Source organism: Neorhizobium tunisiense, assembly GCF_039631515.1.
Lineage (GTDB): Bacteria > Pseudomonadota > Alphaproteobacteria > Rhizobiales > Rhizobiaceae > Neorhizobium.
Map to the genome: position 1 here is coordinate 1,449,072 of NZ_JBDIUU010000001.1, position 114,085 is coordinate 1,563,156.

Here is a 114,085-nt window from a genome sequence, read left to right on the forward strand (position 1 = left end):
GCGGGTATTGCCGCCGCACAGCGCGAGCTTCTTGCCGTCGTTCGCGGCATTGCGGATGATATAGGCGGCATCCGCCTCGGAATTCGGTATCAGCGTCATGCGGCAGGCCGTCCATCCAGCGGAAAGACCTTGGACGGGTTGAGTATCCAGCCTTCATCGAAGGCATAGCGCACCGCCATCTGCTGGTTGAGGTCAGCCTCCGAATACTGGTGGCGCATCAGGTCGCGTTTCTCGATGCCGACGCCGTGTTCGCCGGTCAGGCAACCGCCGGCATCGACGCAGAGTTTCAGGATTTCGTTGCCGGCCTCCTCAGCCCTGGCCGCATCCTCGGGGTCGTTGGCGTTGAACAGGATCAGCGGGTGCATGTTGCCGTCGCCGGCATGAAAGACATTCGCGACCCGAAGCCCGAAACGATCGACGATTTCGGATGTCTTGTTCAGCACATAGGAGAGCTTGCCGAGCGGCACGGTGCCATCCATGCAGATATAATCGGCAATGCGACCGGTCGCGCCGAAGGCGGATTTGCGGCCTTTCCAGATCAGCGCCGCCTCGGTTGCCGACTGGCTTTCGCGCACGGTCTTGACGCCATGGCGCCCGGCGATCTCGACGATGGCTTTCAGCATCGCCTCCATTTCCGCTTCGGAACCTTCCACTTCGACGATCAGCAGCGCTTCCACATCCAGCGGATAACCCGCATGGGCGAAGGCCTCGCAGATTTCGATCGCCGGCTTGTCCATGAATTCGATGGCGACCGGGATGATGCCCGAGCCGATGATATCGGCGACGCAGGCACCCGCATGTTCGGACGTGTCGAAGCCGAACAGGACCGGGCGCGCACCTTCAGGCTTGGCGATCAGCCGCACCACCGCCTCGGTGACGATGCCGAGCTGGCCCTCGGAGCCGCAGACGAGGCCGAGCAGATCGTAACCCGCCGCATCCAGGTGCTTGCCGCCGAGCTCGATCACCGTGCCGTCGACCAGCACCATCTTCACGCCGAGCAGGTTATTGGTGGTGACGCCGTATTTCAGACAGTGGGCGCCGCCGGAATTCATGCCGATATTGCCGCCGATCGTGCAGGCGAGCTGCGAACTCGGATCCGGCGCATAGAAAAAGCCGTCGATGCCGACCGCTTCGGAAATGTTGAGGTTGGTGACGCCGGCCTGCACGATGGCGGTGCGGTTGGCGTAGTCGACTTCGAGGATGCGCGACATCTTGGAAAGACCGAGCACGACCGCATCCTCCTGCGGAATGGCACCGCCGGAAAGCGAGGTGCCGGCCCCGCGCGGCACGACCGGAATGCCGTAGCGATGACAGTATTTCATCACCGCGGCCACCTGCGCCGTGGTCTTCGGCAGGGCGACAGCAAGCGGCAGGCGGCGGTAGGAGACGAACGCGTCCGTCTCGAAAGGCACCAGCTCGCGCGCCTCGTGCACCAGGCATTCGGGCGGCAGAAGCTCGGTCAGGTCGGCGATGATCGCCGCCCGGCGCGACAGCACCGACTCGCGAGGCTTCAGAAAACTGATCGTATCGGCCACCGGCTCCTCCTAAAGACATTCAACTGGTATACTTTTTTTACCAGTGTTACAAGAAGCCGAACGCCCGGCTGGCATCACCCGATTTGGAGACGGCAAAGTTGACGCATGAGCTTTTCGCGCCGGTGCCGCATGGTCGAACTGCGGACGAGGTCATTCTTCAGATCGAAAGCCTGATCCTCAACGGCGTGCTGCGCGACGGCGATCGCCTGCCGGGCGAACGCGAGCTGGCGCAGCGGTTCGACATTTCCCGGCCGATCCTGCGGGAGGCGCTGAAAGAGCTGGAGGCACGCGGGCTGCTGGTGAGCCAGCATGGCGGCGGCACCTATGTGGCCGATATCGTCGGCCAGATCTTCTCGCCGCCGCTCGTCGCGCTGATCCGCCGGCATCAGCGGGCGGTTCACGACTATCTCGAATATCGCCGCCAGCTCGAAGGGATGACGGCGGAGCTTGCCGCCAGGCGGGCGACCGATACCGACAGACAACTGATCGAACGCATCCTGGAGACGATGCGCGGTGCCCATCGGGACGGGCGTTTCGAGGATGAACTGAACTCCGACGTCGAATTTCACAATGCCGTCGGCGATGCGGCGCATAATATCGTTCTGATGCACACGCTCAGAGCCTGCTACCGGCTGCTCAGCGACGGGATCTTTTATAACCGCCGCATCATCTTCAATGTCGGCGGCGCCCATGATGCCGTGATGATCCAACACGAGGCGATCGGGCGGGCGATCCTGGATGGCGACCCCTCCAAAGCCAGGCAGGCTGCGGAAGACCATATCGACTTCATTTCCAAGGTCACCGACGAGGCCGAACGCACCGGTGAATGGAGCCGGATCGCACAACTCAGGATGATTCAGACCAAGATTTGAGGCCGCCCCTACGGATGGCCGGACCTCATGCACAATTACAATTGAACACCTGTGCAAATTTCTATTGACGTGAAACTTAGTGGCCTCACAATGGTTATTGCTTCCGGGGTCGTTATCCACCGTGATTCTTCCCAAAAAAGTCGCTGGGGGTCGTTAATCCTCGCGCAAGCATTATATTAGTAAATTACCATTTGCTGGAGGACGAAACAGAAATTGGGCTTGATGGATCGGGTTACGAGCAATCTTCGGTTGATGCTGCAGCGGCCGCCGCGGCAGCAATATGCTGCGCTTTGCTACCGGATAAAAAAGAAGCCGGGACAACTCGAGGTTCTTGTTGCGACCAGCCGCGATACCGGCCGCTGGGTCGTGCCGAAGGGCTGGCCGATGACCGACAAGAAAGCTCACCAGGTCGCCGAACGCGAAGCGTTCGAAGAGGTCGGCGTCAAGGGCAGGGTGGAAAAGGAACCACTCGGTTTCTATCACTATCGCAAGACCCTCGATAACGGGCTGAAGATTCCTGTGCGGGTGCAGGTCCACGCGCTCGAAGTGGACGAATGCCTGAAAAGCTACCCGGAAAAGGGCTCTCGGACACTGGAATGGGTTTCCTGTGAGGAGGCCGCGATGCGCGTCAACGAACCGGAACTGAAGATTCTCTTCCTGCAGTTCGCAGAAAGAATGCAGCCCCGTGTTCCACAGCTTTCGATCAAGGCTGCAAGTTAGAGCACTTCGAAGTACCTTCACAATTCCGCGATATTGCCTTCGCCTGCGCACGCTATTAAGCGGTAGGCCTTGATTTCTTCCGGGAGACGGAGACGGCGGGCAGCTCCGTTCTCGCGCCTCGCTTTTCACCCAAGGATGGAGATATGGGCCAGAGAAGGCCGCGCCTGGCGAAGCCGACGCTCGACAAGGATCTGGAGAAATTCTCCTCTGTGGAGGAAGCCGCCCGGCAGATGTCGCGCGGGCTTGCCGCGCCGGGAACGGCCCTGCTGTTCATCATCCTGGTCGCCATATTTGCCGCATCCTATGTGACCGGAAAGCCCGGTGCCGTCGTCGTCATCGCCGCGTCCGGCCTCGCCGCCTATATGGCAATGAACATCGGCGCCAACGACGTCACCAACAATATCGGCGCGGCAGTCGGCGCCCGCGCCATGACCATGACCTTCGGCCTCGGTCTCGCAGCCATCTTCGAAGTGGCCGGTGCCGTGCTCGCCGGTCGGGGCGTCGCCAATACGATCGCCAACGGCATCATGCAGGGCGGGATGATCACCAGCCCCGACGTGCTGATATGGGCGATGATGGCGGCACTCCTTTCGGCCGCGGTGCTGATCAATGTCGCGACCTGGCTCGGCGCACCGATTTCCACCACCCATTCGATCGTCGGCGGCGTCATGGGCGCCGGGATCGCGGCCGCCGGACTTTCCGCAGTCAATTGGGGAACGATTGCGGGCATCACGTCAAGCTGGGTCTTTTCGCCGATCCTCGGCGCCTTTATCGCTGCCGCCTTCCTGTTCTTCGTCAAGGAAACCATCATCTACCGCGAGGACAAGATTGCCGCGGCCAAGAAATGGGTGCCGGTGCTGATCGGCGTGATGACCGGCGCCTTTGCAGGCTATCTGGCGCTGCTCGGGCTGGGGGAGCTGGTGGACGTGTCGGCGCCGGTTGCGACGCTGATCGCCCTCCTGACCGGCCTCGCGGCCTGGCGCCTGCTGATCCCGGTGATCACCCGGCAAGCCGAGGGGCTCGAAAACCGCAACCAGTCGCTTCGCACGCTCTTCCGTATTCCGCTCATCCTTTCTGCGGCGCTGCTCTCGTTCGCGCATGGCGCCAATGACGTTTCGAACGCCATCGGTCCGCTTGCGGCGATCGTTTCTGCGGCCCAACGGGGCATTTCGACCGGCGTGCGTATTCCGCTCTGGGAACTGATCATCGGTGGCCTCGGGATCTCGCTCGGCCTGCTGCTCTACGGCCCTAAACTTGTCCGGCTGGTCGGCGCCGAGATCACCAAGCTCAATCCGATGCGCGCCTATTGCGTCTCGCTGTCGACGGCGCTGACGGTGATCGTCGCCTCATGGATCGGGTTGCCGGTCTCCTCGACCCATATTGCCGTCGGCGCGGTGTTCGGCGTCGGCTTCTTCCGCGAATGGTATACCCGCCATTCCCGCCGCCGCTTCGAATACATGCGGGTGCGGGCCGGCAAGGACCTCGATACCACCGAGCCCTTCGAACGCAATGACGACGAACTGAAACGGCGTTACCTGGTGCGGCGTTCGCATTTCCTCAGCATCATCGCCGCCTGGATGATCACGCTTCCGGCTGCCGCAACCCTTGCGGCGCTGATCGCCACGGCTATGTTCGCGCTGTTCGTCTAAAGCGTCGGGATCTTTCAGATTCGCCAGTGACGCTTTAGATCCTTGTTTTTTCGCATGTCGTCGTCGCAAAACCGCTGCACACTTTTGCGCGACATGCTCTGGGCTTCGAGGTTTCCATGCGCGCCAATTTCCGGATGCAGAGGCTGTTCATCGAGGCGCCGCTCGGCGCCGGTGCCCGCCATGAGGCCTCGTCTGAGCAGTTCAACTATCTCGCCAACGTGCTGAGGATGGAGGAAGGTTCGACGATCCTGCTCTTCAATGGCCGCGACGGCGAGTGGAAGGCGAAAATTACCTATCCGACCCGCAAGAAGATCGTACTGGAAGCGATCGAGGAAACCCGGCCGCAGCCGCCGGCCTCCGACCTGCATTATCTCTTCGCGCCGCTGAAGGTCGGTCGCCTCGACTATCTGGTGCAGAAGGCGGTCGAGATGGGTGCGGGGTTCATCCAGCCGGTCATGACCCAGCACGTGCAGGGCAAGATCACCAGCATGGACCGGCTTCAGGCGAATGTGGTGGAAGCAGCCGAGCAGTGCGGCATTTTGTCGATACCGGAGGTCGCGCCGCCGAAGAAGCTCGGTGACCTGCTCGACAGCTGGCCCCACGATCGGCGCATCATCTTCTGCGACGAAGGCGACGAGGGCCAGAATCCGCTACCGATCCTCTCGGCGATCAAAGAGAGCAAGCTGGCGCTGCTGGTCGGCCCGGAAGGCGGATTTTCGGAAGAGGAACGGGAAAGGCTGCGTTCGCTTTCCTTCATCACCGCGATCCCGCTCGGGCCCCGGATCCTCAGGGCGGATACGGCCGCGGTCGCAGCGCTTGCGGTCATCCAGGCAGCGGTGGGCGACTGGCGGTAACCCGCTTGACATGAGGGTCTTGAAATTCTGAACCTACCTTGAAAGAAATTCACTTGCAGCGCACATCAATCCGGTCCAATCAGCCGGTTATCCGTCCAGATCAGGCATTCCGAGCAAGGTAATTTTCATGGCCCGCGATACGACCGACCAGACACCGCTGACCTCGGTGTCCGAGCTTTCCGCCTACCTGGCGAAGGGACCGCGGCCGAGGCAAGATTTCCGCATCGGCACCGAGCATGAAAAATTCGCCTTTTTCCGGGAAGACAACAGCCCGGTTCCCTATTTCGGCGATGCCAGCATCTCCGCACTGCTGAAAGGCATGCAAGCCAAGCTCGGCTGGGAGCCGATCATGGACGGCGAGAACATCATCGGGCTTGCCGAACATTCCGGCATGGGTGCGATCTCCATCGAGCCCGGCGGGCAGTTCGAGCTTTCCGGTGCACCGGTCGAGACCATTCACGAGACCTGTCGGGAATCGAACAAGCATCTCGCGGTTCTGCGCGAAATCGCCGAACCGATGGGCATCCGCTTCCTCGGCATCGGCGGCAGTCCGAAATGGACACTCGCGGAAACCCCGCGCATGCCGAAATCCCGCTACGAGATCATGACGCGCTACATGCCGAAGGTCGGGTCCAAGGGCCTCGACATGATGTACCGTACCTGCACGATCCAGGTGAACCTCGATTTCTCCTCGGAAGCGGACATGGCCGCCAAGATGCGCGTATCGATGAAGCTGCAGTCGATCGCGACCGCGCTGTTCGCCTCCTCGCCGTTCACCGAAGGCAAGCCGAACGGGCTGGTCTCCTGGCGCGGCGATATCTGGCGCGATACCGACAACCAGCGCTCCGGCGTGCTGCCCTTCGTCTTCAAAGACGATTTCGGGTTCGCGGACTATGTGGAATGGGCGCTCGACGTACCGATGTATTTCGTCGTTCGCGACGGCAAGTATCACGATTGCACGCATATCACCTTCCGTCAGTTCATGAACGGCGCGCTGAAAGGCGAGGTCAAGGACTGGGAACCGACGATGGGCGACTGGACCAACCATCTTTCCACCCTCTTCCCCGACGTTCGCCTGAAGCGCTTCCTCGAAATGCGCGGGGCCGATGGCGGCCCGTGGCGGCGGATCTGCGCCCTGCCAGCCTTCTGGGTCGGCTTGCTTTATGACGACACGGCGCTTGCCGATGCGGAAACGCTGACGGCCGACTGGACGGTCGAGGATGTCATTGCGATGCGCGATGCCGTACCGGCAAAGGGCTTGAAGGCCGAGATCAAGGGCAAGCCGGTGCTCGATATCGCCCGCGAGGCTGTGGCGATCTCCAAGGCGGGTTTGAAGGCACGGGCGCGGCTGAACGGCGAAGGCCAGGACGAAAGCATCTTCCTGCAACCGCTCGACGAGGTGCTCGCCAAGAAGACCACCATGGCGGATGACATGCTGTCGCTCTACCACGGCCGCTGGAACGGTTCGGTCGATCCGGTGTTCGAGGAATACCAATACTGACCCTAGATTGAGATCGGTTCTAAAAACCGGTTTCCGTTCAGCACTTTCCGGATATAGTGGTACATCACCCGAACCGGAAAGGATTCTCTCCATGCTGCCACTGTTCGACATGATGCTCAGAGCTCAGAACGGCGCAGGCATGGAGGCGATCGCCAAGCAGTTCAACCTGGCGCAGGAGCAGGCCACCCAGGCCATGGCCGCGCTGATGCCCGCCTTTTCCTCCGGGTTCAAGCGCACCAGCGCCAACCCCTATGATCTCACCTCGCTGATGAGCACCATGGTGTCTGGAGCCTATGGCAAATATTTCGAAGACCTGACCAAGGCCTTCACGCCGCAGGGCACGACAGACGGTAACGCGGTGCTCGAAAAGCTGTTCGGCTCGAAGGATGTCTCCCGCGCGATCGCCGCGCAGGCCGAGCAACTCACAGGGATCGGCCAGGAAGTCTTCAAGAAGATGATGCCGGCCATGGCCGACACATTGATGGGCGGGCTGTTCAAGCAGATGAGCGGCCAGATGACCGGCGCCAACGATGCGTTTGCCGCCTCCCCGATGGGCCAGATGCAGCAGCAATGGCTGGAAAGCATGGGCCTGCAGCCCAAGGCGAAGCCGCAGACCGCTGCCAATCCCTTCGACAATCCCTTCGCCCAGGCGATGCGTTCCATGTGGGGGCTCGACAAGCCGGAACAGCCGCAGCCTTTGGGCGGCAATCCATTCGCGGACAATCCCTTCGCCAAGGCATTCCAGGACATGATGGGAAGCGCCTTCACCAGCCCTAGCCCGGCCGCAGCCCCGACGCCCGAGAAACCCAAGGAAGCGCCGGCGGACGAGCCCAATCCCTATCACGACGTGCTGAACAACATGTTCGACAGTGGTCTTGAAGTGCAGAAAAACTACCAGAAGAACATGGAAGCGATCTTCGACACCTATCTGCGCAATGGAGCAGGCGGCCATGCCGAAGCGGAGGCCACGCCTGCCGCTCCCAAGCCTTCCAAATAAAAAAAGCCCGGCACGGATCGACCGGCCGGGCAAGCAGCAGGGCTATTGGCTATCACCCTGCGGGGAAAAGGTCAGGCAAGATCAGCGATTGGCCGGCCTTGCAAAGCGATGCCGCGCACGCTCGCGAGCGGAGCGAGACAGAAGCAGCGACGGATCGTCCAGCACGCCGGACCGATCAAGCGCCATCACCACATCATGCCGTGTGATGCCGATATCGTTGAGCTGGCGGTCGTCGAGATCATGGAGGCGATTGCTCGCCAGACGATTGCGAAAGGCACGCCATACGGATTTCGTTCGCAGCATCACGACGGCCAGACGGCCTTGCGTGCCGCGCTCCTCATGAACCAGATCGAGTTCAGTTCCGCAGTCGGTCGTGCTCATTGGTCTATCCTTTCGCAGGCACGAGAAAGGCCATCCCTTCCGCGGAGGTCCGACGGAAAGGCTGCCCGGATTGGGCGCTCAGGGAAGAAGCACCCTTCGATTTTGATTTGCGATCCCCTTATCGCGGAAAACCTATTGATCAGTCCAACGAATGTTTCTAATGATTAGCATCAACCTCTCTGATGGATCATTCTCATGTCCGCACCGCTCGATATCGATCAGTTGCATACTTTCATTTCCATCGTTGACACCGGCAGCTTCACCAAAGCGGCAGACCGCGTATTCAAGACCCAGTCTGCCGTGTCGATGCAGATGCGTCGCCTGGAGGAACGGATCGGCAAGCAGCTGTTCGCCAAGGACGGCCGCGGCAACCGGCTGACTGCGGAGGGCGAAAAGCTCCTGAACTATGCCCGGCGCATCATCCGCCTCAACAACGAGGCGATCGCCGCTTTCGACGACAACCGTCTCGAGGGCACCCTGCGCATCGGCACGCCGGACGATTACGCCGACCGCTACATGCCGGAAATCATCGGCCGTTTCGCCAAGACCCATCCCAATGTCGAGCTCTATATCGTCTGCGAGCCCTCGGTCAGCCTTGCGGAAAAGATGGCGCGCGGCGAGCTGGATATCGCGCTCGTCACCCATAACCCGCGGCAGCGGATTTCCGACGTGGTGCGCACGGAGCCGCTCTGCTGGGTCGGCTCGGCCAACCATCCGCTGAAGGACGACGCGCCGGTGCCGCTCGCCGTCGGCCGCCGCGATTGCCTGTGGCGGCAGCTTGCCTGCTCGGCGCTCGATGCGGACGGGCGCGAATACCAGGTCCTGTTCACGAGCTGGTCCTCGACTGTCGTCGCCGCCGCGGTGCTTGCCGGCATGGCCGTCTCGGTGCTGCCGGAATCGGCGCTGCGCACCGGCATGAAGGTGCTGTCGTCCGCCGACGGCTTTCCGCCGCTGCCGCCGGTGCAGATCGGCCTGATGAAGCGGCCGGGACTTTCGCCGTCGCTGATGAACGCCATCACCGACCACATCACCGCCTGCCTCGACAACATCTCGCCGGCCGTGATGCCGGACGATCTCGATGGCGAGGTCAAAACGTTCCAGCGCATGCCGCGGGCCCGGGCCGGCTCGGTGATGCCGGGGTGGTGATTGACTTTGGTTAGCATGGGTTGCACTGTGATGCGCTGTCTTACAGGGAGTTTCCCATGCTGACGCAGGACAAATCGCAAATATCCCTTCGACTTCCGACAACGCTCGTGAGCGAATATGACCGTATTGCGACCGTGCTCGATCGTGATCGGACTTGGGTGATGCTTCGCGCGCTCACCCAGTATCTTGAACAGGAAGGCGTCGAACTGCTTCAGGACGCAGAAGGGTTTGCGGAACTGGATGAAGGCAAAGGCGTCGATCTGGATGACGTGCTGAGCAAAGCCTCGTCGATCATCGAGGCAGCCGAGGCAAAGCGCTCCAAACGAGCCGGTTGATGCCACCCGCCACAGTTCGGTTTTCGCCAAGTGCCGAGCGCTGGTTTCTCATTTACATCGCCGAGCTTGCGGCGCAGAACCCGGCTGCTGCGCGCAAGATCCTTGCTCGGCTGGCGAAGTTGAAAGAGGAACTCGCTCGATTTCCGGAAATGACGGAACGTGGCTTGATCCCTGGCTCTCGCCGGATCGTCATGCGGCCACTGATATTGACGGCACGTGTACGCAAGGGCGTCGTGGAGATTGCATCCATCCGGCATGAACGGCAGAAAGATGCGAAAGCACCTTTAGATTTCAAGAGCGCCGACGAAACCTAGTCATCCAACAAAAAGCCGGGGCCAGACCCCGACTTCCTGTCGCAGCCAAACAGATACTCGCCAAAGATCCGTCAGGCCAGGTTCTTCTTGAAGAACGCCACCGAGCGGCTCCAGGCGAGATCGGCGGCGGCCTTGTCGTAGCGGGCCGACGAGGTATCGTTGTTGAAGGCGTGGTTGGCGCCGTCGTAGACGAAGATCTCGAAGGTCTTGCCGTTCTTTTCGAGCGCCGCCCTGAAGGCCGGGATGCCGGCATTGATGCGCTCGTCGAGACCGCCGTAGTGCAGCATCAGCGGCGCCTTGATGGCGGGCACGTCCTCGGCCTTCGGCTGGGCGCCGTAATAGGCGACGCCGGCGTTGAGGCCGGGGGACTTCACAGCGAGATTGTTGACCGCGCCGCCGCCCCAGCAGAAGCCGATCGCCCCGACCTTGCCGTTCGCGCCGCTGATGCCGGCGAGATAGGCGCGGCTTGCTTCGCCATTGGCCGAAACCTCTTCGGGCTTCAGCGAAGAGAACATCTGCCGGGCCTGCTCGTCATCCGCCGGCGTGCCGCCCTGGGGGGCCAGGAAGTCAACGGCGAGCGCATTGAACCCCTCGAGCGCCATACGGCGGGCGACGTCCTTGATATGGGCGTTGAGGCCGCGGTTCTCATGGATGACGAGGACGCCGCCGCGCGTGCCGGAAGCATTCTTGGGTTTTACGAGGTAGCCTTTCATCGTCACGCCGGCCGCGCCCGGATAGGTGACATCCTCCGTGGTCAGCCGATCGTCATTGGCGGGAATGATGTCCGCCATGGCGGAACTCGCGCCGATCAGCGGTGCGATTGCCGCCGCAGCTGCACCGGAGCCGGCAAGCTGGGTCAACTTTTCCATGAAGCGGCGACGGTCCAGCGTCAGGTGGGTGTATTCGTCGTAGGCGTCGATCATCGCCTGGGTGATCTTCGGGGTTTCGTTGTCCATGGCTATTCCTCCGTAGCATTTGACGGAGAAATCTATACCGGGGAGCTGCCATTTGCAGATGAAACACTGAGTGATCCAAGTGCCGGATACTACACTTGTCCGTGAGGCCTGCCTGATCGGCGAGCCCGCCAGGATTGTGGCGGACACTGCGGCGCTCTGTTTTACGACGCCATCGGCCCCAGCACGGGCGGGAAGGTCGAGGCGGCCCAGGCTCTCAAACCCATCCCGGCGCTGGCCGCGCTAATTCAGAACCAGCCAGATAGCGAGCCAGGCCCACATAGCCATCACTGCAAAGAAGCCGAGGATGAAGATCGGGCGGCGATAACGGAGCCGGTTGCTGGTGAGATGCACGTAGGAATGCACATAGCGGGAGAGCACGAATACCCAGGCGAGAGCAACCGAGCCCCAATTGTCTGCGGTCGATACATACAGCATCAGGCAAACGGCATAGAACAGGACCGGCAGCTCGAACTGGTTCTTGAGGTTGTTGTGGACGGCCAGGCTCTCGGGCGGCTCTTCTCGGTTTTCACGGAACTGACCGGCCTTAGCGCTGCCGGACTTCACAGCCATGGACCGTTTCTTCGACAGGAGCCAGTAGAGAAAGAAGACCAGCGCGGCGTGCGCTATCATCGGCCAGAGCGTCGCGTCACTGGAAAGCATCGGTTCTCCTCACTCGTCGGAGGGACCAATAACACGGGTTCTCCGATGCGCAATGGCGCAGCCACCGCCGAAAGACACGTCTCCCAAGGTTCTGGCGCCGTCCGAGCGGCGCCAGACAGTTTCATCCATGCCTGCAGACCGCCCGACCTCGCCAAGAGGCCCGCCGGCATGCATCCTGTCCAACTTCTTTTGAAATTGGAGGGAGGAGGCCATACCTCCTCCCTCCACGACTATTAGAGACCGCCACCGGGATAGTTGGGGCTCTCGCGGGTGATCGTCACGTCATGCGCGTGGCTTTCGCGCAGGCCGGCGCCGGAGATGCGCACGAAGGTGGCGCGCTCCTGGAATTCCTTGAGATTGGCGCCGCCGACATACCCCATGGCCGCCTTCAGGCCGCCGCCAAGCTGGTGCAGCACGCCGGAGACCGGACCCTTATAGGGGACCTGGCCCTCGATGCCTTCGGGAACCAGCTTCAGCGTGTCGCGCACTTCCGCCTGGAAGTAGCGATCGGCGGAACCGCGGGCCATGGCGCCTACCGAGCCCATGCCGCGATAGGCTTTGAACGAACGGCCCTGGTAGAGATAGACCTCGCCCGGGCTTTCGTCGGTGCCGGCCAGCAGCGAGCCGATCATCACGGCGGATGCGCCGGCGGCGATCGCCTTGGCCAGATCGCCCGAGAACTTGATGCCGCCGTCGGCGATAACGGGAATGTTCTGCGCGCGGGCCGCTTCGACAGCCGACATGATCGCCGCAAGCTGCGGCACGCCGACGCCGGCGACGATGCGGGTGGTGCAGATCGAGCCGGGGCCGATGCCGACCTTGACCGCATCCGCGCCGGCATCAATCAGCGCCTTGGTGCCGTCTGAGGTGGCGACATTGCCAGCCATGACGCGTACGTGGTTGGAGATGCGCTTGACGCGGGTGACGGCGTCGAGCACTCGCTGCGAGTGGCCGTGGGCCGTATCGACGACCAGAAGATCGACGCCGGCCTCGATGAGACGTTCGGCGCGCTCGAAACCATCGTCGCCGACGCTGATCGCGGCCGCAGCGCGCAGGCGCCCTTGAGCGTCCTTGGAGGCATTGGGGTTGAGCTGAGACTTCTCGATGTCCTTGACGGTGATCAGGCCGACGCAGCGACCTTCGCCATCCACCACCAGCAGCTTCTCGATGCGGTGCTTGTGCAGCAGGCGCTTGGCTTCCGTCTGATCGACGCTGCTTTCCTTGACCGTGATCAGGTTCTCGCGGGTCATCAGTTCGTAGATCTTCTGAGCCGGATCGGACGCAAAACGGACGTCACGGTTGGTGAGAATGCCGACCAGCCGGCCCGGGACGTGGCCGCCGCCGTTCTCGACCACCGGAATGCCGGAAATGCTGTAGGACTTCATCAGCGACAGCGCCTCGGCCAGTGTCGCGTCCGGACCGATCGTCACCGGGTTGACCACCATGCCGCTTTCGAACTTCTTGACCTGGCGGACCTGTTCGGCCTGTTCGATGGGGGTCAGGTTACGGTGGATGACGCCGATGCCGCCTGCCTGCGCCATGGCGATGGCAAGCCGGCTTTCCGTCACCGTATCCATGGCCGAGGAAATGATCGGCAGATTGAGTTCGATATCCTGGGCGATGCTCGTCGCGATATTCGTCTGGCCCGGCATGACTTCGGAATGGCCGGGCTGCAGGAGCACGTCGTCGAAGGTAAGCGCATCTGCGCCGGTTGCGGTTTCAATGATGCGTGCCATTGCCAAATTCCTTCGATCTAGAAAATGCGGGATGCGCTCAGGAACGACTCTATACGTCCCGACGCTCCGGCAACAATTGCTTGGAAGTTGGCGAGGGCTGGTAACACGTTCATGACAAGAAGGGAATAGCAAAAACCCGAGAGGCGTTTCTCCCGGGTTTTGATCGCTTTCCAGCACAATCAGATGTCGAACTGGTAGCTCTTCGGCACGAACCGGTAGCCGGTGCCTTGCTTTTCGACGAAACCGACCGCCGGGAAGGGCATGTGATAGCCAAGGAAGGCGACCTTGTCCGTGGCGATCATGTCGAGGACCTTCTTGCGGGTGGCCGCCCCTTGCGCCTTGTCCATGTCGAAGCGCACCTCCCATTCGGGCCGCTGAAGCGACAGGACGTAGTGGTTGACCGTATCGGCGGCGAGGATCAGGCGCTTGCCTTGCGATTCGATATTGAAGTTCAACATGCCGGGCGTGTGACCCGGCGCCAACATGGCGGTGATGCCGGAAACGACTTCGCCGCCATCCTTCAGGAAGGTCATTTTTTCGGCAAGCGGTTTCACATTGGCGAGCACGCCCTTCTGGTTGCCCTCCGCCGGCGTGCCGGCGCGGGCGGCATCGGTCCAGAAGTCGTATTCCACCTGGCCCGTGATGTAACGGGCCTTCGGGAAGGCCGGCTTGCCGTCTTCCATGAGGCCGCCGATATGGTCGCCATGCATGTGGGTGATGACGACGATCGAGATATCCTCCGGCATGTAGCCGGCGGCTGCCAATCCTTCGATCAGGCGTCCGACGCCCTGGGCGCGGCCCGGTTTGCCGAGACCCATATCGAACAGGATCACGTTACTGCCGGTATCGACCAGCGTCGGTGAGAAACTGTTGACGAACTGGTCCGTCGGCAGAAAATTCTGGGTCAGCAGCGCTGCGAGCGTTTCGGGCGGCTGGTTGAGGCCGAAGATCTCGCCGGGAGCACCGGAGGGGCGGGCGCCATCCTTCACCGCCAGAACCTGGAAACCGCCGAGCTTGAATTTATGGATATCCGGCGGGGTCACATGATCGATAGCCAATTTCTGCGTCTCCTGGGCAAAAGCCCCGGCATTGATGATCGCCGGAGCAGCGAGGATGCCCAAACCGGCTGTACCGATAAGGGTGCGCCGTCCGATACCTGAATTCGTCATGATGTCGCTGTCTCCTGGAATTATGCCGGACCGTCAAAATCGGGCCTCATGCGGTGGGAACATAGCCGCGCCTGCTGCCGAGGAAATCCGATTTCACGCAGACGTGACCCAAAATCGGAAATGGTGAGATTCCGCAATTGGCAGACGGGATCAAGAGGTCTATGGACGGGCCAATCCCCGCCATTGCAGGCACCTCATGAACCGCATCGTTCCGCTCATTCTCGCCGTCGCCCTTTTCATGGAGCAGATGGACTCCACCGTCATTGCGACCGCGCTTCCGGCGATCGCTGCCGACCTCAATGTAGGGCCGATCACGCTCAAACTGGCGCTAACCTCCTACATGGTGGCGCTCGCCATGTTCATCCCGATCAGCGGCTGGATGGCGGACCGCTTCGGCGCCAAGAAGATCTTTCGCGTCGCGATCTTCGTCTTTGTCGTCGGCTCGATCTGCTGCGCGTTCTCCTCGGATCTCCTCCAGTTCGTGCTCTCGCGCTTCCTGCAGGGCATGGGCGGAGCGATGATGACGCCGGTTGCGCGCCTGGTTCTTCTGCGCACCACCAAGCGCAGCGAGCTCGTCTCGGCCATGGCGCTGCTCACCATCCCGGCGCTGGTCGGGCCCCTCACCGGGCCACCGATCGGCGGTTTCATCACCACCTATTTCACCTGGCACTGGATCTTCCTGATCAACGTGCCCGTCGGCCTGCTCGGCATCTATCTCGCGACAATCTTCCTGCCGGAGATCGAGACCACCAATCCTCCCTCGATCGACTGGTGGGGGTTCTTCCTGACCTCGATCACCGCGGCCGGCACGGTCTTCGGGCTTTCGGTCGTCGGCCTTCCGGCGCTGCCGCCGGCCATCGGCATCACGGCGACGGCATTAGGCCTCGCCGCCGGCGTCGCCTATGTCGTCCATGCGCGCAGCCACCCCGCGCCGATCCTCAATCTGCGGCTCTTCAAGGACGATGCATTCCGGGCGGCGAGCAGCAGCGGTACGCTGTTCCGCATCTCGACAGGGGCCATTCCATTCCTGATGCCGCTGATGCTGCAGCTCGGTTTCGGCCTCAACCCTTTCCAGTCCGGCCTCATCACGTTTGCCGGCGCGCTCGGCGCGCTGATCGTGAAGTTCGCCGCCCGCCGCGTCTTCGCGATGACCGGCTTCAAGATGACGCTGATCGTCGCGGGCGTGCTCGGTGCGGCGACAACGGCGGCAAACGGCTTTTTCACGCCGGAAACCTCCCACGCGCTGATCATCGCCTTCCTGCTGATGTCGGGCTTCTGCCGCTCCTTCTTCTTCACCGGCTCGAACGCGCTCAGCTATTCCGAGATCAGCGACGAACAGGCGAGCCAGGCGACCTCGATCGCCTCCGTCCTGCAGCAGATCAGCATGGCGCTCGGCGTCGCCTTCGCGGCCTTCATCCTGGAGGCGTCGGCGGCGGTCACCGGTACCCACCTGCAGCTCTTTGACTTCCACCTGGCTTTCTTCCTGGTGGCCGCCCTTTCGCTTCTGGCGGTCGTGCCCCTGCTGAGGCTGGACCCGATGACGGGTGCTGCCGTTTCCGGCCACGGAGCCGCCAAGATCCAACCGGAAGCCGGCGAGTAGTCAGGCCCGGTCGTCCGATTCGACGTCGTTAGCCTCGGCGTATTCCACTTCCGCTTCCTCCATCTCGGAGTCCGGGGTAGTCTCGCCGGCCCTGCGACCCTTGAAATGCTTGGCGAGCAAGAACATCTCGACCGATTCCTGACGCGAGGCGCCCGGCTTGACGTGGACGACCTGCTTGAAATTCTGCTTCAGCATGTTGAGCAGGTCGCGTTCGGTGCCACCCTGGAAGGTCTTGGCCAGGAAATGGCCGCCCTCGCCCAGCACTTCGACGGCAAAATGCGCCGCCACCTCGCACAGATGCATGGTGCGCAGGTGGTCGGTCTTCTGATGGCCGGTGGTCGGAGCCGCCATGTCCGAGATGACCACGTCCGGCGTACCGCCGATCGCTTCCATCAGCAGGCGCGGCGCTTCCGGATCGAGGAAGTCGAGCTGCAGGATCTTGACGCCGGCAAGCGGTGCCATTTCGAGGAAATCGATCGCTGCCACGCGGATATCATCGTCGGTCGAACCGGTGACATTGGCGGCGATCTGCGACCAGCTTCCCGGCGCGGCGCCCAGATCGATGATCCGGCGGGCGCCCTTGAGGATCTGATGTTTCTCGTCGATCTCCAGAAGCTTGAAGGCCGCGCGGGCGCGATATCCTTCGAGCTTGGCGCGCTGGACATAGGGATCGTTGATATGGCGCTCGAGCCAGCGCCGCGACGACGCCTTGAGCTTGCCCTTCTTGACCTTCTGGCCGAGCTTGCGGCCGGTGCGATTGCCGCTGCCGGGGGACTTGGAGGGTGGTTTCGTCATCGTCTTGCTCCCGCCTCATCCTGTCCGCCGGCACCTTGACTGCCAGCTTGGCGGCGCGGCCGTACCCGACGCCACACGCCGTCGTCGGCCATCATGTCCGTCAACAGGCCCTCGCGCAGGCCCCGGTCGGCAACCCGCATGCGCTGGCTCGGCCACCGGCGGCGAATCGCTTCCAGAATGGCGCAGCCGGCCAGCACCAGATCAGCCCTGTCCGGACCGATGCAGGGATTGGCGGCACGGCCGGCAAAATCCCAGGAGAGCAGTTTTGCCTGCATGGCGGAGACTTCCGCATCCGACAGCCACAGGCCGTCGACCTTGCGGCGGTCGTAGCGCGGCAGGTCGAGATGCACGCCAGCAAGCGTGGTGACCGTTCCCGACGTCCCGATCAGATGGAAATCTTCGGCGCCCTGCCGGCGGAAGGCGGCAAGCGGCGGGCAATCGAAACCGGCCAGCATGCCCTCGACTTCCGTCACCATGGCGCTGAAGACATCCGGCGTCACGTCGCGCCCGCCATGCCGTTCAGACAGCGTCACGACGCCGACCGGAAGCGAGGTCCAATGGGTGATATGGTTGGCAAGCCGGCTAGAGCGGCTGTCATCGATACGGATGACGGCGATTTCCGACGAACCGCCGCCGATATCGAAAAGAACGACGGAGCGCGCCTCGCGACCGACCAGCGACGAGCAGCCCGAAACCGCAAGCCGTGCCTCAGTCTCGCGGTCGATGATTTCCAGTTCCAGCCCGGTCTCGGCGATCACCCGAGCCAAGAACTCCTCGCCGTTATCGGCAGCCCGGCAAGCTTCGGTTGCGATCAGCCGCATACGGCGGATCGGCCGGTTGGCGAGCTTTGTGGCGCAGATGCGCAGGGCTTCGACGGCGCGGTCCATGGCATCCTGCGACAGCCGGCGGCTGGTGCCGAGCCCTTCGCCGAGACGGACGATCCGCGAAAACGCATCGACGACGCGGAACTGGCCCGGCCTTGTCGGCTGCGCGATCAGCAGGCGGCAGTTGTTGGTGCCGAGGTCGAGCGCGGCATAGAGGTCGTTGACGTAGGAGAATTTTTCGCCGCGCTGCTCCGCGCCCAAGCTTTCAGCTCCGGCCCTGCCGCGGATATCCCTGGAAGAAACCTGGCCCGAACCGACAGGCGCTGGCGCCTTCGCCACGCCGGGCGCCGCCTTTGCAGGCGTCAGCGGCCGGCCCTGAAGGCCACGGCCGCCTCTGTTCTTCTTGCGCCGATTGCGCGACGACGATTTGGCCGAATGCGGCAGCTGCCCGCCTTCGGGGCGCACCGGAATCTGCTGTGCTGCGGGTGCGGCGTTCGAGCCCTGTACCAGCTGCTGGGCGCCGGCGGATTTCGCACGCCGCCGCTTGCGCTTGCGCGCCGACGGGTTGGGTTCCTGGCTATGGGGACGTCCGGCAGAGGCGGCCGAATCGACCGCTTCCGAATTGGTTACAGGCGCCGCGTCACGACGCTTGCCGTTCCGCTTCGCCTTCCGACGCCTCGAGGATTTACCCTCTCCGCGCGGTACCGCCGACGCCCCGCCTTCCGGCGGCTTTGCGCCGCTATCGGGGTCCATCACTGTTAAATCCATCTCGCCGCGCAAGGCCTCTTGAAGGTATGCCGCTGGCGTCTGATTGTTTCGTTGGTGCGAAGATAACAGGCGGTGGCGATTTCGCCAACGGCTTTTTGCCAGCCACGTCATCCCCCTGTCATCAGCCGGCTTTTGGGCTTTTCCGGGCCTATGACGAGAAAGCCTCCGCAGCTTCGATTTTTTTCGAAATCGGTATTTGCAATCCGCCAGCTTTTGTTTATAAGCGCCGCACACCGGCCGGACCATTTCCCGGCGGCCCCTGCTGGGGAATAGTTCAACGGTAGAACGACGGACTCTGACTCCGTTAATCTTGGTTCGAATCCAGGTTCCCCAGCCAATATCTTCAGATTTCCCGAACCTGCTTGGTGTTTCGGCGTGGCTATCGATTGGCGATGCCGCAACTGATCTGCGATCATCCGCGCGGCGCGCCAGCACACGTTCTCACGTTGACGGATATCAATTACCGCCAAACCCTGGCGGTTATCCTCCTTAATCGAGCGCTTCCCCGTCTTGTCGATGGGAGAGGCGCAGTTTGATCTGGAGAGCCGATGCCTGCGAATTCAGTCTTGCTCCAATCCGAGCGCGAGCAGAACGATACGTTCCGTGACGGGCTCAGCGGTGCCGAAGCGGCGGAGCGTCTGGCGCGGTTCGGCCTGAACCGCCTTCCCGAGCCCAGGACCCCCTCCCTGCTCCTGATCTTCCTCGCGCAGTTCCGCAGCCCGCTCATCTATATCCTGCTGATCGCGGCCGCCGTCTCGCTTCTCGTCAGCGAGGCCGAGGATGCCGTATTCATCGGCATCGTGCTGGTGCTGAACGGCGTGATCGGCGGCATCCAGGAATATTCCGCCGGCCGTGCTGCGGCGGCCTTGCGCAGCCTTGAACAGCCGTTTGCGACCGTCGTCCGCGATGGGACGGCGCAGGAGATCGAGGCGTGCCTGCTGGTTCCGGGCGATCTCGTCCGGATCGAGGCCGGCGGCCGTATCCCGGCCGATATCGAGCTTTTCGAGACCAATGACCTGCTCTGCGACGAGTCGCTTCTGACGGGCGAATCCGCGCCGGCGCGCAAGACCGTCACTGCCGTCGGGGCGCCGAACGAAAAAAGGAAATCCGGCCTTGCGTTTGCAGGCAGCCTTGTCACGCGCGGTCGCGGCACCGGTCTGGTTGTTGCGACCGGGCTTTCGACCGAAATCGGCAGGATCGCCGCCGAGATCGGCAGGGTCTCGACCAGCCAGCCGCCGCTGATGATCCGGCTGAAGCATTTTTCGAACATGATCGCCTGGAGCGTCGGAATCGCCTCCGCCGTCCTCATCGCCGTTGGCCTGTTTCGCGGACTTGCCTGGAGCGACCTGTTCATGATGTCGGTCGGGCTTGCGGTCAGCGCCATTCCGGAAGGCCTGCCGATCGCCATCTCGATCGCGCTGGCGATCAGCATGCGCCGCATGGCCAGGCGCAATGTCATCGTTCGCCGCATGCCGGCCGTCGAGTCCCTCGGATCCTGCACGATGATCGCCACCGACAAGACGGGGACGCTCACCCTCAACGAGCTGACGGTCACCGATATCCGCCTGCCCGACGGCAGCGAACTCGTGCTCGATGCCGGCATGGATCTCGATACCTGCGAAATCCGGGGATCTAACCTCAGCCAGACGGATGCACGCGATCGTGCGGAGAAGCTGCTGAAGGCGGCCGTTCTGCCCAACGAGGGTTCGCTCACCCGCCATGCGGACGGCTGGAAGGGCGTCGGCGATACGGTTGACATCGCTCTCCTGGCTGCGGCCCGCAAGGGCGGCCTCGAGCAGGAGGCGATGAAGGACAACTATCCGCTGATCGCGCGCATCCCCTATGAGCCGGACCTCAAATATGCCGCCTCGTTCCACCGCCGGGGCGAGCGGGTACGCATCTTCGTCAAGGGATCGGCGGAAACCCTGATCGACATGGCGGACCGGATGGATGGCGGCAACGGCGTCGTGCCGATCGATCGCGAGATGCTTCTCCGGCAGAAGGAGGAAATGGCCGAGCGCGGGCTGAGGGTGCTCGCATTCGCGGAAGGGGAAATTCGCGGCGGTTCGGACGAGAGCTTCGGATACCATCATCTGGTCGATCTGGTTTTCCTGGGCCTTGCCGGCATGAAGGATCCGATCCGGCCGGAAGTTCCGCAGGCCATCCGCGATTGTTACGCGGCCGGTGTAACCGTGGTCATGGTGACCGGCGACGACCCGAAGACGGCTGCCGCCATCGCCGCGCAGGCGGGGCTGAAGTTCCAACCCGACCAGGTCGTAACCGGAGATGAGGTCAGCGAAGCGGAGAAGTCCGGGCCGTACAGGCTTGACGAACTGACCGGGCGGGCCAGGATCTACGCCCGGGTTGCCCCGGCGCAGAAGCTTGCGATCGTGCTGTCGCTCGCCCGAAACGGCCATTTCGTGGCCGTCACCGGCGACGGCATCAATGACGCTCCGGCGCTCAAACACGCCCATGTGGGCGTGGCGATGGGCCGCAAGGGAACTGAGGTCGCCAAGGAAAGCGCCGATATCGTCGTCACCGACGACAATTTCGCGTCGATCGTCAGCGGCATCCGTGAAGGCCGCACCGCCTATTCGAATATCCGCAAGGTGATCCTGATGCTTACCGCAACGGGGGCTGCCGAAATGCTGCTCTTCCTGCTGGCAATCCCGCTCGGGCTGCCCATGCCGCTGCTTCCGGTGCAGCTGCTCTGGCTCAATCTCGTCACCAACGGCATCCAGGACGTCGCGCTTGCCGGCGAGAAGCCGGAGGGGGACGAACTGGCGCGGCCACCGCGCCGTCCGAAGGAACCGATCTTCGACCGGTTGATGATACGACGGATCGTCCAGTCGATGCTGGTCATCGGCGGGGGCGGTTTCGCGATCTTCTCCTATCTGCTGTATCAGGGCTACGAGATTTCGCAGGCGCGCAACATGCTGCTGCTGCTTTTCGTGCTGTTCGAAAACATCCAGACCTTCACCAGCCGCTCGGAGCGCCGATCGATCTTCTCGTTGAATTTCTTCGGCAACCCGCTGCTGATCCTCACCGTCATCGCCGCCCAGGCCATCCATATTTCGGCGATGTATATTCCCTGGTTTCGCGAAACCCTCGATCTCGCCCCGATCTCGTTTGCCGAATGGGCTTTGATGCTGCTTGCCGCCTCCTCGATCCTGGTCGTCACCGAACTGGACAAATGGCGCTTGCGCAGACGAGCCCGGCCCGATCGGTCTTCGCACCCTTCGGGATTGCGCTAGGTCAAGGTCCGTGTCGGTGCGATGGGAGAAGCTCGAAGACACAGACGGACGATCGCCACCAGAGGAGCGCAAGATGCTTGCCAGAGATTTGATGACCACCCGACTGGTTCACGTCAGCCCCGGAACCAGCCTGCGACACGCGATCCGGATGATGATCGACAACGACATCAGCGGCCTGCCGGTGATCGACGATCATCGGACATTGTGCGGGATGCTCACCGAAGGTGATATTCTGAAGCGCCACGAATTCAACCTCTCGCCGAAGGCTGCTCCGGACAATGGCGACCCGGCATTCTTCGAAAACTACGTCAAGACGCACGGGTTGAAGGCGGAGGACTGCATGAGCCGCAAGGTCGTCAGTGTGGCGCCTGGTGCCGGTGTTGCCGAGATCGTTGCGCTGATGCGCCTCCATGCCATCAAGCGCATTCCCGTCGTCGACAACGGCAGGCTCGTCGGGATCGTCAGCCGCCGCGATGTCCTCAGGATCGCCATCGCCACCCCCGACGTGATCGCCCGTGGCGACGACGCGCTGCAGCTCGCCGTCGCGACGCGGCTCCTGGCGGAACTGGGTCTTGGCAAGGACAAGGTCGAGGTCAGGGTGCGCGACTCGGTCGTAGAAGTCATCGGCAAGTTTGCCACCGATGCGGAGCAGGAAGCGATACGTATCCTGGCCGCAAGCATAGCCGACGTCGGCGGCGTCGTTATCCGGACGCCGACGGCGCAACCGGCTCGATAGCAACAGATAATGCGATCCGATCCGCCCTTCGGGTTCAGCCCCGCGGGGCGGATTTTGCGTCCGGGCCAGCGGGGTCAAGTATCGTCTCCTGCTTGTCTATGGACGCAAAACCTACCTCCCGCCGACTGCGGGAGACAGGCAGGATCTGCCAGATGTTTCCGTGTTCTACCGGGCGATCAGGACCGGGAACCTGCTTTCCCGCAACATCGAGGCCGTCACGCCGCCGAAGATCCGCTCTCGCAGCCGCGAATGTCCGTAGGCGCCCATCACGACGAGGTCGGCGTCGATTTCCAGCGCATGCCTTTCGAGCACCTCTTCCACCGGCCGGCCGCCGCTCGCCAGTTGTTCGATGACGACATTTACGCCGTGGCGGGCGAGATAGGCGGCAATGTCGGCGCCGGGTTCGCCGCCGCTGACCCAATAGGAGCTGTCGGGATCCACGAGCACAACATGCACCTCTTCGGCCCAGATCATCATATCGAGAGCCTCGCGGGCGGCCTGCGCGGCCTCGGCACGGGAATTCCAGGCGAGCAGCATCCGCTGCGGCTTCAAGGTCGTCTTGCGGTCCTTCGGCATCAGCAGGAGGGGACGCCGCGCTTCGAACACGCCGCCATCGACGATCCTCCTGGTGAGCACGGGGTCACTGCGCACACCGTCTCCGATCACCACCACGTCGGCATAAAGCGCGCGGCGGTGAATTTCCTCGCTGACGAAAACGCCTTCCGCATAGATGATGTCGACATCGAACGACAGGCCATTCGCCTCGCAGGCGCTGGCTGCCTGTTTCTCAATGCCGTCGAGCAATCTCAGATCCTCGTCCCGCTGGTCGAGCCATACCGTGCCGGCCGGATAATCTCCCATGTTCGCCGGAACGGCGAGGCCGATGACTGCCACGGAAAGATGCGCTTCGAGCTCGGTCGCGATCTCCATTGCACGGGCAAGATCAGCGGTAGGTTCCGTATTGCCGATCATTGCAAGCACTGTCTTGAACGACATTGTCTGTCTCCTCTGCATAAGGCCTTGATCGGCCCTGTGGCGGAAAGCCTAGAACCGGCGTCGGCCTGAGCCATGATCTTCGTCAATCGGACCAGATAATTTGAAACGGGTGCGCGCCGTCTGCCGATTGGCTAGGATCGAGAGCGGCGTCCGTCGCCATGAGGAAGGCTTTGTCATGCCGAAACGCAGCGCAGGTCTATTGATATTCCGGCGAACTGCCGGATATCGGCAAGTGTTTCTGGTTCATCCCGGCGGGCCGTTCTGGGCAGCCAAGGACGACGGGGCCTGGTCCATTCCCAAGGGCCTTGTCGAAGAGGGCGAGGACGAACTGGCGGCTGTGAAACGAGAGGTTTTCGAGGAGGTAGGAGCGCGAATAGACGGCCCCTTCGAATGGCTCGGGGACTATCGCCAGCCCGGCGGCAAGCGCGTGCTCGCGTGGTCGATAGAGGCCGACATCAACACGGCAACCGTCGTCAGCAACACGTTCCGGATCGAGTGGCCGCCGAAATCGGGACTCATGAAAGAGTTCCCGGAAGTCGACCGGGCCGGATGGTTCGGCCTCGATGAGGCGGAACGCAAAATATTGAAGGGTCAGCAGCCCATTCTCGTCGATTTCGCGGCCCGCCGGCGGCCATAGCGAGGAGCGCGCAAATCCGGCTTCTGCCTCGCCGATGTGCCGAGCCGCCAGTAAAAACCCTTCCGCGCTTGACTTAGATCACCACAAAGCCCGTGATGGGCAGATACGAAAGCTGCCGACACCAGCGTTCATGGAGCCTCCTTTGAACCGTATCGCAAAAACCGCCATCATTGTCGCAGTCGTAGGTGCCGCCGGTTATTTCGGCTGGCGGTATCAGCAGGACCTTCGGGCGGCGCAAGCCATGCAGGGAATTGCCAGCGGCAACGGCCGCATCGAAGCCGTCGAGATCGACATCGCGGCGAGGACCGCGGGGCGACTTTCAGACATTCTGGTGAAGGAGGGCGAGTTCGTCAGAGCCGGCGCGGTCGTCGCCCGCATGGATATCGAACAGCTCGCCGCCCAGAAGCGGGAAGCGGAAGCCCAGCTCGCCAGGGCGAGGATCGCCATCGACACCGCGAAAAGCCTGGTCGTCCAGCGCCGGGCGGAAAAGGAAGCCGCGGCGGCTACCGTTTCGCAGAACGAAGTCCAGCTGCAATCGGCTCGCAAGCGGCTTGCGCGCAGCGAGCAGATGAGCCGCAGCGGGTCGGTTTCCGACCAATTGCTGGATGACGACCGGGCCAGGGTCGAGGGAGGCGTGGCAACCGTCTCCGCGGCCAAAGCCAACCTTGCGGCGACCGATGCGGCAATCGGCGCGGCGCAGTCCCAGGTCATCGATGCCGAGGCCTCGGTCGAGGCGATGCAGGCGACCGTCGCGCGGATCGATGCCGATCTGCGCGATTCCGAGCTCAAGGCTCCGCGTGACGGACGGGTGCAATATCTCGTGGCGCAGCCCGGTGAAGTGGTCGCCGCCGGCGGCCGCGTGCTTAACATCCTCGATGTCGGCGACGTTTACATGACCTTCTTTCTGGCAACGGAAGAGGCCGGGCGCACCCCGATCGGCGGCGAGGCCCGCATCGTCCTCGATGCCGCCCCTCAATATGTCGTTCCGGCCCGGATTTCGTTCGTGTCCGACGTGGCACAATTTACGCCGAAGACGGTGGAGACGGAGGAGGAACGCCAGAAGCTGATGTTCCGCATCCGGGCGCGGGTCTCTCCGGAACTGCTTCAGAAATATATCGCGCAGGTCAAGACCGGGTTGCCGGGCCGGACCTATGTGAAGCTCGATCCCGCCGCCGAGTGGCCTGCGGCCCTGTCACAGCCGCTTACCCCATGAGCCCGGAACAGCAGGCGATGGGTATCCCGGCGGAACCGGGCTATGTGGCGCGGCTGAAGGACGTCAGCCACTCCTACGGCGGCACGCGCGCCATCGACGGCATAACCCTCGATCTGCCTGCGGGCCGGATGATCGGCCTGATCGGCCCGGACGGGGTGGGCAAATCCTCGCTGCTTTCGCTGATCGCCGGCGCCCGGCAGATCCAGACCGGAGAGATCGAGGTGCTCGGCGGCGACATGCGCAGGGCCCGTCACCGGGACCGCACCTACCCGGCCATCGCCTATATGCCGCAGGGGCTTGGCAAGAACCTCTATCCGACGCTGTCGGTGTTCGAGAATGCCGATTTCTTCGCCCGCCTGTTCGGCCAGGGCCGCGAGGAACGGGAATACCGCATCGCCAACCTTCTGAAGCGCACCGGCCTGTCGGGCTTCGAGGACCGGCCGGCGGGCAAGCTTTCGGGCGGCATGAAACAGAAGCTCGGCCTCTGCTGCGCCCTCATCCACGATCCGGACCTTCTGATCCTCGACGAGCCGACCACCGGCGTCGATCCATTGTCGCGCCGGCAGTTCTGGAGCCTTGTCGAGGATATCCGCACGGAGCGGCCGCAGATGAGCGTGATCGTCGCGACCGCCTACATGGAGGAAGCCGCCCGCTTCGAGTGGCTGGCGGCCATGGATGCCGGCAGGGTGCTGGCGACCGGGACCCCGCGGCAGATCCTAACCCGTACCCGCGCGCACACGCTCGACGAGGCCTTCATCCAGCTTATGCCCGAAGAGAAACGGGCTGCCTACCACGCGGTCGCGATCCAGCCTGCGGACTTCACCGAGGCTGACTTCGCCATCGAGGCCGAAGGCCTGACCATGCGCTTCGGGAACTTCACAGCGGTGGACGATGTCAGCTTCCGCATCCGCCGCGGCGAGATCTTCGGCTTTCTCGGCTCGAACGGCTGCGGCAAATCCACGACGATGAAGATGCTGACCGGCCTGCTGCCGGCAAGCGAGGGTACGGCGAAGCTTTTCGGCAAGGCGGTCGATCCGAAGGACATGGATGTTCGGCGGCGTGTCGGCTACATGAGCCAGGCTTTCTCGCTCTATAGCGAGCTGACGGTCCGGCAGAACCTCGACCTGCATGCGCGGCTGTTCCAGCTGCCGGCTGACACGATCCCGGCGCGGATCGAGGAAATGGGGCGGCGTTTCGAGCTTGCGGAGGTCATGGACACGCTTCCTGATGCCCTGCCGCTCGGCGTCCGCCAGCGGCTTTCGCTGGCGGTGGCGCTGATCCATTCGCCGGAGGTGCTGATCCTCGACGAGCCGACCTCCGGCGTCGATCCCATCGCCCGCGACCAGCTCTGGGCGGCGTTGATCGAACTCTCCCGGAAAGACCGCGTCACCATATTCATCTCCACCCATTTCATGAATGAGGCGGAACGCTGCGACCGCATATCGCTGATGCATGCCGGCAAGGTGCTGGTGAGCGATACGCCCGACGCGATCCGCAAAAACCGCTATGCCACGACGCTGGAGGAGGCCTTCATCGCCTATCTCGAAGATGCGATCGGGGAGCCGGTTGCTTCCTCCAACTCGGTTCCATCGACAGCGGAAGACGGGTACAAGTTCACCGGCGCGCGCAAGCACCGCGCCTTCGACCTGCGCCGCATCTGGAGCTACAGCCTTCGTGAAACGCTGGAAATCCGCCGCGATCCGATCCGCGCCACCCTGGCGCTGATCGGCAGCGTCATCCTGATGTTCGTGATCGGCTACGGTATCAACATGGACGTCAAGGATCTCACCTTTGCGGTCCTCGACCGGGACGACACGGTCGCCAGCCGCGACTATGTCGCGGACATCGCCGGTTCCCGCTACTTCATCGAACAGCCGCCGCTTGCAGACTATGCCGATCTCGACCGCCGCATGCGTGACGGCTCCCTGAAACTGGCGATCGAGATCCCGGCCGGTTTCGCCGAACATGTCGCGCGCGGCCATGACGTGGAAATCGGCGCGTGGATTGACGGCGCGATGCCGCAACGGGCGGAAACGACGCGCGGTTATGTGCAGGGCATGCATGCCCACTGGCTGGCCCAGAAGGCGCGCGAGATCTACGGCGAGGCAGCCACGGGGCAATTCTCCGTCGAGACCCGCTTCCGCTACAATCCCGGCATCGAAAGCCTCGTGGCCATGGTGCCGGCGGTCATTCCGCTGCTGCTTCTCCTGATCCCCGCCATGCTTGCCGCACTGTCGGTGGTGCGGGAGAAGGAACTCGGCTCGATCGTCAACTTCTACGTGACGCCAGTGACGCGGCTCGAATTCCTGCTCGGCAAGCAGCTTCCCTACCTGGTGCTCGGCATGGTGAACGCCGTGCTCCTGTGGTTGTTTGCGATCCTGGTTTTCCAGGTGCCATTCACCGGCAGTCTGCTCGCTTTCGCCACGGCGGCACTTCTCTATGTCGGGTTCGCGACTGCCTTCGGTCTGCTCGTCTCGACTTTCATGTCGAGCCAGATCGCCGCGATCTTCGGGACGACGCTGATGACGATCATCCCGGCCGTGCAGTTCGCCGGCATGATCGATCCGGTCTCGTCGCTGCAGGGGGTTGGGGCCGTCATTGGCCAGATCTATCCGACCACCTATTTCAACATCATCTCGCGCGGGACCTTCTCGAAGGGCCTCGGCTTCGACAGTCTGCTTGAAGCTTTCCTGCCGCTCCTCGTCGCCGCCCCGTTGCTGATCGCGGCAAGCACCTTCTTTCTCAAGAAACAGGCAAGGTGACGGATGCGGCTCGCCAACATCTTCCATCTTGGCATCAAGGAACTGCGCGGGCTGATGCGCGACCCGATATTGCTCGGGCTGATCGTCTATTCCTTTACGATCGCCGTCTATACGGAGGCAAAGGCCGTTCCCGAGACATTGAACAACGCGCCGATCGCAATCGTCGACGAGGACAGTTCACCGCTCTCGCGCCGGATCGCCGATTCATTCCTGAAGCCCTATTTCAAGCAGCCGGCGATGATCACCGCGGGTGAGATGGACGCTCGCATGGATTCCGGCACCGACACGTTCGCGCTCGATATTCCGCCGAACTTCCAGAGCGACCTGATCGCCGGCAAGACACCGGTGGTCCAGCTCAACGTCGATGCGACCCGCATGACACAGGCGTTTTCCGGATCCGGGTACGTGCAGAACATCGTCTCGGCCGAGGTCTCGGAGTTCTCCGCTCAGGACAACCAGGCACCGACGGTGAACCTGGCACTGCGCGCCCGGTTCAATCCCGAACTCAACCAGATGTGGTTCGCATCGGTGATGAACGTCATCAACAACGTCACCATGCTGGCGATCATTCTCACCGGTACCGCCCTCATTCGCGAACGCGAGCACGGCACGGTGGAACATCTTCTGGTGATGCCGCTGACACCGTTCGAGATCATGGCCGCAAAAGTGTGGTCGATGGGCCTGGTGGTGTTCGTCGCCACTCTGCTTTCGCTGGTCTTCGTGGTGCAGGGATTGCTAAACGTTCCGATCGAAGGTTCGGTCGTGCTGTTCATGGCAGGTGCGGCGCTCCATCTTCTGGCGGCAACCGCCATGGGGATCGCGCTTGCGACGCTTGCGGGCTCGATGCCGCAGTTCGGCCTGCTGTTGATGCTCGTGCTTTTGCCGTTGCAGATCCTCTCGGGTGCGACCACGCCCCGCGAAAGCATGCCGGAGGTGATCCAGACGATCATGCTCGCCGCGCCGAACACGCATTTTATCCTGCTCGCCCAGGCGATCCTCTATCGCGGCGCCGGTTTTTCGGTCGTGTGGCCGCAATTCGCCTGGCTTTGCCTCATCGCGACGGTGTTCTTTGCGCTCTCGCTGCGCGGCTTCCGCAGGTCACTACGATAGAGGCGGCTTCCCTCCCGATCAAAGGAGTAGGGCAATCATGTCTTCTGCCGTCGAAGAAACGAGAGTAGGATTGTCGGGCTCGTCCAACCAGGGAGATCCACAATGGGAACGAGAAAAGAGACGCCTTCACCCGGAACGTCCGCCAAAGATATTGCCAAGGAGCAGGACGATTACCTGGAGGAGTCGCTCGAAGAGACTTTTCCGGCAAGCGATCCCATCGCCCCGGGACATCCCCAGAAACCGGAGAAAGGGCCGGTCGCTCCCAAGCGCAAGTAACCCAATTTCCGCGCCGACGGCGCGATCGTTGTCATGGAGTTGAAAGAGCCGGCTCGCGCGGAAGCGACGGAACCGATCCGGAGGAACAGGCCGAAGTGCCCCTCGGCCCGCATCATTTGCCCGTTAGCTCTTGCCGCCGGTCTTGCGGCCCTTGTCAGCCTTGCCTTTGGCGGAGGAGGTCTTGGCGTCGTAACCCTGGCCGTGGTTGGTGCCGCCCAGATGGCCGCCGCCGCTGGTGTTGACCACCTGGCGCTGGGCTCTCTTTATCTGCTGTTCTGCATCCGTCTTTTTCATGGAAATTCTTTCATTATTGAATAACAAAAGGCCGGGAGGAACTGGGCCTCCCGACCGCTCTGGGTCCGTGCCAGTACATCCGTGGTCAGAGACCGAAGTCGTTTTGGCGTTAAGCGATCTGCAGATTTTCAGCCGCGTTCTTGCCGGTGCGGTTGTCCCGCACGACATCGAAGCTCACCTTCTGGCCTTCAGCCAGATAGGTCATTCCCGAACGTTCGAGGGCCGAGATATGGACGAACACGTCCGTCGATCCGTCGGCGGGCTGGATAAAGCCGAAGCCTTTGGCGGTGTTGAAAAATTTTACGATTCCGCTGTTCATGAAGATGGTCCTTCCAATCGAACACAGGTCGTCGCCCGGCAAAATGCCGGTGACAAAAGAGATCGATTTTGAAAGGAAAGATCAGCTCCAACGCAAAAGGCGTGAAAACGAAGCTCGACAACCAATTTCGATGGTAACCCCTACCGGTCAACTATGTCTTGAGCAAGGCATTTCTCACAACCCTGCACATTGCGTTTGGCGCAAGTCCGGCGCATGATGCCTACTTCAGCAGCTATATAAAGGGCGCTGCTGCTTCAGGATTTTCACGCTCTGGCCCCAATGAAAGGAGGACGTTATGTCTTCCGACTTCTCTCAGTCCACCTCCCGCAATCTGGTCCGCGTCAGCGGCCCCGGATACCGGGAAAATATCGAACTCCATCAATTCGACGAGCGTCTGCAGCCAAGCGGCATGCTCGTCGCGGGCCGGGTCGGCGCAACGGGGGCTGCCATCATGCTTGCCCGTTTTGGCGATCATCCCGAGAAGAGCTTTGGGGCCGCGATATCGGCTTCGTTGAGCAAACACAGAGATACCGCACTACCGCAGCTTTGATGCGTCGGCTGGCAAAGGCAGGGTTTCGCATATCCGTCATTTCACGCTTTGCATGCCTGTCGGCCGAACATGACTCTCCACCATCCATCGCCGCCCCAGGAGGACAAAATGGCTAAAGGCCAGGTACGAAGTAATCGCGAAACGCGCAAACCGAAAAAAGACAAGACCGCAGCAGTGACGGCCGCGCCCGCAGGCGCACAGGTCAAGCTCGCCGGCAGCGGCCTCACCTTGGGGAAGAAGCCGAAATAATACTCCGAGCAGGAGGCGCCGTGTCACGACGCCTCCGACACGGTCTTGATCCTTGCGGACGATCGTATTGCCTGGCTTCTGCCACAAGGCATGCCGCCTCTCGTTTCTGGAGAAGGCCGGCGTTTCTGGGGAAGGCCGGTGCCGATCTAGTTGGAACCTGGGCGCCTTTTCGAAAGGCGGGCGGCGCGGATGCCGTCAAGCCAAATGTCCGAACCCGTCAGCGGTGGCCCCTGGATCAGCATATCCCGGAAGATGGCATGCAGGGCCGGGCCGTCAGGGCAGGTTTCCGGGGCTTGCTCAGCCTCCGGCCCGCTGTTGGTCAGCATCTTCTGGAAATAGCGCTGGAAATTCGGATCCGAGGATCGTGAAGACATCGCGCCCCTCCTTCTTGTCGGGGCTAGGGCTCGCGTCGGGTCCCTCAGGCGGCTGCGCCCTTACCAGTTGCAGCCGACCAGCCACGATGGGCCTCATTTCCACGCATGGCAAGCACGCTTATCCGTTTTGAGACAAGTCTTGAAAGTGACGCATTATATCGTCATATATGATCCACGTTTTCAGCCTTTTCGGCTACCTGATCCTTCCGGCCCTGCCGGTTGCTTGGCGACACCCTTGATTTTGCGAACGTCGAACTCCGCCCTGTCGGCAGGAGAACTCTTGCGTTGGCCGTTACCACGTCCCGCAGTCTACCCTTTAAGGTTACATCAATGATCGATACTGTCCGCAATGCAGCCCAGAATCTGTTTCGCAAACCCGATGCAGAAGAAGGCTCGAATGCTGCCAAGCTGCAGGAATTCCGCCAGAGACAGGCGTTGAGAAGCCGCGAGATCAAGCTCGCCCAGAAGCAGGAACGCCTCCAGAGGCGCGCGTCGCAATTGCACCCGGCCTGACATGGGACCGCTCCGGCGAGGCTGCTCGCTCGGACCATCCGCACGCACATCTCCTCCACCACAAGGACACCACCATGGCCGCCTTCAACTACAATGCCGGCGCGGGACTCTACCCGTGCAAAAACTGGAAGAGAACGAGCAGGCTTGGCTACAAGAGGTTCGAAACCGTGGCCGAGGCTCTGCGCTTCGCAATCGAGGTGATGCCAGCATCCCTGTTGCGCGGGTCCATTCTCGAGGTCGAAGAAGCCCGTTTCGACAGCACCCAGATACAGAGGCTCTACGACGCCGGCGATTATCCGCTGCAGCGCCGGGACCAGTGAGACAGCGCCAACCCCCGGCGGTCCGATACCGTGTTCGGGGGTATCGTATTTTACCGGCCGCGGCCGGTTTTTCCTGTCGCCCCGGCATGACGCCTGCTATAGCAGTGATCCATGCAGGGTGCGATAAGGCGCCCCGCGCCAGCGCATGCCGCCCTTAATGCTTTTGCGGTGATTGGATGACGATATTTTCCGTCCGGCATGTCACCTCCTATCGGTATACCAGGCCGGTGGAGTTCGGCGAACACAGGCTTATGTTCAGGCCGCGGGACAGTTTTGACCAGACGTTGCTGAGTTCCCAGCTCAACGTTTTCCCGAAGCCGGACTATGTCCGTTGGATTCACGATGTCTTCGGTAATTGCGTCGCGCTCGTCGGTATATCCAAGGCCTCTTCCGAACTGCGGTTCGAAACCAATATCCGCCTCGACCATACGCCTCAGGCGGCGGTCGATTTCCAGATCGACGATGAAGCTCTCACCTATCCTTTCGCGTACGATCGTGAAGAAGCCTTTGATCTGGAGCGGACGATCCAGCGCCACTATCCCGATCCCGAGGACCGGGTCGGCAAATGGGCGCGGCAATTCATCAAGATCGGCCACCCCACCGAAACCGGCCACCTGCTGATGACCATGTGTTTTGCGATCCACGAAAGTCTCATCTACGCCCGGCGCTCGGAACACGGGACGCAACCGCCGCTCGAAACCCTGCAGCTGCGCCGGGGCACCTGCCGTGATTTCGCGCTGCTGATGATGGAGGCGGCGCGGGCGCTCGGATTGGCGGCACGTTTCGTCACCGGATACATATACGTGCCCGACCGTGACGGTTCGATCACGCTTGGCGGCGGATCGACCCACGCCTGGTGCCAGGTCTATCTTCCCGGCGCCGGCTGGGTGGAATTTGATCCCACCAATGGCATCGTCGGCAATCGCGACCTGATCCGCGTCGGTGTCGCTCGCGATCCGCGGCAGGCGATCCCGCTGTCGGGAAGTTACGATGGCGACCAGGCCGATTTCGACGGCATGTCCGTGCAGGTCAACGTGACGACCGATGACGACAGCGTGAAGCTACATGGGTGACAGGAACAGCCCGGTTGTTCGAGCGTTTTAGCTGAACCGCCATTCCGGCGAGAATTTTTCCATAGGGATACGACCATGAAGATACGCGCAGGGTTTCGCATAGGGTATGAATGCCAGCACGATACGGCGATGCTGCTGGTCCTCAATATCCATCCCTCGCGTCGGGCGGACCTTTTGAGCGACCAGGTACTGAGTTTCGATCGGCCGATCGAGGCCTGGAGCTATCTCGACAGCTTCGGAAACGCATGCAGCCGGATCGTCGCGCCGCCGGGGCTGACAACGATCTCGACGGAATTCGAGATCTACGACGACGGCATGCCCGACCCCGTGCCGGAAAACGCCTTTCAACACGACATCAAGGATCTGCCGGACGATGTGCTGGTCTTCCTGCTCGGCAGCCGCTACTGCGACACCGACCGCCTGGCGGATTTCGCCTGGAAGACATTTTCCGCAACGCCTCTCGGCTGGCCGCGGGTACAGGCGATCCTCGACTTTACCCACAACCACATCACCTTCAACTACCAGAACGCGGATCCGCTGCGGACGGCCTTCGGAGGATTTACCGACCGCACGGGCGTCTGCCGCGACTTCGCGCATCTCGCCATCACGCTTTGCCGCTGCATGAACATCCCGGCGCGTTACTGCACCGGCTATCTCGGCGATATCGGCGTCCCGGTGGATGTCAATCCGATGGATTTCAGCGCCTGGTTCCAGGTCTATCTCGGTGGTCGCTGGAATACGGTCGATGCCCGCCACAACAAACCGCGTATCGGGCGGATCCTGATGGCCACCGGGCGGGATGCGACGGACGTGGCGCTTTCGACCGCGTTCGGCCCGGCAATCCTGTCTTCTTTCGAAGTGACGACCGAAGAAATACCGACCGCCGACTAGATCTCAAGCTGTCGGACTGCCGACCCGCGGGACCTCGATGCGGGTACCGCTGATATTCGTTCGCCGGCCAGAAAAACTACTCATGGTTGTGTATTTCGCGAATCTCAAAACAAAAAGTTGACACTTCAATCCCGATACGGTAGGTAGAGGACATCGATACTTTGTTTGCCGATCTTTGTTTTTGCTGCGCTTTGCGCTTCTTGACGAACTTTCCCTCTCAAAAGTCGAAACACCCGCCGTGCGTCGCCCGGCGGTTTATCAATGTTGCTATGAAAGGGTTCGTTATGGCCACTGGCACAGTTAAATGGTTCAATGCCACCAAGGGCTTCGGCTTCATTCAGCCTGACGACGGCAGCGCCGACGTCTTCGTTCACATCTCCGCCGTCGAACGCGCTGGCATGAGCTCGATCGTTGAAGGCCAGAAGCTTGGCTTTGAACTCGAGCGTGACCGCAAGTCCGGCAAGATGTCGGCAGGACAGCTTCAGGCTGCCTAAAACTTTAGCCTCCCATGACCACGGATGTACTGGCATGGCGGCAAAAGGTATGTGAAGGCCAGGCGTATGTCTGGCCTTTTTCCGTTGAGGAAACTGGCTGACGCGAATATCTGCACGACCTCCCGCTAGGCGCGATATTCGTTTCGACCGCAACAGTTCAAATCTGACAAGGACGATACATTGAGACACCCGAACGACAACAGCTTTGCCGAGCGCCGCAAAACCGCAGCGGATGCTAAGCGCGAGCTTTTGGCAAAGTTTGCGACCGCCCCCAAGCCGACAGATCCCGCCATGCAGGAACGCCGCGCCGAGCGCGAGGCCATTGCGGCCGCGAGGGAAGCCCGCCGCGCCGAGCGCGAGGCCCAGAAGGCTGCCGAGAACGAGCGCCAGCTCCAGGAAGCTGCCGCACTGGCCGCAGCTGCGGAAGCCCATGAAAAGGCCGAGGCCGAGGCCCGGCAAGCGGAAACCAACGACCGGGTTGCCCGGGTCATCGCCGATGAAGCCGCCCGCAAGGCGGAGCGCGATCGTCGTTACGCTGCACGCAAGGCCCGTCAGGGCTGATATTTGAGGCATGTGCCTGAGGACGTGCAGGCACATCCCGCTTCGGGCGAGCCGCATGCCGAGGCCAAAAAGGTGGATCGATTTCCATGAACGCCACAGCCCATGCGATTGCGCCCGTCGTCGAAGACGATATCGGTGCCTGGCTCAAGATTCTTTCGAAATACCGGCAGCCGCGTTTTGGACGCAGCACCTTCGAACTGCTTGTCACAGTGCTGCCGTTCGCCGCCTTCTGGGCCGGCGCCTATGTTTCGGTTTTCCTGGGCTACCCGATCGGCTTGATCCTCGTCCTTCCGGCCGCGGCCTTTCTGTTGCGGCTGTTCATGATCCAGCACGATTGCGGCCACGGCTCGTTCTTCGCCCGCCGGCGTCTCGACAACTGGACCGGGCGAGTGCTCGGAGTGCTGACCCTGACGCCTTATGATTACTGGCGCCGGGCGCATGCCGCCCATCACGCCTCGGCCGGCAACCTCGATGAGCGCGGCATCGGGGACATCACCACGCTGACGATCGACGAATATCAGGCCCTGCCCTGGTCGCGCCGGCTTGCCTACCGGCTTTATCGCCACCCGCTGGTGATGTTCGGCATCGGACCCGCCTGGCTTTTCCTCTTCAAGCAGCGCCTGCCGTTCGGAATGATGAAGTCGGGCTCCCTGCCCTGGATTTCGACGATGGCGACCAATCTCGTGGTCGCCATTCTGGCGGCCCTGATGATATGGGCGATCGGGCTCGTGCCCTTCCTGCTGGTCCATCTGCCGATCGTGCTGATCGCGGGGGCCGCCGGCGTGTGGCTCTTCTACGTCCAGCATCAGTTCGAGGAAACCCATTGGGCGAAGACCGAGGAATGGCAGTTTCCGGAGGCAGCCCTTCACGGCGCATCCCATTACGATCTGCCGTTGGCGCTGCGTTGGCTGACCGGCAATATCGGCATCCACCACGTCCATCACCTGTCGAGCCGTATCCCCTATTACCGGCTGCCCGAAGTGCTGCGCGATCACCCCGAGCTTGCCGGCATCGGCCGCATAACGCTTTGGCAGAGCATCCAATGCGTCAAGCTCGTGCTCTGGGACGAAAAGAGCCGAAAGCTCCTGTCGTTTCGCGATGCCGCCAAGGCGGCAAAGCCTTCCTAACCGATGCAATCTGCAGGGCCGAAACCACCGCCTGCGCAGCGAATGCACTAAGACTACCTCCGTACCGATCAAGGACCGAACATTGAACACGACCGAGAACACCAAAACGACCGCAACCCCGACGCCTGCGGCGCATGCGCTGACCGTCGAGCTGACGCCGACCCAGATCAGGGGCCTGAAGCTCGCCAAGGATGGTGACCTGTTTCCGCAGGAAGCCAAGAAGTGGACACACCTGAATGCGGTCGTGACCTATGCGCGGAACGACCGGTTCAAGGAACGGCCGCAGAAGATCAAGTTCCTGACGACCACGACCTTGAATGAACTGCGGGAATACGGCCTTCTGCGTATCCTCAACGAGGATATCCCGGCGGAGGAATCCGCGCATGGGATCACCATGGCCGGCAAAATGTGGCTTCTGAAGAACAAATAACCGACAGCGCCACGCCGCCCAAATAGGCAGGCAGCCGGACTACATGAAATGCGGCGGCGGATCTCTCAACTCTTGACGAGCGGAGAGACCTCCCCCTTGTATTTGCTCGCGTTCGACCCATATTGGGTGCAGGTAGCAGATTCAGAACGGGCGCTGCGATCAAGGGCGTGAGCCCTGGCCCTAACGAGGAGGACGACATGTCTTCCATCAGGCGAATCCAACCTTCTTCCCAGACAGGCCCGCAATTACATCGGGCAGGCTACGGCGGTCTGTTCCGCATGGTCGTGCCGGGGCTATCCATGGCATTCATTCTCTACATCCTGCTTCGCGATCTGTTCTGACACGGCAATACGCATCATCAGAAACCCGGAATGCCGTTTCCAAGAGAAATGCCTTCCATCTTGAACTGAAACCATCATGACCCTGATATTTCCGAACAGAAGCCGCAGTTTTGACGAAGCGCGCAAGGTCGTTCGTTTCCTGGGTTATGACGGCATGTTCGAGGTCAGGTTTTTCGTGGAAGCCAAAGCGCTCGCCGATAGCAGTGCGACGGGCATGTCCGAGGCCGATTACCTCAGGGCTTTCGATGCAGCCCGATCCAGTATTCAGGATGCAGCAATGAAGGCGTATCGTCCTAGTCGGGGCACCACCTATACCCTGACGGCGGCCGACCTCGGCTGATCCAGGTTGGGGCCGAATGCGCCTGACGCGGGACGGACTATCGCCTCCGGATGTCGAAGTGAACGCGCGACAGCGCGCCCAAATCATTTTCGATGCAGACCACCCGCATCCTTCATTGCAAGCCCCGTCAGTGAACGGTGCCGCGGTCGGTGCTCAGATCATAGATCAATCCATCGTCCCAGGGACCTGCGTCCCGGAGTGTATCAAGGCTATAGCAATCCTTCGACGCTGAAGACCAGAAATGGACCTTTTCGCACCCATCCAGTTTTGCGCGCAGCTTGGCGTATTCGAAAAGCCGTTTCGCAACACCCTGGTCATCGACGAGGCCAATGGATGCAAAAACCGGTATTTCGAGCTGGCGCCCGTAAACCGGATGCTCGCGGGCAAAGACGTGGCAAAGGCCGCGGACATATCCTTGCGCGTCCGTAACGGCCAGCCAATCGCGACGCAACGAGGCCGAAGCCGTCAGCCGTTTCCACGTCTGCAGATCCAGGCCCGACATGACCAACTGGACAACCGCGAAAGCACGATAGACATCCGCCGCGTCCAGGACACCCACGTCATAGTCCATCTCCATATCCTCCCTCCATCAGAGGCCCGTGAGGCCACTCAGGGCCGGCTACCTAAGCTCTCAGGTTCTAACGTCGTCAGCGCCGCCGGCATTGACGCGCGTCAACGGGTGCGGGGCCAAGGCCATCCGCCTCCGCTTGCGCTGGGTCAATGAAACGACCCCCGGGGCCGGGATATCTCTTCGCGCACTGATGCTTTCCACAACAAGGAGACGAAGATGACCCGAACGATGAAAGCCGCCGTTGTGCGCCAATTCGGCAAGCCGCTCGCGATCGAGTGCGTCCAGGTGCCTGTTCCAGGACCCGGCGAAATCCTTGTCAAAGTCATGGCCTGCGGCGTGTGCCACACCGACCTTCATGCGGCCGACGGCGACTGGCCCGTCAAGCCGAGCCCACCGTTCATTCCCGGGCATGAAGCGGCCGGCATCGTTGCCGAGCTTGGACCTGGGGTGACGGGATTGAAGGAAGGCGATGCGGTGGGCGTCGCGTGGCTGCACGATGCGTGCCTTAGCTGCGAATATTGCGAGACCGGCTGGGAGACGCTTTGCGAACATCAGCACAATACGGGCTACAGCTGCAATGGCGGCTTTGCGGAATATGTCATCGCCTCCGCTGCCTTTGCCGCAAGGCTGCCCCAGGACGTCGATTTCGCGGCGATCTCGCCGATCCTCTGCGCCGGCGTCACCACCTATAAGGGGCTCAAGGAGACCGAGGCGAAACCCGGCGAATGGGTGGCGATCTCCGGCATCGGCGGGCTGGGGCATGTGGCGGTCCAATATGCCAAGGCGATGGGGCTGCATGTCGTGGCACTGGACGTCAGCCCGGAGAAGCTGGCGCTTGCCCGAAATCTTGGCGCCGATCTTGCCGTGGACGCCCGCTCGCTGAATGCGGTGGAGGAGACGCTGAAAGCAACCGGCGGAGGCGCGCATGGGGTGCTGGTCACCGCCGTCTCGCCTCCAGCTTTCTCGCAGGCGATCCGGATGGTCCGGCGCAAGGGAACCGTCAGCCTGGTCGGCCTGCCGCCCGGCGAATTCCCGACGCCGATTTTCGACGTGGTGTTGAAACGCATCACCGTGCGCGGTTCGATCGTCGGGACAAGGCGTGATCTCGACGAAGCAATCGCCTTCGCCACGGAAGGCAAGGTCAAGGCGGAAATCCATAAGGCGCGGCTCGAAGACATCAACGATATCTTTACGCGCCTGAAGGACGGCAAGATCGACGGGCGCATGGTGCTGGATTTCTCCTAAGCGTCCCGATCTCCCTTCCGCGTCGGGCGACACACGCCCGGCGCGGAAGTCAATTCTGCAGGATCGCGGCGGCGATCGCGTCAGGCGCTTTCGATGCGTCGAGAAGCCTCCAGGCTATATCGGTGGGTTTGCGGGCCAATTGGCCCGACAGCACGTCCGTGGTCGCGTCCGAAGGGCCTCCCGCCCGCTCTCGAACCCGCTGCCAGAGCAGTTCCGGGTCAGCCTCGAGCCAGATACCCTGAAAGCCTGCCCCAGACCTCGCGGCAGCATCCTCGATGAGGAGCCGGTTGGCCGGATCGTCGAAAACCGCGTCGGCAACGACGGATCCGCCCTCGGCAAGGATCAGCTCCGCGTGCCTCGCCATCTCGCGATAGACCTTTTTCGATACGTCGGGTTGATAGGCGGAAACCGGAAGCCTCGTCTCGGCCGAAACACCATGCAGGGCTTTGCGGATTCGGTCGCTTTCGACGATCCTGGCACCCGGAGGCGCCCCGACCTTGGCGGCCAGGTGATCCGCGACCGTCGTCTTGCCGGAACCGCTGAGGCCACCGATCGCGATGAGGCGCGGCGGTGTATCCCAAAGGAGCGCATGGGCGAGATCGAAATAGGACCTCGCCTCGCTCGCCAGCCTGGCTGCATCCTGCCCCGGTTCCTCAGCCTGCGTCGCCGTCACATGCGCGCGGACCGCCGCCCTGATCGCCATCAAGAACGGCAGGAGACAGAACCCGTCCTCGTCATCGGTTTCATCCAAATAACGGTTCATCACCAGATTGGCGAGATCGGGAAAACCGCGGTGCCAGAGATCCATCAGCAGGAAGGCGAGGTCGTAGAGGACATCAACGGTGGCGATCCCGAGATTGAATTCGATGCAATCGAACAGGCATGGCTTGCCGCCCAGCAGGCAGATATTGCGCAAATGAAGATCGCCGTGGCAGCGGCGGACCCTGCCCGCCAGAGCGCGCCGGTCGAGAAGTTCGCTGTGTTGCAGGAGCCGGGACCGAAAGCTCCCGCTAATCTTGGCCAGCTCCGCCGGGCCGAAGACATGGCTGGTGGCAAATCCGGCATCGTTGATATCGAGAACGGCTTCGATATTGGCCGCCCCACCTCCCTTTGAGACGACCGGTGCCCGGTGATGGTAGAATGCGATCATCCGGGCGGTCTGCGTCATCAGTTCCGGCGTCAGCCGGCCCGCAACCGCCATGCGGTCGAAGAGCTGGTTCTGCTCGAACCGGCTCATCTCGACGACGGCATCGACGAGCGGTCCTTCGCCGTCGAACTCCAGTGTCCCGGCGTCGGAGCGGGTGATACGCCGCACGCCGATATAGAGGCCGGGAGCCGTCTCGCTATTCAGCGCAACCTCCTTGCGGCAGGCATCCTCGCGGATCGTGGGCGTCGAGAAATCGACATAGGGCAGCTTCAGCGCCTTCTTCAGCTTGTAGACCCGGTCGCCGACGAGGAAGATCATGGAGATATGCGTCTCGATCCGCTCGACGGGGCCTGCAACTTCGTAGGATGCCGGGTCGGCCAGAAGGGCAATGCTGCCGCCTTGATCGTCAATCGCCATATCCGGTCTCCTGCTCTGCCGCCTCTGTCGACCAAGAGGCCATTCAACGGCCTCCTGGACCTTGATATCGGTCAACGGGCGAGCACGACACCGGTTGCGTTAAAGATCGTCCAGTTCGGTTTCAATCTCGGTGGGGTTCACAGCTGCCTGCGATATTGCGTGTCTCCATGTGCCGTTTCCTCAGCCTGTATCGCAAAGACGAATCCTTGATGACGGCGGGCGGGGCATTGCGCTGCGTCAAGGCGACGCCTTCGGTTGCGATCCAAAAGCGATGGGGAAACCCGATACGACGAGCAAAGGCATCCTGTGGAGATGACACTCAGACCTCACGGCCGTTACGAGGCCATCATCCGCGACGCGATTTCACTGCCGGCGATGCGGACGGCGGTGGTTCATCCGTGTTCGACGGAAACCCTGCGCTCCGCGGTGGAGCTGAAGGAACAGGGCCTTCTCGATCCGGTCCTGGTCGGGCCGGAACACAAGATCAGGGCAATAGCGGATGCCGCCGGACTGTCGCTTGCCGGGATCGACATCGAGCCTGTCGAGCATAGCCATGCGGCAGCCGAGCGCGGGGTCGAACTCGCCTCCACGGGCAAGGTGGCCGCCCTGATGAAAGGCAGCCTGCACAGCGACGAGCTGCTTTCGGCGGTCGTCGCGCCGGCATCGAAACTGAAGACCGGGCGGCGCATGAGCCATGTCTATGTCATGGACATTCCGGCCTACGACAAGCTGTTGGTCGTCACCGACGCGGCCATCAACATCCAGCCGGATCTTGATCAGAAGCGCGACATCTGCCAGAACGCCGTCGATCTCATGCATCTTCTCGGTGTCGCAAAGCCGCTGGTGGCGGTGCTTGCCGCCGTCGAGACGGTCAACAGCCGGATGCCCTCGACGCTGGACGCCGCCGCCCTCACGGTCATGGCCGCGCGCGGGCAGATCGAAGGGGCGATCGTCGATGGCCCCCTCGCCTTCGACAATGCGATCAGCATCGAGGCCGCGCAGGCGAAGTGCATCGCCTCTCCGGTCGCGGGCCGGGCGGATATCCTGCTGGTTCCCGATCTCGAAGCCGGCAACATGCTCGCCAAGCAGCTCATTTATTTCGCCGGTGCAGACGCCGCAGGACTGGTCCTCGGCGCCCGGGTCCCTATCATACTGACAAGCCGTGCAGATCCGGCCAAGGTTCGAACGGCATCCGCCGCTCTTGCGAGGCTGGCTGCTGCGAAACGACTTGAAGCAAGGATGCCTCTATGACGGACAACCTTCTCCTGACGTTCAATACCGGCTCTTCGACCGTGAAGATCGGCATATTCAAAGTGGACGGCGACAGGCCGGAACGGATCGGCAAGGCAGTCGTCGACTTCGGAACCTATCCGCTGACGCTGCATCTGAAAGAAGGCCCGCAGCAGTTTGAACTGCCGCTCAAGGGCGAGGCCGGCGACGATCTCGCCGAGCTGATGGACGAGGTGTTCCGGGAACTGGGCACACATTTCGACCTCGATGCCGTCAACTCTGCCGGCCACCGGATCGTCCATGGCGGCGACGTCTTCGACGGCCCGGTGGAATTGACGGTCGAGGCGCTCGTCAAGATCCGGTCTTTGACGGAACTGGCGCCGCTGCATCAACCACAGGCTCTACGAATGATCAGGGCCGTCAAGCACCTGCGCCCGGCGCTTTTCCAGACCGGCTCCTTCGACACCACCTTCCATGCCACACAGTCCGATCTCGTGCGGCGTCTCGCCATTCCCCGCGCCTACCATGACCAGGGCATCAAACGGTACGGTTTCCACGGGCTCTCCTACCGGTACGTGGCCGGGGCACTTGCCGGGAAGGCGCCTGATGTCGCCGACGATAAAGTCGTCATCGCCCATCTCGGCAGCGGCGCCAGCCTGTGCGCCATCGAGAACGGAAGGAGCCGCGATTCCAGCATGGGTTTTTCCACGCTCGACGGTATTCCCATGGCGACCCGGCCCGGTTGGCTCGATCCCGGCGTGCTTCTGCATCTGCTCGGCCCTCGCGGCAAATCGATCGAGGAGGTGGAGGATATGCTCTATCATCAGTCCGGCCTGCTCGGCGTTTCGGGGCTGAGCGGCGATATCCGCGAACTCTTCGAGGACGGCAGTAAGGAGGCACGGGAGGCGATCGACCTCTTCGCGCTCAGGATCGCCGGCGAGGTCGGCCGGCTTACGGCGACGCTTGGAGGCCTGGACGCCCTCGTCTTTACAGCCGGCATAGGCGAGAACCAGCCGGAGGTCAGGACGCGCGTCGCCGACCGCCTGCTCTGGCTCGGCGTCGAACTGGACGCGGCCGCCAACGACAGCAACGCGCTGAAGATCAGCACGCCCGCAAGCCGCGTCGCGGTTTATGTCATTCCGACCGACGAGGAGCGGATGATCGCGGAGGAATGCCTCGCCGTACTCAATGCGCAGCCTTGATCCATGTCATGAGCCCGGGTGGAAGCCCGCGGTAGATGTGGCTGACCCATCGAAGGAGAATGAGATGCAGCTCAACACCATCGTGCCGGAAAACCATGAGACGACGACGGAGGAACTGGCGCTCATCGACCGCTACTGGCGGGCGGCGAACTATCTGTCCGTCGGGCAGATCTACCTTCTCGACAATCCGCTCTTGAAGGAGCCGCTGAAGCCGGAGCATATCAAGCCGCGCCTGCTCGGCCACTGGGGCACGACGCCCGGCCTCAACTTCATCTACGCGCATCTCAACCGGATCATCCGCAACCGCGATCTCAGCATGATCTATGTCTGCGGTCCCGGCCATGGCGGGCCGGGCATGGTCGCCAGCACCTATCTCGAGGGCACCTATAGCGAGATCTATCCGGATATCGGCGAGAATGCCGACGGCATGCGAAGACTGTTTCGGCAGTTCTCGTTCCCGGGCGGAATTCCCAGCCACGCGGCGCCGGAAACGCCCGGCTCCATCCATGAAGGCGGTGAACTCGGCTATGCGCTGGTGCATGCCTATGGTGCGGCCTTCGACAATCCGGACCTGGTCGTCGCCTGCGTCGTCGGCGACGGAGAGGCCGAGACCGGGCCGCTTGCCGCGAGCTGGCAATCGAACAAGTTCCTGAACCCCGCCCGCGACGGCGCGGTGCTGCCGATCCTGCATCTCAACGGCTACAAGATCGCCAACCCGACGCTGCTCGGCCGCATGGCGGACGAGGATCTCGAGCATCTTTTCCACGGCCACGGCTACGAACCTTTCTTCGTCGAAGGGCACGAGCCGGAGAAGATGCACCGGCAGATGGCTGCCACGCTCGATAAGGTCTTCGACCGCATCCGCGCGATCCAGAGCGAAGCGCGCCAAGGAAAGACCTCCGATACCTGCCCGCGTTGGCCGATGATCGTGCTGCGCAGCCCGAAAGGCTGGACCGGCCCCAAGGAAGTCGACGGCAAACGAGTCGAGGATTTCTGGCGCGCCCACCAGGTGCCTGTCTCCGGCTGCCGCGAAAACGACGATCACCGGAAGATCCTCGAGGACTGGATGCGAAGCTACGATCCGGAAAACCTCTTCGACGGCAATGGCCGGCTGAAGGAGGAGTTGCGGGCGCTCTCGCCCGGCGGCGAGCGCCGCATGGGTGCCAACCCGCATGCCAATGGCGGCCTGCTGCGCAAGGAACTTATCGTGCCCGACATCCGCGACTATGCGGTGCCCGTGAAGACACGAGGTGCCGACATGGTCCAGACGACGGAAATCCTCGGCAGATATCTGCGCGACGTGCTGAAGCTCAACGACATCAATTCCAACTTCCGCATCTTCGGTCCCGACGAAACGGAATCGAACCGGCTCGGCAATGTCTTCGAGGTCACCGACCGTGTCTGGATGGAGAAGATCGAGCCATACGACGTGCATCTGTCGCGCGACGGCCGGGTGATGGAAGTGCTGTCAGAGCATCTTTGCCAGGGCTGGCTGGAGGGCTACCTGCTCACCGGCCGGCACGGTTTCTTCTCGTGCTACGAAGCCTTCATCCACATCGTCGATTCGATGTTCAACCAGCACGCCAAGTGGCTGAAAGTGTCGCGCGAGCTGCCGTGGCGGAAGCCCGTATCGTCGCTCAACTACCTGCTGACCTCGCATGTCTGGCGGCAGGACCATAACGGCTTTTCCCACCAGGATCCCGGTTTCGTCGATCTCGTCGCCAACAAGAAGGCGGATATCGTGCGCATCTATCTGCCGCCGGATGCCAATACGCTGCTGTGGATCAGCGACCACTGCCTGAAGACCTGGGACCGCGTCAACGTCATCGTCGCCGGCAAACAGCCCGAGCCGCAATGGCTGACGATGGACGAGGCGATCAAGCATTGCGAGGCCGGCATCGGCATCTGGGACTGGGCGAGCAACGAGAGCGGTCCGGTCGAGCCCGACGTGGTGATGGCCTGTGCGGGCGACGTGCCGACCCTGGAGACGCTCGCTGCGGTTTCGCTGTTACGCGAGGCGATCCCCGATTTGAGGATCCGTGTCGTCAACGTCGTCGATCTGCTCGCCCTGCAGTCTCAGGACCAGCACCCGCACGGCCTGCCCGACGAGGAATTCGACCGGCTGTTCACGACCGACCGGCCGGTGATCTTCGCCTATCACGGTTATCCCTATCTCATCCACCGGCTGACCTATAAACGCACCAACCACCGGAACATCCATGTGCGCGGCTTCATCGAGGAGGGCACGACGACGACACCCTTCGACATGACGGTGCTGAACGAACTCGACCGCTTCCACCTCGCCATCGAGGCGATCCAGCGGGTGCCGGGACTAAAGGAGAAGGCGGCCGGCGTGATCGAGATGCTGAAGGGAAAGCTTGGCGAACACACCCGTTATGTCCGCGAACATGGCGAGGACATGCCGGAAATCCAGAACTGGAAATGGCCGGCGCGCTGACGCCGCAATCATGAAGGCCCTGCCTTCGGCTTCAGGGCCTTCATGGCGTTCAGACTTGGAGCCGGGATCACGTTTCGGTGTTTCGCGGCGATGTGTGTAACCCATCGCCCGCCTCTTCCGTAATCATGCAGGAAAGCAGATTATGGACCGGGAGGCCCCATCATGATCAACAGACGCATATTCCTGGCAGGCAGCGCCCTGGCGCTCGCCGCAATCCCTCTCGCAACAAGCATCCGGTCGACGCTTGCGGCCGCCGGAAAAACTTTCCCCGTGACCCATACCGCGGACGAGTGGCGCAAGCTGCTAACGCCGGAACAGTACAATATCCTGCGCGAGGAAGGCACCGAATATCCCGGCAGCAGCCCGCTTCTCAACGAGCACCGCAAAGGCACGTTCGCCTGCGTCGGCTGCGACCAGGCGCTTTTCTCCTCGGAGACGAAATTCGAAAGCGGCACCGGCTGGCCGAGCTTCTGGGCGCCGCTCGACAATGCCGTCGGCACGGTGCGCGACACGACGCTCGGCATGGTCCGCGTCGCCGTCAACTGCGCCCGCTGCGGCGGCCATCTCGGCCATGTCTTCAACGACGGACCGAAGCCGACCGGCCTGCGCTACTGCATCAACGGCACGGTCATGAAATTCAGTCCGGCATCGGCCTGATCCGCTGCCCTATCCTTCATTCACTTCGGTTGAGGAGACCGCCATGAAAAACAGAGCGAAGACACCCTACACTCTCACCGCCTTTGCCGGCGCAGCGCTGATTTTGGCCGGCCTGACGGTCGGCGCGACCACCAGCGCCACGGCCGAGGAGGGAATCGCCATCCCCGCGCCCGCCATCGACCAGGCGGCGAGCACGGCTGCTACCGAAACCGCCATCTTCGCCGGCGGCTGTTTCTGGGGCGTCCAGGGCGTGTTCCAGCATGTCGAAGGCGTCAAGAACGCCGTTTCCGGTTATGCCGGCGGCGCCAAGGAGACCGCCGTTTACGAGACGGTCGGTTACGGCAAGACCGGCCACGCGGAATCGGTCCGGGTGACCTTCGATCCGAAGAAGGTCACCTACGGGCATCTGCTGCAGATCTATTTCTCCGTCGCCCACGATCCGACCCAGCTCAACCGCCAGGGTCCGGACACGGGCCCGCAGTACCGCTCGACAGTCTTCCCGACCAGCGAGGAACAGGCCCGCATCGCCAAGGCCTATATCGACCAGCTGAACAAGGCCAAGGTCTTCCGTGGGCCGATCGCCACGACCATCGAGCCCGGCAAGGCCTTTTATCCGGCGGAAGCCTATCACCAGGACTTCCTAACGCAGAACCCGACCTATCCCTATATCGTTTATAACGACCTGCCGAAGATCGAGAACCTCAAGAAGCTGTTCCCGAGCGACTACCGCGACAAACCGGTCCTGGTCGCGCAGGCCGGCATCGGCAACTGAGATTTGAGGACAGAATTCCGCAGGCGGGGCATGCGGCGCCGCCAAACGATATCGCCGCCGCCCGGCGATATCGGCCGTCTCGAGAGCCTCAGCTTTCCTGCGCGGCCTCGGTGCGCCGCGCGACGCTCGGCACGCAGAGGCAGGCGGCGACGATCAGGGCTGTGATCAGGAACATGGCGATGAAGGTCATGTGCAGCGCATGCTGAAGCGCAAACCGGATCGGCGAGTCGGCTGCAAGCCCACCGCCGACCCCCTGCAAGAGATCGCGCAATTCATCGGAGGTAATCGGTCCCGAGACGGAATTGGCAAGGCCGTAACTCAGCACGGCGCCCAGAAGTGCTGCACCGAGCGTGCTGCCGAGATTGCGGGAAAAGACGTTGGAAGCGGTCGCGCTGCCGCGTTCGGACCAGCCGACATTGTCCTGGATGATCACCAGGCCGGAAATATTGAGCAGGCCCATGCCGAAGCCCATCAGCAGGGAGCCGGTGCCGGCCTGGACGGGCGAGCTTTCCGGCGTCAGCAGCACCAGGAGAAACGCCCCCACCGGAACGAAGATGCTGCCGGCGATCATCAGCGGCCGCAGTCCGAAGCGCGGGAACATCCGCGAGGCGAACGTCCCGCCGCTCGGCCAGCCGACCAGCAGCATGGTCAGCGTGAATCCGGCCACCAGCGGAGATCGGTTGAGCACCGTCTGCACGTACATCGGCAGGAAGGTCGTCAGCCCCATGATCGCCATGCTGGACAAAAAGACCGCCGTATTGGCGAAGGCGATCGGCCGCTTCAGCCAGAGCTCCAGGGAAACCATCGGGGCCGGCGCACGCCGCTCCTGCCAGATGAACAGCACGAAACTGACGAGGAAGATTGCCAGCGAAACGAACAGGTAACCGGTGGCGCCTTCGGTTTCGGTGAGCGCGATCATCAGCGCGGAGATGGCCACCGCAAAGAGGCCCGCACCGAGGAAATCGATGGATGCCGTGCGGCTCTTCTTTTCTTCGTGCAGATAGACGATGAAGCCGACCGCCGACATGATACCGATCGGCACGTTGATCCAGAACACCCAGGCCCAGGGCAGGCTGTGGACGATGACGCTGCCGAGTAGGGGCCCGAGGACGGCCGAAAGCGCCCAGACGCTGGCCAGATAACCCTGAACCTTGCCACGCTCCGCCCCGGGATACAGATCGCCGACGACGGTCATGATGACCGGCTGGATCGCGCCGGCACCGATACCCTGCAGCAGCCGGAAGGCAATCATCGACGGCATCGACCAGGCAAAACCTGCGAGAATGGAGGCGATCAGGAAGATTGCCGTGCCGAGCAGAATGATCGGCTTGCGGCCGTAGATATCGGAGAGCTTGCCGAACACCACGGTCGTCGCCGTCTGTGCCAGCAGGAAGGAGGAGAAGACCCAGCTATAGAGGTTCAACTGACCGAGCTGGGCGGCGATCTGCGGCATGGCCGTCGAAACGATGGTCGCCTCGATTGCGATCATCGCCATGCTTGCCATGACGGCCGCAATGACGAGCGCCCGGTTGGAGCTTGGATTGGTCATGGATTTACCTGCGGGCGCCGAACGGCGAACACGAAAGGGATGGATGTTCGGCGGTCAAAACGGCCGTCGGCGGGGAATGTTTCTTAGTATCCCCCTGCCGGCGGGCGTCAAGCGCGAAATCTGGCATTTATCAAGGATGTGACGAGCCCTTGACCGTGGCGGGCAGCTCAAACGGACTTGATATCCGGTCGGCCGGTTGCCATGGCCGCCTCTTGCTCGGCAGCCGCGACCCGATTGCGGCCGCTGTTCTTCGCCCGGTAGAGCGCATGGTCGGCGCGCTCGAACAGCTCCGCGGTGGTCAGCCTATCACCCCTTGCGGGATGGAAGGTGGCGGTGCCGATGCTGATCGTCACATAGCCCCAGGGAGGATTCTTCTCATGCGGCAATTGAAGACCGGCGACGCGCTGGCGGATGTTTTCCGCTGCCTTCAATGCGCCGGCACCGTTCGTATCCGGCAGGAGGACGGCGAATTCCTCGCCGCCATAACGGGCGGCAAGATGCTTCGACCGAAGAATCGAGCCGCGCACGACATTCGCAATCGCACGCAGACAGTCGTCGCCGGCGGCGTGGCCATAGGTATCGTTGAAGAACTTGAAGCGGTCGGCGTCGATCATCAGAACGGAAAGCGGCGTGCGCTGTTGTGCGGCCTGCAGCACCATGTCCTCGAAATGAATGTTGAAGGAGCGGCGATTGGCGAGTTGGGTGAGCTCGTCGGTATTGGCAAGCGCGTCCAGCTCTTCCTGGAGGTTCTTCTGGCGCGTAACGTCGCGTGTGACGGCAACGATGCGGATATCGGTGCCGCCAGTGCCGCCCGGCAGCCTGTTCAGCGTGGTTTCGAGCCAGATCTGCCTGCCGTCGGCCCGCTTGCGCCGGACGATCATATTTTCCCTGGTCGACCCTTCCCGCAATCGGGTCATCACCTGGGTGACGGCGTCGTGGTCGTCCTCATGCAGGTTCTCGAGAATATGGGTGCCAAGCATCGCCTCGGCGTCGACACCGAATATCTCCCGGACGGATGGCGACAGATATTCCCTGATCCCATGGCCGTTGAAGCGCTGGATCAGATCGGCCGAACCTTCCGCAAGCAGGCGGAATTCCGCCTCGCGCGCCACCAGCAGCGCTTCGCTCGCCCGCCGCAACATAATCTGCCGCCGCCAGCGCCAAACCAGGAAACCGGTAATCGCCACCAGGACGAAACAGGACATCCAGCGTATCCGCGCGCCCTTCATCCAGGTCGCCAGAGCTTCGGACTGAGACACGGCAGCAAGCCCTACCATTCCGCTGCGCTCGCTCTGATAAAAGCCGCCGATGCGTTGCGTATCGTCTATCGACGAGACGAAGTGATAGGAGCCGGAATGTCGTTGGCGAAGGTGGGTCGTGAAGAGATCGTCGGAGGATATGCTCGACCCGAGCAGTGTCTGGAGGAATGGCGCGCGCGCCAGTACGACGCCGTCGCGGCGGACCAACAGGAACGAGCCCTCGCTGCCGAGGCTGAAACCCTGAAAGAAATTGGTCAGTTCGGTGAGGATGAAGGCCGCGAGCGCAACTCCACCGAAACTTCCGTCCGGATTGTTGATCCTTTGGGTGACCGGCAATATCCACTGACCGGACAGCTTATTCTTCAACGGCCTGCCCAAAACGGGTTCCAGCGTGTCGGAAGACTGGTGGAATACGAAATATTCCCTGTCTGAAAAATTCGCAGCGCCAGCGTCGATGCGCGACGATGTTGCGACCATTTTTCCGTCGGCATCGATGACGGCAAGAGCGCCAAGCCAAGGGGTCGTATCCACCTGGCGCCTCATCACCTGGGTGAGTTTTGCCGGCATGCCCGGTCCGCCGCGTTCCTGCTCGATCTGGGTGATCAGGGCAGCCAGCGGGAACTTTGCCATATCGACCGTATCATCGGCATGCTGCACCAGCGCCTTGGCCGTCTGCATCAAGTCCGCCTCGATGCGGGCAACCTGGGATCTCCAGCTCGAATACTCTCCCCAGACGATCAGTCCCACAAAGCCAAAAACCGCAAATGCGACAGCAACGAACGTCCTGGCCGGCAGGTATTTGATCGCACCAGTCATCTCTCTCTCCCAAACCGACGCAAAAGGGCGGCTCAGGAGTCGCGATCCGCCAGTCGGGGGACGTTAGGGAAAAGTTGTTTACGTTCGCCTAAACCAACGTATCCACATTTTAATCATGCATTTACGGGGCAGAGCCACAAATAGACATCCTGCGGTGTCGTCGCACGACGTATGGCTGCAGCGGCCTCCTCATCGCGCACGCACCGCGCGATACAGGCGAGGACGTTCAGGTGATCCGGACGGGCTTCCGGAGCGAGGAGCAGGAATACAAGATCGACCGGTTCGTCGTCCACCGCCTCGAAATCGATCGGATCTGCAAGCCGGGCGAACAGGCAGAAATGCCGGTCGATGCCGCTGATGCCCGCATGCGGGATGGCAATTCCGGCGCCGATGCCGGTGGACCCCAGATTTTCCCGGTTGGTCAGCACCCGAGCGATATCGCCCGCATCCAGCGCCAGCCGCTCAGCGGCGAGCATGGAAAGCTGCTTGATCAGGATCGCCTTGGACGGCGGTGCCAGATCGAGCACGATGTTCTCGGGCGGGAGGTAGTCACGCAGTCTCATGGGTCATATCCATTGATCGGATCGCGGCGCCTACTGGCCTTCCTGCAGCCGATAACCGACGCCGGTCTCGGTCAGGATGTATTGCGGCTGATCCGGCGCCTTTTCGATCTTCTGGCGAAGTTGCCGCACATAGACGCGCAAGTACTGCACGTCTGTCAGACCGTCCCAGACGTGTTCGAGAAGGAAGCGATGGGTCAGTACCTTGCCCGCATGCTGCACCAGGATACGCAGGATATCGTATTCCTTGGGCGACAGCTTGACCTCCTTGTCCGCCACCTTGACGATGCGCTTGACGAGGTCGACCGAAAGCTCGCCGGTCTGGAAGATCGGCTTTTCGCCCTGGGTCTGGAGACGGTGGCGAAGCGCCACGCGGATGCGGGCGACGAGTTCGTTCATGCCGAATGGTTTCGTCACATAGTCGTCGGCGCCGAGTTCGAGCGCCTTGACGATGCCCGCCTCGTCGGTGCGGCTCGACAGGATGACGATCGGCAGGTCCAGCCCCTCGCCGCGCCATCTGGCGAGCAGGTCGTGACCGGCCATATCCGGGAGGCCAAGATCGAGGATGATCAGATCCGGCCTGTCGCTCTTGACGAGATCGATCGCGACCCTGGCGTTCATCGCCTCGCTGACCGTATAGTCCTGGGTGGAGAGGCCGACGCGCAAAAGCTTGCGGATCGGCGGCTCGTCATCGACGATCAGGACGCGCACGGCGGTATTGGTCATTCCTGTTCTCCCAGAATGGGCATTTCGGCCGGCCCGATCGTATTTTCAAGGATGGGCATGCGGATCGTAAAGATCGCACCGGCACGATCGGAGCGGTTGGCAGCCCGGATCGTGCCGCCCATGGCCTCGATGAAGCCGCGACATATGGAAAGGCCCAACCCGGTGCCGGCCCGCACGTGATCGCCTTTCCGCACGCGGTAGAAGCTGTCGAAGATGCGCTCCAGATCGTTGGGCGGAATGCCCGGCCCTTCATCCATCACCGAGATAAGAATCGAGCCGCCATCCTGCCAGCCGCGGATGTCGATCACCGTCTCGTCGGGCGCATATTTGGCGGCATTGTCGATCAGGTTGAAGAGCACCTGTTCGAACAGGACCGGATCAACCTTGAGCATCGGCATGTCCGCCGGAATGTTGACGCGAAGCTGGTGCCCGGAGGCGATCTTCGCCGCCCGGCTCAGCGCGGTGCCGACGATATCACCGGCGAAATGGAAGGCGTAGTTCGGCTCCATGGCGCCGGAGCCGATGCGGGTCATGTCGAGCAGGTTGGAGATGAAGCGGTTAAGCCGCTCCGACTCGTCGACGACGCTGGTCAGCAGTTCGGCGCGGGCTTCTTCCGGGATATCAGCGCCAAAGTCCTTGAGCGTGCCGGCCGACCCCATGATCGCCGCGAGCGGCGTCTTCAGGTCGTGCGAGATGGATGTGAGCAGCGCGGTGCGCAGGCGGTCGGTTTCGGCGGCGAGCTTGGCCTTGTCGACGTCGGAGACAAGCTGGATGCGCTCGATCGCCAGCGCTGCCTGGTCGGCCAGCGCATCGAACAGCCGCTGTTGTTCGGGGGTCAGCAGCGGTCCCTGCTTGTCGTTGTCGAGACCGATGACGCCGACTGCCTCGCGGCCGGTACGCATCGGCAGGTAGAGACGTTTGGCCCCCGGCAGCGTATCGGCGGCGCGGCCGGCTGGCCGGTTGTGCTCCCAGGCCCATTTGGCAGCGGCGATATCGGCATCCACCAGCGTGTCGTCCGGCGGATAACCGGCCTTGACGGCGATCGAGCCGTTTTCCGGCAGCAGGATGACCACCCTGACCTTCAGCATCGAGGCGATCTGGAAGGCGGTCGCCCAGAGCACGTCGTCCAGCGTGCCGGTGCCGGCGAGCTTTTTCGAGAAGAGGTAGAGGTCTTCGGTGGTGCGGGCTCTCCGACGGGCGGCAGCAGCCTGACGCTGGACGGCGGCCGTCAGGTTGGAAGCGACGACCGCGACGCCAAGATAAAAGAACAGCGCCACCAGGCTTTCCGGGTCCCGGACCGTAAACGTGTAGCGCGGCTCGAGAAAAAAGAAATTGAAGGAGAGCGCGCCAGCCACGGAGGCGAACAGTCCCGGTCCCAGTCCGCCGCGCACCGCTGCCGCCAGCACCGCCATCAGGAAAACCAGCGCAAGGTTGCGGACGTCGAGCGTCTGGTCGAGGGCAGCACCGGCAATGATTGCGAGAGCCACAAAGATCGTACTTTTGACGTAGGGCTTGAAGCGGAAGGCCTTGGGCAGCTGCGCCGCCTTCAGGCCGCGTTTCGGTTCGCCTTCCTTGGAGTCGCCGGAGATGACGTGGACACTGATATCGCCCGCATAACGGATCAGGTCATAAGTGACCGACCCCTGCAAGATCTGCCGCCAGCGCGGCTTGGCCGGGCGCCCGACGACGATATGCGTGAAGTTGTTGGCGTTGGCATAGGCGATGATCTCGCGCGACGGCTGCAGCGCCGGCAGCGTCACGGTCTCGGCGCCGAGCTGTTCGGCCAGCCGCATGTTGGCGGCCAGCCGGTCCTTGTCCTGCTCGGGCAGACTGACCGATTGCGGCGTTTCGAGATGCAGCGCCGCCCACGGTGCCCGCAGGCGATCGGCCTGCCGGCGCGCGTACCGCACCAGGCTCGCGCCGTTCCTGCCGTGGTCGAGGCAGACCAGCACCCGATCGCCAGCCGCCCATGGGCCGGAAATCGCATGCGCCTGCATGTGGTTGAGGAGCTGCTCGTCGACCCGCTGGGCGGTGCGGCGGAGTGCGAGCTCGCGTAGCGCGGTGAGGTTGCCGGGCGAAAAGTAGTTCTCGATCGCCCGGCGCGCCGTGGTCGGCACGTAGACCTTGCCGTCGTTCAGCCGCTTGATGAGATCGTCCGGGGTGAGGTCGATGATCTCGACGTCGTCTGCCCGGTCGATGATGCTGTCCGGCACAGTCTCGCGCACCCGGACGCGGGTGATCTGTGCCACCACATCGTTGAGGCTCTCGACATGCTGGATGTTGAGCGTCGAATAGACGTCGATACCGTGGGAGAGGATTTCCTGCACATCCATATAACGCTTCGGATGGCGACTGCCGGCGGCATTGGTATGAGCGAGCTCGTCGACCAGGACCAGGGCCGGACGGCGCGCGAGAATGGCATCGAGGTCCATTTCATCCAGTAGCTGGCCGCGATAGTCGATCGCCTTGCGCGGCACGACCTCGAAACCTTCGACCAGCGCCTCGGTCTCCTTGCGGCCATGGGTCTCGACGACGCCGATCACCACGTCGAGCCCGTCGGCCTTGCGGGCGCGGCCGGACATCAGCATCTCGTAGGTCTTGCCGACGCCGGGGGCCGCCCCCAGAAAAATCTTCAGCCGCCCGCGCGCCTCGCGCTCGGCATGCTCCAGAAGCGCATCCGGCGAAGGCCTATTCTCACTCTCGCGGCTGTCGTCGGCCATTGGCTACCTGTCTCCCGTGCGGGAAGCGGCGGCTGCCGATGCTGGCAGCCGCCGCCATTTCAATTTAAGAACGGGCGCCGTCAAGCGCCATATTGAGCGCCAGGACATTGACCACAGGTTCGCCGAGGAAACCAAGCTCGGGACCTTCGACATGGGCCTCGACGAGCGCACGGACCGCGGCCTCGTCCATTTGCCGGGCCTTGGCGACGCGCGGCACCTGGAAGAGGGCGGCTTCCGGCGAGATATGCGGGTCGAGGCCGCTGCCGGAGGCGGTGACGAGGTCGATCGGCACCTGCGCATTCGGGTTGGTCGCCTTGGCGGCCTCATAGTCCGTCTTTACCCGATCGATCAGCTTGGCGCTGGTGGGGCCGAGGTTGGAGCCGGAGGACGAGGCGGCGTTGTAACCGTCGCCGGCGGCCGACGGACGACCGTGGAAATACTGGTCGCCGGTGAAGGCCTGACCGATCAGGGTCGAGCCGACAACCGTTCCGTCCTTCTCGACCAGGCTGCCGTTCGCCTGGCTCGGGAAGACTGCCTGGGCGATGCCGGTCATGGCGAAGGGGTAGATAAGGCCAGTAATGGCCGTGGTGGCGACGATCAAAACGATCGCGGGACGAAGTTGCTTGAACATTGCCATTTCTCCTTAAGCGAGACCGATCGCGGTGATGATCATGTCGATCGCCTTGATGCCGATGAAGGGAACGAGGATGCCGCCGAGACCGTAGACGAGCAGATTGCGGGAAAGCAGCGCGCCGGCGCCGATGGCACGGTATTTGACGCCCTTCAGCGACAGCGGGATCAACGCGATGATGATCAGTGCGTTGAAGATGATCGCCGACAGGATGGCGCTTTGCGGCGTGGCGAGCCCCATGATGTTCAGCACCCCGAGCTGCGGATAGAAGGTCAGGAACATCGCCGGGATGATGGCGAAATACTTGGCGATGTCGTTGGCGATCGAGAAGGTGGTCAGCGCGCCGCGGGTCATCAAGAGCTGCTTGCCGATCTCGACGATCTCGATGAGCTTGGTCGGATCGCTGTCGAGATCGACCATGTTGCCGGCCTCGCGGGCAGCGACCGTGCCGGTGTTCATGGCGACGCCGACATCCGCCTGGGCAAGCGCCGGGGCGTCGTTGGTGCCGTCGCCGCACATGGCGACGAGCTTGCCCTTGGCCTGTTCCTCGCGGATCAGCGTCAGCTTGTTCTCAGGCGTCGCCTGGGCGAGGAAGTCGTCGACGCCCGCTTCGGCGGCGATTGCGGCCGCGGTCATCGGGTTGTCGCCGGTGATCATCACGGTGCGGATGCCCATGCGGCGCAGTTCCGCAAAACGCTCGCGGATACCGCCCTTGACGATGTCCTTCAACTGGACGACGCCGAGCAGCTTGCCGTCACGGGCAACGGCGAGCGGCGTGCCGCCGGCCTTGGCGATTTCGTCGGCGATTGCCTGCAGCTCGCGCACGATATCGGATTGCGGGCTGGCGGCGATTGCCGCATTGCCGGAGACCGGCATGGTACCCGAGCCGACATAGCCGAGCACTGCGTCGACAGCACCCTTGCGGATCTGCGAGCCTTCGAGATCGACACCGCTCATGCGGGTCTGGGCGGTGAAGGGGACGAAGGTCGCCTTGAGGCTTGCCATGTCGCGACCACGGATCGCGTATTTCTCCTTGGCGAGCACGACGATGGAACGGCCTTCCGGCGTTTCGTCGGCAAGCGAGGCGAGCTGGGCGGCATCGGCGAGATCCTGTTCGGAGACGCCGCGGACCGGGCGGAACGAGGTGGCCTGGCGGTTGCCGAGCGTGATCGTGCCGGTCTTGTCGAGGAGCAGCGTATCGACGTCGCCGGCGGCTTCCACCGCACGGCCGGACATGGCGAGCACGTTGAAGCGGACGAGGCGGTCCATGCCCGCAATGCCGATCGCCGAGAGCAGTGCGCCGATCGTCGTCGGGATCAGCGTCACGAACAGCGCGACGAGGATGATGATCGGGATCGAGCCGCCGGCGTAGATCGCAAAGCTCGGGATCGTCGCGGTGGCGAGCACGAAGATCAGCGTCATGCCGGCGAGCAGGATGTTGAGCGCGATCTCGTTCGGCGTCTTCTGGCGCTCGGCGCCTTCGACGAGCGAGATCATCCGGTCGAGGAAGGTCGAGCCGGCAGCAGCCGTGATGCGGACGCGGATCCAGTCGGAAAGCACCTGGGTGCCGCCTGTCACGGCCGAGCGGTCGCCGCCGGATTCGCGGATGACGGGGGCGCTCTCGCCGGTGATCGCGGCTTCGTTGACCGAGGCGACGCCCTCGATGACTTCGCCATCGGAGGGGATGATGTCGCCAGGCTCGACGAGCACGACATCGCCGACTTTCAGGCTGGTGCCGGCGACCATCTTGTACTGGGTGCGGTCGCTGCCCGACAGAAGCTTGGCCTGGGTTTCGGTGCGGGCCTTGCGCAGCGAATCCGCCTGCGCCTTGCCGCGGCCTTCAGCGACCGCTTCGGCGAAGTTGGCGAACAGCACGGTGAACCAGAGCCAGAGGTTGATCTGGAAGGAGAAGCCGAGATTGCCGTTGCCGGCCGCAAGGTCGCGGAGGAACAGGACGGTGGTAAGGACCGAGACCGTGGCCACGACGAACATGACCGGGTTACGGCTAAGGGTCCGCGGGTTGAGCTTCTTGAAAGCATCGCCTGCGGCCGGAATGAGGATGCGAGTATCCATGATACTCGCGGATTTTGCCTGGCTCATAAGAGACTCCAGCTTTAAAGGGACGTTTGCGAAACAATTCGATGGGGCCGAGGCGGCGCGGCATTCCTAACCCTCCCCCTTGTGGGGAGGGTGGCCGGCAGGCCGGAGGGGTTTTGATGCGGGTCGAAGATCCCCTCCCCAACCCCTCCCCACATGGGGGAGGGGCTCCTCGCACCGCCGCGGCCAGACGAGCGACATGGTCCCGCCTCAGAAGGTCTGGCCGGCGATCATGACCAGGTGTTCGACGACCGGGCCGAGCGCCAGAGCGGGCATGAAGGTGAGGCCGCCAACGATCAGGATCGTGCCGACCAGCAGGCCGACGAAGAGCGGGCCGTCGGTCGGGAAGGTACCTGCCGAGGCCGGAACCGTCTTCTTGGCGACCAGCGAACCTGCAATCGCAAGCGCGGGGATGATGACCAGGAAGCGGCCCATCAACATGCCGATGCCGAGCGTCACGTTGTACCAGGGCGTGTTGCCCGTCAGTCCGCCGAATGCCGAGCCGTTGTTGGCCGCAGCCGACGTATAGGCGTAGAGGATTTCGGAGAAACCGTGCGGGCCGGCCGTGCCGATCGAGGCGACGGCGGACGGCAGGACCGTGGCAATCGCCGTGAAGACCAGCATGGCGAGCGGCAGGCAGAGGATGGCGAGCACGGCCATCTTCATCTCCTTCGCCTCGATCTTCTTGCCGAGATATTCCGGCGTGCGACCGACCATGAGGCCTGCCACGAAGACTGCGACGATGATGAAGAGGATGATGCCGTAGAAACCCGCGCCGACGCCGCCGACGATGACTTCGCCGAGCTGCATGTTGATGAGCGGGATCAGGCCGCCGAGCGCGGTGAACGAATCATGCATGGCATTGACCGCGCCGCAGGAGGCCGCCGTGGTGATGACCGCAAACAGCGAGGACATGGCGACGCCGAAGCGGACTTCCTTGCCTTCCATGTTGCCGCCGGCAAGACCGAGCTGGTGCATGAGAGGATTGCCGGCCGCTTCCGCCCAGTAGGTGATGCCGACGCCGACGATGAACAGGATGCCCATCGAGGCGAGGATCGCCCAGCCCTGGCGCTGGTTGCCGACCATGCGGCCGAAGACGTTGGTGAAGGCGGCCCCGATCGCGAAGATCGACAGCATTTGGATCATGTTGGAGATGTTGCCGGGGTTCTCGAACGGATGGGCCGAGTTGGCGTTGAAGAAGCCGCCGCCATTGGTGCCGAGCATCTTGATGGCAAGCTGCGAGGCGACCGGGCCGAGAGCAATGGTCTGCTTGGCGCCTTCGAGGGTCGTTGCCTCGACATAAGGCCCGAGCGTCTGCGGCACGCCGAGATAGACGTAGACCAGGGTCAGCACGATGCAGAACGGCAGCAGGATGTAGAGCATGGCGCGGGTCATATCGATCCAGAAATTGCCAATCGCCTTACCCGATGCGCGCGAAAAGGCGCGGATCAGGCCGACGGCGATCGCCATGCCGGTCGCGGCAGAGGCGAAGTTCTGCACCGCGAACCCGGCCATCTGGGTCAGGTAGGACATGGTGCTTTCGCCGCCGTAGTTCTGCCAGTTGGTGTTGGTCACGAAGCTGACGGCGGTGTTGAAGGAAAGCTCGGGCGGCACGGCGGCCATGCCGGCCGGGTTATAGGGCAGGCCTGCCTGCAGGCGCATCAGGGCGTAAAGGACGAGCACGCCGAAGAGGTTGAACATCAGCAGCGATAAGGCATAGGAGGTCCAATGTTGTTCTTCACGCTCGCTGGTGCCGGCCGCGGCATAAAGTCCCCGTTCGATCGGAACGAGGACAGGTGACAGAAGGGTGCGCTCGCCTGAAAAGACACGCGTCATGTAGCCGCCGAGCGGTTTGACGAGCGCGATGATGATCCCGCAAAAAAGCAGGATCTGAAGCCATCCGTTGAGGGTCATTTGGGGTTAACTTTCAATACCCGGCAGCTGACGAAAGCGCCGGTTCTCTTCAAAGGCGTTCTTTTTAGAAGCGTTCGGGACGAATGAGAGCGTATGTGAGGTAGACGGTCAGGAACACGGTCACGGCACCGCTTAAGGCATAATCGAGGATCATCGGTGCTTCTCCCTTCAAAGCCTGTCGCAGGCGCGGGTATAGGCAAAGCAGAGACCGAAAAAGACGACTGCGGTGCCGAGTAGAATGACGTCCATCATTGATCTGGACTCCTGTTGTTAAGGCGAGGCCAAACAAGACAAAGGGGCCATCCTGATGGGACGGCACCTTGATGCTTTCCGGCTTGGAGATGATCTTTTGCGATCTCTCTGACCCTAATATGCGGCGCGACCGCATAGGGGTTCGAGACGGAGCGCAGAGGAAAGAAATAAAAATCCTATAGGAATTTTGGTTTTGCCGGGGCGCTGCCTCGGGCTGATCTCCCCCCTTGCGGGGGAGATTGGAGTGTGCCGTGACGGCCTCTATTCAAAGGGTCGCGAGCGTAATGCCGTAGGCGACCATCATCACGGCCAGCATCACGCCGAGCATGCCGAGGATAATGTTCGAGGCGCGCAGGCTGTGATCTGCAGCGGATACGTCCAGGCGCGGATAGACATGACCGCGCACCCGATCGAGGGAATGAGACATGGCCGTTTCCTCAAGCCCTGCCCGCAACCTTCATGCGGAAGCCGGTCACACCCGGGCTCGCTGGCCGGTTCTCGAAAGCCGAGTTCAGGTTGAGCGTCACGTCATCCGGCACGCAGCAAACGGCACCGGACACATGATCGCTTTCGAACATGGCGAAATGCACCGCCGACGCCCGGTCGGTGAACAGTCCGCCGACGCGACCGTCGCGGTCGGAGACGATCCACCGGCCGCCGGCATCGCGGCCGACCATGAAACGCACGCCACGCGAGGAAGGTTCGCTTTTCAACATTGCCTTGTTCATCGCGTTTCTCCTCAGGCCACCATCATGGAAACAAAACCCGCGGCGCAGAGGCCGAGACCGATGACCCCCAGAAGCCTCAGGAAGACCCCAAGTTTCGCATCGACCGGGCGATCTGGCTGCGACAATCGATGCTGCTGGGCCTTGGCTTCGGCAAGATGCAGGGAGTAAACGTTCCCCAAACGACCAAACATTTCAGTCACTCCTTGTTGGGATTGGCTCGCGGCATTGTTCGCGCGGAGCCGGCATCGAAACCGATGCACGATCCAGAAGGTAGCGACGACCCCATAGGCTTTCGATTGGAGGCGTCATGTGAAGAAATAGGGATTCCATATAAGCGACCGCGATTTTTCATTTGCGCCGCAGCATTCCGAGCGGCATGTTCGAAATCCTCGAACTATAAAAGAATGGGAATGGAATTCAGATCATGACAGCAGATGCGATCGTGCTGGGAGCCGGTATTGTCGGCGTTTCGACGGCGTTGCAGCTCGCCCGGCGCGGCAAATCGGTGGTGCTCGTCGACCGGAAAGAACCCGGGATGGAGACATCCTACGGCAATGCCGGGCTGATCCAGCGCGAGGGCGTCGTGCCCTATGGCTTCCCGCAGCAGTTCGGCCTGATCCTGCGTTATGCCATGAACAACCGCATCGACGCGCATTTTCACTGGCGGGCGATCCCATCGGTCACCTCGTTTCTGGCGAAATACTGGTGGCATTCGAACCTGACCCGCCATCAGCTGATCGCCCGCGCCTACGCGCCTTTGATCGAACACTCGATCGCGACCCATAACGAGCTGATCGAGGAGGCCGGAGCTGAAGCTCTAATCGCCAAGAACGGCTGGACGGAAGTGTTCCGCACCCGCGGTAAGCATGACGGCGAGATCGGCGAGGCAGAACGGCTCCGCAAGGAATACGGCGTCGCGTTCAAGGAGCTCTCGCCTGCCGATATCGCCGAGCAGGAGCCCAATCTTTCCACCGATTTCGTCGGCGGCCTGCGCTGGGAGGACCCCTGGTCGGTCAAGGACCCGCTGGCGCTGACCCGCGCCTATGTGGCGCTGTTCGAAAAGCTCGGCGGCCGTGTGTTGAAGGGCGATGCGAAGAGCCTGTCGCAGACCAAGACCGGCTGGCGGATCGTCGCCGGCGACGGCACGGTCGAAGCCAAGGACGTCGTGGTGGCACTCGGCCCCTGGTCCGATACGGTTACGAAACCGCTCGGTTACAATTTCCTGGTCGGCGTCAAGCGCGGCTATCACATGCACTATTCGGCCCAGGGCAACGCCAAGCTCAACGGCTGGACCATGGATGCGGAGCGCGGTTATTTCCTGGCGCCGATGAACCAGGGCATCCGCCTGACGACGGGCGCCGAATTCGCCCGCCGCGATGCGCCGAAGACGCCGGTCCAGCTGGAGCGCGCCGAAGCAGTCGCCCGCAGCATCTTCCCGCTCGCAGAGCGGCTCGACCAAGAGCCGTGGATGGGTGCGCGCCCCTGCACGCCGGACATGATGCCTGTCATCGGCAAGGCCCCGCGCCACGACGGCCTGTGGTTCGCTTTCGGCCATGCGCATCACGGCCTGACGCTCGGACCAGTGACTGGACAGGTGATCGCCGAAGCAATTACCGGCGAGAAGACATTGATCGACATCTCGGCCTACAGGCCAGAGCGTTTCAACGCCTAACCCTGTCCGAGTTGAGTGGGCTGGTCTGCAAGCAGCAGGGATTGTCGGAGAGCCTTGCGCGTGACCGACGTGAGGTACAGCGCCTATATCAGGATCGTGTGAGATGGCCTTCAAGACGACCGACAATCCCCGCCATGCGGATTCCTGGTATGCGGCTTCTGCCAAGGACAAGCGTGTCCGCCCGGCCCTCGATGGCGAGACGGAAGCGGATGTCTGCGTTGTCGGCGCCGGCTTCACCGGCATTTCCGCGGCGCTCGAACTTGCCGAGCGCGGTTATTCCGTCGTGGTGCTGGAAGCGGAGCGCATCGGTTTCGGTGCATCTGGCCGCAATGGCGGCCAGATCGTCAACGGCTACAGCCGCGATCTCGAAACCATCGCCGGACGATATGGCCGCGACAAGGCGGTGAAGCTCGTCGCGATGTCGCTCGAAGGCGGCGAGATCATCCGCGGCCGGGTGGCGAAATACGGGATCGACTGCGACCTGGTGCATGGCGGTTTCTTCGCGGCCTTCACCGACAAGCAGATCCGCGAGATGGAGCATCACAAGACCGACTGGGAAAAATACGGCCATGGCGGGCTGGAGATGGTCTCCAGGGCAGATGTCGGCAAATACGTGAAGACCGATCGTTATGCCGGCGGCATGATCGACAGGCTCGGTGGCCACATCCACCCCCTCAATCTCGTGCTCGGAGAAGCCGCGGCGTTCGAAAGCCTTGGCGGACGCATCTTCGAAGCCTCGCGCGTGACCGGCCTCGACATGGGCGAAAAACCGGTGGTGCGGACCGAAAAGGGGTTGGTCAATGCCTCGTATGTGCTCGTCTGCGGCAATGCTTATCTCTCCCCTCAGTTTCCGGAGATCAGCGGCCGGATGATGCCGGTTTCCAGCCAGGTTATGGCGACTGAACCACTCGACGCTGCCTTGATCGAAAGCCTGCTGCCGGCGAATTACTGCGTCGAGGATGCCAATTATATCCTCGACTATTACCGGCGCACTGCCGACAACCGGCTGCTCTACGGCGGCGGCATCGGCTACGGCGGCCACGATCCGAGCGATCTCACGGGCGTCATCCGCCCCAATATGCTGAAGACGTTTCCACAGTTGAAGGACGTGAAGATCGATTATGCCTGGAGCGGCAATTTCGCGCTTACCCTGACACGGATCCCGCATATGGGGAAACTGTCGGACAAGGTCTATTTTTCACACGGCGACAGCGGCCATGGCGTGACCACCACGCATCTGCTCGGCAAGATCCTCGGCGAGGCGGTCGCCGGCCACGCGGAACGCTTCGACATCTGGTCGTCGCTGCCCAACCTGCCCTTTCCGGGCGGGCAGACGTTCCGGGTGCCGCTCACCGTGCTCGGCGCCTGGTGGTATGGCTTGCGCGACCGGCTGGGCGTGTGACCCGATGATCAGAGCGACGCCGGGAAGCTGCCGGTGAGGTAGTAGGTCGCCTGCGTCCGAATAATCGACTTGAACTGCGCAACAGTTCCGGCGGCTTCGTCTTCCGGAACCATGAGAGCCAGCCGCAGTGTGGCGCCCGCCATGTGAAACATCACCAGAAGGGTCTGCGCATAATTTTCTCTTAGAGGCTGTTCAACGAAAGGTTCCGTGGCCTTGTAAAATACGTCGGCCTGAAAGCGGGTCTCTGCGATATCGAGGTCCGCAAGCGCCTTGTCCGCCTGGATGGCGTTCAGGAGATCCTGGGTCGCCGGCCTTTCCCGCATGTTGTAATAGTACATATCGAAAAGCGCTTCCGAAGCATGCAAAGCGTCTTCGGCCGTGGCGATCTTTTCGATCTGCTCCACCACCAAGGCACGAACCTCTTCGACGTAACGCTCGTAGAGCGTGGCGATGATGGCGGACTTGTTCGGGAAATACTGGTAAACCGATGCGATAGGGCCACCGGAAAGCGCGGCGATCTCCTTCATGGTCACTGCGTCGATGCCCTTCTGGCCGATCAGTTCCATGGATACTTTCAGGATTTCATCGATGCGCTCGCGGCTTCGCTCCTGTTTCGGCACCCGGCGAAGGGAACCCCGCCCCGGTCCTTGCGTCGAATCTGGCATCCGCAAACGGTCTCCTCAAACACCTGTCAACTGTTGCCTGTGCCGGCGAAATCTCCGGTAAGTCAGGCGGAATTGCTTGAATGCAAAAACTGTTGTTTATACGGCGCCCGAAGAGCATCGGATCACGAAGTCTGGTAATTTTTAGAATACTTTCCACGCCGATGCACAAGACAGAACATCGGAGAAAATGAGAGCTTAAATCTTATTATCTATGCTCCCGTCAGCGCGGAAATACCATCGAAAGCCTTATCGGCAATGGCATCGACACTTGCATCGATGTCGACGGTTACCACGCCGACCTCATGCTCCGGGCTTTCCAGGGTGGCGAGCTGGCTCTGAAGCAGTGACGTCGGCATGAAATGGCCGGTACGCGCGCCCATCCGCTGCTCAAGCACCTTGGGGTCGCCGGTGAGGAAGACAAAATAGAGCGTGCCGCCGCTCTCCCGCCGCAACCGGTCCCGATAGGTTCGTTTCAAGGCCGAGCAGGAAACGACCACGCTCTCGCCGCGCCCCCTCGCCCCGGCCAGTTCGTTGCCGATCAGATCGAGCCACGGCCAGCGGTCATCGTCGGTCAGCGGAATCCCCTTCGCCATCTTGGCGACGTTCGCCTCCGGATGCAGACGGTCACCCTCCACGAACGCACAGCCGAGACGCGTGGCGAGGTGCTCGCCCACCGATGTCTTCCCCGATCCGCTGACACCCATAACGACGACTGCGAGAGGGGGCGAGAGTTCGATTGCGGGCATAACTAGCTTCCATTTTGATAACGCGTTCAGCAGGCGGCAAGGCCGAATTTTGGAAACCGAGTTAACCTCGGGTTTTCCAATTCTCTTACGGGAACCTTAGAGGGACTACGATAAAAGAACCCAGCTTCAACCGAATTCCGCCCGCTAAATCCAACTCGAGATCCACGATCCATGCGCCGACTCATCAATATTATTGCGCCTCGCATTTATCATATCCTGCGCGATAGGGGCGGCAATTTTGCGATAGCGACCGCGCTCGCGCTGCCGGTCCTCGTGACGGCCGCCGGTGGCGCGGTCGATTTTGCCCAGGCATCGTTCGAACGCAACCGGCTGCAGGGCGCGCTCGATGCGGCCGTTCTCAGCGCCGTTGCAAAACCTGATATCGCCAGCCAGCGGCGGGAAGCGCTACGCTTTCTGACCGATACGGTTCCGGAAGACACCGACCTCGACACCGCGCTTGTCGTCGCCGGGAATACCGATGGCAGCCTGACGGGTACCTATGCCCAAGGTGTCCCCACCAATTTCCTCGGCCTGGTGGGTATCCACACCATCGACGTCAAGGTCCGATCCACCGCCATCGCGAACAGGAACCCGAAGCCTTCAGGCGCATGCATCTACGTGCTCGGCAACGCGTCACAGGCGGTTCTGATCAATTCAGGCGCCAATGTGCATTCGGAGAAATGCGGCGTGGAGGTCAGTTCGACCCAGAACCCGGCCTTCATCATGAATAGCGGGGCGACGATCGATACGACGAGCTTCTGCGTTGCCGGTACCCAGTATATCAAGAACGGCGGGACGCTCAGCAACCTGAAGCCCGGCTGCAAGGTTTCCGGAGATCCCTATGCCGGCAGCATTGCCGAGCCGGCCGTCTCCACGACCTGCACGACCAGCGGCACAAAGGACGGAGCGGTGCAGGAAATGGCGCCGGGCGTCCATTGCGGCACCACCTTCAACGGATCGCCGAAGATCACGTTCAAACCCGGCCTCCATATCATCAAGGGCCGGATGATCATCAATTCCGGCTCGACGGTCGTCGCGGAGGGCGTGACCTTCTATTTCCCCGATACCGACAGCGAAATCCGCGCCAATGGCAACTTGAGCTTCACGGCATCGGCGCCGACCAGCGGCACCTACAAGGGCATCCTGATGTTCGAAAAGACCAGCGATACCGCCAACAATGCCCGCAAGCAGCAATACATCTTCAACGGTTCGAATGGCGAAACGCTCAAGGGAGTGATCCATCTTCCAAACCGGGACGTCACCTACAACTCGACCACGAACCAGACGAACCTCATCACGCTGGTGGTCAATACGATGATCATGAACTCCGCGAACTGGGAGATCGAACCCTATGCGGGCGCTGCCGGGGGAACCGGTTCCGAGATTACATCGGTGCGCCTCGTCAACTGACGCTCAACGCTGCCGGGCGTCCTTGCCGAGCACGATTGGCATCAGCACCGACAGGAACATCAGCCGCAACACGTGATGGGCGCCGACATAGGTGGGGTCGGCGTGCAGCATGACAGCCATCGCCGACATGGTTTCGAGCCCACCCGGCGCAAAGGCGATCAGTGCTGCGTCCAGCGGCACTCCGGTTAGATACGAGACCCCGCCGGCAATCGCCGCCGCAAGCACGATAACGACCACGGTCACCACGCCGCCGGCCACGAAAGCGGTGCGCAATTCGCGGATCGACACGCCACAGAAACGCGTGCCGATGACCGAACCGAGGATGACGTAAGTCGGAACCAGCAGCCAGTTCGGAACTCCGCCGCTGATGAAGCCGGTCACATGCGTGACGATCGACACTACGACGCCGCCAAGCAGCAGCGCTGCCGGAAAATTCCAGCGCATGAACAGCAGGCCGAACAGCGCCGACACCGCAAGCATGACCAGGAGAACAGGCGCGCTCATCGCCAGCGGAGCCAGAACGGGATCGGTGCCGACAAGATCGAAGACCTCGACGATCAACGGGACCGTAATCGTCAGTGCCAGCACGCGCACGCTCTGGCCGACACCGACGGCGCGCAGGTCGCAGCGGGTTTCGGCGGCGAGGCTCAGCACATAGCTCAGATGGCCGGGAGAAGAGGCGAGCAGCGCAGTGATCCGGTCATAATGAAAGAACCGCTGCAGTACCCACGAGCTTACATAGAGCAGGATGACGACCGCCACGAGCACCATGACGAAACTCAGAGGCCAGGTGCGCGCCGCGACGATCACCTCCGGCGTGACAGTCGCCCCCATCGACACCCCGACGATGATGAAACAGACGTTGCGGACCTGCGCCGGCACCGCCAGGTTCAATCCGGCAAGCCCCGCAATGGTGATCGCGACCGCCGGGCCAATCAGATAAGGGGCTGGAAAAGCAATGAGAATTGCGATCAGCGCCCCGGCAGTGCCGATCAGCGCAGTCAGCGCAAATGTGCGCAATTCCGAAAAGGGCATGGCTTAAGTCCTGAAGGCGCCACAGGAAAGAAAACTGACAAAAGCCAGAAAAACGCCTAGTCCCCTTCTATTGCAAATGCGCGCGAGGTCAACCTCTTGTGCGGCATATGGGGATAGCAAAAGGCGCCGGCCTCACGGCGGCGCCCCTCTCAAACAACATCGACGGCAGGATCAAGCGGCCGGCGCGATGGCCTTCGGCGTGACAACCTTCGGCAGGTGCAGCATATCGATGCCCAGCAGGAAATTGATCTGCGGACGCGCCTTGACGAGGTCGTCGATCGTGTATTCGGCGAGCACGTCGAAGAAAGCATTGAGCGCCTTGCGAAGCGCAGCATTCAGGCCGCAGCTGTCGACAAGCGGGCATTCCGCGACCCCCTCTTCGAAGCATTCCGCCATAGCGAAGCTGTCCTCGGTCACCTTGATGACATCGAACAGGGTGATGCGGTCAGCAGCGCGACCAAGCCTTACGCCACCATTGCGGCCGCGGACGGTCTCTACCAGACCGGCCTTGTTGAGCGGCTGGAGGATCTTGAAAAGGAAGAGTTCGGAAACACCGTACGCCCTTGCAATCTCGGGGATGCGGCTAAGGTGGCCTTCATTGGCGGCACAATACATCAGCATCCGTACTGCGTAATTCGTCTGTTTGGTCAAGCGCATGCTGGTCTCCCGAGACTGGTACCCACCCTATATAAAGGCTCCGCTAGTTTTGAACAATTCCAAAATAAGAAAATTGTCATCAAGTTTTCGCGCTGTGCCAGCTTGCCTTCAGCGCCGCGGAATTCAAGCTGGCGAATTGTTCGTCCACACAAACGGAGACCCGGAAGGCCGAAATTCAAGCTAGATCAGGGGCAGGCAGGAACCCGGTCGGGCTCTCCAGGGAAGACCCTGCTTTTGCAGCCCGCGGAAACGACGGACTGCCGAATTATGGGTCGATTTCCCGCAGCCCCAGATCGCCATTCCGGATCCGCGGCGGTTCGCCGGAAAAATTTCGGCTCGCATCAACTGGTCATCGCGATCGCCACCCAGGCCGGGACAGCGACCATCACCATTGCAGCCAGCAGGCTAAGGCCGATTTTCGCCAGATACGCGCGGCGGGCGCGCTTCGCATCCCACTCGTACACCATGGACATACATCCCCACTCCTACTCCGCGAGCTAAATTAGGATAACCTGCGGATACGTCAATGGGGCTATCGATCACGGCTATCTTGCCTGAAGCCTACGTTCCAACTCGGCGGCGTAGTTGCGGATGTCCTGCTGGCGCTGCGGGGTGCCGGGATGGCTCGAGAGAATGCTCGCATCTCCGTGGTCTCCAAGCTTGTCTTCGAGGACCACAAAGAAGCGGGCAAGTGCGGCTGGATCGTAACCGGCCGCCCGCATCAGCTCGACGGACCGGCGGTCTGCCTCCGCTTCCGCCGCCCGGGAATAGGACAGCGCCACCAATGCGCCGCCCTGGGTGAGGATGTCCTCGACGCCCGAGCCGACATCGCCCGCAATCAGCATGACCAGCGCCGCAACGCCTGCGGCGCGGTAAAGTTGCCGCAGGCTGTGCTCGCCCTCGACGTGGGCGATCTCGTGGCCGAGCACGCCGAGGATCATCTCCCGGTCGCCATTGGCGAGCTTTACCAGATCATCGGTGAGGATCAGGCTGCCGTCCGGCAGTGCGAAGGCGTTGGGGCCGATCACGCCATCCCGGAAATAAAGGTCATAGGCGCCCTGCCCGCCTTTCGAATGCGTGGCGAGTTTCGAGAAGCCCTCAGAGATCGGCTGTCGCTCGCCTTCCGGCAATTCGGACGGTTTCAGGATCGTCCGATCGAGGGATGCAAGCGTGCCGGAGCCGATCAGTTCCGGCACGAAGGGCGGCGTCACCAGGACCGCGACTTCCACCAGAACGGGGACGGCGAAGCGGTAGATCGTGGTGGCCAGGAGGATGACGGCGAGCGTCATCAGGATCAGTCGCGGATGGAACTGCTCCAGCCGATGGATCAAGCCGCTGCGGGCGCCGCGCTTGCCGCGCAGATAGGTGTCGATCCCGTCGTTGTCGCGCGTCTCGAACACGGATCCGTCCGGAAAACTCACTCGCCGCGGGATCGAGCCGACCCGCGGGCTGATCTCGGTCCGCTCCGGCACCGCCGACGCGAGGACCCGTTCCTCTTCCGCTGCCACGAGGAGGATGCCGTCCTCGCGCAGAACGGCCGGGATCGCGCGGCTGGAATTGGCCGGATGCCATTCGCCCGTCGCGATCCCCATGTCTTCAGAAGCCAAAGTCGAAGCCTTCCATATCCATATATTCGGCGCTGATCGCCGCACCGCTCGCCTCGATGGAGGAGAGAATTTCACCCGGATCGCCATTGATGCGGATGCCGGTGTGTTCGTTTACATACCGCGCCATCCGGACCGCCGCCCAGGGGCGCATCAGTCCGAGCGTGAGCACCGTGACGATCACATTGCTGATTGCGATCCAGGCATAACGCAGCCGGGAGATGTCGCTGAACAGCTGATGGCGACCGTCAAGCTCCGCTGCCGACCAGGCGACGTTGCGCACACCCGCCCGATAGAAGAGACCGGCAATACCGTAGAGGATAAAATAGATGAAGACCCCGGCATAGAGACCAGCGATGCTCAGCATGGTCACCTGCGTGCTCGTCAGTTCGGCGCTGTCGCGCATGACAGCCGCAGCACCGATGATCACGACGAAGGCAATGAAACCGAAGACGATGCTGCCCAGGAACACGATCAATGCCGGCAGGAGCCAGACGCGATAAAGCCGGCCGATCTGCGGATCGCTGGAAAACGGCCGGTCGCCGTAACGCAGGTTGTTGAAGACGTATCGCCAGGTCCAGCGGCTCGCGAGCGGCGCCAGGATGCCGAAGGAAATGAAGGCGACGAAACTGCCGAGCAGGATAGCAACGAAGGCGCCGCCTGCCGTGCCGACAAAATCGAAACGCACGTTGCGGTAGCTCGTCACCCGGGCGTTGAAGCGCAGGCTGCGCTTGATCAGCCACGGCAGCGCGACCAGGATCACGATCGGGGTAACGATACCGATCGGCGGAAAGATCGCCGTGCCGATATTAATCACGACCAGGAACGCGATGACGATCAGCCGGCCGATGAATATCTGCTTGCCAGTCGCGTGATATTCGAAGGCGCGGTCGAGAATGACCGTATTGCCGTAGAAATAGCGCATGCGCCGCACCTTCGCCCAGGCCGAGTAGATGCCGAGGGTGACGATCGTCAGCAGAACGTTGACGATCCAGATGCCGAAATATTCGCTGGCGCTGCCGGTGAAGGATGCGCGCTCAAAAGACTGCCCCACCGCCGCCCGAGGCGCCGTCTCTGCCATTGCCATGATCATGTCCCCTGCCGAATACCGTCGAGACGGCCGCCTGCCCGATTCTCCGCCTCATTGTAAGGCCGGGACATGTCATTTCAATCAACACTCTACACCGCGACGACGCTTTCAACCGCCAAAACAAAACGGGCCTCCGAAGAGGCCCGCCCGATGCTTTGCCCTGATTGTCGTTTTACTTCATCGTCGGCATGACGAATTCGGCACCGTCCTTGATGCCGGACGGCCAGCGGGCGGTGATCGTCTTGGTCTTGGTCCAGAACTTGATCGAATCCGTGCCGTGCTGATTGAGATCACCGAAGCTCGAAGCCTTCCAGCCGCCGAAGGAGTGGTAGGCAAGCGGAACCGGGATCGGCACGTTGATACCGATCATGCCGATATTGATGCGGCTGGCGAAATCGCGGGCGGCATCGCCGTCGCGGGTGTAGATCGCGACCCCGTTGCCGTATTCGTGCTTCATCGGCAGATCGAGCGCTTCCTCGTAGTTATGGGCGCGGACGACCGAGAGGACCGGTCCGAAGATTTCCTGCTTGTAGATGTCCATGTTCGGGGTGACGTGGTCGAACAGGGTGCCGCCGACGAAATAGCCGTTCTCGTAGCCCTGCAGCTTGAAGCCGCGGCCATCGACCAGGAGCTTGGCGCCTTCCTCGACGCCACGGTCGATCAGGCCGTTGATACGGGCATGCGCCTCCTTGGTGACGACCGGGCCCATATCGGCCTTGTCGTCCGTATAGGGGCCGATGCGCAGGGACTCGATCTTCGGGATCAGCTTTTCGACAAGGCGGTTGGCGGTTTCCTCGCCGACCGGCACTGCAACCGAAACGGCCATGCAGCGCTCGCCGGCCGAACCGTAGCCGGCACCCATCAATGCGTTCACGGCCTGGTCGAGATCGGCATCCGGCATGATGATCATGTGGTTCTTGGCACCGCCGAAGCACTGGGCGCGCTTGCCGTTCATCGCCGCCGTGCCATAAACGTAGCGGGCGATCGGGGTCGAGCCGACGAAGGAGACGGCGCCGATATCCGGATCGGTGAGGATCGCATCGACGGCTGCCTTGTCGCCGTTGACGACGTTGAGGATGCCGGCGGGCAGGCCTGCCTCGATCATCAGTTCCGCAAGGCGGATCGGCAGGGACGGATCACGCTCGGACGGCTTCAGGATGAAGGCATTGCCGCAGGCGATCGCCGGGGCGAACATCCACATCGGGATCATGCCCGGGAAGTTGAACGGGGTGATGCCGGCGCCGATGCCGACCGGCTGGCGCATCGAATACATGTCGATCTGCGGGCCGGCGCCTTCGGTGAACTCGCCCTTGGAGAGATGCGGGATGCCGATCACGAATTCGCAGACTTCGAGGCCGCGGACGACATCGCCCTTGGAATCCTCGATCGTCTTGCCGTGTTCGCGGGACAGCATTTCGGCGAGCTCGTCCATGTTCTGGTTGAGCAGGTCGACGAACTTCATGAACACGCGGGCGCGGCGCTGCGGATTGGTGGCAGCCCATTTCGGCTGAGCCTGCTTTGCATTTTCGACGGCAGCACGGATTTCCGAAACGCTGGCGAGCGAAACCTTCGCCTGGACTTCGCCGGTTGCCGGATTGAAGACGTCAGCCGTGCGGCCGCTGGTGCCGGCGACATGCTTGCCGCCAATGAAATGCCCGATCTCACGCATGGGTATGCTCCTCCTGCCTTTTGTGGCGATCTCTTTTGAATGGCCGAGGATACTCTCAGATTTGCACAAGGCAACGCCGTAGTTTACGCATCTGTTGTGCAAATATCGACATTGGGAGCCTGAAATGAACTGGGACGATGTGCGCATGTTCCTGGCGGTCGCCCGCACCGGCCAGATACTGGCTGCTTCGCGGCGGCTCGGTATCAACCACGCGACGCTCGGGCGGAGGGTGACGGCGCTGGAAGAGGATCTCCGCACTCGCCTCCTCATCCGCCGCACCAATGGCTGCGAACTGACCGCCGAGGGCGAAGTGTTCTTCCGAGCCGCCGAGCGGATGGAAACGGAGATGCTGGCGGCGCAGGCGAGCACCGGGCGGATCGATGCGGCGATCGCCGGCACGGTCCGGATCGGTGCGCCCGACGGTTTTGGTGTCTCCTTTCTTGCCTCGCGGCTCGGGCGGCTGACGCGCCGGCATCCGGAACTCAAACTGCAGCTCGTGCCGGTACCGCGATCCTTCTCGCTCTCCCAGCGCGAGGCGGACATCGCGATCACCATCGAGCGGCCGGAACAGGGCCGGCTCGTCTCTTCGAAACTGACCGATTATACGCTGGGGCTCTATGCCTCGCAGACCTATCTCGATCAGGCCGGAACGCCGCAGACGGTCGAGGCGCTGAAAAGCCATCCGCGCATCGGTTACGTCGAGGACCTGATCTTCTCGCCTTCCTTAAATTTCACAGGCGAGGTGATGCGAGACTGGGATGCGAGCTTTGAGATTTCAAGCGCCATCGGCCAGACCGAGGCGGTACGTTCCGGCGCCGGCATCGGCATCCTGCACGACTATGTGGCGCGGCAATATCCGGAACTGGTACGCGTCCTGCCCGAGACCGTCATCCGTCGATCCTACTGGACCACCTATCATGAGACGACGCGCGATCTGATGCGGCTGAGGACGGTGGTGGAGTTCCTGAAGGAACTGGTCGATGGGGAAAGCCACATCTTTGTGTGACGGATCGAACGGGTCTTCACGGCGAAGAGATCGAAGCCCCAAACAGGGGCCGGCCGCCGGAGCGGCCGGAAAACCTTGTATCAAGAAGGCAGGAAGGTCGTAACCGGAACCTTGAGTGCCGCGGCAATGCGCTTCAGCTTGGCCGGGTCGGCATCGGTGCCGTTTTCAATGCGAACGATCTCGTCGTTGACGAGGCCGGTCGTGATGGCAAGCTCTTCGATGCTGTAGCCGACAGAACGGCGCGTTTCGGCGACGGCTGAGGCAATGTGCTGCGGAGAAAACTTCGCTCCATTGGCGGATGCGAAATTATTGATGGAAATTGTCATTGTATGCTCCTTCTAGAATGGCCTGCCGAAAACCGGTCAGGTGAAGGGGGACGAACGCCCGAGACGCAAGTGTCTAAAAAATTAGGCACCGGCTGCCGCAAACATAGGCATGCTAGCGACCGAGACAAGGGCGATTAGTGCAATGCACAAAAATGTGTCCACTTTCGGGTCGAAAGAAGGCGGCATTGGCTCAGTCGGTGCGCTCAAGAGGGCTGGAATCAGGGAGATTCTGGCTAAAATTGAGCTGAAAAGACGGAAATGGCACCGTTTTCGCGGTGCCACATTAAATTTTCTTAATATTCTGGCAACGCTATCAGGCTGACTGGATTGCCTTGATCCTGTCAATACCACCGACGATTGTGGCAAAATCCTGCCACACTCCCTGCGCGCCCTTCTGCCATTCCTCGAGGGCTTCCGGCTTCAGCAGCCTCCCGCCGTTCTTGAGCGACACGGCAACCGATGCCGCCTCGTCGTCGATGATGAGCCGGTTGAAATAGGCAGCACCTTCCTTCGAGGCCTCCTGGAAGACCGTCTTCTGCTCGGGGTTCAACTGGTTCCAGAAGCTCGCGGAATAATAGATGACGCCGGACGCCCAGATATGGCCTGTCTCGGTCATGCAGGGCACGACTTCATAAAGCTTGAAGCCGGCATAGGCGGACTTGGTGAGATCCATGGCGTCGGCAACACCGGTTGCCAGCGCATTATAGGTTTCGGTGATCGGAATGCCGACCGGGGCGGTGCCGAAGGCGCTCCACAGCTTGGTGTGCAGCGGGCTCTGGATGGTGCGGATCTTCTTGCCTTTGAGCTGTTCAGGGCGGGTGACCGGTTCCTTGGTCAGAAGATGGCGGGCGCCATAGTTGATGAAATCGCCGATAACGAAATTCTGGGCGGCGAGTTTCTGCTTCAAGTCTGCGCCGACATCGCCACCGACCGTCTTGCGGACATGTGCCGCGTCGCGGAAGAGGAAGGGCAGATCGAGAACCTGCAATTCCGGCACCCAGCCGGACAGTGACGAGACGGTCGAAAGGCTTGCCTGCACGGAACCGAGGCGTGCGCCTTCTGCGACTTCCTTCTCGCCGCCGAGCGCGCCGTTCTTGACGACGTTGAACTTGAACTGGCCCGGCAGCCTGGCTTCCACCAGTTCGCCGATCTTCACCCAGATCTTCGATTCCGGCTTGTCGTCGCCAAGCAGCGAGGCGGTGGTGATCGTCGTGGTGCGGGCGGCGGCGTTGCGGACGAAAACCGGAGCGGCGAGCGCTACGCCGGTTGCTGCGGCAGTCTTCAGAAGGGTTCGGCGGTTGATGTTGTCCATGTCTCAAGGTCCCCGGAAATTGTGAGATGAGCTAGAAGATGATCGCCCAGGCGCAAAGGATCGCCAGGGAAACAAGAAGTGCGAGCAGATAAGGCACGACCGCCTTGAACAGCTCGGTCGCGGGAATGCGGGTCACGCCGCTGACCACGAAGACCAGCATGCCGAGCGGCGGGGTCAGGCCGTGGATCATCAGGTTGACGACGATGATGACGCCGAAATGGATCGGATCGATGCCGGCGGCGACGGCGGCCGGCAGCAGGATTGGGCCGAACAGCAGGATCGCCGCGCCGATATCGAGCACCAGTCCGACGACCAGAAGGATGACGTTGGAGAGGATGATGACCGAAAGCGCGCTGCCGCCGAGCATCGTCACGAACTCCGAGACGAGGCCGGAGACGTTATCGACCGCAAGCAGGAAGGCGAACGGCCCCGCCGTGCCGATCAGCAAACCGATCGCAGCGGACTCCGTCGCCGCCTGTCGGAACGAGGCGAGCAGCGAGCTCGCGCCGACCTTGCCCCAGATAGCGAGGATAACGGTGTAGAGCGCCGCCAGGGCCGCCGCCTCTGTCGTGGTGACGATGCCGATGCGGATGCCGACCACGACGATGATGCCGAGGCCGAAGGCGGGAATGGCGGAGATCGCCGCCTGCCAGCGCTCGCGTGCCGAGGCGCGTGGCAAGGCCACCTGTTCGCGGACCGACAGGTGGATCGCGACCGCCAGGCAGATCGCCATCAGGCCGCCGGCGAAGAAACCGCCGACCAGCAGCGAACCGACCGACAGATTGGTGGCGGTCGCGAGAATCAGGAAGGCGATCGACGGCGGGATGACGTTGTCGAGCACCGAAGTGGCGGCGATGATCGCGCCTGCCTGTGCCGGCGGATAACCGTGCTTGACCAGTTCCGGCTGGAAGGTCGAGGCACCGAACGCGGCATTCGCGACCGACGAACCCGAGGCCCCGGAAAACAGCACACTGGTCAGCAACGTCGTCTGCGCCAGTCCCGCCCGGCGGTGGCCGACCATGGAGGCTGCGAACCGGACGAGCTGGTTGGCGACGCCGGACGAGGTCAGCAGCCCGCCGGCCAGCAGGAAGAAAGGAATGGCGAGCAGCAGGAATTTCGACATGCCGGTTACCGTCGAGGAGACGATCGCCGGTTCCGGCAGGCTGCTGCCAAAGGCGATCGCGACATAGGCGGCGGCCAGGAAGGCATGAGCCAAGGGTGCCGCCAGCACAAGGCCGAGCGCGGCGACCAACGCCAGGAACAGGCTCGGCGGCAGTTCGCTGTCGATGGAGATTTCCGGGATGCCGAAATAGAGCGCGGCACCGAGCCCGAGCGATGTCAGCACCGGCAGCGCCCTGCCCCCGACTGCCCTTTCCAGGAGGAGCACGACGAGGATCAGCACGCCGCCGACGCCCAGGAAACCGAAGCGGATCCACTCAGGAACTCCCAATGTCGGCGATATGCCCCCGAGCATGGCCATGATTTCGGAACCGCCGAAGAGCAGGATCATGGCCGCCAGCACGGTGAACACGTCGGCCAGAGCCTGGGTCGCAGACAGCAGCCGGGCGGGAAGCAGACGTACGAACACGTCGAGCCGCATGGCCAGCGCACTGTTGAGGCTGAGCGGTGCGCCGATCGAGATCAGCGCCACATGCAGCCAGATGCCAAAATCCTCGGCGCCGATAAGGCCCGTGTTGAAGAAATAGCGCAGGCAGACACTGACCAGCACGACCGTCAGCAGGGCAGCGAGGATGAGCGCTGCGATGACGCCGAGTGCGGTCTCGATCCCCTTCAGCACCCGCGCCGCGAGGCTATCGCCCCGGACTGCCGTCTGCTCGAGAAAATCGGATGGGCTGGCTTCCACAGGCTCTTACCTTTGCCGAAGAATCAGGCGGTCTTGACCGTTGAAAGATCACGATCGAAGAGCGTCGACCAGGTGAAATGACGCGCTGCCGACACCTCGCGTGAGCCATCGAGACGCGGCAATACCTTTTCGCCGAAGCGACAGGCTTCCTCAAGCCGCGGCAGACCCCGAAAGGGTAAAAGTTTTCGACGCCCGGCCTTTCGCCCGACCGCAGGTCACGCGAGGCTTGAGAGGTTCCGCCTTTTACGGCGACCATTCCCACCCCGCAATGGGCCGCAATCCACAGTTACGATCAAAATCTCGCTTCGCTGCACTTTTTGCGAGACATGCTTGGTTTTGAATGGATAAATGGATTCGCGGAAATGCAGGGGAAATCCTTGCACGACAATCGGGGGATGTGTCCGTGGGCGATATCGAACAAGACAAGAAATCTCAGGATCTCTTCGAATTTCAGCCGGAGCCCGCCGCCCAGACAGGGGCTTCGCCCGACCAAATCCACGCGGGGATGACCGATTTCACCATCTTGAGCGTCGATGACGACGAGATGTTCCAGAACTCCCTCAGACTCTCGCTTTCGGGCTTTACCTATCGCGGCATCGCCCCGCGAATATTGATCGCCGGTTCTGCCAACGAGGCGGCCAAGCTTCTGCTCGAAACGCCTTCGGTCGCCGTACTGCTGCTCGATGTCGTGATGGAGACGGACGATGCAGGGCTCAGGCTGGTTCGCACGATCCGCGAAGTTCTCGGCAACTCGCAGCTGCGTATCGTGCTCCTCACGGGGCAACCGGGCATCGCACCGATGCAGTCGTCGCTCGAGACCTATGATATCGCCGATTATTGGCTGAAGACCGACCTGACCAATGAGCGGCTTCATAGCATTCTCACCGCAAACCTGAGGACCTTCGAGCAGATCGACGTGCTGAACCGCGCGCGCCGGGGCCTCCAGAGCATTGTCGAGGCGAGCAACAGCCTGGCGAGATCCTCGGGATTTGAGGATTTCTCCCGCCGGATGATCCACGAACTGGCAGCGCTTCTCGGCGTCAGCGAGGATGGCATCGTCTGCGTTCGCGGGCGTGATCGCGAACAACCGCCGAAGATCATCGGGTCGGCGGGTCGGTTCGCTGCGGCCCTCAACCAGACCCTCGATACCATCAATGACGAATCCATCCGCGACCTGATCCAGCGCTCGCTGGACGGGCAGGCGAATATAGAGACGGCGATGGCGCAGGTTCTGTTTTTCCCAGGCCAGGCGGTCGCACCTGCGGCGGCTGCCTATATCGCGACCAACAGGCGGATCGACGAGACGGAGCGGGAATTGCTGCGGGTTTTCGCGACCAATATCGGTACAGGCCTGATCAATGTGGCGCTGACCAGCCAGCTCGACCGCATCGCCTACGAGGACGGCCTGCTCGAGATCGCAAATGGCAACGCGCTGAAGCGCGGCATTCAGGCGGCGCTCGAGGTTCCCCCGCCCCGCAGACGGAAGGTCCTGTTCATCGAACTGAACCAATATGCGAGAAGCTGCGTTTCGCTCGGTGTCGAACAGGGCGATCACCTGCTGCGCGCCTTCGTGAAGCGCCTGGCAGCAGCCTTTCCACCGCCCTGCATGATCGCGCGTTTGCATGAAGACGTATTTGCCGTGCTCGGACCGGAATATCTGGTACGGATCGAATATGTAAATCGTCTCGAAGCGGGCGCCCACTCGCCCGAAGCCCTGTTCTTCGGCGCCGAGGCCGCCTCTCTCGATCTCAACCATTTCACCTCGGCTCAAACCGTCATCGCGACAGGGCTTCTGCTCCTGAAGAGGGCCGGACTGAAGGGGACAAGCGGGCAACTCGTCGAATACGATCCCAATGTGGAAGAGGAAACACGCCGCCGCTTCGCTCTTTCGCAGCAGCTTTACAAGGCGGTGCTCAACCGGGAAATCAGCGTCGTGTTGCAGCCGCAGATCGACCTGACCGACAATCGGATTGTCGGCGCCGAAATCCTGGCACGCTGGACGCGTCCGGACGGCTCGGTCGTCTTTCCGGCGGATTTCATTCCGCTCGCCGAGGCGAACGGGCTGATCGTGCCCCTGGGTCAGCAGATCCTCGAACAGGCCTGCAGCGCTCTCCGCTCCATGGACGAGGCGGGGTTTCCAACGGTCACCCTCGCCGTCAATGTCTCGCCGGTGCAGCTCGGCCGACAGGAATTTATCGACGAACTGATCGCGACTACGCGACGCTACGGCCTGTCGCCGGACCGGCTGGAGCTCGAAATCACCGAGACGGTCGCCATGGAAGAGCACCAGAACGCAAACGATGTGCTCTCAATTCTCAAGAGAGAAGGTTATGCGATCGCGATCGATGATTTCGGCACCGGCTATTCTTCTTTGACCAAGCTGCGATCATTCGAGGCCGCCACGCTCAAGATCCATGGGTCCTTCATTGCCGGTCTTGGAGGCGCCAGCCAGAACGAGATGATCGTCGAGATGATCATTCGGCTTGGCGAGCGCATGAACATGCGTGTCCTCGCCGAGAGTGTCGAGACCGAGCAGCAGGCGGAATGGCTGCAGTCGAGAGGATGCACTCTGGTGCAGGGCTATCTCTATGCCCCGCCTGAATCCTTGGAGCAATTTCTTGCAAGGCTGCGAAAATCGCAGGCCGGGACTGCGTAGCAGCCATGACCCACACGTCTGCGATCCGTATCTTTCCGTCTCTCCGGGCCGCCTTGCGCCATCGCAATCGGCTTGCCATTTTCGTCGTACCCTGGGTCATCGGGCTTGGCCTCGGCGTTCCATTGCTCTGGCATCAGATCGGCGTGAATGCCCGGGAACCTCAGATTCGCAACAGGGAGGAGACCCTGTCGCAAGCCTATGACATTCTCGGCCGAACCTTGGACCGGCTCGGTCGCGACGCCCTGTTCCTTGCGGACCTGCAATCGCGCTTCAGCGAGACGGCAAATCCGCTCGCTCCCTTGAGCGTCGAGATATTCCAGAGTTTCGCCGCCAGCTCGCCGGATTACGATCAGGTACGGTGGCTGGATACGGACGGCAACGAACGACTGCGCGTCAACCATCGCGGCGGCGGAGAACCCGTCGTCGTTGCCGAGGAGCAGTTGCAGAACAAGGCGGACCGGCCTTACTTTCGCGACACGGCCACGCTGCCGCTGCATGGCCTTTATTTCTCCAGTCTCGATCTCAATATCGAAAACGGTGTGGTCGAGATGCCGCATCTGCCGACATTGCGTGTTGCGAGCCCTGTTTTCCGCAATGGGATCAAGCAGGGCATCATCGTCATCAACTATCGCAGCACCCGATTGCTCGAGCGCCTGAAGCGGCTCGACACGAGCGTCGATCTCTATCTGATGAACCAGGCGGGATACTGGATCCAGGGACCCGACGCGGATGCGAACTGGGCGTGGCAGCTCGGGGAACCAACGCCCGACGCGGATCGAACGGAGAGGCAGCGAGGGGTCAGTCAGGGAGGCAGAGGGATTTTCCACAGCGACGACGGAGATTGGAGCTACCGTCGCTTCGACCCCGGCGCGGGCTTGCTGACAACCGGCGAGGTCGTGGAAATGCGTGCCCCGCATGCCAGCCTCTATCTGCTTGCCCGCAACGCGGCGGGTGCCATCAATAGCCAGGAAACAAGGGGGAAACTCATTCTCGGCATGGTGGCGGCCATCCTTGCGGTGGTGGCGCTTGCGGTAACGGGCCGCCTGGCCAACGGCATGGAGGCCGAGTCGGAATGGGCACGGCAAATGGAGGACACCAACCGGACGCTGCGCGAGACCAACGAAAAACTGAGCGCAACGCAACGGGAACTCGCACGGGCCGAACGGCTGTCGTCATTGGGCCTGATGGTTGCCGGCGTCGCCCATGAGATGAACACGCCGCTTGGAAGTGCCGCACTTGTGCTCAGCAAGGCCGCCAAGGATCTCAGGCTGTTCAAGGAGCGGATCGCAGCGGGGCTGCGCCGCTCCGATCTCGACCGGTATATCGAAGACAGCGATGCCAGTCTCGACCTGGTGCGCGACGCCATCCACCGGTGCGCTGCGCTGGTTCAACGTTTCAAACAGGTTGCAGTCGACCGCGCGACGCTGGAGCGACGGGATATCGATCTCGCCGCATTCATTCCCGATGCCGATCCGCGCCTGCGCAAATGGGACACCAGCGCCGGCATCAGCCTGACGGTGAACGTGCCCAACGATCTGGGGATCACGACCTATCCGGGACCGTTTGCCCAGGTCTTGTCGAACCTCCTCAACAATTCGCTGCTGCATGCCTTCGACGCGGGCAAACCCGGCACGATAACCATCGATATTCGCAGGCTGGCGGACCAGGTCCTCATCGAATTCACCGACGATGGTCGCGGGATAAGCGAAACGGACATTCAGAAGATATTCGAACCCTTCTTTTCCACGGCCCGTCATAGCGGCGGTACCGGTCTCGGGCTGCATATCGTCCACCAGATCGTCACCGAAGTTCTCGGCGGATCGATCTCCGTCGAGAGCCCGCCCCCAGGCGAGGCCCGCGGCACCCGATTCATCATCCGGCTTCCGAGAATTGCTCCGGCACAGGCAGGAACCTGAGCCTCTTCAGATCCCGGCATACCATTCGTAGCCGCGATCCTCCCAGAAACCACCGCTGCCGCCATAGAGACGGCCGAGATCGGCCACCGCCTCGATGCGGGTCAGGTATTTCGCCTGCTTGTAGCCGAGTTGCCGCTCGACCCGCAGCCGCAGCGGTGCTCCATGCGCGACTTCGAGGTCGCGGCCATTCATCGTGTGGGCAAGGATGGTCTGCGGATGGAAGGCATCCACCAGATCGATGCTCTCGTAGTACCAGCCGCTGCCGTCGAGCGATTTCTCGTATTCGTCGGCGCAATGAAAGACAATGTAGCGGGCCTCCGGCTTCAAGCCGACAGTCTTGAGCAGAGCGCCGAGCGGCACGCCGGTCCATTTGCCGATCGCGCTCCAGCCTTCGACGCAGTCGTGCCGGGTGATCTGCGTGCGGGCCGGCAGGGCCTTCAGTTCGGCGAGCGACAGCTGCATCGGCTTTTCGACCAGGCCGCCGATTTCCAGCTTCCACGTCGAGAACTGCCGGTTCATCCAGTCGAGATATTGCGGATTGTCCGGCATGCTGGTGCCGTTGGCGCGGAAGACCGGCGAGAGATCCGCCTCCGTGAACTCGCGCGCCAGCGCATCGTCGCCGAGCAGGAAACGTTGGGTCTTCATCGAAAAACTCTCGGCGATCTTGAGGACGGATTTCGTCCGATCGCTTTCGACGAGCGCGTCGCAGCCGCTCAAACCGAGCGCCGAAGCTGTCATGGTCGCGCCGATCAGGAAACGGCGCCGGGTGATGATGCGGCTCATTGTTTGCCCTCCTGTTCGATGGCGTACCAGCCGGTGATCATCGAACGCAGATTGTTGAAGACGCCCGACAGGATCACCATCGCGACATGGACCATCACGAAGGCGACGAGCGAAAACGCCGTGAGGAAATGGATCGTACGGGCCGACTGGCGGCCTCCGAAAACGTCGAGCAGCCAGGGGGCCACGGCATTGAACCCGGGCGACATGGTGAGACCCGTGAGGATCATCAGCGGCAGCAGCAGGAAGATCACCGCGACATAGGTGAGTTTCTGCAGCGTGTTGTAGTGCCGCGCCTCCGGCCCTTTCGGGAACCGCAGCCGGGCGTGGTTGACGATCTCGTGGCTGATATGGGCAGGCGTCAGCTCATTCCCCGCGGGCAGGAGATCGCGGCGGAAATGCCGGCTCAACAGACCATAGGCGAGATAGATGAAGCCGTTGATGACGAACAGCCACGCAAAGAAGAAATGCCAGCGCCGGCCGCTTGCGAGGTCCTGATAGCTCGGGATCGTCAGCCAATCGGGGAACCCTCGTGCGGTCGCCTCGCCGTCCACTTCTGAAAGGCCGAGAAATCCGGTGGTATTGAAGGTGAGCGAGCCCACATGGGTGAGGCCCTTGGCCTTGTCGCCATCCTCGACCGCTTCCATGGAAATGAAGGAGGGATCGTTGTCGGCTCCATACTGGCCCCAATAGAGCGCCGGATGGGCATTGAAGATCTGCAGTCCGCTGAAAAGCAGCACGGTCATGCAGAGCACATTCACCCAGTGCGACAGGCGCACCAGCAGGCTGTGGCGGTAGATGACCGTCCGGCCGGTCACAGCGCCGGCGTCGATCGTGGCCATGATGTTTCCTCCGAGTACAGGACGTGGACTTCGGCAAAGAGACGCGGCCGCCGCGCAGAAAGTTTCAGCGGCCGCCGCCAAATCATTTCATCGCGTCACTTCATTGCGTCGCAGGCCTTCATCATGTCCGACTTCTTCATCGAGTCCTTTTCCATGCCGGCCTTGTGCATGCAGTCGGCCTTGGTGCTGCCCGTCGCCATCGAGTCCTTCTTCATCGAGTCCGGCTTCATGGCGTCGGTCTTCATCGAGTCCTTCTTCATCGCGTCAGTGCCCGTGCTGCTCTGGGCGCTTGCCGCACCGGCAAACGAAAGACCGATGACGAGGGTGCAGGCTGCGACGCTGGAAAGAAGCTTGGTCATGAGATGTCCTCCTGGGATCAATCGATGTGTCCGCCGGCTGCGTGCCGAGGGCTCACAACCACCCATTCGAGCCGTGCAGAAAGTCGTTACAGCCTCACGGTTATGTGATAGGCCAAAAAACATCCGAAATATTTTCCATTCCGGATGTAACCGTTTACGTGCTTTTCCGAATGACCATTGAAACAGCATGACGAGCACCCATTCGGAAGAAGCCCTGAAGGCCCTGATGCTTCTGTCTCTTGATGGAGACGAGGCCGCCTATCGGCGTTTGCTTAACGCGGTGCGCGTCCTGCTTGTCGGATATTACAGCCGCCGAATGGCTGCTGCGACGAAAGCGGACATGGAAGACCTCGTCCAGGAAACATTGCTGGCGCTGCATTCGCGCCGGGAAACCTATGATCGCGAGCGGCCGTTCACCGCATGGTTCTTCTCGATCGCCCGCTACAAGCTGATCGACCACCATCGCGGCCGCGGCAGCCGGATGATGGCGGAAACGGAGCTCGGCGAGGATTTCGAGAGCGAATACAGCGAAGCCGCCGTCACCGCGCGGATGGATGTCGAGCGGCTTCTGGAAGGCCTGCCGGCGAAACAGCGGGAACTGATCCGCCAGGTGAAGCTCGAAGGCCAGTCGGTGGCGGACACGGCAAGCCGGACCGGCCAATCGGAATCGGCGGTCAAGGTTGGCATTCATAGGGGTCTAAAAGCACTGGCGGAGAAATTGCGAGGCGGAAAGTGAGAAAAACGGACGATATCATCGACAGCCTGGTGGGGGAACTGAAGCCGGTGCCGCGCCATGCGCTGGCGCGCCGGTTCGCGGCCGGCGTCCTGCCGGCGCTCGCCGTGTCGCTGGTGCTGATGCTGGCGACCCTCGGCCTGCGCATCGACATGGCGGAAGCTCTGATGTTGCCGGTGTTCTGGATCAAGTCCGCCTATAACGCGCTGCTGGCGATCGCCGCTTTCCTCGCCGCCTATCACCTGGCGCGGCCCGACGGTTCCAGGGGGCGATTCTTCCAGTTCGCGGCAGCGATCGTCGCAACCATGGCCGTGGTCGCCGCCATCCAGCTGACGATCTCGCCGGCAGAGACGTACCGCACCTTGATCGTCGGATCGTCGGCCCTGCATTGCCCGCTGTTGATATTCCTCTTCGCGCTTCCGGTGTTTGCCGGGAACGTCTGGGTGCTCCGCCATGGCGCGCCGACGGATCTGAGGCTCACCGGCTTCATCGCCGGCATCGCCGCCGGCGCCGCCGGTGCCTGGGTCTATTCCTGGTTCTGCACCGAGAACGGCATGCCGTTCGTGCTCATCTGGTATTCGCTCGGCATCCTGATGACGGGAATTCTCGGCTCGCTTTTGGGGCCGCGCCTGTTGCGCTGGTGAGCCGGCGGCAAACTTCCGAATCCGCACGAACGGGCGCAACGCACTTGCGCCGTCAAATTCCGATAAGATTGGACTTGTGGAAAAATGGTACGGTTGGGGGGTCTCGAACCTCCGACCTCAGGTGCCACAAACCTGCGCTCTAACCAACTGAGCTACAACCGCACAAGCGCCCTTGGGCGCCGTTGGGGGGTCACATACGGCGATCGGACTTTTTTTGCAAGTCCTTTCCCGCAAATAGAAGAGGCCGGAGCATGCTCCGGCCTTCTCCTTCAAATCAAGCTTGGAAATTAGGCAGCCTTGAAGGTCGTCATGACCTTTTCAGCAGCTTCCTTGCCCGGCTTCGTCACGTCTTCGACGATCTTGCGGGCGGTGTCCTGCATGGACTTGGCCTGCTCAACCGTGATTTCAGCCTGCTTGCGGATGAAGCCGGTCTGCAGCTCGATCAGTTCGGCAAAGGACTTCACGCCGAGCAGCTTTTCCATATGGGTCAGCGAGATTTCGGCATTGGTACGCAGCGCGTCGATCGCCTTGAGGCTGAGTTCGACGGAGCCAGCCTGCGCCGACTGCATTGTGGATTCAACCGTCTTGGTGGCTTCCTCGGCGGCGGTTTTCATCTTAGCATAGGCTTCGCGAGACTGGGTGGCACCCTTTTCGGCGAAGTCGCGGAAGCCTTCGGTCATCTTGGACGGATCGAAAGCGGAGAAGGAAAAGATATCGTCGGTCTTGCGTGCCATCGTTTCAGGTCCTCGTTGGCGATTTCTTCGGCAGAACCGAAGATGTGATGCCTCTTATATAGACCATCTCGTTGTGCATTGCAACATCATTGTGCGGCGCACAATAAAATCATTCCCGGAATTAACCCTATCGGAGGTTTGGAGAGCGCCACTCTCGACCCGAAGGCAGGTGACGGTTATTAACAATCCGTTAAACTACGTAGAAATCCGGTCACAAACGCCCTGTAGGTTTTGCCTATGTCCGCAGTTCAATACCCGTTCATCGACATTGCCGTGCACGAGCGCGTCCGCGACCGTTTTGCCGCGGGCGAAGCGATCGTGCTGTTTTCTCCGGACATGCAAAGCCCGCTCTGGGCGAACGGGCGCGGCGCCGATCTTTTCGGTTTCGGCTCCATCTACGATTTCCTCGACCAGGGTCCCAACCGCGTCGACATCGCCTTTCGCCAGATCGAAGCGGCTGCGCGCCAGCTCGGCGAAGTCGGCGACATCCGCAACCTGACGATCCGCGTCGCCTCCGGTTTCCAGCGCATTCCGGTGCAGGCGATCTGCGAGCTCGTCCAGGTTCAGGGCGAAACGGCCGTGCTGTTCAGCGCGCCGGTGGAACGGGGCAGGCTTGCGCCTTCAGCCTCCGCGGCCCGGATGATCGAAGGCTTCGACGATCCCGATACGCATATGGCGGTGATCGACGAAAACGGCGAGGTGCTCGCCGCTTCGGCCGAGTTCGCGGGGCTCGGCGTTTCCACGCAGACCGCCAAGATGATGGCGACCATGGCGGGCGCCGATCCGAGCCGCCTCGTCAAGCGCCCCATCCCGACCTCCAAGGGCTACCTGCCGGCTGCAATCGGCAAGCTCTCCGACGAACCTGCCCTGCATCTCCTGTTCACGGTCGAGACGGAACAGGGCCGCGCCGCCGTCGCCAACGGCTACGAACCTCGCGATGAGGCACCGACGACCGCCGAAGTCGATCAGGCAAACGCCGAGATCGGCGCGGAAACCACGGAATTCGCTGCGAGCGAGGAAACCGAGGACTTCACGGTGGAGGCCGTCCCGGTCGACAGTTTTGCCGAGGTGATCGCCGCGGTGTCCGAAATCGAGGATACGGAAGAGCCGGAAGAAGAAATTTCGCTTGAAGCCGGCGAGGATGCCACGCTTGAAAAGGCTATGCCGGCCGCGGATGTCGAGGCTCTTTCCTCCGCTGACGCGATCGAGACGGCCGAGGAAGCATCTGCTGCTCAGCCGGAGACAGTGGAGGCGGCGCCTGCAGCCGAGCTTGCCGCGGCCGAAATCGAAGCGCCGGAACCGGGTGGTTTCGTTTTCCGCCGCGACGGCCGCGCAACCCGTTTCGTCTGGAAGATCGATGCGGAAGGCCGGTTCAGGGAAGTTTCGAGCGAATTTGCCGACGCTGTCGGCCCGCACGCCGCCGATATCAACGGCATGGCCTTTACCGATCTCGCTGCTCTCTTCCATCTCGACCCCGAGGGCAAGATCACCGAGCTGCTCAACAAGCGCGATACCTGGTCCGGCAAGACGATCTGGTGGCCGATCGAGGGCACGTCGCTGATTGTGCCGGTCGATCTCGCCGCCCTGCCGACCTATACCCGCACCCGGGAGTTCGACGGTTTTCGCGGCTTCGGCATCGTGCGGATCGGCGATGCAGCCGAGGATCCGAATGCCGTCGGCCTGACCCTGACCCGGGCGGTGCCGGAGGATGTGGCCGAACCGGAAGCTGAGACTGTTTTCGAACCCTACGAGATGCCGGTCGATGCACCTGAATTGGTGGCAGAAGGCGGCCTGTCTGTTTGGCAGGACGAAGCCGCCGAAAGTTCTACGTACGGCGAACCGGCTTCCATGACCGAAGAGCCGGCGACATTCGAAGAGACCGAAGTCGCGGAAGATGCCGAGCAGCCGGCCGCCGCCGAAGACATATCCGCCGATGCGACGCCATCCAAAGACCTGCTGTCGGAGCCGGCGCAAGAGGACACGCCGCAGCCATCCAAGTCGGGGCGGCAGATCCCTTCGCTGCTCGACTGGCCGGCCGGCGAACGCCCGGCGTTGCGGATCGTCGAAAATGCCGGCCGCCGCCATTCAGACAAGGTCATCCAGCTGGAAGAACGCCGCTCCAATCGCCGCGACGGACTGACCCCCGTCGAACAGGCGGCTTTCCGCGAAATCGCCCGACAGCTCGACAATTTCGTCGGCCGCCGCAACGAGGAAAAGACGCCGGAGGCCCCGACCGAGGCGGAGGTACCTGCCGCCGAATATAAGGAGCCCAGCGCGATAGAGCCGATCCGGGTTGAACCTGAGACGGCGCACGACGAGCCTGTCGCTCCCGTTTCGGAAGAGATTTCCGAGGAAGAGGCGGTCGCCTTCGCCGAAGACGCGAACAAGGCTTTTGCCGACGGGCCGATCGAGCCCATCGAAGAGATGGAAGCCGCTGTGGAGGCTCCAGAAGACCCGCATCCGGAGCTTTCAGACCGCGAACTGTTGAGCCAGATGATACCGGTTCGCGAGCGTATCGGTCTTTCCGAGGAGATCGTCGACCAGATGCCGGTGGCGCTTCTCGTCCACAGCGGCGACACCTTGATCTACGGCAATCCCGAATTCCTGCGGCTGACCGGCTATGCTTCGATCGACGAACTGGCGGAAGTCGGCGGCCTTGATGCGCTGCTGCAGCGCCAGGATCTCGAAGGCAAGACAACGGAAGCCGGCGGCATGGTCGTGGTGCGCGCCGACGATGTGCTGGTGCCGGTGACAGCGCGCCTGCAGTCCGTGCGCTGGGACAATTCGACTGTTCTCATGTTGGCGCTGATGCCGGTCGTGGCCGAGTCTCAGGGCTCCACCGGGGATGGCGAAGCGGCGGAGGTCATTCCGCTGCGCGCGCCCCGCGCCGCCGACCAGCTCGCCAAGCTGCAGGTCGAGGTAACCGAACTGCGCGCCATCCTGGAAACGGCCACCGATGGCGTGGTGATCATCGGCGCGGATGGCGACATCCGCTCCCTGAACCGGGCGGCGAGCGCGCTCTTCAATTATGACAATGAAGAGATCAACGGCAAACCGTTCGTCACGCTGTTCGCCCACGAGAGCCAGCGGGCGATCCTTGATTATCTCGCCGGGCTTGCCGGCCATGGCGTGGCAAGCGTTCTCAACGACGGCCGCGAAGTCATCGGCCGCGAGGCTTCCGGCGGCTTTCTGCCGCTGTTCATGACGATCGGCAAACTGACCTCCTCGAACGGCTATTGCGCGGTCATCCGCGACATCACCCAGTGGAAGCGCACCGAAGACGAACTGCGCACCGCCAAGCGTGCGGCCGAAACGGCAAATGCCCACAAGAGCGAGTTCCTCGCCCATGTGAGCCACGAAATCCGCACGCCGCTCAACGCGATCATCGGCTTTGCCGACATGATGGCGAGCGAGCGTTTCGGCCAGATCGGTCATGCGCGTTATGTGGAATATGCCAATGATATCAGCCGCTCCGGCCGGCATGTGCTCGATATCGTCAACGACCTCCTCGACATTTCCAAGATCGAGGCCGGCGAGATGGAGCTCGATTTCGTCGCCGTCGGCCTGAACGAGGCGGTGTCGGAAGCGGTCTCGCTGGTGCAGCCGCAGGCAAACGGCCAGCGGGTGATCATCCGCACGGCCCTCTCGCATGCCGTGCCGCAGGTGGTCGCCGATCCCCGCTCGATCAAGCAGATCGTGCTGAACATCCTGTCGAACGCCATCCGCTTCACGCCTTCCGGAGGCCAGATCGTCGTGTCCACGGCCTACGAGACCAACGGAAACGTGGTCCTTCGTGTCCGCGATACCGGCATCGGCATGACCCGCTCGGAGCTGGAACTTGCCATGAAACCGTTCCGCCAGGTTGCAAGCGCCTCCCGCAAGCGAGGCGACGGCACGGGCCTCGGCCTGCCGCTGACCAAGGCGATGGTCGATGCAAACCGCGCCGCCTTCGCGATCACGTCCGCACCGAACGAAGGCACGCTGGTGGAAATCACCTTCCCTTCACCGCGGGTGCTTGCGAACTGATCCTGGACATTGCAGCCGGTTTCGGCATCCTCACCGCTTGGCCGGTGTAGCTTTAAGTTCTCGGCGCATCCACCGGATGCGGCAGCTCTACAAGCATCCTTGAGTTGCATTCGATGTTAAAAGAAAGGCAGCCGAAGCTGCCTTTGAAGTTTAATGCTGTCCAACGAGGGTCGGTGGAGACGTCATGTCTATGAAAGCTCGCGGCTAGGCGTATTTCATACACGAGACGAAACCATGTTGCTCCACTTTTGATCAAAGCGGCTTAATAGCCCGTTAACAGCGTCCCATTTCCGGAATTTATGCTGGAGATGTGCCGCGGCGATACATCTCGCCTCCTCGGAATGCAGCCGTTCAGCTTTTCAACTCGACAAGACCGTCGAACAGATCCAGCGCTTCCGGATTGGCAAGCGCCTCCTTGTTCTTGACGGGCCGGCCATGCACGACGTCGCGAACCGCCAGTTCGACGATCTTGCCGGACTTGGTGCGCGGGATATCGGCGACCTGGATAACCTTGGCCGGCACGTGGCGCGGCGAAGCGCCGGTGCGGATGCGAGCCTTGATCGCCTTGACCAGATCTTCGGTCAGCGTCAGACCGCCGGCGAGGCGCACGAACAGGATGACGCGAACGTCGTCGTCCCAGTCCTGACCGATGCAGATGGCTTCCGCGACCTCCTCCATCTGCTCCACCTGATTGTAGATCTCGGCGGTGCCGATCCGCACGCCGCCGGGATTGAGCGTGGCGTCGGAACGGCCATGGATGACGATGCCGTCATGTTCGGTCCATTCGGCGAAATCACCGTGACACCAGACATTGTCGAAACGCTCGAAATAGGCGGCGCGGTATTTCTGCCCTTCGGGATCGTTCCAGAACATGACCGGCATGGACGGGAAGGCCTTCGAGCAGACGAGCTCGCCCTTTTCGCCGCGTACCGGCTTGCCATCGTCGTTCCAGACATCGACGGCGAGCCCCAGGCCCGGCCCCTGGATCTCACCGCGCCAGACCGCCTTGAGCGGGTTGCCGAGCACGAAACAGGAGACGATGTCCGTACCGCCGGAGATCGAAGCCAGATGCACGTCGCTCTTGATACCTTCGTAGACGAAGGAGAAGCCCTCCGGCGACAGCGGCGAACCTGTCGAGGTCATCAGCCGCAGCGCCGAGAGATCGTGGCTCTCCTTCGGGACGATGCCGCCCTTGCGGACTGCGTCGATATATTTCGCTGAGGTGCCGAATACCGCGAACTGCTCGGCTTGCGCATAGTCGAACAGGACATTGCCGTCCGGCGCGAAGGGCGACCCGTCGAACAGGCAGAGCGTGGCGCCGACCGCGAGGCCCGAGATCAGCCAGTTCCACATCATCCAGCCGCAGGTGGTGAAATAGAACAGCTTTTCGCCGGGTTCGAGGCTGCAATGGAAACGATGTTCCTTGAGGTGCTGCAGCAGCGTGCCGCCGGCCGAATGGACGATGCATTTCGGCACGCCGGTCGTGCCAGAGGAAAAGAGGATATAAAGCGGATGGGAGAACGGCAGCGGAGTGAACTCGATCGCCCTCTCCTCGTAAGGTGCCGTGAAATCGGCAAGCGTACGGCCATCGGCAAGCGACGCGGCAAGCCCCGGGGCATCGCCCGCATAAGGCACCACCAGAACCGGCGTCTTCAGGACCTCCGAGACTGTCTTCACCTTGGCGGAGACATCCTGGAGCTTGCCGTTGTACCAGTAACCGTCGCAGGTGATGAACAGTTTCGGGCCGATCTGGCCAAAACGATCAAGCACGCCCTGCTCGCCGAAATCGGGGGAGCAAGAGGACCAGATGGCGCCGATCGAGGCGGCGGCCAGCATGCAGGCCACTGTCTCCGGCATGTTCGGCATCATCGCGGCGACGCGGTCGCCCTTCTGGATACCGAGCGCCGTGAAGGCTTGCTGCAGGCGGGAGACCTCGGCGCGGAGCTTATCCCAGGACCAGCGATAGCTCACCTTGTCCTCGCCGCGGAAGACAAGCGCATCACCGGCGCCCGTTTCGGCGAGCAGGTTTTCGGCAAAATTCAGTGTCGCATCGGGGAAAAAGCGGGCGGCGAGCATATCTTCGCCGTTGATCAGCGCGCGTTCGCCGCGCTCGCCCTTGACGCCGCAGAAATCCCAGACCGCCGACCAGAATTCGGCGCGCTCGACGATCGACCATGCGTAGAATGCATCGTAGTCGGGAAAGCTTTTGCCATAGCGCTCCGCGCACCAGCCGATGAAATGATAAAGCGGGGTTTTCTGCTGCGCTTCCTTCGAAGGACTCCACAGCGGCTGTTCGTTGTCCATTCCCATTCCTCCACCCCCGGGAGAACCCGGCCCGACATCGGAAACCAGGGTCCTGTCCTATCTCCATCCGCGCCCGTCCCTCAGGGCTGGACGTGTCGGCCTGTATAGCATGTTGCACCGCGTGATAAAGAGGACAGCCGGGGGACGTTGCACGGATTTGCGCGGGGCTGGCATTTCCTATATGCGCGTGGTGATCATGCTCACCAATCCGATCGGAAATCTGCGGAAGAACCTGGGCCGCCCGCTGGGCCGGCGGTCGCGCCGCGTTCTGATCGGCGCTATCGTCGCCCTCTGCCTGTTCGCGCTTTTCCAGCTTATCGCACCGTTCCTGATTTCATCGGCCGTCGTGCGCGAAAGCATGGAGCGGGCGGTCGCCGAATGGACCGGCCATGACGTGGAGATCGAGGGAACACCGGATATCCGCTTCTGGCCTGAGCCTCGGATAACGCTCAGAGACATCACCATCCGCAAGCAGGCAGAAGACGGCGAGCGCGTGCTCGGCCGGGTCTCGCGGCTTTCGGCCTCCTTCGATCTCACGGAGGCCCTGGTCGGCCAGCCTGAGTTCAAGGACTTTCGGCTCATGGATCCGGAAATTTACGTCCTCAGGGAGGCCGACGGCAGGCTCGACTGGACGAATGACGGGCTGCTCAGCCGCGCAGTGCGCGACGCGCGGCCGGACGGCAGCGGCCAGGCGCTGACGGCGGATGACGACGCGCGCATGGGCGATGTCGGCATCACCAACGGGACGCTCGAAATCTCGGACGTCGCCAGCGGCCGCGTCACACGGTTCCAGTCGATCAACGGCACGCTCGACTGGCCCTGGCTTTCTCGCGGCCTGGAGCTGAAGGCGGATGCCACGCTCAACGGCCGGGCGCTGACGCTGGACATAAGTTCGACGCAGCCCCTGCTGCTGCTCTCGGGCAGAAGCGGCGACATCTCGGGCACGATGGCGTCCACCCTCTTTCATGGCCAGTTCCGAGGCGTCGCCGACCTTGCCGCGCAAGCGTTTCTTTCCGGCGATGCCGAACTGACGGTCCCTGATCTCGCGGCGGCTATGAGCTGGGCCGGCCTGAACTTTTCCGGCGTGGAACACGTGAAGAGCTTCTCGCTGGCTACCCACCTCGTTACCAGCGACAACATCCTGCGCTTCGATAACCTCTCCCTCAGCCTCAACGACGCCAAGGCGACAGGCATACTCGATCTGCTGCTGCCCGCGGGCAAACCGCCGAGACTTACCGGCACGCTCGCCTTCGACCGGATGGATTTTTCCGCGGCACTTGCCGCCATTGCGCCACGCACCATGGGAGACGCCAGCCAGAGCGATGGCCAGTTCGCCGAACTGGAACTCGACCTGAGGCTTTCCGCCCAGCAGGCGACACTCGGACCTTTCCAGCTTTCGGAGGCGGCCGTGAGCGTGATGAACACCGGCGAACAATCCCGTATCGACATTGCCGACAGCGATTTCGATACGGGCCGGCTGACCGGTCGGCTCGCTACTGTGAAAGGCGGCGTGGCCGGGGCTGTCGCGCTGCGCCTTGCTGTCCAGGACGCCGATTTCGGCAATATCGTCAGGGAACTCGGCCTCGCCGGGCCACTTCCGGCGGCACGCGGATCGTTGGACCTGGCGCTCGACGTCGACCGGCCGCTGGAGCCGGAGGCATGGCGCAATGCCAAGGGTACCTTGCGCTTCCGTGCGGACCGCGGTTCGTTTTCAGGCGTCAATATTGCCGGCATCCGGCAACTCGCGGCGCAAAGACCCTATTTTCCCTTGAGCGATGCCGGCACCGGCAGCCTGGAATTCGACCATATCGACATATCCGCCGATCTTGCGGACGGTTCGGCCGATATTCGCGAGGGGAAGATAACTGGTGCCGCCGAGACGCTGACGCTTTCGGGCGTCATTCCCTATATCAACAACAGCCTCGCGCTCTCGGCAACCGTCGAACCGATCCCACAGGGAGCCAATGCCGCGCCGCTGATGGTCTTCATCGGCGGTTCCTGGCCCGACCCCGTCATCTGGCCTGTTTCGCAAACTCCGGCGAAACCCCTACAATGAGCCGAATCAACCGGATGGGGGTAATCTGGTGGCGCCATTCCTGATCAATCTATGCAAGGCGCTGCTCGCCTGTCTCATCATGGGCGCGGTCCTAAGCTTCTTTGGCATCACCATGCCGTCGCTGTTGGCGCTCCTGCACCTGACGCCGGAGGATATCCGGATCGGGCTCGAGAACGCCTATGTCTGGTCGGTGCCGCGCATCGTGCTCGGCGCCGTCATCGTGCTACCGGCCTGGCTGCTCATCTACATCTTCTTGCCGCCGCGTGGAGGCGCGTGAGCGTCAGGTCGTACCACGGGCTGCGACGTGTTCGTCGCGGATACGCCGCATCTCGGCCTGTTTGGTGCTGATCGAGGTGATGATGACGCCGATGGTGACCAGCCCGATCAGGATGGTGCAGATCGCGTTGATTTCCGGCGTGACGCCCAGGCGAACCTGGCTGTAGATCTTGATCGGCAGCGTGGTGGCGCCGGGACCTGTGGTGAAACTCGCAATCACCAGATCGTCCAGCGACAGGGTGAAGGCCAGCATCCAGCCGGCGATGACAGCCGGAAAGATCAGCGGCAGGGTGATCTTGAAGAAGGTCTTGACCGGGGGGCAGCCGAGGTCGAGGGCCGCCTCCTCCAGGCTGCGGTCGAAGGTCAGCAGCCGCGACTGCACGACGATCGCCACGTAGCACATCGTGAAGGTCGTATGCGCGATGATGACCGTCCAGAAACCACGATCGATGCCGACCGCGACGAACAGCAGCAACATCGACAGGCCGGTGATCACTTCCGGCATGACGAGCGGCGCATAGATCATCCCGGAAAACAGCATCCGGCCGGGAAAGCGCGTGAAGCGCACGAGGGAAAGGGCCGCGAGCGTGCCGAGGACGGTACCGATCGTGGCGCTGATCACGCCGACGCGTGCCGTTATCCAGGCGGCGTCCATAAGACCCTGGTTCGACCACATGGTGCGGTACCATTGCAGCGAAAAACCGCCCCAGACCGTGACCAGCTTGGAAGCATTGAACGAATAGATCACCAGGATGATGATCGGGATGTAAAGGAAGGCGAAACCGAGGGTCAGGACGGTGGCGTCGAAGCGGGATGATTTCATCTCAAGCCACCTTCTTCTGCTGGTTCTGGAAGATCATGATCGGCACCACCAGCATGATCAGCAGGATGACCGCCACGGCCGATGCCAAGGGCCAGTCGCGGTTGCCGAAAAATTCCGTCCACAGCGTCTTGCCGATCATCAGCGTATCGGCACCGCCGAGCAAATCGGGGATGACGAACTCGCCGGTGATCGGGATGAAGCAGATCATCGAACCGGCGATGACGCCCGGCAACGACAGGGGAAAGGTGATCTTCCAGAACGCCTTCCAGGGCGGGCAGCCAAGATCGCTCGCCGCTTCCAGCAGCGTATTGTCCATCTTTTCCAGCGCCGAATAAAGCGGCAGGACCATGAACGGCAGATAGGAATAGACTATGCCGATGAAGACCGCGTAGTCGGTGCGGAAGATCTGCACCTGATCGTCGACGCCGAAAAGGCCGACCGACTGGAACAGCAGCGTCAGCAGGCCGTCGGGCTTCAGGATGCCGATCCAGGCATAGACGCGGATCAGGAACGAGGTCCAGAACGGTAGGATGACCAGCATGACCAGCGTCGGCCGCAGCATCGTCGGCGCGCGGGCCATGGCGAGAGCCATCGGATAACCGATCAGCAGCAGAAGGAAGGTCGAGATCACGGCGATGCGCAGCGAAGACAGGTAGGCTTCGATGTAGAGCGGGTCGTCAGTCAGGAAGAGGTAATTGTCGAAGTCGAGTTCCGAGACGAAATCACTGATCGCGCCGAACCCGTCAAAGAGCGGCGTATAGGGCGGCATGGCGATCGCCGTCTCGGAGAGCGAAATCTTGAAGATGATCAGGAAGGGCGCGACGAAGAACAGCAGCAACCAGACATAGGGAACCGCGACCACCAGCCAGCGGGCGGGATTGGGTTTGTTGGCGGGGTGGGTTTCGGAAACGCTTGCCATCTCCTTGTCCCCCGCTCAACGCGTCAACACGAGGCCGGCATCGCGCGGCCAGGTGAGCCAGACCATGTCGCCGAAGGTGATCGGCCTATCGACGAGGCGGGAAACGTTGGCTTGCGCCGCGCGCACCACCCGGCCATCCGCGAGCCTCACCAGGAAAACCGAAAAGTCGCCCAGATAACCGATGTCCCAGACTTCGCCGTAGACCGCATTGACCGAGGTGTCCGCCGGCTGGTCGGGCGAGATGCGGACTTTTTCCGGCCGCACTGCAAAAGCGACCTTGTCGCCCACGACCGCCTGGCATTCCTGCTCGACCGATACCGCTATACCTTCGCAATCGATCCTGACCGTGCCCGGCGCGCCGAGTGCGCTGTCGGTCGAAGCGACCGTACCTTCGAGGATATTGATGTCGCCGATGAAATCCGCGACGTAGCGGCTGTTCGGCGCTTCGTAGATCTCGGCCGGCGTCGCCACCTGCATGATCAGGCCCTTGTCCATGACCGCGATGCGGTCGGACACCGTCATCGCCTCTTCCTGGTCGTGGGTGACGATCAGGAATGTCAGGCCCAGCTTGGTCTGGAGGTCCATAAGCTCGAACTGCGTCTCTTCGCGCAGCTTCTTGTCGAGCGCACCGAGCGGCTCGTCGAGCAGCAGCACCTTGGGGCGTTTGGCGAGAGAACGGGCGAGTGCGACGCGCTGGCGCTGGCCGCCGGACAGCTGGTTCGGCTTGCGTTTGGCGAACTGCTCCAGCTTGACGAGCTTCAGCATTTCCTCGACGCGGGTGGCGATCTCGCCCTTCGGCAGATTGTCCTGCTCCAACCCGAAGGCGATGTTCTTTTCGACCGTCATGTGGGGGAAGAGCGCATAGGACTGGAACATCATGTTGGTCGGCCGGCGATAGGGCGGCACGCCGGAAATATCCTTGCCCTGCAGCAGGATGCGGCCTTCGGTCGGCTCCTCGAAGCCGGCGAGCATGCGCATCAGCGTCGTCTTGCCGCAACCGGACGGCCCGAGCAGCGAGAAGAACTCCCGCTCGTAGATATCGAGCGTCAGGTTGTCGACGGCGGTGAAGGTGCCGAACCGTTTGGTGATGTTTTCGAAACGAATGAACGGAACCGCCGAAGGATCGGTCCAGGGAGAAAATTTTCGCTTAACCGGTCCAAGAGATTTCGCCATGCCCTTACCCCATTTCGCCCGATTGCTGCTGCCTCAAAAGTAATCGGGGCAGACGTTTCCGCCTGCCCCGCCCTTGATCAGCTACCGGTCTTGATCTGCGTCCAGACCCGGTTCAGGACCCGCTGCTCGCGCGGGCCGTATGGCGAAATGGTGAAGAGTTTCTTGACCACGTCTTCCGGCGGATAGACGGAAGGATTTTCCAGGACTTCCTTGTCGAGGAACTTCTGCGAAGCCAGGTTGCCGTTGGCGTATTGAACGAAGTTCGAAGCCTTGGCGATGACTTCCGGCTTCATCAGGTAGTTGATGAAGGCATGTGCTTCGGCGACATGCTTCGCGTCCGCCGGGATCGCGAGGTTGTCGAACCACATATATGTGCCTTCCTTGGGGATGATGAACTCGATGTTGACGCCGTTCTTGGCTTCCTCGGCGCGGGTCTTGGCCTGCAGCACGTCGCCCGACCAGCCGATCGTGATGCAGCTGTCGCCATTGGCAAGGTCATCGATATAGGCGGACGAATTGAAGGTCTTCACCGACTTGCGAATTTTCGAGTAGACGGCGCCGCCGGCTTCCAGGTCCTTGGTGTCCTTGCTGTCAGGGTTCTTGCCGAGATAGTTCAGCGCTATCGCGAAGGTCTCGTCGGATGCGTCGAGGATGTTGATGCCGCAGGACTTCAGCTTGGCAGCGTTTTCCGGCTTGAAGAGAACATTCCAGCTATCGATCGGAACATTGCCGAGTGCCGCCTTCACCTTGTCGACGTTATAACCGATGCCGGTCGTGCCCCACATGTAGTTGACGGCATATTGGTTGCCGGGATCGTATTTTGCCAGACGCTCGGAAACCACCGGCCACACGTTGGAGAGGTTCGGCAGTTTCGACTTGTCGAGCTTCTGGAAAACCTTGGCCTGGATCTGGCGGGCGAGGAACGGGCCGGTTGGCACGACGACATCATAACCGGAACCGCCGGCGAGAAGCTTGGTCTCCAGCATCTCGTTGCTGTCGAACACGTCGTAGATGACCTTGATGCCGGTCTCCTTGGTGAAATCCGTCAGGATCGACTCATCGATATAGTCCGACCAGTTGTAGACGCGGACTTCGCGCTCCTGGGCCAAGGCAGCCGTCGCGGCGAAGGCCGCGGCGGCAACTGCGGCAGCAAGACTGAGCAAATGACTTTTCATGATCTCTCCTGTTCCAGTTTTTGTCTGCGTGATCGTAAAATCGCGCCTAATTCCCTTATATTTTTCGCGAGAGTAAAAAGTAATTTTACACCCCACAAGGGGGAATGTGCGCCGCCGCAAAACTCATTGGAAATCGAAGGCGCTGAGGCCGGTCACCATTTCATCTAGGCCAAGCGGTCTAGTCACCGGCGGCTCGGCCCGGGAGAGGCAGCCCTGTCTTTCGCAAAGCCGACAGGCGGTGCCGACAAGCACCGTGGCCGCCCTCCCCGGCAGCGCCTCGCCATAGACGGTGTCGCCTACGCTCGACAGATCGCAGCCGAGAAGGATCGCGGTGCGCCGGATCCGCTCTCCGAACCCCGCCTGGGGGCCTTCGAGCGTCCTCGACAATGTCAGGAACATGCCCCCATCCGGCATTTCTACCCTATCGACGAGAACCTGACCCGGCTGGAGGAAGGCGGAATGCAGCCCAAGCTTCGGACAGAGCCCGCCGAAGCGTGCCTGCGGGAACCCTTGAGCGCCGGCGCGGCGGATCACGTTGCCGGCGTGGTCGAGTTCCATCAGAAAAAACGGGATGCCCGGCGCGCCGGTCCGCGCGAGCGACGTCAGGCGATTGGCAGCCTGCTCGAACGACACATCGAAGCGCGAGCGCAATACGTCAAGATCGTATCGGGCACGCTGGGCTGCTGCGAGAAAAGCCCCGTAAGGCATCATCAGCGCATGGGCGGCATAACGGGCAAGTTCGAAGCGGCCGATGCGCCGCGCCTCGTTGGTGGAGAGGGCGAGGTCTGCGAGTTCGGCGGCGATCTCCTGGCCCAGCGCCAGAAGCGCCACTTCCATGGCAAGCTCGCGGGTCCGGTCGAAGGGCGACAGCCGTTCCGACAGGAAGAGCCGCATGGAATGTCGGTCGTAACGCCGACGCAGGTTCGGCATCGCGTGGACGGGCAGCGTGCGCACCACGATGCCATGTTCGTTCTTCGCCCAGGCCTTCAAGGCGCCCGGCAGTTCGTCGCCTGTCCCGAGCCGGGCCGCGAAGGTTTCGGCGGCATCCTCGATGCGCGCGAAAAAATTGGGGCGGCGCTCCAGCGTCTCGCGCACCTCGTCGATCGGCAGGCGCGTGCCGGCAATAGAGGTCTCGTGCCCCTCGCGGGCAAGGAGGTCGGCGAGATCGGAAAGCCTGGCTGCCTGCTCGCGATAGGCGCGATAAAGCTTCATCAGCCCGAGCGCCGCGTTGGGAGCCGCCTCCGCCACCTCTATGATTTCCTGGTCGCCGGGGATTTCACCCGCCAGCAGCGGATCGGCGAACACTTCGCGTAGCCGCCCCGCAAGACCACCGCCCTCGCCTTGCAGCGCATCGAGATCGACCTTGTAGACGGAGGCGAGCTTCAAGAGGAGCTGGACGGTGAGAGGTCGCTGGTTACGCTCGATGAGATTGAGGTAGGAAGGCGAAATGCCGAGAGCCTCGGCCATGGCCGTCTGGGTGAGCCCAAGCCCCAATCGCACCCGCCGCACCCGCGGGCCGGCAAAAATCTTTCGCTCTGCCATTTGTCACCCTTTTTACAAAATCGGGAAGTCCGTCGGCTTTACTATTTTTACATTTTCACAGAAGCCGTTGTGAAAGACAAGACATCCTAACCCCTTTCCAGGCGCCAATCTGGCATCTTTTCTGGCAGTGCAGCATTCAATTCTGTAAATATAGTCACATCAAAACCGCATCGAGCGGCCGACGAATTTACATAGGAGGAATGCAATGACAGATTTTTACACGCTGGTTCCCGGTGCCCAGAAAGGTCGTTTCGAGGGGATCGAGCGTCCCTATTCCGCAGACGACGTCAAGCGGTTGCGGGGCTCGGCGGAGATCCGTTATTCGCTCGCCGAAATGGGTGCCAACCGGCTGTGGTCGCTGCTGCATAGCGAAGACTTCGTCAACGCGCTTGGCGCCATGACCGGCAACCAGGCCATGCAGCAGGTCCGGGCCGGGCTGAAGGCGATCTACCTGTCGGGCTGGCAGGTCGCAGCCGATGCCAATACCGCTTCCGCCATGTATCCGGACCAGTCGCTCTATCCGGCCAATGCGGCGCCAGAACTGGCGCGGCGCATCAACCGGACGCTGCAGCGCGCCGACCAGATCGAGACCGCCGAGGGCAAGGGCCTTTCCGTCGATACCTGGTTCGCGCCGATCGTCGCGGACGCGGAAGCCGGGTTTGGTGGTCCGCTCAACGCCTTCGAGATCATGAAGGCGTTCATCGAGGCGGGTGCGGCGGGCGTCCATTACGAGGACCAGCTCGCATCTGAAAAGAAGTGCGGCCATCTCGGCGGCAAGGTGCTGATCCCGACCGCCGCGCATATCCGCAACCTGACGGCCGCGCGACTTGCCGCCGACGTCATGGGCACGCCGACTCTGGTGATCGCCCGCACCGATGCGGAAGCGGCAAAGCTGCTCACCTCGGATATCGACGAGCGCGACCAGCCCTTCGTCGACTACGATGCCGGGCGCACGGTCGAGGGCTTCTATCGGGTGAAGAACGGGCTCGAACCCTGCATCGCCCGCGCCGTCGCCTACGCACCCTATTGCGATCTCATCTGGTGCGAAACCTCCAAGCCGGACCTCGAGCAGGCCCGCCGGTTCGCGGAGGGGGTCCACAAGGTGCATCCCGGCAAGATGCTCGCCTATAACTGCTCGCCGTCGTTCAACTGGAAAAAGAACCTCGACGACGCGACGATCGCCAAGTTCCAGCGGGAACTGGGTGCGATGGGCTACAAGTTCCAGTTCATCACGCTCGCCGGTTTCCACCAGCTGAATTTCGGCATGTTCGAGCTCGCCCGTGGCTACAAGGACCGCCAGATGGCAGCCTATTCGGAGCTGCAGGAGGCGGAGTTCGCCGCCGAGATCAACGGCTACACCGCCACGAAACACCAGCGCGAGGTCGGCACCGGCTATTTCGACGCCGTCTCCGTCGCCATCACCGGCGGACTTTCGTCCACCACCGCGATGAAGGAATCGACCGAGCACGACCAGTTCAGGCCTGCCGCGGAATAGCTCCAAGAACTCATCACCAAGAGGAGAACCGACATGAACATCCAGACCCACGTCAAGGAACGCGCCGAAGAGCAGTCAAGCGCCATGACGCCTGACCAGCAGGCGGCGATCCGCACGCTTGCCAACGACCTGCATCGCCTCAACCATGCGATCATGAAGGCGGTCGAGGCCGGGGTTTCGGTGGAGCTCGTCCGCTCCGCCCGGCATCACGGCGGTGACGGCCACTGGGGCGACTTGATGATCCCGGTCATCGTCACCAATCGGGTGCAGTGACCGGAAGACAGGTCTAAGGCTGGCGGCCCGCAAATAGCGGGCCGTGCCCTCGGACGAACTTCACCATCCGATCGACCACCGTGCGGATATCCCGGCGGTGGCGGTCGTCGTTGTTCATGACGATCCACTGGGAGTGCCGGAGGTTCTCGATCTCTCCGCCGACCCGCTCCAGCCGCATGTCCTGGTCGCCGACGAAACAGGGAAGGACTGCGGTTCCGGCACCGCCCAGCGCCAAGTCGCGCAGGGAGCGCGGGCGGTTGACGGTGACCGCCACCTGCGCCGCCCGTTCCTGATGCGGCCAACGCAGATAGGCGGAAATCGCGTCCTCCCCCGAGACCGCAAGCCAGCGGTCGGCAACCGAGGGGTGGGCGTTGCGGGCACGATAGGCCGCATAGGCGACCTCGCCGAGCCTGGTCGCAGCCAGGTTCGGCTCCTCCGGCTCGAAGGCGCGGATGCCGATGTCGCTTTCCCGGTGCGCCAGGCTCGCGCGCCGTTCGGCAACGTAGAAATCGAGGCGGAAGTCATCGCGCTCCGTGCGGATAAGCGAGAGATTGCGGGTGAACATCCAGGCAAGCCAGGTGCCACAGGCAACCCGCACCAGCGTCGAGCCGGCGCCCTCCCGTTTCCAGCTCTCGATGCGGCGGGCAGCGCCTTCCATCTCCATAATCTGGGCAAACAAGGCAGATCCGTCGGCCGTCAGCTGATAACCGGTACGGCTGCGCAAAAACAACGGACGCCCGACGGCCTCTTCCAGATCGAGCATCCGCCGGCCAATCGTCGCGGGGCTCAATCCGGTCGTGCCGGCAGCACCTGACAGCCCGCCGAGGCGGGCCACCTGCATAAAAAGTTCGTAGGCGTCCCAATTGACGTTTTTCATGCGTGAAAGACATAACGGGAATCTGGCGGTACAAGAAGCAGTTTTTGAGGTTTAATAAAGGGGACGATTTCCACAAACGGAGGAATTCCGATGTATGAGAACATCGTCGCAGCCGCCTTTTCGTACCTCTTCCGAACAAATCCCGTCCGTCGCGATATCGCAGCGGAGAACGATTTCTACGAACGTTACGCCCAACCCTACCCGCGCTGGTTCGTCAGCCTGCAGCGGTTGACGGACAGACGTAAAACGACAACGGGCGGCATCGCTGCCGCCCATGAGATTGGTTCCAGTCTATCCGGTGGCGCGGGCGAAGGCCAAAACTCCGACTGCTCCTGCCTTAGGCAATATTACCGGACGGTGCCGGTGCGGTGTGGCACCCCACTTTCCGCAGCGCCCGGCTCGCCATCACGTTGACATCGGCAGATATTATGCCGCGCGAGAATAACCCGAGCGGCGACTGTTCGCGTCGATGCGGAACTGCTCCACCAGTTCAAGCAGGGCATCCGCCTCGCTTGCGAGACGTCGGCTTGCCTCCGTCGTCTCGCCGACCATCGCGCCGTTCTGCTGGGTCATCTGGTCCATGCGGTTGACGGAGTTGTTGATGTCCTGCAATGCCGCCGATTGATCCTGGCTGGCTGTCGCGATCATTTCCACATGCTGGCTGACGCCGGTGATCTGCTGGCTGATCGCAGCCAGCACTTCGCCCGCCTGCTGCACCAGGCCGGCACCGGAGCTGACCTCCTGACTCGACTGGGTGATCAGATCCTTGATCTCCTTGGCGGCGCCGGCGGAACGCTGCGCCAGTTCGCGAACTTCCTGCGCTACGACCGCAAATCCCTTGCCGGCCTCACCGGCACGAGCTGCCTCGATGCCGGCGTTGAGCGCCAGAAGGTTGGTCTGGAAAGCGATGTCGTCGATCACTTCGATGATCAACTCGATCTTGCCGGAAGCCTCCTCGATACGTCCCATGGCGGCAACCGCGTTGCTCACCACCGTGCCGGAGCTGTCGGCACTCTTCTTGGTGATCGCGACTGCCCGGTCGGCCTCGCGGGCGCGCTCGGCCGAGGAACGGACCGTCGCAGTGATCTCGTCAACCGCGGCGGCCGTCTCCTCGAGAGACGCCGCCTGGGTTTCGGTACGGCGCGAAAGTTCGGTCGAGGAATGGCTGAGATCGGCACTGCTTTTCTGGATGGAGAGCGTGCTTTCGCGGATGTGGGAAAGCGTGTCGCGCAGCCGGACGATGGAGCCGTTGAAGTCTGTGCGGAGCTGCTCCAACCGGCCGGAATACTGTGTCTCGATCGTGCTCGACAGGTCGCCCTGAGCCAGGCGGGCCAAAGCTGCACCCAGTTCGCTGACTGCGGTATCGATCTCGCGGTCGACACGTTGCTTTTCGGCGTCGTTGCGACGGCGTTCGGCCTCCGTTTCGGCGCGATCCTCGGCGCTGCGGCTCTCGAGCCGTTGTTTCTCGTGCGCCGCTTCCCGGAAGACTTCCAGGGCGCGAGCGATATTGCCGAATTCGTTGCGGCGTTCGACATAGGGGATTTCGTTTGCGTCATTGCCTTGGGCAAGCGCATGCACGACACCGGTCAGCACTCCGAGCGGCCGCAGCAACATTCGAAGCGCGAACAGGCTCGCGATGCCGACGACGAGAAGAGCGCCAAGCGACGTGCCGATGACGATATAACCCGCGGTAGCGATATGGGCGAAATAAACTTCCATCGGGATGCCGATGAAAAGCAGGCCGGTGACACCGTTCGAGGCATTGGTGATGGGGAAATACCCCGTCATGAAATCCTTGCCGAACAGGACAGCCGGCCCGAAATAAGCTTCCCCGCGCCCCAGGAACGGCTGCGCCGGATGCTCCGCCGCAAGCTTGGTACCGACCGCTCGCTCGCCCTTTTCCGTCTTCACATTGGTCGATACCCGGACGTAGTCGGTGCCCTTCTTTTCGAACAGGGTCGCGACACCGCCAATGGCGGATGCCGTGCGATCGACGAGGTCATGGTCTTTTACCGCCCCCTGGGCCTGACTGACACGGATGACCACCCCGTCACGGATCTCGGTTTTGGCGCCATCCAGTTGCAGATCGTAAAGCAGGCTCATGGTGCGTATCGCCTTGCGGGCATCGGCCTTCGCAGTCTCCATGATATCGCCGCGCAGGTAGGTATAGGTGAGGCCGCCCACCGCTATCACCGCAACGAAGATCATGAAGAGGCAAAGGAGAACGATCCGCGAAACCACGGATGACGGCAGGATTTTGTTCATTAAGGCCAGCTTCCCCGCAAAATTATGAACTGGCCAAGTATCACCGGCGGAAGTGAAAATTTACTAAATTTGAATGTAGTAAGTTAAAGACGCCGCTGAGGCGCGGAGCTGACGCAAACCCAAGCTCGGGAATGCGCGAAAATAAGCTAGGCCAGCGCTCCTCGAGCGTGACTAAAGACCGCTGCCGTTCAGGCACGCGGTGAAATCGAAGAGCGGAAACTCTTAGAAAAAGAACGTCGGAAGCGCGAGGAGCGCGGCCGTTGCTCCGATGGCGATCGCGAGAAAACGCAGGCGAATGAGCTTCTGGTTATCCTGAACCTTAGCGATTGCTATTGCGCGGGCACGGCTGGGTCTCTGCATGGAAACGGGCACTCCAAGGCAAGTTGCTCTGGCGCTCCAGCCGCCACCGGCAGGAAGCGCATGCCCGCCTTAAACCACAGGATTTGGCTGGCATTAAGGCAGGATGGCGCGCTCACATTAACAAGTGCTGAATCAACCTATACTACAATGCCTCCCCACAAACATGGCCCGAAGCCCAGGCCCATTGGAAATTATAGCCGCCGAGCCAACCGGTCACATCCACGCATTCGCCGATGAAATAAAGGCCGGGCACCGCCTTTGCCTGCATGGTCTTCGAATCCAGTTCGCAGGTGTCGATGCCGCCGAGCGTCACCTCAGCCGTCCGGTAACCTTCCGAGCCGGCGGGCCGGATGGCCCAGGCCTGGATGGAGGCAGCCAGGCCCTCGACCACCTTGTCGGGAAGATCGGCGAGATGCCCCGTCAGGCCGCGGTTTTCGACGAAGAACTGAGCCAGCCGTTTCGGCAACACCTCCGCCAGCACCGTCTGCGCCGCCTGGCGACCGTTGGCCTTGCGGGCGGTCTTGAGGACTGCTGCGATATCGAGATCGGGGTCGATGGAGAGCGTCACGTCGTCACCTTCCCGCCAGTATGACGAGATCTGCAGGATCGACGGGCCGCTCAAGCCTCTATGCGTAAAGAGCAGAGCCTCGCGAAAGACCGTCTTGCCGTGGCGGACTTCGGCCGGCACCGCGATGCCGGAGAGCGGCGAGAGCTTTTCGAGCAGGCTCGGATCGAGCGTCAGCGGCACGAGCGCCGGCCGCGTCTCGACGATCTTCAGGCCGAATTGCCGGGCAATGTCGTAGGCGAAGCCGGTAGCGCCCATCTTGGGGATCGATTTGCCGCCGGTCGCGACCACCAGGGATCCAGTCTCCACCGGTCCATCTGAGGTGCCGATGCGGAAACCCTCGGGCGCCTTTTCGATCGAGGTAATCTGCTTCTGCAGTTCGAGCGTAACGTTCGCCGCCTTCATCGCCGACAGCAGCATGCGGATGATGTCCTTGGCGCTGTCGTCGCAGAAGAGCTGGCCAAGTGTCTTTTCGTGCCAGGCGATGCCGTGACGCTCCACCATGTCGAGAAAATCGCGCGGGGTGTAGCGGGCGAGCGCCGACTTGGCGAAATGCGGATTGGCGGAGAGATAGTTTTTCGCCGTTGCATGGATATTGGTGAAATTGCAGCGGCCGCCGCCGGAGATGCGGATCTTTTCGCCCGGCGCCTTGGCATGGTCGAGCACCAGAACCGAACGGCCGCGCGCGCCGGCGCGGATGGCGCACATCATGCCCGCCCCGCCGGCGCCCAGGACCACCACGTCGTATTTCCGCGTCACCGCATTCTCCTTGTTTCGATATCTGCTGTTTTCGATCGGCAACTCAAAGTCAATGGCATCTCCCTCTCGCCATTCGCCAATCCGTGGTTATGATGGAACATCCGATTAACCCCACCCCGATGTGTCATGCCGCGCAAAAAAACCGCCCCCGCCCTCGCAACCGGCACCGTGGCGAAGGCCGCAACTGCCCAGCCGACGCTCACTTCGCTCAGAGGGGTCGCGGACTGGCGGGAGGCCGCCGCCTGGCTTCGGGCGCGCGGGATCGAGGACATCGAGTGCATCACGCCCGATCTCGCCGGCGTACCGCGCGGCAAGATGATGCCCTCTTCGAAGTTCACCTCGAATACCTCGCTGGCGCTGCCGTCCGCCCTCTACCGGCACACGATTTCCGGCGAGTATCCGGAAGAGACCGGCACATTCCGCTATGAGCCGCGCGACAGCGACCTGAAGCTGGTGCCGGATCTTTCGACCCTTGCGGTGGTGCCCTGGGAGACCGACCCGACCGCGCAGGTAATCTGCGACATCGTTGATACCGAGGGCAAGGCGGTCCCCTATACGCCGCGCAACGTGCTGAAGAACATCCTCAAGCTCTATGAGGAGCGCGGCTGGAAGCCGGTCGTGGCGCCGGAAATCGAATTCTACCTCGTCGCCAAGAACGACGATCCGGACTATCCGCTGCACCCGCCGAAAGGCCGGTCAGGCCGCTCCATCCTCGGCGGCCAGGGTTATTCGATCGCCGGCATCAACGAATTCGACGAGCTGATCGACGACATCTACCATTTTTCGGAAAAGCAGGGCCTCGAGATCGATACGCTGATCCACGAGGAAGGCCCGGCGCAGCTCGAGATCAACCTGCGCCATGGCGACCCGATCGAACTCGCCGACCAGGTGTTCATGTTCAAGCGCACCATCCGCGAGGCGGCCATGAAACACGGCATCTACGCCACGTTCATGGCCAAGCCGATGCAGGGCCAGGCGGGTTCGGCAATGCACATCCATCAGTCGGTGGTCGACATCAAGACCGGCAAGAATGTCTTCTCGAACCCGGACGGCTCGGCTTCCAAGGAATTTTTCCACTTCATCGGCGGCATGCAGACCTATGTGCCGAAGACACTCGCGATGATGGCGCCCTATGTGAACTCCTACCGCCGCCTGACGCCCGACATGTCGGCGCCGGTCAACAATGCCTGGGGTTACGACAACCGGACCACCGCCTTCCGCGTGCCGGTATCGGATGCCAATGCCCGCCGCGTCGAAAACCGCCTGCCGAGCTCCGACGCCAATCCCTATCTGGCGCTCGCGGCCTCGCTCGGCTGCGGCCTGCTCGGCATCATGAACGCGATAGAGCCGGGACCGCCGACCGAGGATACCGCCAACGAGGGATCGATCGAACTGCCCCGCGGCCTGCTCGAAGCCGTGTCGCTGCTCGAATCCGATCCGGCGCTCGCCGGCGTCTTCAGCGCGGAGTTCATCGGCCTCTATGCCGGCGTCAAGCGCGGCGAGTTCGAGACCTTCATGCAGGTGATCAGCCCCTGGGAGCGGGAATTCCTGCTTCTCAACGTGTGAGGGCTGCTTCTTGGATGAATGGCAGAGCCCGATCGCGCCGGGAATTTCCTGGTATCAGGCAACAATCCGCGAGCGGCCGACCTATCCGGCGCTCGACGGGTCGAAATCCGTGGACGTGGCAATCATCGGCGGCGGATATACCGGCCTGCAGGCGGCTTACAACCTCGCAAAGGCCGGTATCTCCGTCGCACTGATCGAGGCCAGCCGGTTCGGCGACGGCGCGTCCGGCCGCAATGGCGGACAGATGGGCACCGGACAGCGCTGGTGGCCGGAAGATCTCGAAAAGGAGGTCGGCTACGAGCGCTCGAAGGCATTGTTCGACATGGCCGAGAACGCCAAGCGACATCTCCTCGACTTTGCCGAGGCCCACGGCATCAACATGGACTACATGCCGGGGCAGATGAACGTCTGCCACAAACGCGGCCACGAGAAGGAATACCAGGCGACCGCCGAGATCGCGGCGGAGCGCTACGGTTATCCGCACCTCTCGTTCATGGACGGCCAGGAGACCGCCGAGCGGCTCGGCACGAAAGACTATTATTGCGGCGTGCGCGATACCGGCACCGGCCATATCCATCCGCTGAAGCTGCTGGTCGGGCTTGCCCGCGTGGCGCAGGCGGCCGGCGCCCAGATTTTTGAGATGACACCGGCCACGGCGATCGAGAAGACGAGAAACGGACCCGGCGGCAAGATCCTGGTCCGGACGCCCAAGGGTCCGCTGACTGCCGACCGGGTTCTGATCGCCACCAATGCCTATATCGGCAATCTCGAACCGGTCACCGCTGCGCATATCATGCCGATCGGCTCCTTCATCGCCGCGACCGCACCGATCGACGATTTTCCCGGTGTCCTCCCCGGTGGCGAGGCCGTCGCTGATTCGCGGTTCGTGGTGCGTTATTTCCGCAAGAGCCGGGACAACCGGCTGCTGTTCGGCGGCCGCGAGGTCTATACCTCAAGCAACCCGGCAGACACGGCGAACGCCATCCGCAGGCAGATCGTCGATACCTATCCGGCACTGAAAGACGTTGAAATCACCCATGCCTGGGGCGGAAATGTCGGCATCACCATGCCGCGCCAGCCTTTCGTGCGCGAAGTCATGCCCGGCGTCACGTCGATCGGCGGTTATTCCGGTCATGGCGTGATGCTGTCAAACTATTGTGGCAAACTTTATGCTGATATGGTCGGCGGCAAGGCGACGGATCTCGACCACCTCGCCGCACTCAAAATTCCCGCCTTCCCGGGCGGGCGTCACATGCGGACTCCACTGCTTTTCCTTGCCCTCACGTGGTTTGCGCTGCGCGACAGGCTCTGACAAAGCAAGGTCCGGAACACACTTGAAAAGCCAATTCGGGCTAGCGTTTTTAAATCGATTAGAATAAGTATGCACCCAACCATGCAGGACGAAAGAACAGCGATGAGCAGCCAGATCATCCCAGTTGAAGCCTTTGATTGTATCGTGTTCGGCGGTACCGGCGACCTTGCGGAACGCAAGCTCCTCCCGGCCCTCTACCACCGGCAGATCGAGGGCCAGTTCACCGAGCCAACCCGCATCATCGGCGCCTCGCGCAGCGCGCTTTCGCATGAGGATTATCGCAAGTTCGCCCAGGATGCTTTGAAAGAGCATCTGAAAAAGGGCGAATACGACGAGGCGGAAGTCCAGAAATTCCTCCAGCGGATCTATTACATCTCGGTCGATGCCAAGGCCGAAGGGGGGTGGGCGGAACTCAAGAAGCTGCTCGACGACGGCAAGGAGCGCATCCGCGTCTTCTATCTCGCCGTCGCCCCGGGTATTTTCGGCCCAATCTCTGAAAAGATCCGCGACCACAAGCTGATCACCAAATCGACCCGCATCGTCGTCGAAAAGCCGATCGGCCGCGACCTCGCTTCGGCGCTGCAGCTCAACGACATGATCGGCAAGGCCTTCCACGAAGACCAGATCTTCCGCATCGACCACTATCTCGGCAAGGAGACGGTGCAGAACCTGATGGCATTGCGCTTTGCCAATGCGCTCTATGAGCCGCTGTGGAATGCCGACCATATCGACCACGTGCAGATCACGGTCGCCGAAGCGGTCGGCCTCGAAGGTCGCGCCGGTTATTACGATACGGCCGGCGCGCTGCGCGACATGGTTCAGAACCACATTCTGCAGCTTCTCTGCCTTGTCGCCATGGAAGTGCCCTCCTCCATGAATTCGGAATCGGTGCGCGACGAAAAGCTTAAAGTTCTGCGCGCCCTGAAGCCGATCACCGAGGCCAATTGCGAACAGATGACGGTGCGCGGCCAGTACCGCGCCGGCGCTTCCGCGGGCGGTCCGGTCAAGGGTTATCTCGACGAACTCGAAGGCGGCGTTTCCAACACCGAGACCTTCGTCGCCATCAAGGCCGAGATCGGCAACTGGCGCTGGGCAGGCGTTCCCTTCTACATCCGCACCGGCAAGCGGCTTGCAGCCCGCATGTCCGAGATCGTCATTACCTTCAAGCCGATCCCGCACAATATCTTCGACGCAGCCGCCGGCCGCATTTCGGCCAACCAGTTGATCATCCGCCTGCAGCCGGATGAAGGCGTCAAGCAATCGCTGATGATCAAGGACCCGGGGCCGGGCGGCATGCGGCTGCGCAATGTCTCGCTCGACATGAGCTTCGCGGAAGCCTTTTCGGTGCGCAACCCGGACGCTTATGAGCGCCTGCTCACCGACACGATCCGCTCCAACCAGACGCTGTTCATGCGTCGCGACGAAGTGGAAGCCGCATGGCGCTGGGTCGATCCGATCCTCAAGGGCTGGGAAGCGGCCGGCCAGCAGGTGCAGGGTTATACCGCCGGCACCTGGGGTCCGAGCCAGGCGATCGCTCTCATCGAGCGCGACGGCCGGACATGGCATGAAGGTTAAGGGTCATGACCGCGAACATGCATGAATTTGCCGATGCCGCAGCCCTTGCCGCCAGTCTGGCGGACGAGGTCGCGGCACATCTTGAAACCGCGATCCGCGACCGGGGCACCGCCTCGATCGCGGTCTCGGGCGGCTCGACCCCGAAGAAGTTCTTCGAGGCGCTGGCGACCCGGGATATCGACTGGGGCAAGGTAACCGTGACGCTGGTCGACGAACGGTTCGTGCCGGCAGACAGCCCGCGTTCCAACCATCTGCTGGTGTCGTCGCATCTTCTGAAGGACAAGGCGGTCGCCGCCAAGTTCATACCTCTCTACTATGAAGCGCCGTCGATCGATGAAGCGGCCGTGATCGCGACTGAAAAAACGTCCGGCATCGGCCACCCCTTCGACGTGGTGATCCTCGGCATGGGCGGCGACGGCCATACGGCTTCGTTCTTCCCGCATGGGAATAATCTTGCCCGGGCACTTGATCTTTCCGGCCCCCGCGGCGTTCTGACCATGCAGGCGGAAGGTGCCGGCGAAGAGCGACTGACCTTCTCGCTCGCCAGCCTTTCGGATGCCCGTTTCCTGGCGCTGCATATCGAAGGCCAGAGCAAGAAGGACGTGCTCGAAACGGCAAAGGCCGGCTCGGACGAAACAGACATGCCGATCCGCGCCGTGCTTACCCGCGCCGCATCGCCGCTGCAGATTTTCTGGGCGCCTTAAAGCGCCGACTTTCAACGCGAGCAATCCCGGTGGCTTAGGGCCTTTCCGAAGGTCCTGCCCTCCCAAGCCGGGGTTGAGCACAAGAGGACAAGATCATGGCCGCTCATTCCAGCATCGAGGCAATCACCGCCCGTATCGTCGAACGCTCGAAGCCGCATCGCGAAGCCTATCTCGACCGTGTGCGGCGGGCGGCCACGCGGGGTCCGCACAGATCGACGCTCTCCTGCGGCAATCTCGCCCATGGATTTGCGGTCTGTTCCCCCGCCGAGAAGGACGCGCTCGCAGGAGACGTCGTTGCGAACCTCGGCATCATCACCGCCTATAACGACATGCTCTCGGCGCACCAGCCCTATGAGACCTTCCCGCCGATCATCCGCGAGGCGGCGCGGGAAGCTGGCGGCATTGCCCAGGTCGCCGGTGGCGTGCCGGCCATGTGCGACGGCGTCACCCAGGGGCAACCGGGCATGGAGTTGTCGCTGTTCTCGCGCGACGCGATCGCCATGGCGGCTGGCATCGGCCTGTCGCACAACATGTTCGACGCGGCGGTCTTCCTCGGCATCTGCGATAAGATCGTGCCCGGCCTCGTCATCGCGGCGCTCTCCTTCGGCCATCTGCCCTCTGTCTTCATTCCCGCCGGGCCGATGACCACCGGGCTTCCGAATGACGAGAAGTCACGCATCCGCCAGCTTTATGCGGAGGGCAAGGTCGGCCGCGCCGAACTGCTCGAAGCGGAATCCAAGTCCTATCACGGCCCCGGCACCTGCACGTTCTACGGCACAGCCAATTCCAACCAGATGCTGATGGAGATCATGGGCTTCCATATGCCCGGCGCCTCCTTCGTCAATCCGGGCACGCCGCTGCGCGAAGCACTAACCCGCGAAGCCGCCAAGCGGGCGCTCGCCATCACCGCTCTTGGCAACGAATTCACGCCGGCCGGCGAGATGATCGACGAACGTTCGATCGTCAACGGCGTCGTCGGCCTGCATGCGACCGGCGGTTCGACCAACCACACGCTTCACCTCGTCGCCATGGCGCGCGCCGCCGGCATCCTGCTTACCTGGCAGGATATATCCGAGCTTTCCGATGTCGTGCCGCTGCTTGCCCGCGTCTATCCGAACGGGCTTGCCGACGTGAACCATTTCCATGCCGCCGGCGGCATGGGCTTCCTGATCAAGCAGCTCCTGAAGACCGGCATGGTGCATGACGACGTGCGCACCGTCTTCGGCCATGGGCTCGAAGCTTATACGGTCGAGGCAAAGCTCGACGCCAACGGTCAGGTGACGCGCGAGGCGATCCCGGACCAGAGCGGCGACCTCAAGGTGCTGGCGCCGATCGAAACGCCGTTCCAGTCGAATGGCGGCCTCAAGATGCTCAAGGGCAATCTCGGCAAGGCGGTCATAAAAATCTCCGCAGTCAAGCCGGAGCGGCATATCGTCGAAGCGCCCGCGATCGTCTTCCACGATCAGCAGGGGCTGCAGGACGCGTTCAAGCGCGGCGAATTGAACAGGGATTTCATCGCAGTCGTCCGTTTTCAGGGACCGAAGGCGAACGGCATGCCGGAACTGCACCGCCTCACTCCGCCGCTCGGCGTTCTCCAGGACCGCGGTTTCAAGGTGGCGCTAGTGACCGACGGTCGCATGTCGGGAGCCTCTGGCAAGGTGCCGGCAGCGATCCACATCACCCCGGAAGCCTCGGATGGCGGGCCGATCGCCAAGATCAAGGACGGTGACATGATCCGCCTCGATGCGGTCGCCGGCACGCTGGAAGTGCTGGTGGACGCTGCGGAATTTGGAGCCCGTACCCCCGTCGTCGTCGATCTTTCCGACAACGAGTTCGGCATGGGCCGCGAACTCTTCGCCCCCTTCCGCCGCCATGTCGGCACCGCGGATATGGGTGCCAGCGTGTTTGCATAACCCGTTGGTTGCCGACAGAAACGAAAACGGCGGCCGTGGAGCCGCCGTTTCCATTTCAGGTCTGAACCGGGTTACCAGGAGCGGATATCCAGCGTCCGGTCGCGATGGTTCGGATGGGTCGAGAATACGAAGATGCGGTCCAGTTCCTTCTGCTTGAGCAGCGACAGGAATCGCACTTCGATCGTGTTGTTGGCGTTGGTGCGCATCAGCAGGCAGCCGACCTTGGAAATACGCGCGTCGGGAATGTCGAGATAAAACTGCTTCGGCAGATTATACTGGGTCAGGATGCCGAGAACGGCGCCGCTCATCGAGATCCGGATGACGTCACAGCGGCGCTGCGCCATGTTCATCACGCCATTTTCCGTATATTCGATACGCGCCG

At 62.1% G+C, this 114,085-nt stretch carries 105 protein-coding genes, 2 tRNA genes and 1 pseudogene (2 of these 108 only partly in view); 55 read left to right on the forward strand and 53 right to left on the reverse strand.

Annotation, left to right across the window (positions count from 1 at the left end; all coding sequences use genetic code 11):
- Together ABCW43_RS07680 and ABCW43_RS07685 are read right to left on the reverse strand one after the other, a co-directional pair.
- Positions 1-99, reverse strand: partial view of an FAD-binding protein gene (locus ABCW43_RS07680; RefSeq protein ID WP_345922834.1) — the 5' portion only. 1,098 nt of this gene lie to the left of the window's left edge; the window shows 99 of its 1,197 coding nt (coding positions 1-99); the start codon lies at positions 97-99; the stop codon falls past the left edge of the window.
- Positions 96-1,535 carry an FAD-linked oxidase C-terminal domain-containing protein gene (locus ABCW43_RS07685; protein ID WP_345922835.1) on the reverse strand — a complete coding sequence of 480 codons (1,440 nt, stop codon included), beginning with the start codon at positions 1,533-1,535 and terminating at the stop codon, positions 96-98. The genes ABCW43_RS07680 and ABCW43_RS07685 overlap by 4 nt, the downstream gene beginning before the upstream one ends.
- 98 nt (positions 1,536-1,633) lie before the next feature.
- On the opposite strand from ABCW43_RS07685, the gene ABCW43_RS07690 reads away from it, so the two are divergent.
- The 6 genes from ABCW43_RS07690 to ABCW43_RS07715 all read left to right on the forward strand — a co-directional run bounded on the left by ABCW43_RS07690 (position 1,634) and on the right by ABCW43_RS07715 (position 8,128).
- Positions 1,634-2,407: a FadR/GntR family transcriptional regulator gene (locus ABCW43_RS07690; RefSeq protein WP_345922836.1), complete on the forward strand. Its 774-nt coding sequence runs from the start codon at positions 1,634-1,636 to the stop codon at positions 2,405-2,407.
- A 213-nt stretch (positions 2,408-2,620) separates the two neighbouring features.
- A complete protein-coding gene (locus ABCW43_RS07695; RefSeq protein WP_345922837.1) occupies positions 2,621-3,127 on the forward strand; it encodes an NUDIX hydrolase in 507 nt (168 codons plus the stop codon).
- Between the two features lie 143 nt (positions 3,128-3,270).
- On the forward strand, positions 3,271-4,776 hold the full coding sequence (locus ABCW43_RS07700) for an inorganic phosphate transporter (protein ID WP_345922838.1): 1,506 nt from the start codon (positions 3,271-3,273) through the stop codon (positions 4,774-4,776).
- A gap of 116 nt (positions 4,777-4,892) precedes the next feature.
- On the forward strand, positions 4,893-5,630 hold the full coding sequence (locus ABCW43_RS07705; protein WP_345922839.1) for a 16S rRNA (uracil(1498)-N(3))-methyltransferase: 738 nt from the start codon (positions 4,893-4,895) through the stop codon (positions 5,628-5,630).
- A 127-nt stretch (positions 5,631-5,757) separates the two neighbouring features.
- Entirely contained in the window at positions 5,758-7,131 is a 1,374-nt protein-coding gene (locus ABCW43_RS07710; RefSeq protein WP_345922840.1) for a glutamate--cysteine ligase, read from the forward strand.
- 91 nt (positions 7,132-7,222) lie between these two features.
- Entirely contained in the window at positions 7,223-8,128 is a 906-nt protein-coding gene (locus ABCW43_RS07715; RefSeq protein ID WP_345922841.1) for a DUF937 domain-containing protein, read from the forward strand.
- Between the two features lie 81 nt (positions 8,129-8,209).
- Here the strand turns inward: ABCW43_RS07715 and ABCW43_RS07720 are convergent, their stop codons facing one another.
- Positions 8,210-8,509 carry a YjiS-like domain-containing protein gene (locus ABCW43_RS07720; protein ID WP_105402102.1) on the reverse strand — a complete coding sequence of 100 codons (300 nt, stop codon included), beginning with the start codon at positions 8,507-8,509 and terminating at the stop codon, positions 8,210-8,212.
- 195 nt (positions 8,510-8,704) lie between these two features.
- Here ABCW43_RS07720 and ABCW43_RS07725 point away from each other — a divergent pair, with 195 nt between their 5' ends.
- Genes ABCW43_RS07725 through ABCW43_RS07735 form a run of 3 tightly spaced genes read left to right on the forward strand, consistent with a single transcriptional unit; the run spans position 8,705 to position 10,304 of the window.
- Entirely contained in the window at positions 8,705-9,655 is a 951-nt protein-coding gene (locus tag ABCW43_RS07725; RefSeq protein WP_024163461.1) for a LysR substrate-binding domain-containing protein, read from the forward strand.
- A gap of 56 nt (positions 9,656-9,711) precedes the next feature.
- Positions 9,712-9,990 carry a CopG family ribbon-helix-helix protein gene (locus ABCW43_RS07730; protein ID WP_345922842.1) on the forward strand — a complete coding sequence of 93 codons (279 nt, stop codon included), beginning with the start codon at positions 9,712-9,714 and terminating at the stop codon, positions 9,988-9,990.
- Entirely contained in the window at positions 9,990-10,304 is a 315-nt protein-coding gene (locus tag ABCW43_RS07735) for a type II toxin-antitoxin system RelE/ParE family toxin (RefSeq protein WP_345922843.1), read from the forward strand. Before ABCW43_RS07730 ends, ABCW43_RS07735 begins: the two co-directional genes overlap by 1 nt.
- A 71-nt stretch (positions 10,305-10,375) precedes the next feature.
- On the opposite strand, the gene ABCW43_RS07740 is transcribed toward ABCW43_RS07735, so the two are convergent.
- From ABCW43_RS07740 to ABCW43_RS07755, 4 genes are all read right to left on the reverse strand, one after another.
- Positions 10,376-11,260: a dienelactone hydrolase family protein gene (locus ABCW43_RS07740; protein WP_345922844.1), complete on the reverse strand. Its 885-nt coding sequence runs from the start codon at positions 11,258-11,260 to the stop codon at positions 10,376-10,378.
- A 240-nt stretch (positions 11,261-11,500) separates the two neighbouring features.
- Positions 11,501-11,920 carry an MAPEG family protein gene (locus ABCW43_RS07745; RefSeq protein WP_345922845.1) on the reverse strand — a complete coding sequence of 140 codons (420 nt, stop codon included), beginning with the start codon at positions 11,918-11,920 and terminating at the stop codon, positions 11,501-11,503.
- Positions 11,921-12,153: 233 nt separating this feature from the next.
- Positions 12,154-13,656: an IMP dehydrogenase gene (gene guaB / locus ABCW43_RS07750; RefSeq protein WP_345922846.1), complete on the reverse strand. Its 1,503-nt coding sequence runs from the start codon at positions 13,654-13,656 to the stop codon at positions 12,154-12,156.
- A 179-nt stretch (positions 13,657-13,835) separates the two neighbouring features.
- A complete protein-coding gene (locus ABCW43_RS07755; RefSeq protein WP_345922847.1) occupies positions 13,836-14,825 on the reverse strand; it encodes an MBL fold metallo-hydrolase in 990 nt (329 codons plus the stop codon).
- A 196-nt stretch (positions 14,826-15,021) separates the two neighbouring features.
- Here ABCW43_RS07755 and ABCW43_RS07760 point away from each other — a divergent pair, with 196 nt between their 5' ends.
- Entirely contained in the window at positions 15,022-16,425 is a 1,404-nt protein-coding gene (locus tag ABCW43_RS07760) for a DHA2 family efflux MFS transporter permease subunit (RefSeq protein ID WP_345922848.1), read from the forward strand.
- On the opposite strand, the gene ABCW43_RS07765 is transcribed toward ABCW43_RS07760, so the two are convergent.
- Both ABCW43_RS07765 and ABCW43_RS07770 read right to left on the reverse strand, forming a co-directional pair.
- A complete protein-coding gene (locus tag ABCW43_RS07765) occupies positions 16,426-17,220 on the reverse strand; it encodes an RlmE family RNA methyltransferase (RefSeq protein WP_345922849.1) in 795 nt (264 codons plus the stop codon). It abuts the gene before it with no gap.
- Entirely contained in the window at positions 17,217-18,800 is a 1,584-nt protein-coding gene (locus tag ABCW43_RS07770; protein WP_345922850.1) for a Ppx/GppA phosphatase family protein, read from the reverse strand. Before ABCW43_RS07770 ends, ABCW43_RS07765 begins: the two co-directional genes overlap by 4 nt.
- A gap of 275 nt (positions 18,801-19,075) precedes the next feature.
- On the opposite strand from ABCW43_RS07770, the gene ABCW43_RS07775 reads away from it, so the two are divergent.
- The 3 genes from ABCW43_RS07775 (at position 19,076) to ABCW43_RS07785 (ending at position 22,802) form a co-directional block, all read left to right on the forward strand.
- Positions 19,076-19,149 (forward strand) — tRNA-Gln (locus tag ABCW43_RS07775).
- A gap of 211 nt (positions 19,150-19,360) precedes the next feature.
- Positions 19,361-22,066 carry a cation-translocating P-type ATPase gene (locus tag ABCW43_RS07780; protein WP_345922851.1) on the forward strand — a complete coding sequence of 902 codons (2,706 nt, stop codon included), beginning with the start codon at positions 19,361-19,363 and terminating at the stop codon, positions 22,064-22,066.
- 73 nt (positions 22,067-22,139) lie between these two features.
- On the forward strand, positions 22,140-22,802 hold the full coding sequence (locus ABCW43_RS07785; protein ID WP_345922852.1) for a CBS domain-containing protein: 663 nt from the start codon (positions 22,140-22,142) through the stop codon (positions 22,800-22,802).
- A 165-nt stretch (positions 22,803-22,967) separates the two neighbouring features.
- Here ABCW43_RS07785 and ABCW43_RS07790 read toward each other — a convergent pair whose 3' ends face one another.
- On the reverse strand, positions 22,968-23,798 hold the full coding sequence (locus ABCW43_RS07790) for a universal stress protein (protein WP_345922853.1): 831 nt from the start codon (positions 23,796-23,798) through the stop codon (positions 22,968-22,970).
- 175 nt (positions 23,799-23,973) lie between these two features.
- On the opposite strand from ABCW43_RS07790, the gene ABCW43_RS07795 reads away from it, so the two are divergent.
- The 5 genes from ABCW43_RS07795 to ABCW43_RS07815 all read left to right on the forward strand — a co-directional run bounded on the left by ABCW43_RS07795 (position 23,974) and on the right by ABCW43_RS07815 (position 29,796).
- Positions 23,974-24,435: an NUDIX hydrolase gene (locus ABCW43_RS07795; RefSeq protein ID WP_345922854.1), complete on the forward strand. Its 462-nt coding sequence runs from the start codon at positions 23,974-23,976 to the stop codon at positions 24,433-24,435.
- 130 nt (positions 24,436-24,565) lie between these two features.
- The gene (locus tag ABCW43_RS07800; protein ID WP_345922855.1) at positions 24,566-25,648 is read left to right on the forward strand and encodes an HlyD family secretion protein; all 1,083 of its coding nucleotides are present in this window, start codon (positions 24,566-24,568) and stop codon (positions 25,646-25,648) included.
- On the forward strand, positions 25,645-28,410 hold the full coding sequence (gene rbbA, locus ABCW43_RS07805) for a ribosome-associated ATPase/putative transporter RbbA (protein WP_345922856.1): 2,766 nt from the start codon (positions 25,645-25,647) through the stop codon (positions 28,408-28,410). The genes ABCW43_RS07800 and rbbA overlap by 4 nt, the downstream gene beginning before the upstream one ends.
- 3 nt (positions 28,411-28,413) lie before the next feature.
- Entirely contained in the window at positions 28,414-29,520 is a 1,107-nt protein-coding gene (locus ABCW43_RS07810) for an ABC transporter permease (RefSeq protein ID WP_345922857.1), read from the forward strand.
- Between the two features lie 102 nt (positions 29,521-29,622).
- Positions 29,623-29,796 carry a hypothetical protein gene (locus ABCW43_RS07815; protein ID WP_345922858.1) on the forward strand — a complete coding sequence of 58 codons (174 nt, stop codon included), beginning with the start codon at positions 29,623-29,625 and terminating at the stop codon, positions 29,794-29,796.
- Between the two features lie 123 nt (positions 29,797-29,919).
- Here the strand turns inward: ABCW43_RS07815 and ABCW43_RS07820 are convergent, their stop codons facing one another.
- The gene (locus tag ABCW43_RS07820; RefSeq protein WP_345922859.1) at positions 29,920-30,090 is read right to left on the reverse strand and encodes a hypothetical protein; all 171 of its coding nucleotides are present in this window, start codon (positions 30,088-30,090) and stop codon (positions 29,920-29,922) included.
- 109 nt (positions 30,091-30,199) lie between these two features.
- Positions 30,200-30,409 (reverse strand): cold-shock protein, encoded by a 210-nt coding sequence (locus ABCW43_RS07825; RefSeq protein WP_345922860.1) that lies wholly within the window; start codon positions 30,407-30,409, stop codon positions 30,200-30,202.
- A gap of 295 nt (positions 30,410-30,704) precedes the next feature.
- On the opposite strand from ABCW43_RS07825, the gene ABCW43_RS07830 reads away from it, so the two are divergent.
- On the forward strand, positions 30,705-30,959 hold the full coding sequence (locus ABCW43_RS07830) for a hypothetical protein (protein WP_345922861.1): 255 nt from the start codon (positions 30,705-30,707) through the stop codon (positions 30,957-30,959).
- 108 nt (positions 30,960-31,067) lie between these two features.
- Positions 31,068-31,208, forward strand: coding sequence for a hypothetical protein (locus ABCW43_RS07835; RefSeq protein WP_167551667.1), 141 nt, complete (start codon positions 31,068-31,070; stop codon positions 31,206-31,208).
- 146 nt (positions 31,209-31,354) lie between these two features.
- On the opposite strand, the gene ABCW43_RS07840 is transcribed toward ABCW43_RS07835, so the two are convergent.
- The gene (locus tag ABCW43_RS07840) at positions 31,355-31,582 is read right to left on the reverse strand and encodes a hypothetical protein (RefSeq protein WP_345922862.1); all 228 of its coding nucleotides are present in this window, start codon (positions 31,580-31,582) and stop codon (positions 31,355-31,357) included.
- Positions 31,583-31,912: 330 nt separating this feature from the next.
- Between ABCW43_RS07840 and ABCW43_RS07845 the strand changes: the two genes are divergently transcribed.
- The 10 genes from ABCW43_RS07845 (at position 31,913) to ABCW43_RS07890 (ending at position 37,672) form a co-directional block, all read left to right on the forward strand.
- Complete coding sequence (locus ABCW43_RS07845; RefSeq protein WP_210010737.1) at positions 31,913-32,095, forward strand: hypothetical protein; 183 nt, start codon at positions 31,913-31,915, stop codon at positions 32,093-32,095.
- Positions 32,096-32,169: 74 nt separating this feature from the next.
- Positions 32,170-32,415 carry a hypothetical protein gene (locus ABCW43_RS07850; RefSeq protein ID WP_037085404.1) on the forward strand — a complete coding sequence of 82 codons (246 nt, stop codon included), beginning with the start codon at positions 32,170-32,172 and terminating at the stop codon, positions 32,413-32,415.
- A 176-nt stretch (positions 32,416-32,591) separates the two neighbouring features.
- Positions 32,592-33,488, forward strand: coding sequence for a transglutaminase family protein (locus tag ABCW43_RS07855; RefSeq protein WP_345922863.1), 897 nt, complete (start codon positions 32,592-32,594; stop codon positions 33,486-33,488).
- A 75-nt stretch (positions 33,489-33,563) separates the two neighbouring features.
- Positions 33,564-34,379: a transglutaminase-like domain-containing protein gene (locus tag ABCW43_RS07860; protein WP_345922864.1), complete on the forward strand. Its 816-nt coding sequence runs from the start codon at positions 33,564-33,566 to the stop codon at positions 34,377-34,379.
- A 284-nt stretch (positions 34,380-34,663) separates the two neighbouring features.
- Complete coding sequence (locus tag ABCW43_RS07865; RefSeq protein WP_037085395.1) at positions 34,664-34,873, forward strand: cold-shock protein; 210 nt, start codon at positions 34,664-34,666, stop codon at positions 34,871-34,873.
- 180 nt (positions 34,874-35,053) lie between these two features.
- Positions 35,054-35,434, forward strand: coding sequence for a DUF6481 family protein (locus ABCW43_RS07870; protein WP_345922865.1), 381 nt, complete (start codon positions 35,054-35,056; stop codon positions 35,432-35,434).
- A gap of 86 nt (positions 35,435-35,520) precedes the next feature.
- On the forward strand, positions 35,521-36,561 hold the full coding sequence (locus ABCW43_RS07875) for a fatty acid desaturase (protein ID WP_345922866.1): 1,041 nt from the start codon (positions 35,521-35,523) through the stop codon (positions 36,559-36,561).
- A 139-nt stretch (positions 36,562-36,700) separates the two neighbouring features.
- Positions 36,701-36,991 (forward strand): hypothetical protein, encoded by a 291-nt coding sequence (locus tag ABCW43_RS07880; RefSeq protein ID WP_345923409.1) that lies wholly within the window; start codon positions 36,701-36,703, stop codon positions 36,989-36,991.
- Between the two features lie 197 nt (positions 36,992-37,188).
- Positions 37,189-37,332 (forward strand): hypothetical protein, encoded by a 144-nt coding sequence (locus ABCW43_RS07885; RefSeq protein ID WP_345922867.1) that lies wholly within the window; start codon positions 37,189-37,191, stop codon positions 37,330-37,332.
- A gap of 76 nt (positions 37,333-37,408) precedes the next feature.
- Positions 37,409-37,672: a DUF1488 family protein gene (locus ABCW43_RS07890; RefSeq protein WP_345922868.1), complete on the forward strand. Its 264-nt coding sequence runs from the start codon at positions 37,409-37,411 to the stop codon at positions 37,670-37,672.
- 127 nt (positions 37,673-37,799) lie between these two features.
- Here the strand turns inward: ABCW43_RS07890 and ABCW43_RS07895 are convergent, their stop codons facing one another.
- Entirely contained in the window at positions 37,800-38,243 is a 444-nt protein-coding gene (locus tag ABCW43_RS07895; protein ID WP_345922869.1) for a hypothetical protein, read from the reverse strand.
- A gap of 216 nt (positions 38,244-38,459) precedes the next feature.
- Here ABCW43_RS07895 and adhP point away from each other — a divergent pair, with 216 nt between their 5' ends.
- Entirely contained in the window at positions 38,460-39,488 is a 1,029-nt protein-coding gene (gene adhP, locus ABCW43_RS07900) for an alcohol dehydrogenase AdhP (protein ID WP_345922870.1), read from the forward strand.
- A gap of 49 nt (positions 39,489-39,537) precedes the next feature.
- Here the strand turns inward: adhP and ABCW43_RS07905 are convergent, their stop codons facing one another.
- On the reverse strand, positions 39,538-41,052 hold the full coding sequence (locus ABCW43_RS07905) for a bifunctional aminoglycoside phosphotransferase/ATP-binding protein (protein ID WP_345922871.1): 1,515 nt from the start codon (positions 41,050-41,052) through the stop codon (positions 39,538-39,540).
- A gap of 309 nt (positions 41,053-41,361) precedes the next feature.
- On the opposite strand from ABCW43_RS07905, the pseudogene ABCW43_RS07910 reads away from it, so the two are divergent.
- The 5 genes and pseudogenes from ABCW43_RS07910 to msrA form a co-directional block, all read left to right on the forward strand.
- Positions 41,362-42,303: pseudogene (locus ABCW43_RS07910) on the forward strand (bifunctional enoyl-CoA hydratase/phosphate acetyltransferase); the annotation flags it as partial.
- On the forward strand, positions 42,300-43,484 hold the full coding sequence (locus ABCW43_RS07915; RefSeq protein ID WP_345922872.1) for an acetate/propionate family kinase: 1,185 nt from the start codon (positions 42,300-42,302) through the stop codon (positions 43,482-43,484). The pseudogene ABCW43_RS07910 and the gene ABCW43_RS07915, both read left to right, overlap by 4 nt.
- A 64-nt stretch (positions 43,485-43,548) precedes the next feature.
- A complete protein-coding gene (locus ABCW43_RS07920; RefSeq protein WP_345922873.1) occupies positions 43,549-45,942 on the forward strand; it encodes a phosphoketolase family protein in 2,394 nt (797 codons plus the stop codon).
- Between the two features lie 162 nt (positions 45,943-46,104).
- A complete protein-coding gene (msrB, locus tag ABCW43_RS07925) occupies positions 46,105-46,599 on the forward strand; it encodes a peptide-methionine (R)-S-oxide reductase MsrB (RefSeq protein WP_345922874.1) in 495 nt (164 codons plus the stop codon).
- A 43-nt stretch (positions 46,600-46,642) separates the two neighbouring features.
- Complete coding sequence (gene msrA / locus ABCW43_RS07930) at positions 46,643-47,371, forward strand: peptide-methionine (S)-S-oxide reductase MsrA (protein WP_345922875.1); 729 nt, start codon at positions 46,643-46,645, stop codon at positions 47,369-47,371.
- 88 nt (positions 47,372-47,459) lie between these two features.
- On the opposite strand, the gene ABCW43_RS07935 is transcribed toward msrA, so the two are convergent.
- From ABCW43_RS07935 to ABCW43_RS07990, 12 genes are all read right to left on the reverse strand, one after another.
- The gene (locus ABCW43_RS07935) at positions 47,460-48,920 is read right to left on the reverse strand and encodes an MDR family MFS transporter (protein WP_345922876.1); all 1,461 of its coding nucleotides are present in this window, start codon (positions 48,918-48,920) and stop codon (positions 47,460-47,462) included.
- Between the two features lie 167 nt (positions 48,921-49,087).
- Positions 49,088-50,995, reverse strand: a complete 1,908-nt coding sequence (locus tag ABCW43_RS07940; protein WP_345922877.1) for a sensor domain-containing diguanylate cyclase — start codon at positions 50,993-50,995, stop codon at positions 49,088-49,090.
- Positions 50,996-51,108: 113 nt separating this feature from the next.
- On the reverse strand, positions 51,109-51,558 hold the full coding sequence (locus tag ABCW43_RS07945; RefSeq protein ID WP_345922878.1) for a PTS sugar transporter subunit IIA: 450 nt from the start codon (positions 51,556-51,558) through the stop codon (positions 51,109-51,111).
- A 30-nt stretch (positions 51,559-51,588) separates the two neighbouring features.
- On the reverse strand, positions 51,589-52,281 hold the full coding sequence (locus tag ABCW43_RS07950; RefSeq protein WP_345922879.1) for a response regulator transcription factor: 693 nt from the start codon (positions 52,279-52,281) through the stop codon (positions 51,589-51,591).
- Positions 52,278-55,001 carry a DUF4118 domain-containing protein gene (locus ABCW43_RS07955; protein ID WP_345922880.1) on the reverse strand — a complete coding sequence of 908 codons (2,724 nt, stop codon included), beginning with the start codon at positions 54,999-55,001 and terminating at the stop codon, positions 52,278-52,280. Before ABCW43_RS07955 ends, ABCW43_RS07950 begins: the two co-directional genes overlap by 4 nt.
- 64 nt (positions 55,002-55,065) lie before the next feature.
- The gene (kdpC, locus tag ABCW43_RS07960) at positions 55,066-55,632 is read right to left on the reverse strand and encodes a potassium-transporting ATPase subunit KdpC (RefSeq protein WP_345922881.1); all 567 of its coding nucleotides are present in this window, start codon (positions 55,630-55,632) and stop codon (positions 55,066-55,068) included.
- A 12-nt stretch (positions 55,633-55,644) separates the two neighbouring features.
- On the reverse strand, positions 55,645-57,732 hold the full coding sequence (gene kdpB, locus ABCW43_RS07965; protein WP_345922882.1) for a potassium-transporting ATPase subunit KdpB: 2,088 nt from the start codon (positions 57,730-57,732) through the stop codon (positions 55,645-55,647).
- A gap of 207 nt (positions 57,733-57,939) precedes the next feature.
- Positions 57,940-59,643: a potassium-transporting ATPase subunit KdpA gene (gene kdpA, locus ABCW43_RS07970; RefSeq protein ID WP_345922883.1), complete on the reverse strand. Its 1,704-nt coding sequence runs from the start codon at positions 59,641-59,643 to the stop codon at positions 57,940-57,942.
- 64 nt (positions 59,644-59,707) lie between these two features.
- Positions 59,708-59,797 (reverse strand): K(+)-transporting ATPase subunit F, encoded by a 90-nt coding sequence (locus tag ABCW43_RS07975; RefSeq protein ID WP_345922884.1) that lies wholly within the window; start codon positions 59,795-59,797, stop codon positions 59,708-59,710.
- Positions 59,798-60,160: 363 nt separating this feature from the next.
- The gene (locus ABCW43_RS07980) at positions 60,161-60,322 is read right to left on the reverse strand and encodes a hypothetical protein (RefSeq protein WP_345922885.1); all 162 of its coding nucleotides are present in this window, start codon (positions 60,320-60,322) and stop codon (positions 60,161-60,163) included.
- A gap of 10 nt (positions 60,323-60,332) precedes the next feature.
- Entirely contained in the window at positions 60,333-60,623 is a 291-nt protein-coding gene (locus tag ABCW43_RS07985; RefSeq protein WP_345922886.1) for a hypothetical protein, read from the reverse strand.
- Between the two features lie 11 nt (positions 60,624-60,634).
- A complete protein-coding gene (locus ABCW43_RS07990; protein ID WP_345922887.1) occupies positions 60,635-60,814 on the reverse strand; it encodes a hypothetical protein in 180 nt (59 codons plus the stop codon).
- Positions 60,815-61,047: 233 nt separating this feature from the next.
- Between ABCW43_RS07990 and ABCW43_RS07995 the strand changes: the two genes are divergently transcribed.
- Together ABCW43_RS07995 and ABCW43_RS08000 are read left to right on the forward strand one after the other, a co-directional pair.
- Positions 61,048-62,295 carry an NAD(P)/FAD-dependent oxidoreductase gene (locus ABCW43_RS07995; protein ID WP_345922888.1) on the forward strand — a complete coding sequence of 416 codons (1,248 nt, stop codon included), beginning with the start codon at positions 61,048-61,050 and terminating at the stop codon, positions 62,293-62,295.
- Positions 62,296-62,398: 103 nt separating this feature from the next.
- Entirely contained in the window at positions 62,399-63,697 is a 1,299-nt protein-coding gene (locus ABCW43_RS08000; protein ID WP_345922889.1) for an NAD(P)/FAD-dependent oxidoreductase, read from the forward strand.
- 8 nt (positions 63,698-63,705) lie between these two features.
- Here ABCW43_RS08000 and ABCW43_RS08005 read toward each other — a convergent pair whose 3' ends face one another.
- Together ABCW43_RS08005 and ABCW43_RS08010 are read right to left on the reverse strand one after the other, a co-directional pair.
- Positions 63,706-64,362 carry a TetR/AcrR family transcriptional regulator gene (locus tag ABCW43_RS08005; protein ID WP_345922890.1) on the reverse strand — a complete coding sequence of 219 codons (657 nt, stop codon included), beginning with the start codon at positions 64,360-64,362 and terminating at the stop codon, positions 63,706-63,708.
- Between the two features lie 209 nt (positions 64,363-64,571).
- On the reverse strand, positions 64,572-65,108 hold the full coding sequence (locus ABCW43_RS08010; protein WP_345922891.1) for a gluconokinase: 537 nt from the start codon (positions 65,106-65,108) through the stop codon (positions 64,572-64,574).
- Between the two features lie 171 nt (positions 65,109-65,279).
- Here ABCW43_RS08010 and ABCW43_RS08015 point away from each other — a divergent pair, with 171 nt between their 5' ends.
- The gene (locus ABCW43_RS08015) at positions 65,280-66,518 is read left to right on the forward strand and encodes a TadE/TadG family type IV pilus assembly protein (RefSeq protein WP_345922892.1); all 1,239 of its coding nucleotides are present in this window, start codon (positions 65,280-65,282) and stop codon (positions 66,516-66,518) included.
- A gap of 3 nt (positions 66,519-66,521) precedes the next feature.
- Here the strand turns inward: ABCW43_RS08015 and ABCW43_RS08020 are convergent, their stop codons facing one another.
- The 6 genes from ABCW43_RS08020 to ABCW43_RS08045 all read right to left on the reverse strand — a co-directional run bounded on the left by ABCW43_RS08020 (position 66,522) and on the right by ABCW43_RS08045 (position 72,573).
- Positions 66,522-67,553 (reverse strand): AbrB family protein, encoded by a 1,032-nt coding sequence (locus ABCW43_RS08020; protein ID WP_345922893.1) that lies wholly within the window; start codon positions 67,551-67,553, stop codon positions 66,522-66,524.
- A 171-nt stretch (positions 67,554-67,724) separates the two neighbouring features.
- Positions 67,725-68,210 carry an iron-responsive transcriptional regulator RirA gene (rirA, locus tag ABCW43_RS08025; RefSeq protein WP_345922894.1) on the reverse strand — a complete coding sequence of 162 codons (486 nt, stop codon included), beginning with the start codon at positions 68,208-68,210 and terminating at the stop codon, positions 67,725-67,727.
- Positions 68,211-68,551: 341 nt separating this feature from the next.
- Positions 68,552-68,677, reverse strand: coding sequence for a hypothetical protein (locus ABCW43_RS08030; protein WP_345922895.1), 126 nt, complete (start codon positions 68,675-68,677; stop codon positions 68,552-68,554).
- Between the two features lie 78 nt (positions 68,678-68,755).
- Complete coding sequence (locus tag ABCW43_RS08035; RefSeq protein WP_345922896.1) at positions 68,756-69,817, reverse strand: M48 family metallopeptidase; 1,062 nt, start codon at positions 69,815-69,817, stop codon at positions 68,756-68,758.
- Positions 69,807-70,901 (reverse strand): YjgN family protein, encoded by a 1,095-nt coding sequence (locus ABCW43_RS08040; protein ID WP_445738907.1) that lies wholly within the window; start codon positions 70,899-70,901, stop codon positions 69,807-69,809. Before ABCW43_RS08040 ends, ABCW43_RS08035 begins: the two co-directional genes overlap by 11 nt.
- A 175-nt stretch (positions 70,902-71,076) precedes the next feature.
- Positions 71,077-72,573 carry a CoA-acylating methylmalonate-semialdehyde dehydrogenase gene (locus ABCW43_RS08045; protein WP_345922897.1) on the reverse strand — a complete coding sequence of 499 codons (1,497 nt, stop codon included), beginning with the start codon at positions 72,571-72,573 and terminating at the stop codon, positions 71,077-71,079.
- Positions 72,574-72,697: 124 nt separating this feature from the next.
- Here ABCW43_RS08045 and ABCW43_RS08050 point away from each other — a divergent pair, with 124 nt between their 5' ends.
- On the forward strand, positions 72,698-73,579 hold the full coding sequence (locus ABCW43_RS08050) for a LysR family transcriptional regulator (protein ID WP_345922898.1): 882 nt from the start codon (positions 72,698-72,700) through the stop codon (positions 73,577-73,579).
- Between the two features lie 80 nt (positions 73,580-73,659).
- On the opposite strand, the gene ABCW43_RS08055 is transcribed toward ABCW43_RS08050, so the two are convergent.
- The 3 genes from ABCW43_RS08055 to ABCW43_RS08065 form a co-directional block, all read right to left on the reverse strand.
- Complete coding sequence (locus ABCW43_RS08055) at positions 73,660-73,905, reverse strand: helix-turn-helix domain-containing protein (RefSeq protein WP_007769053.1); 246 nt, start codon at positions 73,903-73,905, stop codon at positions 73,660-73,662.
- Between the two features lie 313 nt (positions 73,906-74,218).
- Positions 74,219-75,217, reverse strand: a complete 999-nt coding sequence (locus ABCW43_RS08060; RefSeq protein WP_345922899.1) for a TRAP transporter substrate-binding protein — start codon at positions 75,215-75,217, stop codon at positions 74,219-74,221.
- 31 nt (positions 75,218-75,248) lie between these two features.
- Positions 75,249-77,081: a TRAP transporter large permease gene (locus tag ABCW43_RS08065; protein WP_345922900.1), complete on the reverse strand. Its 1,833-nt coding sequence runs from the start codon at positions 77,079-77,081 to the stop codon at positions 75,249-75,251.
- A gap of 403 nt (positions 77,082-77,484) precedes the next feature.
- Here ABCW43_RS08065 and ABCW43_RS08075 point away from each other — a divergent pair, with 403 nt between their 5' ends.
- Entirely contained in the window at positions 77,485-79,737 is a 2,253-nt protein-coding gene (locus tag ABCW43_RS08075) for a putative bifunctional diguanylate cyclase/phosphodiesterase (protein WP_345922901.1), read from the forward strand.
- A 5-nt stretch (positions 79,738-79,742) separates the two neighbouring features.
- Positions 79,743-81,653: a sensor histidine kinase gene (locus tag ABCW43_RS08080; protein WP_345922902.1), complete on the forward strand. Its 1,911-nt coding sequence runs from the start codon at positions 79,743-79,745 to the stop codon at positions 81,651-81,653.
- A 6-nt stretch (positions 81,654-81,659) separates the two neighbouring features.
- Here ABCW43_RS08080 and ABCW43_RS08085 read toward each other — a convergent pair whose 3' ends face one another.
- The 3 genes from ABCW43_RS08085 to ABCW43_RS08095 form a co-directional block, all read right to left on the reverse strand.
- Positions 81,660-82,436, reverse strand: coding sequence for a molybdopterin-binding protein (locus ABCW43_RS08085; protein ID WP_345922903.1), 777 nt, complete (start codon positions 82,434-82,436; stop codon positions 81,660-81,662).
- Positions 82,433-83,275, reverse strand: coding sequence for a cytochrome b/b6 domain-containing protein (locus tag ABCW43_RS08090; protein ID WP_345922904.1), 843 nt, complete (start codon positions 83,273-83,275; stop codon positions 82,433-82,435). The genes ABCW43_RS08085 and ABCW43_RS08090 overlap by 4 nt, the downstream gene beginning before the upstream one ends.
- 95 nt (positions 83,276-83,370) lie before the next feature.
- Positions 83,371-83,634 carry a pentapeptide MXKDX repeat protein gene (locus tag ABCW43_RS08095; RefSeq protein WP_345922905.1) on the reverse strand — a complete coding sequence of 88 codons (264 nt, stop codon included), beginning with the start codon at positions 83,632-83,634 and terminating at the stop codon, positions 83,371-83,373.
- 187 nt (positions 83,635-83,821) lie between these two features.
- Here ABCW43_RS08095 and ABCW43_RS08100 point away from each other — a divergent pair, with 187 nt between their 5' ends.
- Both ABCW43_RS08100 and ABCW43_RS08105 read left to right on the forward strand, forming a co-directional pair.
- Positions 83,822-84,370, forward strand: a complete 549-nt coding sequence (locus ABCW43_RS08100; RefSeq protein ID WP_345922906.1) for a sigma-70 family RNA polymerase sigma factor — start codon at positions 83,822-83,824, stop codon at positions 84,368-84,370.
- On the forward strand, positions 84,367-85,011 hold the full coding sequence (locus tag ABCW43_RS08105) for an NrsF family protein (RefSeq protein WP_345922907.1): 645 nt from the start codon (positions 84,367-84,369) through the stop codon (positions 85,009-85,011). The genes ABCW43_RS08100 and ABCW43_RS08105 overlap by 4 nt, the downstream gene beginning before the upstream one ends.
- An 85-nt stretch (positions 85,012-85,096) precedes the next feature.
- On the opposite strand, the gene ABCW43_RS08110 is transcribed toward ABCW43_RS08105, so the two are convergent.
- Both ABCW43_RS08110 and ABCW43_RS08115 read right to left on the reverse strand, forming a co-directional pair.
- Positions 85,097-85,173, reverse strand: a tRNA-His gene (locus ABCW43_RS08110).
- A 125-nt stretch (positions 85,174-85,298) separates the two neighbouring features.
- Positions 85,299-85,745: a phasin gene (locus ABCW43_RS08115; protein ID WP_345922908.1), complete on the reverse strand. Its 447-nt coding sequence runs from the start codon at positions 85,743-85,745 to the stop codon at positions 85,299-85,301.
- A gap of 237 nt (positions 85,746-85,982) precedes the next feature.
- Between ABCW43_RS08115 and ABCW43_RS08120 the strand changes: the two genes are divergently transcribed.
- On the forward strand, positions 85,983-89,771 hold the full coding sequence (locus ABCW43_RS08120) for a PAS domain-containing sensor histidine kinase (protein ID WP_345922909.1): 3,789 nt from the start codon (positions 85,983-85,985) through the stop codon (positions 89,769-89,771).
- A 351-nt stretch (positions 89,772-90,122) separates the two neighbouring features.
- Here the strand turns inward: ABCW43_RS08120 and ABCW43_RS08125 are convergent, their stop codons facing one another.
- Positions 90,123-92,075, reverse strand: coding sequence for an acetoacetate--CoA ligase (locus ABCW43_RS08125; RefSeq protein WP_345922910.1), 1,953 nt, complete (start codon positions 92,073-92,075; stop codon positions 90,123-90,125).
- A gap of 181 nt (positions 92,076-92,256) precedes the next feature.
- Between ABCW43_RS08125 and ABCW43_RS08130 the strand changes: the two genes are divergently transcribed.
- Both ABCW43_RS08130 and ABCW43_RS08135 read left to right on the forward strand, forming a co-directional pair.
- Entirely contained in the window at positions 92,257-94,131 is a 1,875-nt protein-coding gene (locus ABCW43_RS08130) for an AsmA family protein (RefSeq protein ID WP_345922911.1), read from the forward strand.
- A gap of 28 nt (positions 94,132-94,159) precedes the next feature.
- Positions 94,160-94,408 carry a hypothetical protein gene (locus tag ABCW43_RS08135; RefSeq protein WP_345922912.1) on the forward strand — a complete coding sequence of 83 codons (249 nt, stop codon included), beginning with the start codon at positions 94,160-94,162 and terminating at the stop codon, positions 94,406-94,408.
- 3 nt (positions 94,409-94,411) lie between these two features.
- Here ABCW43_RS08135 and ABCW43_RS08140 read toward each other — a convergent pair whose 3' ends face one another.
- The 5 genes from ABCW43_RS08140 to ABCW43_RS08160 all read right to left on the reverse strand — a co-directional run bounded on the left by ABCW43_RS08140 (position 94,412) and on the right by ABCW43_RS08160 (position 100,039).
- A complete protein-coding gene (locus ABCW43_RS08140; RefSeq protein WP_046628299.1) occupies positions 94,412-95,230 on the reverse strand; it encodes an ABC transporter permease in 819 nt (272 codons plus the stop codon).
- A 1-nt stretch (position 95,231) separates the two neighbouring features.
- Positions 95,232-96,149: an ABC transporter permease subunit gene (locus tag ABCW43_RS08145; RefSeq protein ID WP_345922913.1), complete on the reverse strand. Its 918-nt coding sequence runs from the start codon at positions 96,147-96,149 to the stop codon at positions 95,232-95,234.
- 15 nt (positions 96,150-96,164) lie between these two features.
- A complete protein-coding gene (locus ABCW43_RS08150; protein WP_345922914.1) occupies positions 96,165-97,322 on the reverse strand; it encodes an ABC transporter ATP-binding protein in 1,158 nt (385 codons plus the stop codon).
- 77 nt (positions 97,323-97,399) lie between these two features.
- Entirely contained in the window at positions 97,400-98,497 is a 1,098-nt protein-coding gene (locus ABCW43_RS08155; RefSeq protein WP_345922915.1) for a polyamine ABC transporter substrate-binding protein, read from the reverse strand.
- A 123-nt stretch (positions 98,498-98,620) separates the two neighbouring features.
- Positions 98,621-100,039 carry a helix-turn-helix domain-containing protein gene (locus ABCW43_RS08160; RefSeq protein WP_345922916.1) on the reverse strand — a complete coding sequence of 473 codons (1,419 nt, stop codon included), beginning with the start codon at positions 100,037-100,039 and terminating at the stop codon, positions 98,621-98,623.
- A 205-nt stretch (positions 100,040-100,244) separates the two neighbouring features.
- Between ABCW43_RS08160 and aceA the strand changes: the two genes are divergently transcribed.
- Together aceA and ABCW43_RS08170 are read left to right on the forward strand one after the other, a co-directional pair.
- The gene (gene aceA / locus ABCW43_RS08165) at positions 100,245-101,534 is read left to right on the forward strand and encodes an isocitrate lyase (RefSeq protein ID WP_345922917.1); all 1,290 of its coding nucleotides are present in this window, start codon (positions 100,245-100,247) and stop codon (positions 101,532-101,534) included.
- Positions 101,535-101,567: 33 nt separating this feature from the next.
- The gene (locus ABCW43_RS08170; RefSeq protein WP_046603281.1) at positions 101,568-101,807 is read left to right on the forward strand and encodes an SMc00767 family acetate metabolism repressor; all 240 of its coding nucleotides are present in this window, start codon (positions 101,568-101,570) and stop codon (positions 101,805-101,807) included.
- A gap of 13 nt (positions 101,808-101,820) precedes the next feature.
- Here ABCW43_RS08170 and ABCW43_RS08175 read toward each other — a convergent pair whose 3' ends face one another.
- Positions 101,821-102,684, reverse strand: coding sequence for a LysR family transcriptional regulator (locus tag ABCW43_RS08175; RefSeq protein WP_345922918.1), 864 nt, complete (start codon positions 102,682-102,684; stop codon positions 101,821-101,823).
- Positions 102,685-102,774: 90 nt separating this feature from the next.
- On the opposite strand from ABCW43_RS08175, the gene ABCW43_RS08180 reads away from it, so the two are divergent.
- On the forward strand, positions 102,775-103,098 hold the full coding sequence (locus ABCW43_RS08180) for a hypothetical protein (RefSeq protein ID WP_345922919.1): 324 nt from the start codon (positions 102,775-102,777) through the stop codon (positions 103,096-103,098).
- Between the two features lie 12 nt (positions 103,099-103,110).
- Here the strand turns inward: ABCW43_RS08180 and ABCW43_RS08185 are convergent, their stop codons facing one another.
- Complete coding sequence (locus tag ABCW43_RS08185) at positions 103,111-104,949, reverse strand: methyl-accepting chemotaxis protein (RefSeq protein WP_345922920.1); 1,839 nt, start codon at positions 104,947-104,949, stop codon at positions 103,111-103,113.
- Positions 104,950-105,451: 502 nt separating this feature from the next.
- Complete coding sequence (locus tag ABCW43_RS08190) at positions 105,452-106,633, reverse strand: BaiN/RdsA family NAD(P)/FAD-dependent oxidoreductase (RefSeq protein ID WP_345922921.1); 1,182 nt, start codon at positions 106,631-106,633, stop codon at positions 105,452-105,454.
- A gap of 126 nt (positions 106,634-106,759) precedes the next feature.
- Here ABCW43_RS08190 and ABCW43_RS08195 point away from each other — a divergent pair, with 126 nt between their 5' ends.
- From ABCW43_RS08195 to edd, 5 genes are all read left to right on the forward strand, one after another.
- Positions 106,760-108,199: a glutamine synthetase family protein gene (locus tag ABCW43_RS08195; protein ID WP_345922922.1), complete on the forward strand. Its 1,440-nt coding sequence runs from the start codon at positions 106,760-106,762 to the stop codon at positions 108,197-108,199.
- Between the two features lie 10 nt (positions 108,200-108,209).
- Positions 108,210-109,511 carry an NAD(P)/FAD-dependent oxidoreductase gene (locus tag ABCW43_RS08200; protein WP_345922923.1) on the forward strand — a complete coding sequence of 434 codons (1,302 nt, stop codon included), beginning with the start codon at positions 108,210-108,212 and terminating at the stop codon, positions 109,509-109,511.
- 102 nt (positions 109,512-109,613) lie between these two features.
- On the forward strand, positions 109,614-111,086 hold the full coding sequence (gene zwf, locus ABCW43_RS08205) for a glucose-6-phosphate dehydrogenase (protein WP_345922924.1): 1,473 nt from the start codon (positions 109,614-109,616) through the stop codon (positions 111,084-111,086).
- A gap of 5 nt (positions 111,087-111,091) precedes the next feature.
- Complete coding sequence (pgl, locus tag ABCW43_RS08210) at positions 111,092-111,790, forward strand: 6-phosphogluconolactonase (protein ID WP_345922925.1); 699 nt, start codon at positions 111,092-111,094, stop codon at positions 111,788-111,790.
- Positions 111,791-111,885: 95 nt separating this feature from the next.
- Positions 111,886-113,703, forward strand: coding sequence for a phosphogluconate dehydratase (edd, locus tag ABCW43_RS08215; protein WP_345922926.1), 1,818 nt, complete (start codon positions 111,886-111,888; stop codon positions 113,701-113,703).
- A 71-nt stretch (positions 113,704-113,774) separates the two neighbouring features.
- Here the strand turns inward: edd and ABCW43_RS08220 are convergent, their stop codons facing one another.
- On the reverse strand, positions 113,775-114,085 hold the 3' portion of the coding sequence (locus tag ABCW43_RS08220; protein ID WP_037085252.1) for a hypothetical protein. The gene runs 46 nt beyond the window's last position; only the last 311 of its 357 coding nucleotides appear in the window; its start codon lies off the right edge, out of view; its stop codon occupies positions 113,775-113,777.

Bases quoted from the DNA above. Each gene is read 5' to 3' on its own strand.
- zwf (WP_345922924.1), top strand. From the start codon at position 109,614: ATGAGCAGCCAGATCATCCCAGTTGAAGCCTTTGATTGTATCGTGTTC.
- adhP (WP_345922870.1), top strand. From the start codon at position 38,460: ATGACCCGAACGATGAAAGCCGCCGTTGTGCGCCAATTCGGCAAGCCG.
- ABCW43_RS07785 (WP_345922852.1), top strand. From the start codon at position 22,140: ATGCTTGCCAGAGATTTGATGACCACCCGACTGGTTCACGTCAGCCCC.
- ABCW43_RS07715 (WP_345922841.1), top strand. From the start codon at position 7,223: ATGCTGCCACTGTTCGACATGATGCTCAGAGCTCAGAACGGCGCAGGC.
- ABCW43_RS07885 (WP_345922867.1), top strand. From the start codon at position 37,189: ATGTCTTCCATCAGGCGAATCCAACCTTCTTCCCAGACAGGCCCGCAA.
- ABCW43_RS08080 (WP_345922902.1), top strand. From the start codon at position 79,743: ATGACCCACACGTCTGCGATCCGTATCTTTCCGTCTCTCCGGGCCGCC.
- ABCW43_RS07890 (WP_345922868.1), top strand. From the start codon at position 37,409: ATGACCCTGATATTTCCGAACAGAAGCCGCAGTTTTGACGAAGCGCGC.
- ABCW43_RS08180 (WP_345922919.1), top strand. From the start codon at position 102,775: ATGTATGAGAACATCGTCGCAGCCGCCTTTTCGTACCTCTTCCGAACA.
- ABCW43_RS08015 (WP_345922892.1), top strand. From the start codon at position 65,280: ATGCGCCGACTCATCAATATTATTGCGCCTCGCATTTATCATATCCTG.
- ABCW43_RS08140 (WP_046628299.1), bottom strand. From the start codon at position 95,230: ATGAAATCATCCCGCTTCGACGCCACCGTCCTGACCCTCGGTTTCGCC.
- ABCW43_RS07765 (WP_345922849.1), bottom strand. From the start codon at position 17,220: ATGACGAAACCACCCTCCAAGTCCCCCGGCAGCGGCAATCGCACCGGC.
- ABCW43_RS08185 (WP_345922920.1), bottom strand. From the start codon at position 104,949: ATGAACAAAATCCTGCCGTCATCCGTGGTTTCGCGGATCGTTCTCCTT.
- ABCW43_RS08145 (WP_345922913.1), bottom strand. From the start codon at position 96,149: ATGGCAAGCGTTTCCGAAACCCACCCCGCCAACAAACCCAATCCCGCC.
- ABCW43_RS08155 (WP_345922915.1), bottom strand. From the start codon at position 98,497: ATGAAAAGTCATTTGCTCAGTCTTGCTGCCGCAGTTGCCGCCGCGGCC.
- ABCW43_RS07800 (WP_345922855.1), top strand. From the start codon at position 24,566: ATGGAGCCTCCTTTGAACCGTATCGCAAAAACCGCCATCATTGTCGCA.
- ABCW43_RS08120 (WP_345922909.1), top strand. From the start codon at position 85,983: ATGTCCGCAGTTCAATACCCGTTCATCGACATTGCCGTGCACGAGCGC.
- ABCW43_RS07745 (WP_345922845.1), bottom strand. From the start codon at position 11,920: ATGCTTTCCAGTGACGCGACGCTCTGGCCGATGATAGCGCACGCCGCG.
- ABCW43_RS07845 (WP_210010737.1), top strand. From the start codon at position 31,913: ATGATCGATACTGTCCGCAATGCAGCCCAGAATCTGTTTCGCAAACCC.
- ABCW43_RS07895 (WP_345922869.1), bottom strand. From the start codon at position 38,243: ATGGACTATGACGTGGGTGTCCTGGACGCGGCGGATGTCTATCGTGCT.
- msrA (WP_345922875.1), top strand. From the start codon at position 46,643: ATGAAAAACAGAGCGAAGACACCCTACACTCTCACCGCCTTTGCCGGC.
- ABCW43_RS07865 (WP_037085395.1), top strand. From the start codon at position 34,664: ATGGCCACTGGCACAGTTAAATGGTTCAATGCCACCAAGGGCTTCGGC.
- ABCW43_RS08050 (WP_345922898.1), top strand. From the start codon at position 72,698: ATGAACTGGGACGATGTGCGCATGTTCCTGGCGGTCGCCCGCACCGGC.
- ABCW43_RS08150 (WP_345922914.1), bottom strand. From the start codon at position 97,322: ATGGCGAAATCTCTTGGACCGGTTAAGCGAAAATTTTCTCCCTGGACC.
- ABCW43_RS07790 (WP_345922853.1), bottom strand. From the start codon at position 23,798: ATGTCGTTCAAGACAGTGCTTGCAATGATCGGCAATACGGAACCTACC.
- ABCW43_RS08010 (WP_345922891.1), bottom strand. From the start codon at position 65,108: ATGCCCGCAATCGAACTCTCGCCCCCTCTCGCAGTCGTCGTTATGGGT.
- rirA (WP_345922894.1), bottom strand. From the start codon at position 68,210: ATGCGCTTGACCAAACAGACGAATTACGCAGTACGGATGCTGATGTAT.
- ABCW43_RS08045 (WP_345922897.1), bottom strand. From the start codon at position 72,573: ATGCGTGAGATCGGGCATTTCATTGGCGGCAAGCATGTCGCCGGCACC.
- ABCW43_RS07710 (WP_345922840.1), top strand. From the start codon at position 5,758: ATGGCCCGCGATACGACCGACCAGACACCGCTGACCTCGGTGTCCGAG.
- ABCW43_RS07935 (WP_345922876.1), bottom strand. From the start codon at position 48,920: ATGACCAATCCAAGCTCCAACCGGGCGCTCGTCATTGCGGCCGTCATG.
- ABCW43_RS08195 (WP_345922922.1), top strand. From the start codon at position 106,760: ATGCCGCGCAAAAAAACCGCCCCCGCCCTCGCAACCGGCACCGTGGCG.
- ABCW43_RS07945 (WP_345922878.1), bottom strand. From the start codon at position 51,558: ATGAGACTGCGTGACTACCTCCCGCCCGAGAACATCGTGCTCGATCTG.
- kdpB (WP_345922882.1), bottom strand. From the start codon at position 57,732: ATGAGCCAGGCAAAATCCGCGAGTATCATGGATACTCGCATCCTCATT.
- ABCW43_RS07955 (WP_345922880.1), bottom strand. From the start codon at position 55,001: ATGGCCGACGACAGCCGCGAGAGTGAGAATAGGCCTTCGCCGGATGCG.
- ABCW43_RS08040 (WP_445738907.1), bottom strand. From the start codon at position 70,901: ATGGCAATGGCAGAGACGGCGCCTCGGGCGGCGGTGGGGCAGTCTTTT.
- ABCW43_RS08130 (WP_345922911.1), top strand. From the start codon at position 92,257: ATGCGCGTGGTGATCATGCTCACCAATCCGATCGGAAATCTGCGGAAG.
- ABCW43_RS08100 (WP_345922906.1), top strand. From the start codon at position 83,822: ATGACGAGCACCCATTCGGAAGAAGCCCTGAAGGCCCTGATGCTTCTG.
- ABCW43_RS08085 (WP_345922903.1), bottom strand. From the start codon at position 82,436: ATGAGCCGCATCATCACCCGGCGCCGTTTCCTGATCGGCGCGACCATG.
- msrB (WP_345922874.1), top strand. From the start codon at position 46,105: ATGATCAACAGACGCATATTCCTGGCAGGCAGCGCCCTGGCGCTCGCC.
- ABCW43_RS07975 (WP_345922884.1), bottom strand. From the start codon at position 59,797: ATGATCCTCGATTATGCCTTAAGCGGTGCCGTGACCGTGTTCCTGACC.
- pgl (WP_345922925.1), top strand. From the start codon at position 111,092: ATGACCGCGAACATGCATGAATTTGCCGATGCCGCAGCCCTTGCCGCC.
- ABCW43_RS07780 (WP_345922851.1), top strand. From the start codon at position 19,361: ATGCCTGCGAATTCAGTCTTGCTCCAATCCGAGCGCGAGCAGAACGAT.
- ABCW43_RS08020 (WP_345922893.1), bottom strand. From the start codon at position 67,553: ATGCCCTTTTCGGAATTGCGCACATTTGCGCTGACTGCGCTGATCGGC.
- ABCW43_RS08160 (WP_345922916.1), bottom strand. From the start codon at position 100,039: ATGGCAGAGCGAAAGATTTTTGCCGGCCCGCGGGTGCGGCGGGTGCGA.
- ABCW43_RS07950 (WP_345922879.1), bottom strand. From the start codon at position 52,281: ATGACCAATACCGCCGTGCGCGTCCTGATCGTCGATGACGAGCCGCCG.
- ABCW43_RS08005 (WP_345922890.1), bottom strand. From the start codon at position 64,362: ATGCCAGATTCGACGCAAGGACCGGGGCGGGGTTCCCTTCGCCGGGTG.
- ABCW43_RS07850 (WP_037085404.1), top strand. From the start codon at position 32,170: ATGGCCGCCTTCAACTACAATGCCGGCGCGGGACTCTACCCGTGCAAA.
- ABCW43_RS07985 (WP_345922886.1), bottom strand. From the start codon at position 60,623: ATGAACAAGGCAATGTTGAAAAGCGAACCTTCCTCGCGTGGCGTGCGT.
- ABCW43_RS07705 (WP_345922839.1), top strand. From the start codon at position 4,893: ATGCGCGCCAATTTCCGGATGCAGAGGCTGTTCATCGAGGCGCCGCTC.
- ABCW43_RS07735 (WP_345922843.1), top strand. From the start codon at position 9,990: ATGCCACCCGCCACAGTTCGGTTTTCGCCAAGTGCCGAGCGCTGGTTT.
- ABCW43_RS08095 (WP_345922905.1), bottom strand. From the start codon at position 83,634: ATGACCAAGCTTCTTTCCAGCGTCGCAGCCTGCACCCTCGTCATCGGT.
- ABCW43_RS07825 (WP_345922860.1), bottom strand. From the start codon at position 30,409: ATGAACAGCGGAATCGTAAAATTTTTCAACACCGCCAAAGGCTTCGGC.
- ABCW43_RS08090 (WP_345922904.1), bottom strand. From the start codon at position 83,275: ATGGCCACGATCGACGCCGGCGCTGTGACCGGCCGGACGGTCATCTAC.
- rbbA (WP_345922856.1), top strand. From the start codon at position 25,645: ATGAGCCCGGAACAGCAGGCGATGGGTATCCCGGCGGAACCGGGCTAT.
- ABCW43_RS07840 (WP_345922862.1), bottom strand. From the start codon at position 31,582: ATGTCTTCACGATCCTCGGATCCGAATTTCCAGCGCTATTTCCAGAAG.
- ABCW43_RS07990 (WP_345922887.1), bottom strand. From the start codon at position 60,814: ATGTTTGGTCGTTTGGGGAACGTTTACTCCCTGCATCTTGCCGAAGCC.
- ABCW43_RS08175 (WP_345922918.1), bottom strand. From the start codon at position 102,684: ATGAAAAACGTCAATTGGGACGCCTACGAACTTTTTATGCAGGTGGCC.
- ABCW43_RS07915 (WP_345922872.1), top strand. From the start codon at position 42,300: ATGACGGACAACCTTCTCCTGACGTTCAATACCGGCTCTTCGACCGTG.
- ABCW43_RS07995 (WP_345922888.1), top strand. From the start codon at position 61,048: ATGACAGCAGATGCGATCGTGCTGGGAGCCGGTATTGTCGGCGTTTCG.
- ABCW43_RS07940 (WP_345922877.1), bottom strand. From the start codon at position 50,995: ATGACTGGTGCGATCAAATACCTGCCGGCCAGGACGTTCGTTGCTGTC.
- ABCW43_RS08030 (WP_345922895.1), bottom strand. From the start codon at position 68,677: ATGGTGTACGAGTGGGATGCGAAGCGCGCCCGCCGCGCGTATCTGGCG.
- ABCW43_RS08125 (WP_345922910.1), bottom strand. From the start codon at position 92,075: ATGGACAACGAACAGCCGCTGTGGAGTCCTTCGAAGGAAGCGCAGCAG.
- ABCW43_RS07755 (WP_345922847.1), bottom strand. From the start codon at position 14,825: ATGACGAATTCAGGTATCGGACGGCGCACCCTTATCGGTACAGCCGGT.
- ABCW43_RS07875 (WP_345922866.1), top strand. From the start codon at position 35,521: ATGAACGCCACAGCCCATGCGATTGCGCCCGTCGTCGAAGACGATATC.
- ABCW43_RS07730 (WP_345922842.1), top strand. From the start codon at position 9,712: ATGCTGACGCAGGACAAATCGCAAATATCCCTTCGACTTCCGACAACG.
- kdpA (WP_345922883.1), bottom strand. From the start codon at position 59,643: ATGACCCTCAACGGATGGCTTCAGATCCTGCTTTTTTGCGGGATCATC.
- edd (WP_345922926.1), top strand. From the start codon at position 111,886: ATGGCCGCTCATTCCAGCATCGAGGCAATCACCGCCCGTATCGTCGAA.
- ABCW43_RS07700 (WP_345922838.1), top strand. From the start codon at position 3,271: ATGGGCCAGAGAAGGCCGCGCCTGGCGAAGCCGACGCTCGACAAGGAT.
- ABCW43_RS07725 (WP_024163461.1), top strand. From the start codon at position 8,705: ATGTCCGCACCGCTCGATATCGATCAGTTGCATACTTTCATTTCCATC.
- ABCW43_RS07860 (WP_345922864.1), top strand. From the start codon at position 33,564: ATGAAGATACGCGCAGGGTTTCGCATAGGGTATGAATGCCAGCACGAT.
- ABCW43_RS07855 (WP_345922863.1), top strand. From the start codon at position 32,592: ATGACGATATTTTCCGTCCGGCATGTCACCTCCTATCGGTATACCAGG.
- ABCW43_RS07835 (WP_167551667.1), top strand. From the start codon at position 31,068: ATGGCTAAAGGCCAGGTACGAAGTAATCGCGAAACGCGCAAACCGAAA.
- ABCW43_RS08170 (WP_046603281.1), top strand. From the start codon at position 101,568: ATGAACATCCAGACCCACGTCAAGGAACGCGCCGAAGAGCAGTCAAGC.
- ABCW43_RS07720 (WP_105402102.1), bottom strand. From the start codon at position 8,509: ATGAGCACGACCGACTGCGGAACTGAACTCGATCTGGTTCATGAGGAG.
- ABCW43_RS08000 (WP_345922889.1), top strand. From the start codon at position 62,399: ATGGCCTTCAAGACGACCGACAATCCCCGCCATGCGGATTCCTGGTAT.
- ABCW43_RS08055 (WP_007769053.1), bottom strand. From the start codon at position 73,905: ATGACAATTTCCATCAATAATTTCGCATCCGCCAATGGAGCGAAGTTT.
- kdpC (WP_345922881.1), bottom strand. From the start codon at position 55,632: ATGTTCAAGCAACTTCGTCCCGCGATCGTTTTGATCGTCGCCACCACG.
- ABCW43_RS07760 (WP_345922848.1), top strand. From the start codon at position 15,022: ATGAACCGCATCGTTCCGCTCATTCTCGCCGTCGCCCTTTTCATGGAG.
- aceA (WP_345922917.1), top strand. From the start codon at position 100,245: ATGACAGATTTTTACACGCTGGTTCCCGGTGCCCAGAAAGGTCGTTTC.
- ABCW43_RS07830 (WP_345922861.1), top strand. From the start codon at position 30,705: ATGTCTTCCGACTTCTCTCAGTCCACCTCCCGCAATCTGGTCCGCGTC.
- ABCW43_RS07920 (WP_345922873.1), top strand. From the start codon at position 43,549: ATGCAGCTCAACACCATCGTGCCGGAAAACCATGAGACGACGACGGAG.
- ABCW43_RS08115 (WP_345922908.1), bottom strand. From the start codon at position 85,745: ATGGCACGCAAGACCGACGATATCTTTTCCTTCTCCGCTTTCGATCCG.
- ABCW43_RS07740 (WP_345922844.1), bottom strand. From the start codon at position 11,260: ATGGACAACGAAACCCCGAAGATCACCCAGGCGATGATCGACGCCTAC.
- ABCW43_RS08060 (WP_345922899.1), bottom strand. From the start codon at position 75,217: ATGGACAACATCAACCGCCGAACCCTTCTGAAGACTGCCGCAGCAACC.
- ABCW43_RS07980 (WP_345922885.1), bottom strand. From the start codon at position 60,322: ATGTCTCATTCCCTCGATCGGGTGCGCGGTCATGTCTATCCGCGCCTG.
- ABCW43_RS07905 (WP_345922871.1), bottom strand. From the start codon at position 41,052: ATGGCGATTGACGATCAAGGCGGCAGCATTGCCCTTCTGGCCGACCCG.
- ABCW43_RS07795 (WP_345922854.1), top strand. From the start codon at position 23,974: ATGCCGAAACGCAGCGCAGGTCTATTGATATTCCGGCGAACTGCCGGA.
- ABCW43_RS07815 (WP_345922858.1), top strand. From the start codon at position 29,623: ATGGGAACGAGAAAAGAGACGCCTTCACCCGGAACGTCCGCCAAAGAT.
- guaB (WP_345922846.1), bottom strand. From the start codon at position 13,656: ATGGCACGCATCATTGAAACCGCAACCGGCGCAGATGCGCTTACCTTC.
- ABCW43_RS07810 (WP_345922857.1), top strand. From the start codon at position 28,414: ATGCGGCTCGCCAACATCTTCCATCTTGGCATCAAGGAACTGCGCGGG.
- ABCW43_RS07820 (WP_345922859.1), bottom strand. From the start codon at position 30,090: ATGAAAAAGACGGATGCAGAACAGCAGATAAAGAGAGCCCAGCGCCAG.